This is a genomic window from Duganella sp. GW821-FHT07G03 (assembly GCF_059418605.1).
Genome location: NZ_JBWKQE010000012.1, coordinates 1 through 114,584, shown reverse-complemented (window position 1 = coordinate 114,584; position 114,584 = coordinate 1). Strand labels below are relative to the sequence as shown.

Below are 114,584 nucleotides of genomic sequence, written 5' to 3'. Positions count from 1 at the left end.
GTGTAGACCGACGACAGGCCGTCCGACAGCACGTCGATGATGCTGACCATGCGCAGCGTGCCGTCGGGCTCGCGAAACTCCACCAGCCGCGTGTTGACCCGGCTTTGCAGCAGGAATTGCGCGTACTGGTCGCGGCTGTCCTGGTCCATGCCGCCGCCGGCGTGGCGCTTGCTCTGGTAGCGCAGGTAGAGGTCGTAGTGCTCGTCCGAGAACGACAGCGTGGCCACGCCCGCCGTCAGATTGCCATGCCTGGCCCGGGCACGGCGCTGGCCGCGGTTGGGGCTGAACTGCTCGGCCACCACCCGCACCGGGATGCAGGCCTGGCAGCCGTCGCAATACGGGCGGTAGGTGAAGATGCCGCTGCGGCGGAAGCCGTTCTTGACCAGCTCGGAGTAGACGTCGGCGTTGATCAGGTGCGAAGGGGTAGCCACCTGCGAACGCGCCTGGCGCGCGTCCAGATAGCTGCAAGGGTAGGGCGCCGTGGTGTAAAACTGCAGCGTCGCGAAAGGCAGATCGTTCAGGTGCGTCATGCACGTCCTATCGAGGGCGGGTGGTTTAGACCTATGATAGCGCCAAGTCTACCAAGGCGCTTGTCACCTTTAGCTTAACTGTCCGCAGCCAGTGGTGCAATGGGTTCCCACACGGTGATCTGAGGCAATTCAATAGTGTTGCGCAGATGCGCCAGGAATTGCGCGCGGGGAATCGGGGCGGCGCCCAGCGAGGCCAGGTGGCCGGTCTCCTGTTGGCAATCGATCATCTTTACACCGTGCTGGCGCAGGAAGCGCACCAGGTAGGCCAGCGCGATCTTGGAACCGTCGGTGACGCGGGCGAACATCGATTCGCCATAGAACATGCGGCCGATCGACACGCCGTAGGCGCCGCCGACCAGCTGGCCGTCCAGCCACAGCTCGGCCGAGTGGGCGTATCCCAGCCGGTGCAGGCCGGTGTAGCCGGCGATGATGTCTTCCGAAATCCAGGTGCCGGGGCCGTCCCGGCGCGGCGCGGCGCAGGCCCGCATCACCGGCTCGAAGGCGCTGTCGAAGCGCACCTGCCAGCGGCCGCCGGCGGCCATCTCGCGCTCGACCTTGCGCAGGGTTTTCTTCAGGCTGTCCGAGATGCGGAACTGGTCGGTCATCAGCACCATGCGCGGATCGGTGCTCCACCACAGGATGGGCTGGCCTTCGGAAAACCAGGGGAAGATGCCGTTGCGGTAGGCCATCAGCAGCCGCTGCGGCGACAGGTCGGCGCCGGCCGCCAGCAGGCCGGGCGCATCGCTGGTCAGCGCCTGGGCGACGTCGGGGAAGGGGCTATCGGTTTCCAGCCATGGGATCATAGGGACAGCGTCACGTAATCAGAGGTCGGAACGCATGTTGCGGGTGATGTCCTGGGTGTGGAAGCCGTAGTCGCCGCCTTCGCGCATTCTGGCGCGGTCGGCGAAGAACAGTTCCAGCGTGGTGCGGATGGTGGGGAAGGCCAAGTCGTCCCACGGAATCTCCGCTTCGCTGAACAGTTGCACTTCCAGGCTTTCCTCGCCGGGGGCGAACTCCAGGTCCAGCAGCGTGGCCAGGTAGAACATATGGACCTGGTGCACGCGCGCCACGTTCAGCAGCGAGAACAGCTGGCCCAGCTCAATATTGGCGCCGGCTTCTTCCTGGGTTTCGCGGATGGCGCCCTCGGCGGTGGTTTCATTGTTTTCCATGAAGCCGGCCGGCAGCGTCCAGTAGCCGTGGCGTGGCTCGATCGCGCGTTTGCACAGCAACACTTTCAGTTCGCCGTCGCGTTCCCACACGGGGATGGAGCCCAGCACCATTTTCGGGTTCTGGTAATGGATGGTGGCGCAGTTGCCGCACACATAGCGCGGGCGGTTGTCGCCGGCCGGGACGGCCAGGCTGACGGGGGAGGCGCATTCGGAACAGAATTTCATAGAGGATAGCTCAGTCGGTAAGTAGGCTCACTTTGGCTACTTTACACCGATTGAAGCCGGTGCGGCATGACCTATGCCTATAGGTAACTGCATATATGCGGACTATCGCAGCCGATTTCAGGATAAATATTGCCTAAACCAATGAACTGCCCTATAATAACTACATACAGACGCGGGGTGGAGCAGTCTGGCAGCTCGTCGGGCTCATAACCCGAAGGTCACAGGTTCAAATCCTGTCCCCGCAACCAAATTTGAGAGCCGTTGATACCGCGAGGTATCAACGGCTTTTTCGTTTCCGCGACTGCAACATCCCCCTTTCCCTATAATTGACGTTCTTGTGGGGAGTGTTTTCATGCGAAAAATCCGACTGACCTCCATTCTTACCTTCTTGTCCATGCTGGCACTGGTACTGCTGCTGGCGGTGCTGAGCGCCTACTGCGGCGTGGGCGCCATTCCCGGCCTGGGGGATTTCAGGGGCGTGGCCGTCAGCGCGGCTGCGCTGCTGCTGGTCTATCTGTACGGACTGCTCATATTTCGACTTTTCTTGTGGGCGCAGCCCCTGCATGACGGCAATATCGAATTCGGTTCCCGGCAGGAGTTCATCTATCAGGTCTATGTCTTGTTTTACCTGATACTGTTCAACTCCTTGATACGCGGCGGAATTATTCCTATCCCCATCATGCGGCTGATCTATCTTGCGCTGGGCGCCCGCCTGGGCGCCAATACCTACAGCTCCGGCATCATCTATGATCCCTCGTTTGTGACGATAGGCGCCAACAGCGTGGTCGGCGAGACGGCCTTGCTGGTGCCGCATGTGATCGAGGGCGATACCTTGGGCCATTATTTCATCACGATAGGCGACCACGTGACGATAGGCGCGCACGCGGTGGTCTTGTCCGGCGTGACGATAGGCGATAACGCGATCGTGGCAGCCAATTCGCTGGTGGCCAAGGGCACGCGCATCGGCAGCGGCGAAGTGTGGGGCGGCAGCCCGGCACGCCGCCTGAAATAAAACCGGCGATAAAAAAAAGGCCGGCGCCCTGAGGCGCCGGCCGGTATCGATTGCCAGCCCTGACGACCGACTATTTCTTCTGCTCGCGGCGACGGCCCAGCGAACCCATGCCGAAGATGCCGGCGGCAACCAGTGCCAGGGTGGCTGGCTCGGGCACCGGTGTGAACGGCTGTGCGCCGTCGATATTCAACACGAATTGCGAGTCCGTGTTCGGACCGGTCGGGATGCCATTGACCAGCAGGGGGCGCGTGAAGGCCGGCGCGTCGGGGCCGGGGAAATTGAGCGTGGAGTCGAACCGGGTACCGGCCAGGGCTGGCGAGACATAGGCCGCGTTGGTGAACGAGACCGTGCCGATCAAAGTCGCCGAACCAACGCCGGTGGCGCCGGGCGTGCCGGACGTGCCGGTTGCGAGGAAGGTCGACAGCTCCGAATTCCAGGTGCCGGCAAGCATCAGCGCACCATCGGTAAAGCCGGTGCCGGCCGCTTGATTGGCATCGGGCGTGTTATCGAAATAGATCGACCAGTTGCTGCTGGTGGCGGGGGTGAAGGTGATCGCCACCGAGGTGCAACCTGCGGTAAGGCAGGTGGCCCGTTCGTGCAGGGTGGCCACCGTGGTCAGCTCATAGGTGCCGATGGCGGGGCCGGGCGCCCCCACACGCAGATCCGGCGTCGCCGAGGTGGTGCTGATGGCTGCGGCAAAGGCTTGATACGTCAGCGTGAAATCGACGAAATCGCCGACATGGTTGGCGGGGGTGAGGGTGAATCCCTGGACCAGGCCCGCGCCGTTCTGATGCCAGTCTATCCCCGTGAAGTTCTGCAGCACGCCGTCGCCGCCCAAAGGCGAAGGGGCGCCGGGTTCGCCTGGGTTGCCGCCGATGAGCACATTGGCGGCGCTGGTGGTGTTGAGCGTGGTCGCCTGGGCTGCGCCGGCCGCAACTAGCGCTCCCAGCAGAGCGCCTAGTATGACTGATTTTTTCATTTTGTTTCCTTCCGTGATGATTGGAGTACCGCTACGCTAGGGTGGGGTTTCAATACCGTGCCGACCAGTTGGAGTCAGCTATCCACTACTAAGCAAATGCCAAGCCATGATCGAAGGAGACGCTAAGTCTATGTTTCCAAAGTGTCTTTTTTAAATTCTGCCGATGCGACGAGCCAGCGTGTAAAAAAAACCGACAGGTCCATGCTTACCAGGACGCCAGCATCGCCTTCACCTCGGCGCGTTGCGGGAAGTCTTTGTTGGCGGCCAGCAGTTGTTCGAACTGGAGCCGCGCGGCGCGCTTGTCGCCGGACTTCATCAGCGCCAGGCCGAGGTGGTAGCCGATGTCCGGCACGTCGGGCGTCAGGGTCCTGGCTTGTTTCAGCAAGGGCAGGGCGCGGCCCGTTTCGCCTTGCTCCAGCAGGATCCAGCCCAGGGTGTCGAGGATGCTGGGATTGGCGCCGGCCAACTGGTAAGCCCGTTCGGCGGTGGCCAGCGCGCGTTGGTCCTTGTCCTGCTGGTAGGCCCAGGCCAGGTTGTTGAGCGCCACCGCATTTTTCGGGTCTTGCTGGACGATGGCCTCGAATGAACTGATCGCCGGCTTGTAGCGTCCGGCCGCCAGATCGGCACTAGCCTGGTAGAAGCGGAAGCTGGGATCGCTTGGATGTTGCTGCAACCATTGGGCGGCATGCAGGCCCGCTTCCCTGGTTTTGCCAGCCAGGAGCAGGGCCTGGTGGATCTTGATCGCCAGCGGCGGCAGCTGGCTCATCTTGTATGCCCGCTCGTAGGCGCGCAGCGCGTCTTGCGGTTTGTGCTGGGCCATCCAGATGTCGCCCTCCAGCGTCAGCCCCGCTGGCAGCTCGGGTCGCTGGCGCTGCACGGTTTGGGCGATGGCGAGCGCTTCCGCGTAGTTCTTGCCATCGACCAGCAAGGTCGTCGCCAGCACCTGGGCTTCGAACCAGTCTTCCTTCAAGCGCAAGGCTTTCTTGACTGAATCGAGGGCGCCGTCGTTGTCCTTGAGCGCCACCTTGGCATAGGCGATGCGCAGCTGCACGGCGGCCGACGCCGGCTGCAAGGCGGCCAGCTTGGTATAGCTTTCCAGCCCCGCCTCGTAGCTGCCGTTCGCCGTCTGGATCTGCGCCAGCAGCGCCAGCGCGTCGGGATCGGCGGGATGGCTGGCCTGGACGGTCTGGGCCAGCTTCAGCGATTTTTCCCTGGCGCCGCTGCGCAGGTAAAGCGTCGCCAACTGCAATGCCGGGGTCAGGGCTTCGGGATGGTCGGCGCTGGCGCGTTCCAACCAGCGCACCGCTTCCGCGCTGTTATTCTGTGTCAGCGCCAGCTTGGCCAGGCCCGTCATCAGACCCAGGTTTTTCTTGTCCTTGGCGAGCGCTGCTTCGTAACGCTGGCGGGCACGTTCGGGCTTTTTTTCCACCAGGTCCATTTGCGCCAGATTGTCGAGCGCCGGCAGGTAGGCCGGGTCCAGCGCCAGCGCCTGCTCGAAGCCGGCGCGCGCGCCGGCCAGGTCGTGCTTGGACAAGAGGATGCCGCCTTTCAGATTTTGTACCAGCGGATTTTTGCCGTCGTGTTTTTCCATGGCCGCCACCGCCAGCAGCGCCTTGTCGTATTCCTGGTTGCGCAAGTGGGTCATCGCCAGCAGGATGCCGGCCTTGCCGTTCTTGTCATCCAAGGCGGTCGCCTGTTCCAGTTCGGCCACCGCGCGCGCCGATTCGCCGGCGCCCAGGCGGCTCAATCCCAGCGACGTGTGCAAGCTGGCCGCTTGCGGCGCCAGATCGCTGGCGGCCTGGAAGTAGTCGGCCGCCTTGGCGAAATGCCGGCCCTGCATCTGCGCCTGTCCCGCCAGGGCCAGCAGTTCCACGTCCGTCTGATTGGCCTCCAGCAGCGGCCCCAGCACGGCGATCGCGTCGTCGCTCTTGCCGCTTTTCAAAAGGATGCCGGCCAGGCGCTTGCTGGCGTAGACATGGCGCGGATTGGCGTCGAGAAATTTGCGCAGCGTCAGCTCGGCCTCCAGATATGAGCCCATGGCCGTTTGCACGGACCCCATCAGGAGCAAGCTCGGCATGTGATCGGGCATCACCCTCAAGATCAGCTGCAAGGCATCGCGCGCCGCCGGATACCTTGCTTCCTGAAACTCGAGCAAGGCCTGGGTGTACAGCACCGGCAGGTTGTTGGACGAGATCTTGCGGGCGGCATCGATTTCGGCGCGGGCCTCGGCCAGTTGTTTGACCTGGATCAGCAGGGTGGCGCTATCGATATGGGCTTGCGAATTGTTGGGCTGGAGGGCCAGGATTTGCTTGTATGCCAGTAGCGCCGCCGCGGTTTTTCCTTGCATGCGCAACAGGTCGCCCTTGAAACGCAGGCAGTCGATATTGTCGGGATGCTTGGCCAGCGCGCGTTCGATATGTTGCGAGGCAAGGTCGAGGCGGTGCGACAGGGCGGCGATCCTGGCCTGGCCCAGCATGGCGTCGGCCAGGTCCGGGTTTTTCGCCAGCATATCGTCGAACAGCTGCCGGGCCTGCGCGGTGTCGCCCAGGCTCAGGTAGGCGTTGGCCCGCAGGACCAGCAGCTCCGTCTGATGCGGGCTGGATGGATCGGGTTTGATGTCGTCGAGCAGCTTCTTGAATTGCCCTTGCATCAGCATCACCTTGCCCAGGCGGGGCATGATTTCCGCCGCGGCCATGCCCAGCGCCTGGGCCTTGCGCACTTCTTTCTCGGCAGATGCGGCATCGCCCGCTTCGATATAGACCTCGCCCAGCAGCAGGCGGGCGCGCGCGTTGTCGGGGGTTTTCTGCAGCGCGTTTTTCAGCTCGATGATGGCCGCCTTGGTCTCGCCCTTGAGGCGGTATTGCCGGGCTTGGGCCATCAGGCTGTCGGTGTCGCGCGCGCTGTTGCAGGCGCCCAGCGTCAGCGTCAGCAGCATCAGGGCCAGACGCGCTGCGCGGCCGCGCCGGCCGGTCGAATTTTTGCTGGATCGTATCATCGAGGTCTCCTGGACGTGGGGGCACCTCGACGATCTTAGGTCGCAATATGGACCTCGGCCTTACGCTTGATCAAGCCAGCGTGGCGTAGGCGGTCCTGATGTAAGCGAGCATGGCGGGGGTGATCCAGGTGCCGCTCAGCAGCGCGGGTTCCTGCTCGTGGGCGGCGCGGATCTTGGCCAGTGTGGCCGGGTCGCCGCCGATCTGCGCCATGTAAAGCGTCATCCAGCGCTGCGCCAGCGCCTGCGCCGACGGCGCGTCGTGGGCGACGCCGTCCTCCAGATGCTGATGCACGCCGGCGATCAGCGTCATCCACTCGTACTGGTGCTTGCCGCTGTTGTCGCGCATGGTGCGCATTTCATCGGGATCAAGGTAGCGCGCGTAGATGCCCAGCTTGCGCGCGCCCAGCGCGGTCGACACATATTCCTTCATCGCCGGCGTGATGCGGGTTTGCTGCTGCACCGTGAGCTCCTGGTCCAGCATGTCGGTGATGCGCAACGCGAGTCCGGGATGGGCGTTGGTATCGTGTTGCAGCGCCTGCATCCAGCGCTCCGCCAGTTCGCCCGCGCGCGGATCGTCCGGCGGCGCGCCTTGCGCCATCAGCGCTAGCACCTCGTCCACCAGCGCGGCCCAGGCGGCATGGCTGCGCGCGTCCTGTTGCCAGAAGGGCAGGCGCTTCAACTCTTCGCGGGTGAAATATTTGTCGTACAGGTCCATCTGCTCCAGCGTTTCCAGCCAGTCGGACAGCTCGGGACTGCGGCCGCTGCCCAGCACGTGCTGCAGTTGCACCAGTTGTTCGCGCAGCGCCGCCGCCTGTTCGATCTGCTGGCCCAGCGCGGCGATCTGTTGCGCGACGATGTCGGCAAACGGCGCGTCCGGGCTGGCCAGGAAGGTGGCGATATCGGCCAGCGACATGCCGAAGCGCCGCAGCGTCTGGATCCGGTGCAGGCGCGCGACGTCGTCGCGGTTGTACAGGCGGTAGCCGGAATCCGCGCGGGCCGACGGCGTCAACAGGCCGATGCTGTCGTAGTGGTGCAGCGCGCGCACCGTCAGGCCGGAGCGCGCCGCCAGTTCGCCGATTTTCAGGACCGTGCTGTCGTGATGTTCTTTCATGGGCGCCAGTGTACGACAGGCGCGCAGTCTCAGGCCAGCGCGTCCTTTGGCAGCTTCAGCAGCAAGGCCAGCAGCGCGGCCAGTTCGGCGCGCATCTCGCGGCGGTCGACGATCATGTCGATGGCGCCGCGTTCGAGCAGGAACTCCGGCCGTTGATAGCCCTCCGGCAAGGTCACGCCCAGCGTGCTCTTGATGACGCGCGCGCCGGTGAAGGCGATCAGCGCCTTCGGCTCGGCCAGCACCAGGTCGCCCAGGAAGCAGAACGAGGCCGAGATGCCGCCCGAGGTGGGATCGGTCAGCACCGACACAAAGGGCAGCTTCTTCTCCGCCAGCTTGGCCAGCATGGCGGTGGTCTTCGCCATCTGCATCAGCGACAGCAGGCCCTCCTGCATGCGCGCGCCGCCGCTGGCGGTGATGCAGATGAAGGGCACATGCTGGTCGATCGCCGCCTGCACGCCACGCACAAAGCGTTCCCCCACCACCGACCCCATCGAGCCGCCCATGAAATCGAACTCGAAGCAGGCCACCACCACCGGCACCGACAGGATGGCGCCGCTGACGACGATCATGGCGTCGGTTTCGCCGGTCGCTTCCATCGCTGCCTTCAGGCGTTCGGTATAGCTCTTGCTGCCCTTGAACTTGAGCGTGTCGACCGGCAGCACTTCCTGGCCGATCTCGTGCCGGCCGCCGGCATCGAGCAGCGCGTCCAGGCGGCTGCGGGCGCGGATGCGCATGTGGTGGCTGCATTTGGGGCAGACCTGCAGGTTCGCTTCCAGGTCGGCGCGGTACAGCACCGCCTCGCAGGCGGCGCATTTGATCCACAGCCCGGCAGGGATGGACTGCCGCTGTTCGGCGCCGCGCTTGATACGCGGCGGGAGGAGTTTTTCTATCCAGCTCATTGCATGCTCCGTCACGATAATGCATGTAGCGTACAGCCTGACGCAGCGTCAGGCTCAAGCGAAATCGTACTCGCCTACTCGGAACTGCGCGGATGCAGGCTGGCCCACAGGTGGGCGGCGGCCATGGTGCGGTGAGGGCTGTATTGCGCCAGGATTTTCTCGGTGCGCGGCATGTCCGGCTTGCTCTCTTCGCCCAGCAGGTGTTGCAGCGCGGCGCGGATCGCGACGTCGCCGTGCAGCGAACAGTCGGCATAGCCGTAGCCGCGCAGCAGCCCATAGTTGACGGTCCACGGGCCGATGCCCTTGACCGCCAGCAGCGCCGCCGACACCTGTTCGATGCTGTTCGACGGCGACAGCTCCAGCGGCAGCTCGCCGCCGGCGACCAGGCCGGCCAGGCGCAGCAGCGTTTCCGCCTTCGCGCGCGAGAATTTGCGGCTGGTCAGGTCGTCGATGTGCAGCCTGGCCGCGTCTTCGGCGGCGGGGTAGCACCACAAGCCGCTGCTGTGCTGGCGGCCGGCCTGCAGGATGAAGGTGCGGCGCAGCGCGATCGCGAACGACAGGTTGATCTGCTGGCCGATGATGGCCCAGGTCAGCGCCTCGAACACGGTGGCCGATTGGACGATGCGCAGGCCGGGCTGGGCGCGCGTCAGCGGCCCGAACATCTGGTCTTTGGCGGCGAAGGCGATGAACGGCTCGGGATCGATGCGCAGGCCGAGGATGCTGAGCGCCGCCTCGCGCACCTGTTCCTGCGCGGCCTTGGACAGCGGGCCGTCGGCATGCACGGTGCAGCTGGCGCTGGTGGGCGCGGCGGGGCGGTCGGGCACGATCTCCAGCACCACCGGCACGCCGGCGATCAGCATGCCCTTGCGCAGGCGCTCGGGGCTGACTTGTTCGGCCACGCTTTCGGCGTCGCGGCTGTGGAAGGCCAGTACGTCATGCAACCGGTAGTTGACCGGCAGCGGCAGGGTGTAGGGCTTCACGCCGCCTTGGCCTTGTTCAGGAAACCGAAGCCGGGACGGAAGCCGGTCACCAGCGCGGTGCCGGTGATGACGATGGCCGCGCCGACGAAGGTGTACCAGCCGACACTCTCGCCGAGGAACAGCATGCCCCACAGGATGCCGAACAGGGGGCTGAGGAAGGTCACGGTCAGCGCCGACGACGGGCCGACGTCCTGGATCAAACGGAAGTAGATCAGGTAGGCCACGCCGCTGCACAGCACACCGAGCGCCAGCACCGCGCCCATGATGCCGATGGTCGGTTCCCCCGGCGCCGGGAAGAACGGCAGCGCCGGCAGCACCAGCAGCGTCGAGGCCCACATCGAGCCGTGCGCGTTGGAGAACGGTTCGACCGCCTTGGCCTGCTTGGCGTAGTTGCTGGCGATGCCGTAGTTGAAGGAGGCGAACAGCACCGCCGCGATGGCGATGCCGGCGCCGGGCTTGGTGGTGACGTGGTCGAAGCCGACCAGCAGCGCCACGCCGCAGGCGCCCAGCAGCAGGCCCAGCATCACCTTGGCGCTGACCATGTGGCGGGTCCAGACGGCGGCGATCAGCGTGCCCCACAGCGGCGTGGTGGCGTTCAGCACCGCCAGCAGGGAGGCCGACAAGGTGCGCGCGGCGAAGGCGAACATCAGGAACGGCAGCGCGGAATTGAACAGGCCGAGGATCAGGTAGTGCTTCCAGTTCTGGCGCAGGTTCAGCGGCTTTTTCAGCGCCAGCGCGATGATCGCCAGGAACAGCGACGCGAACAGCACGCGGTACTCGATCAGCACGGCGGCGCCCAGCACCGGCGCGGCGATGCGCATGAACAGGAAGGAGCCGCCCCAGATGGCGGCGAGGAAGATCAGGCGTAACAGGTTGGCGGTGCTCATGCGGATTCCAGTCGGTGAACGGTGGCGCTATTGTCCCGCAGCCGCTGGCTGCGTGCTAGCCGGTTCTTGCTGTTGAATTGTCCGTGCTTGCGCTTTTTTACACGGCGCCGATGTCCACTGCGCAGGCGTTCTCGCCGGGCGCGGTGGGCGTGGCGGCGTGCGGGATCAGCATCGCGGTCGGCACGCCGTTTTTAATCGCGGTCATCTCGGCCAGGATGGAGATCGCGATCTCGGACGGCGTCTTGCTGCCGATGTACAGGCCGATCGGCCCGTGCAGGCGCGCCAGCTGTTGCGGCGTCAGGTCGAATTCCAGCAGCCGCTCGCGGCGCTTGCTGTTGTTCAGCCGCGAACCGATGGCGCCGACGTAGAACGCGTCCGACTTCAGCGCCTCCATCAGCGCCAGGTCGTCCAGCTTGGGATCATGGGTCAGCGCGACGACGGCACTGCGGCGGTCCAGCTGCATGGCCAACACCGTATCGTCGGGCATGTCGTGCACCAGCTGCACGCCGTCGACCTGCCAGCCGGCGCGGTATTCCTCGCGCGGATCGCAGACGATGACGTGGTAGTCCATGGCGGTGGCGATCTGCGCCAGGAAGCGCGACAGCTGGCCGGCGCCGATGATCAGCAGCCGCCAGCGCGGGCCGTGCAGGCTGACCATGGCGCGCTCGCTGACCTGCATCTGCGCGCCCGGCGTGGCCCTGGACAGTTCCACCTCGCCGCTGTGCAGGTCCAGGCGGCGCTGCACCAGCTCGTGCCGCTCCAGCCGTTCCAGCAGCTCGGCCACGCGGCTGCGCGCCGACAGCGGCTCGATCGCCAGCTCGATGGTGCCGCCGCAGGGCAGGCCGAAACGGTGGGCTTCGTCGGCGGTGATGCCATAGCTGACGATCTCCGGCACGGTGCGGCGTATGCCTTCGTCGCGCACGCGGGCGATCAGGTCGTCCTCGATGCAGCCGCCGGAGACGGAGCCGATCACCGTGCCGTCTTCGCAGATGGCCAGCGTGGCGCCGATCGGACGCGGACTGGAGCCCCAGGTCTTGATGACGGTGATCAGTTCGCAGCGGCGCCCGGCGGCGATCCAGGCGGCGCTGGTTTTAAGTACTTCGAGGTCGATGCTGTCCATGGATGGAATATACTACGGCTCTCTAAAGCTTGCAGGAACTGCCATGACCACTCCCAAGGAAGACGACGGCTCGCCCAAATTCGGCCGCCTGCTGATCGTGCTGATACTCGCCGTGCTGCTGTGCGCGGGCCTGACCTGGCTGATGGGGAACGTGTTCCCCAACTTTCCGGGCTAGCCTATTTGCACACGGCTGACAGCGCGTTGTCGAACGGGCTGTCCGGCACGATGTCTTCCGGGTTGAACTTCTCGTATTTGTAGTTTTCGACCGGTTCCCCCTTGCCCATGGCCTCGGGGTAGAACACCTGCGACAGCAGCACGGTGGTGCGGTCTTCGCAGGAATACAGGTGCAGCGCCTTGACCGAACGGTAAGGCTTGCCCTCGGGCGTGGTTTGCGGCTTGCCGAAGCTGCGCATCGACCACACCTTGCGCGTCTTGTCGGCCTTGATGATGCTGGCCTTGTCGATGTAGAAGACGCCGGCGCCGTCGCCCTTGACCTTGGCCCACTGCGCCGCGTGGGCCCAGCTACACATCAGTATCAAGATGATTGCTAACAGGCCCGGCTTGTTCATGGCGGCTTCTCCGAGTTACGGCACCAGTGGCTTCTTGGCCGCCTGCTTGCCCTTGATTTCGGCGATGGTCTTGTCGATCACCGACAGGCGATAGTTTACGGCGGGGTGGATGGCAGTATACCCGTTTAGCACCGTGGCGGGATATTGGCCCGCCATGCGCTGCCAGAAGGCGTGCGCGTGGTCCAGGCTGTAACCGGCGCGGGCCACCATGTACAGGGACAGGTAGTCGGCCGCTGCATCGAGTTCCTGCGGCATCGGCCGCACGCCGGCGGTGCCGATCAACATCGTCAGGTCGGGCCGCACGGACACCAGGTTGTCGATGATGCTGCCGACGTTGTAGGCCGAACGGGTGGTGGCGGCGTGGCCCAGCACATTGTGGGCGATGTCCTTGGCCAGCACGTAGGCGATGGCTTCGTCGCTCTGCGCGAAGTTGACCATGCCGCGCGTGATCATCACGCGCTGGCCGTCCGAGTAGGAATTGATATTGTCCGAGTTGCCGATGTCGATCTTGAAGGCGCAGGCGCGCGTGACCGGCACGTTGAGCGCCTGGTTGCGGCCATCGCGGGCGACGATCAGGTTGAGTGTCTGGTGGCCGGAGACCAGCGGGCCGAGAATGCCGGCGGCCTGGGTTTCGGCATTCAGGCCGGTGGGCAGGGTCTTGCCCTCGGCGGCGACCAGGCCGTCGCCCTTGCGCAGGCCGGCGCGCGCACCGCCGCTGCCGGCCAGCACGCTGGCCACTTCCAGGCGGTCGCCGTAGTTCAGCACCGCCTGCGCGGCGTCGACGAATTCGCCGGTGTAGGAGTATTTGTTCTTGGCGGTGAAGCCGAGCAGGTTGCGCGCCTGCGTGCGGCACAGGTCCGCGTTGTTGATCAACAGCGGGCCGGCGATGCGGTACAGGCGGTCCTGCAGGGCCACCATCTGGCTCAGGGCATCGCGCGCGGCGGCCATCTTGGCGGTGACCACCGGCGCCTCTTCGTTGATGACGCGGGCCACCACCGGTTCGGCCGGCGCGGGTGCCGGCTTGGATTGGAAGGTCGAGCAGGCCGACAGCAGCGATGCCGCCGCCAACAGGGACAATGAGGCGTATTGATTGATCTTGTTTGTCTGCTGGACCATCCAGGGTCTCCGTTTGTTTTTGTTAGTGTTTGCCGGTGCTGCCGAAGCCACCTTCACCGCGCTCGCTGTCGCCGAATTCTTCGACCACGTTGAAGCCCACTTGCAGCACCGGTACGATGATCAGCTGCGCCAGGCGTTCCATCGGATTCAGCGTGAAGGCGCTGTGGCCGCGGTTCCAGGTCGAGATCATCAGCTGGCCCTGGTAGTCGGAGTCGATCAAGCCTACCAGATTACCCAGCACGATGCCGTTTTTGTGGCCCATGCCGCTGCGCGGCAGGATCATGGCGGCGTAGCCCGGATCGGCCACGTGGATCGCCAGGCCGGTTGGTATCAGCACGGTTTGTCCGGCTTCGATGACCATCGGCGCATCGATGCAGGCGCGCAGATCGAGGCCGGCGGAACCTGGCGTGGCGTAGGCCGGCATCTGGTCTTTCATGCGCGGGTCGAGGATTTTGACGTCGATGTTTTTCATTTATTTGGCAAATAGAGAGTGCTGGGAGATCCGTTTGGAGATCTCCGAAATCAATTGGCGCGCCAGCGTCAGTTTGTCGGCGCGCGGCAGTATGGTGTGGCCGTTTTCATCGAACAGGATGATGGTGTTGTCGTCCTGGCCGAAGGTGTGGTGACCGATATTCCCTACTAGCAGGGGGATGCCTTTTTTCTCGCGCTTGTCGGCGCCGAACTGCACCAGGTTTTCCGATTCGGCGGCGAAGCCCACGCAGTACGGATGGCCGGCCAGCGTGGTGCGCGCGGCGACGCCGGCGAGAATGTCCGGGTTCTGTTCGAACTTCAAGTCCGGCACCGAGCCGTCCGGGTTCTTCTTCAATTTCTGTTCGCTGGCATTGGACACGCGCCAGTCGGCCACCGCCGCCACCGCGATGAAGATGTGCTGGTGGTCGACATTGGCCATCACCGCGTCGTGCATTTGCAGCGCGCTCTGGACGTTGATGCGCTGGACGCCGAACGGCGCCGGCAGCGCCGTCGGGCCGGACACCAGGATCACTTCGGCGCCGGCTTCGCGCGCGGCGCGCGCCACGGCGTAGCCCATCTTGCCCGAGGACAGATTGGTGATGCCGCGCACCGGGTCGATCGGCTCGAAGGTCGGGCCGGCCGTGATCAGGATGCGTTTGCCCGCCAGGACTTTCGGCTGGAAGGAGGCGATCAGCTCTTCGAGCAGCTGCGCCGGTTCCAGCATGCGCCCCATGCCCACTTCGCCGCAGGCCTGGTCGCCGGAGGCGGGGCCGAACAGCACGATGCCATCGTCGCGCAGCTGCTGCGCGTTGCGCTGGGTGGCGGGGTTCTGCCACATCTCCACGTTCATGGCCGGCGCCAGCAGCAGCGGCACCAGGCGCGGACGCGCCAGGCACATGGTCGACAGCAGGTCGTCGCAGACACCGTGCGCCAGCTTGTACATGAAGTCCGCCGAGCAGGGCACGACCAGGATGGCGTCGGCGTCGCGGGTGACGTCGATGTGGGCCATGTTGTTGTCGACCCGCGGGTCCCACTGGCTGCTGAACACCTTGTTGCCGGACAGCGCCTGCATGGTGACGGCGGTGATGAAGTGGGCGGCGGCGTCGGTCATCACCACCTGCACCGAGGCGCCGGCCTTGGTCAGCGCGCGACACAGTTCCGCCGCCTTGTAGCAGGCCACGCCGCCGGTCAGGCCGAGGACGATTTTCTTGCCGGTCAATTCCATCATGCTCTACTCCAGTTAGTGCGAGTTTATTTATTCACCCGGCGCAGCTCATCGAGGATGAACAGCGCCGCGCCGATGCAGATGGCCGAGTCGGCGATGTTAAATGCCGGGAAGTGGCCGAATCCGCTCCAGTGGAAATCGAGGAAGTCGACCACATGGCCGTAGAGCACACGGTCGATGACGTTGCCGATGGCGCCGCCCAGGATCAGCGACAGCGCCCACGAGAACATGCGCTGGCTGCCGTGTTTTTTCAGCAGCACGATGATCCAGGCCGCCGCGCCCAGCGCGATGGCGGTGAAGAAGTAGCGCTGCCATCCGCCGCTGTTGGACAGGAAGCTGAACGCCGCGCCCTTGTTATACGCGAGCACCAGGTTGAAGAAGGAGGTGATGATTTTCTCTTCACCGAGCTGGAAGGTCTTGGTGATGGTGATCTTGGACAGCTGGTCGAACAGGATGACGATGGCGGCAATGCCCAGCCAAGGCGTCAGGCTGGCCGAGGATTTGGTTGGAAAGATTTTTTTGGTGGCCATAAAATTTCAAGTTGGTTCGTGGCGACGGCGCCGCCGCTCCCGGTGGGAACGGCGGCCCTCATATTAAGCGAACTGGCGTTTTTCGCCCGCACCGAACAGATTGCTGTGGCAACGGCCGCACAGGGTAGGGTGGTCCGCATGCGAGCCGACGTCGGCGCGATAGTGCCAGCAACGCTCGCACTTTTCGGCCGTGGAGGCGCTCACTTCGACCGCTTCATCCGCTTCGCTTTCCACCTGCACCGCTTTGGCGGCGGAGGTGATGAAGACGAACTTCAGGTCGTCGTCCAGGCTGGCCAGCAACTGGTACTTCTCGCCGGCGGCCTTGATGGTCAGTTCCGCCTGCAGCGAGGAGCCGATCGCGCCCGAGGTGCGCACGTCTTCGAGCTGCTTGGTGACGTCGGTGCGGACCGCGCGCAGGGCCGTGTACTTGGCCAGCAGCGCCGCCGCGTCGGCCGCTTCCGGCAGCGGCCACCAGGTTTGCGTGAAGATGGTTTCGTCGCTGGCCTGGTAGGCCTCTGCGCCGGCGAAGATCGCCCATGCCTCTTCCGCCGTGAACGACAGCGCCGGCGCCATCACGCGCAGCAGGCTTTGCGTGATGTGCCACAGCGCGGTCTGCGCCGAGCGGCGCGCAGGCGAGGTGACGGCCGTGGTGTACAAACGGTCCTTCAGCACGTCCAGGTAGAAGCCGCCCAGGTCTTCCGAGCAGAAGTTCTGCAGCTTGGAGTAGATCGGCTGGAATTCATACTGCATATAGTGCTCGGCGATTTCCGCCTGCAGCGCCGCCATGTTGGCGACGGCGTAGCGGTCGATCTCCAGCATGTCGTCGATCGCCACCGCGTCCTTGGCGGCGTCGAAGTCCGACAGGTTGGCCAGCAGGAAGCGCAGCGTGTTGCGGATGCGGCGATAGGCTTCGGTCACGCGCTTGAGGATCTCGTCGGAGATCGACAGCTCGCCGGTGTAGTCGGTGGTGGCGATCCACAGGCGCAGGATGTCGGCGCCCAGCGTGTCGGAGATTTTTTGCGGGGCCAGCGTGTTGCCCAGCGATTTGGACATTTTCTTGCCCTCGCCGTCGACCGTAAAGCCGTGGGTCAGCAGCGCCTTGTACGGCGGGGCGCCGTTCAGCATCGAGGACGTCAGCAGCGAGGAGTGGAACCAGCCGCGGTGCTGGTCCGAACCTTCCAGATACAGGTCGGCGGGGAAGGCCGACTGCTCCTTGTGCGAACCGCGCAGCACGGTCTGATGGGTGGTGCCGGAATCGAACCACACGTCCAGCGTGTCCTTGTTCTTTTCGTAGACGGCCGCCTCGTCGCCGATCAGGTCTTTCAGGTCCAACGCCTGCCAGGCGTCGATGCCGCCTTTTTCGATCAGCTTGGCCACCTGCTCCAGCAGTTCCGGGGTGCGCGGATGCAGTGCGCCGGTCTCCTTGTGGATCACGAAGGCCATCGGCACGCCCCACTGGCGCTGGCGCGACAGGGTCCAGTCCGGACGGTTGGCGATCATGCCGTGCAGGCGCGCCTTGCCCCAGTCCGGGAAGAACTTGGTCTCGTCGATGCCCTTCAACGCGGTTTCGCGCAGCGTGTGGCCGCCGTCCTTCGGTTTGACATCCATGCCGGCGAACCACTGCGAGGTGGCGCGGTAGATGATCGGCGTTTTGTGGCGCCAGCAGTGCATGTAGCTGTGGTCGAACATCTTCACTTCGAACAGCGCGCCCGCTTCCTTCAGCGCGTTGCAGATCGGCTTGGAGGCTTCCCAGATCGTCATGCCGCCGAACAGCGGCAGCGAGGAGGCGAATTTGCCGTCGCCCATCACCGGGGTCAGGATGTTCTCGTCCTTCATGCCGTGCGCGCGGCAGGAGATGAAGTCGTCCAGACCGTAGGCCGGCGCCGAGTGGACCACGCCGGTGCCGCTTTCGGTGGTCACGTATTCGGCCAGGTACATCGGCGACAGGCGGTCGAAGAAGGCGTCCGACGCGTGCAGCGGGTGGCGGAAGCTGATGCCGGCCAGCGCCGCGCCGTGGCAGGTGGCGATGGTGGTGCCTTCGAGCTTGTAGCGCGCCAGGCAGGCTTCGACCAGGTCCTGGGCCAGGATCAGCAGCAAAGGCTGGCCGTCACGCTCGGTCTGCACCAGCGAGTAGATCACCTCGGCGTTGACGTTCAGCGCCTGGTTGGACGGGATGGTCCATGGCGTGGTGGTCCAGATGACGATGAAGCCGTTCTCGGTCGGCAGCTTATCGAGGCTGAAGGCGGTGGCCAGCTGGTCGAATTCGGCGAACTTGAAGCCGACGTCGATGGCCGGATCGCGCTTGTCCTGGTATTCCACTTCCGCCTCCGCCAGCGCGGAGCCGCAGTCGAAGCACCAGTTGACGGGCTTCAGGCCGCGGTAGACATAGCCTTTTTCCAGCAACTGGCCGAGGGCGCGCAGTTCGTCGGCCTCGTTCGAGTAGTTCATCGTCAGGTAGGGATTATCCCACTCGCCCAGCACGCCCAGGCGGATGAAGTCCTTGCGCTGGCGGTCGACCTGCTCGGTCGCGTAGGCGCGGGCCTTGGTCAGCACCTCGGCGGTCGGCAGGTTCTTGCCATGCAGTTTTTCGATCTGGATCTCGATCGGCATGCCATGGCAGTCCCAGCCCGGCACGTAGGGCGCGTCGAAACCGGCCAGCGAGCGTGACTTGATGACCATGTCCTTGAGGATCTTGTTGACGGCGTGGCCCAGGTGGATGTCGCCGTTGGCGTACGGCGGGCCGTCGTGCAGGATGAACTTCGGACGGCCGGCGGCGGCCTTGCGCACGCGCTCGTAGATCTTCTTGTCTTGCCATTCCTTGACCCAGTTCGGCTCGCGCTTGGCCATGTCGCCGCGCATCGGGAACGGGGTTTCGGTCATGTTGACCGGGTATTTACTTGCAGGCTTTTTTGCAGATTTGTTGTCGGACATGGTTATCTTCAGTGATTTTTATTCGGGGAGTTCGTTGTAGCCGGCGCGCGTAGCTGGTCGCGCGGCTAAATTCGGTCGGTGGCGGTGGTGGCGCCGTCGCGCTCTTGTATGCGCTGGGCGAAATACTCGCGGGCGATGACGGCGTCGCGGTCGATGGCGGCCGTCAGCGTCGGCAGGTCGACGTATTTTTCCTCGTCGCGTATCTTGTGCAGGAACTCGACGCGCACCTGTTTGCCGTAGCAGTTCCGGGCGAAGTCGAACACGTGCACTTCCAGCAGCACGCGGCCGCTGTCGTCGACGGTCGGGCGCACGCCCAGGCTGGCGACGGCCGGCAGCGGCTGTTCGGCCAGGCCGTGCACCTGCACGATGAAGATGCCGGACAGCGCGGGGCGGTGCGGCACGCGCAGGTTCAGCGTGGGGAAGCCCAGGGTGCGGCCCAGTTTCTGGCCGTGGATCACGTGGCCGGAAATCGCATACGGGTGGCCCAGCAGCGCCTCGGCATGCGCGAAGTCGCCCTCGGCCAGCGCGGCGCGCACGGCGGAGGAGGAGATGCGGTTGCTGCCGTTCATCACGGTCGGCAGGGTCTCGACGTGGAAGCCGTAGTGCTGGCCCGCTTCCAGCAGCATCTGGACGTTGCCGGCGCGGCGGGCGCCGTAGCAGAAGTCGTCGCCGACCATCAGCCATTTGACGTGCAAGCCTTCGACCAGCACTTTTTCAGTGAATTCCTGCGGCGTGAGCGCGGCGAACGGCGCCGAGAAGTGCTCGACGATGACGCGGTCGATGCCGTTGTCGGACAGCGATTGCAGCTTGTCGCGCAGGTTGGCGATGCGCGGCGGCGCCTTCGACAGGTCGCCGGCCTTGTGCGCGAAAAATTCGCGCGGATGGGGTTCGAAGGTCATCACGGCAGCTTCCAGCCCGAGGCCGGTGGCGGCGGCGCGCACGCGGCCCAGCAATGCCTGGTGGCCAAGGTGGACACCGTCAAAGTTGCCTATCGTGAGCGCGCAGGGCGCGCGCGCCGCTGCATTGGGTAGACCTCGAAATACCTTCATGGGAATCTGGGGGGAAACTGTCGCTAAATGGAGGATTATACGGTTTGTTTGCGGTAGCCGACAGTTATCGAAAGGAATGCGGGGATAAAGCATAAAAAAAGCGCTGTCCGGCGCGGGGCCGGACAGCGCTGTCGCGCATCAAAACCGCCGGATTACATCGGGTGGTTGATGTTCAGCGTCCAGTAGCGGGCCAGGTCGGCGGTGCCGTCCTTGCCTTTGACCGTTTTCAGGGTCGCCAGCGCGGCAGGCTTCTTGCCGGCGTTGAACTGGGCGATACCCTGGTGCAGCTTGACGGCGTCAGGATTTTTCGCGGTGCCCATCTTCACGGCCTGGTCCAGCAGCGCCAGGCCCTTGTCGGCCTTGCCGGCGGAAACCAGCGCGTAGCCCATATTGGCCAGCGCGTCGGCGTCCTTGTTCTTGACGGCTTCCGCTTCCAGCGCGACTTGCTTGGTGTCGAACTCGGACTGGGTCTTGGCGGCCAGGTCTTTCAGGCGCTGGTGGCGGGCAGCGTCGGAGCCGGTGCCCAGCGCGCCTTTCTTGTAGCCCTGGTCGATGATCTTGGTCGCTTCGGCAGGGTTACCCGCTTGCAGCGCCAGCTGGGACATTTCCATGTATTCGCCCGGCTTGCTCAGCAGGCCGTTGGCCAGGCGCAGGCGCAGCACGTCCAGCGACAGCGACGAGGCGAAGCCAGGCTTGCCCGACACACGGTTCAGCAGGTCGGCCCAGTAGCTGGTCTTGGGATAGGCACCGGCCAGTTTTTCCAGGGTCTGGACGTAGCCTTCCTTGTCGTTCTGCTTCAGCTGGATATTGGCCAGCATTTGCAGCGACGCTTCCGAACCGGCTTTGGACGCTTGCAGTTCCTTGGCCGCTTCCGAGTATTTGCCGCTGATGTAGTAGGTCTGGATCAGCAGTTCATGCATCTGGCCGTCGCCCGGGCTGTCTTTCAGCGCGCGCTGGATCCAGGTGATGGCTTTTGGATAGTCCTTGGCGCGGTAGTAGATGCCGGCCAGGGCTTGGGTGAATTTCGGTTGTTCGGCAGGCGACAGCTTGCCGGAGTTGATCACGGCTTCGAAGGCCTTGGCGGCGGCGTCGTTATCGCCAGCGGCAGCTGCGGCCGAAGCGCGGGTGCGTTCGATCAGATAGGATTCGTGGGGCGATTTGCCACCGACAGCATCGGCTTCCTTGAGTTTGGCCAGTGCTTCTTTGTTCTTGCCTGCCGCAGCCAGTTTCTGTGCTTCTTGCAATGGTTTGCCGATTTCAGCGCGCACCGCGTCGGCCGCGTAGGCAACCGAGGAGAGACCTGCCAGAGGAGCTGCTGCTGTGAAACCAATAGCGGCCATTACCAGGCCGAGATGAGCGAGACGAAACTTGGTCATGGGTAAGTTTTCTTTCTTCAAAATGCGAAATAGGCAGGAACGGTCCTGCCTATCGTTGAACATAGAACTGATTATTGGAACTGTTCGTTGCCGACCAGGCCAATCTTGGTCACGCCCAGACGTTGGGCCGCAGCCATCACGCCTGCCACGACTTTATACGATACCAGCTTGTTCGGACGCAGATGCACTTCCGGCTGGTCAGCTTGCGCCGCGACATCGGTCAGTTTCGCTTCCAGGGTACCGCGGTCAGCAACGACAGCGTTATCCCACAGAATCGTACCGTCGAAGTCGACGTCAATCGTGATCACCACAGGTTCCTTCACAGGCGGAGGCGGGGTGCCGACCGGCATGTTCAGGTTGACCGAGTGGTTGGCCTTCGGAATCGTAATGATCATCATGATAATCAGCACCAACATCACATCGATGAGGGGCGTCATGTTCATTTCCATCATTGGTTCCGGATCCGCGCCACCGCTTGGGGAGCCGACATTCATACTCATGGTGTTTCCTTTTAAGAAGGGCAGGCCCCGACTGCGGGCCTGCGATGCACTAGAGGGGATTAACCCTTGTCAGGCGGTTCGGTGATGAAGCCGACCTTCTGAATACCAGCGCGCTGGGTAGTGTAAATAACCTTGCCGATTGCTTCGTAGCGAGTTTCTTGGTCGCCACGTACATGCACTTCCGGCTGAGGCAATTTGACCGCTTCCACCTTCAGATTGTCGAACAACTCATTCGCGTCGCGCATCTTCTTCTGGTTCCAGTAGATGTCGCCATCCTTGCTTACAACGATGTTGACATCTTCCGGCTTGGCCTGCAGGACCTGGTTGGTTTCTTCCGGCAGCTTGATCGGGATCAGCTTCAGAACAACCGGGCTCGTGATCAGGAAGATAATCAGCAGAACCAACATGATGTCCACCAGGGGCGTCGTGTTGATTTCTGACATGACTTGATCTTCGTCTCCGCTATCGGAGCCTACGGACATCGACATGATTAATTATCCAATCTTTTTAGCGCCGGCGGCACGGCCAGCTTCGCTGGTGGACATCGCGCCCGAGATCAGTACCGAGTGCACGTCAGCGGAGAACGAACGTACGTCTTCCATTGCCGACTTGTTACGACGTACCAGCCAGTTGTAACCCAGCACGGCAGGAACTGCGACGAACAGACCGAAAGCGGTCATGATCAGCGCTTCACCCACTGGACCTGCAACTTTGTCGATCGATGCGTTACCCGACATGCCGATGGCGATCAGTGCATTGTAAATACCCCAAACGGTACCGAACAGACCGATGAACGGTGCGGTCGAACCAACGGTTGCCAGGAACGACAGGCCGTCTTGCAGACGCGATTGAACTTTGTCAACAGCGCGCTGGATCGACATGGTCACCCAGGTCGACAGGTCGATTTGTTCCAGCAGGGCGCCGTCGTGGTGCACGGTGGCCTTGGTGCCGGTTTCAGCGATGAAGCGGAATGGCGAACCGTCTTTCAGGGCTGCCGAACCAGCAGCGATCGACGATGCTTTCCAGAACTTGGCCGAAGCTTCTTTCGACTGCTTGAAGATTTTCATCTGGTCGATCAGCTTGGTGATGATGATGTACCACGAACCCATGGACATCAGCGACAGGATGATCAGGGTGCCGCGCGATACGAAACCACCGTTCCAGACAGCTTCGAAGCCGTAAGGATTGTCCACTTCTTCTTTGCCGCCCTTGGCAGCTGGAGCTTCTGCTGCCGGTGCAGGTGCGGCTGCCGCATCCGCTGCTGGAGCGGCTGCTGGTGCCGAAGCGGCGGCCGAGGCTGGCGCGTCAGCGAAAGCTGGGGCGCTTACCAGGGCGGTGGCTGCGGTCACGGAAAACAGCACAGCGGCCAGTACAGCGGACAAACGGGTATTCTTAAACATGCTTCCTCCAAATTGATAAAATAATCAGATCGCTGAACGTAATGACAACGAAAATTACTAAGTGAGACGATACTGCCGCCTCGGTTTTACTCCAGCGTCCAGACGTATTGCATCTGCATCCACGCTTCCGTCGGTTTCCCGTCGGTCAGACCCGGTTTGAATCGGCATTTGCCGATACCGTTAACCGCAGCCTTGTCCAAGTCCCTAAAACCACTGGATTTGACGATCTTGGAATCAGCGACGTGGCCGTCGACCCCAATCAAGAACGATAACGTGACCGTACCGGTTTCTTCGTTACGCAGGGAGGATTTTGGCCACTCCGGTTTCGCGCAGGTGCTGAAGTCGGCAACAGCAGCTACGTTCACCGATTTAGCCGGTCCCGGTGGCGCTGCCGGTGGTGCTGGTGGCGCTTTTTGCAGTTCGTTCGTCGCAGGCTTGACGTTGGTCGCATTCGCGATCGTGTTTTGCGGCGGCGGTGGCTGCTGCACATTCACCTCAACTGGCGGAATGAATGGCGGTGGTGGCGCTTTCATCTCTGGCGGAGGTGGTGGCGGTGGGAGTTCTTTCGGTGGAGGAGGTTTGACCTCCTCAATGATCTTGGTCTCCACTGGTGCGATCATCTTGCTCACCAGACGTTTACCCAAGCCCGTCACGATCCCATAAGCAACCAGGAGGTGCAACAAAACGACAATGGTAATGCCTGTAAAGTTCTTCCCGGTGCTTTTCTCGTTGTGCGTGAAATTCATGCCTGCTTTCTCCAATACCAACTCTTTTTGTTGCTACTAAACCCCAAAATGGCGACACAAAACAACAGCCGCATCCGGGACGTCGGCGAATTATACATACGAATTCTTGATTTTACATAGAATTTTCATCCCTAAAACCGGTTAAATTTCATAGGGTTTTCCTATGTGATAGCGCTCTCTTTGCACCGTTCTAGCTCAATTTGCAAGCTTCTCCGGCGCAATTTTGGGGCGGAACGCACCACGACATTACTTAGTTTTCCCTTAAGCCCAAAAACGGAATTTTATGCGCGTAATTTTACTACGAACAATTGATAATTTGGCCGCAAAAGTTTCTTTCATGAAATTCTTGCGGGAAACCTCTAGCCGGCCGGTGACGAAAGCTGTTGACTTCTGCCCTGTGGCATGCCTTTTCTAAAAAAACCGGGGCCAGAGCGCCTCCTCTGACCCCGATTCATCCCTTGCAAGAGCCATGCCCGAGTTCGGCAAAAGCCCTATATATATGTCGGTCAGCTCCCGCGCGCCCGTTTCTCCCGTTTCACCTCCAGCGAACTGACGATTTCGCCGTTCGGGCCCACGGTTTCCAGGTGCACGTCGAAGCCCCACAGCCGCGCCACGTGCTTGAGCACCTCGCCGGCCTGCTGGTTCAGCGGCCGCCGCTGGAACTGCGTATGGCGCAAGGTCAGCGCGCGGTCGTCGCGGGTGTTGACCGACCATACCTGGATATTCGGCTCACGGTTGCCCAGGTTGTACTGCTCGGCCAGCTGCTGGCGGACGTAGCGGTATCCGAGATCGTCGTGTATGGCGGAGATTGCCAGCTTTTCGTTATTGTCGTCGTCCAGTACGGCAAAGAAATGGAATTCGCGTATCAGCTTGGGCGACAGGTACTGGGCGATGAAGCTTTCGTCCTTGAAATTGCGCATCGCGAAGTCCAGCGTCTTGCGCCAGTCGCTGCCGGCGATGTCGGGGAACCATTCGCGGTCCTCGGCGGTCGGGTGCTCGCAGATGCGGCGGATGTCGGTCATCATGGCGAAACCCAGCGCATACGGATTGATCCCGCTGTAATACGGGCTGTTGACCGGCGGCTGGTAGACCACGTTGGTGTGGCTCTTCAAGAACTCCATCATGAAGCCGTCGCCCACCACGCCCTCGTCGTACAACTGGTTGAGGATGGTGTAGTGCCAGAACGTGGCCCAGCCCTCGTTCATCACCTGGGTCTGGCGCTGCGGGTAGAAGTACTGCGAAATCTTGCGCACGATGCGCACCATCTCGCGCTGCCACGGTTCCAGCAGCGGCGCGTACTTCTCGATGAAGTACAGCAGGTTCTCCTCCGGCTCGGGCGGGAAGCGCGGCGCGGCTTTTTCCTCTTCCTCTTCCTCGCGCCGGGGCAGGGTGCGCCACAGGTCGTTGATCTGCGACTGCACATAGGCTTCGCGCTCCTTCTGCCGCGCGCGCTCCTCCATCATCGACAGCTTGGCCGGCCGCTTGTAGCGGTCGACGCCGTAGTTCTGGATCGCGTGGCAGGAATCGAGCAGCAGCTCGACCGCGTCGATGCCGTGGCGCTGTTCGCACTCGGCGATGTAGTTCTTGGCGAACACCATGTAGTCGACGATGGCGTCGGCGTCGGTCCAGGTGCGGAACAGGTAGTTGCCCTTGAAGAAGGAGTTGTGGCCGTAGGCCGCGTGCGCGATCACCAGCGCCTGCATGGTCAGGCTGTTCTCCTCCATCAAATAGGCGATGCAGGGATTGGAGTTGATGACGATCTCGTAGGCCAAGCCCATCTGGCCGCGCTTATAGCCTTTTTCGGTCGACAGGAAATGCTTGCCGAACGACCAGTGGTTGTACGACACCGGCATGCCGACCGAGGTGTAGGCGTCCATCATCTGCTCGGCGGTGATGATCTCCAGTTGATTCGGATACGTATCGAGCCCGAAGGCTTCGGCGACGCGGCGGATTTCCTGGTGGGCCTGCTCGATCAGTTCAAACGTCCACTCGGACTGTTCGGGCAGGGCGCGCGGATGGCGGCGCGGCTTGGGGGCAGGGGCATGCGTCATATCGTTCATTATTTCGGCCCGCCTATTTAGGCTGTTTCTTGAACAGTTCGCGGAACACCGGATAGATATCGGCCGGCGTGACTATTTTTTGCATGGCGAAATGCGGATGGTGGTCGGGGATCTGCGAGTATTGCTCCCACAGGTTTTGCGGCGGCCCGTCGGTGATCTCGACGTAGGTGTAGTACTGCACCTTGGGCATGATGGTGTTGACCAGCAGCTGCCGGCACAGCACTGAATCGTTGTCCCAGTTGTCGCCGTCGGAAGCCTGGGCGACGTAGCTGTTCCAGCTGCCGGCGCCGTAGCGCTCGTCGATGATCTTGTCGAGCAGGTGCAGCGCCGACGACACCACGGTGCCGCCCGACTCGCGCGAGTGGAAGAATTCCTCCTCGTTGACCTCGGCCGCGGCCGTGTGGTGGCGGATGAACACCACCTCGATCTTGTCGTACGCGCGCTTGAGGAACAGGTACAGCAGGATGAAGAAGCGCTTGGCCGTGTCCTTGCGGGTTTCGTCCATCGAACCGGAGACGTCCATGACGCAGAACATCACCGCCTGCGTCATCGGCTTGGGCACCTTGATACGGTTGCTGTAGCGCAGGTCGAACGGGTCGATGAAGGGGATGGCCAGCAGCCGCGTGTGCAGATGGTGGATCAGTTTTTTCAGCTCCACCACGCGCGGCGCGTCCAGCGGTTCGCCGTCCAGCAGCAGTTCCTCCAGCTCGCGCTCGGCTTCGATCACGCGCTTGCGCGAACTGCCGCCGACCGCGATGCGCCGTCCCAGGGCGCCACGCAGCGAACGCAGCACGTGGATGTTGGACGGCGTGCCCGACATATTGTAGCCGGCGCGCTGGTTCTTGAATTCGGTGGTGGCGGTCAGCTGGGTCTTGACCAGGTTGGGCAGCTCCAGGTCTTCGAAGAAGTAGTTCATGAATTCTTCGCGCGACAGCTCGAAGATGAAATCGTCCTCGGTCATCTGGTCGCTATTGCCGGCCTTGCCGCGGCCGGCGCCGCCGCCGCCCTTGGGACGGTTGATCAGGTCGCCCTTGAGGTATTCCTGGTTGCCGGGGTTGATGGTTTCCCACACGCCGCCATGGGCGTGGCCGAACGAGGGCTCGCCCACGTCCTTGACCGGGATGGAAACTTTTTCACCATTCTCAATGTCGGTGATGGAGCGGCCTTTGATGGCACGTCCCACCGCGTCCTTGATCTGGGACTTGTAGCGCCGCAAGAAGCGCTCGCGGTTGACCGCAGACTTGTTCTTGCCCTGCAAACGTCGGTCGATGAGGTAAGTCAAAAGATGCCTCCTGCTGCAATTGGTCGGCGCCGCGCCGCCACCGCCTTACGCGGGGCGGCGCGCAATCCTGCTTAAGACGACTTCCTCACACGCAAATACCATTCGCACAGCAGCCGCACCTGCTTGGCCGTATAGCCTTTCTCGACCATGCGGGCGACGAAGTCGGCGTGCTTGTTGGCGTCTTCGGCGCTGGCCTTGGCGTTGAAGGAAATAACCGGCAGCAGTTCCTCGGTGTTGGAGAACATCTTCTTCTCGATCACGGTGCGGAACTTCTCATAGCTGGTCCAGGCGGGATTCTTGCCGCCGTTGTTGGCGCGCGCGCGCAGACCGAAGTTGACGATCTCGTTGCGGAAATCCTTGGGATTGGATATCCCGGCCGGCTTCTCGATCTTCTCCAGCTCGTTGTTCAGCGACTCGCGGTCGAAGCTCTCGCCGGTGTCCGGATCGCGGTATTCCTGATCCTGGATCCAGAAGTCGGCAAAGGTCACGTAGCGGTCGAAGATGTTCTGGCCGTATTCCGAATACGATTCCAGGTAGGCGGTCTGGATTTCCTTGCCGATGAACTCCACGTATTTCTGCGCCAGGTGTTCCTTGATATACGAGAAGTACTTCTGTTCGGTTTCAGGCGGGAACTGCTCGCGCTCGACCTGCTGCTCCAGCACATACAACAGGTGCACCGGATTGGCCGCCACTTCGGTGTTGTCGAAGTTGAACACCTTGGACAGGATCTTGAAGGCGAAGCGCGTGGACAGCCCGTTCATGCCCTCGTCGACGCCCGCATAGTCGACGTACTCGTGCATGGACTTGGCCTTCGGATCGGTGTCCTTGAGGTTCTCGCCATCGTAGACCAGCATCTTGCTGAAGATGCTGGAGTTCTCCGGATCCTTCAGCCGCGACAGGATCGCGAACTGCGCCATCATCTTCAAGGTTCCGGGCGCGCATGGCGCCTGGTACAGCGAGGAGTTGGCCACCAGCTTGTCGTAGATCTTGATCTCGTCGGTCACGCGCAGGCAGTACGGCACTTTGACGATGTAGATACGATCGAGGAAAGCCTCGTTGTTGCGGTTGTTCTTGAAGGTCTTCCATTCCGACTCGTTCGAGTGGGCCAGGATGATGCCGTCGAACGGGATCGCGCCGAAGCCCTCGGTGCCCTTGTAGTTGCCTTCCTGCGTGGCCGTCAGCAGCGGGTGCAGCACCTTGATCGGCGCCTTGAACATCTCGACGAATTCCATCAAGCCCTGGTTGGCCAGGCACAGGCCGCCCGAGTAGCTGTAGGCGTCCGGATCGTCCTGCGAATAATCTTCCAGCTTGCGGATGTCGACCTTGCCCACCAGCGAGGAGATATCCTGGTTGTTCTCGTCGCCCGGCTCGGTCTTGGAAATGGCGACCTGCTTGAGCACCGACGGGTAGCGCTTGACCACGCGGAACTGGTTGATGTCGCCGTTGAACTCGTGCAGGCGCTTGACCGCCCATGGGCTGGGGATGTTGCGCAGATAGCGGCGCGGGATGCCGTAATCCTCTTCCAGGATCACGCCGTCCTCTTCCTCGTTGAACAGGCCGAGCGGCGATTCGTTGACCGGCGAGCCTTTCAGGCAATAGAAGGGCACGTGTTCCATCAGCGACTTCAGCTTCTCGGCGATCGATGATTTACCGCCGCCAACCGGGCCCAGCAGATACAGGATCTGCTTGCGTTCCTCCAGTCCCTGCGCGGCGTGGCGGAAGTAGGAGACCACTTGCTCGATCACTTCCTCGGTGCCGTAAAACTCGCGGAATGCCGGATAAATCTTGATGACCTTGTTCGCGAAGATGCGTGACAGCCGGGTGTCGTTGCGGGTATCGACCAACGTCGGTTCGCCAATGGCGGCCAACATGCGCTCGGGCGCGCTGGCGTAGGTGAGTCGATCTTTTTTGCAAAGGTCGAGATACTCCTTCATGGACATCTCTTCTTCTTTGGTCCGTTCGTACCGTGCGGCGTAGTTGTCAAAAATGGTCATTTGGATGTCCTTTAATGTAAACCTGCTTGTCACGGGTCACCGGCAGTTCGCCTGCCCTGGCCCTGGTCCGTGCATACCCCTTTTCGATATTGTTCTTCTTATGTCCAGCTTCTTTTGGTGGCACGGATTGCCCGTGCCGGTGAGCTGGCTTTATGGCCGGTTGGCGGCTTTTATGTGTTGGTCGTAACGCTTCTTACGTCTATGAAATTGATTATTGCGCTATTGGTGCCGGAAGTCAAAAGATATGTCGTAATATCGTTAATACTCTATCGTAACTTATTGATTTATAAGATTAAATTTCAGAAATTTTGTGTATTTTTCGTGGGTTTCAGGGTGTTTTTTCGCGCTGCTTTATGCCACAGTATCACGCCTGTCCGCGCTGTGCTGATCGTGCCTCAAACAGATAAATTTTGCCGCAACTTGGCCGCCGCTGTCGCACTCTCGCAGCATGCGCTAAGATGCGATGATCCAGCTAACTGTCACAGGAAATAAGAATAATGTTGAACGAACAATTGCGCACGGTGGTGCAGCAGATGCCCAAAGCCGAACTGCACATCCACATCGAGGGCTCGCTGGAGCCTGAGCTGATCTTCGCGCTGGCCCAGCGCAACCAGGTCAAGCTGGCTTACGGTTCGGTGGAAGAGCTGCGCGCCGCCTACGCCTTCACCGACCTGCAGTCCTTCCTCGATATCTACTACGCCGGCGCCAGCGTACTGTTGCAGGAGCAGGACTTCTACGACATGACCGCCGCCTACCTCAAGCGCGCCGAGCAAGACCATGTGCGCCACACCGAGATCTTCTTCGATCCGCAGACGCACACCGCGCGCGGCGTGCCGATCAAGACCGTGATCGACGGCATCCACCGCGCCTGCCAGGACAGCCCGGTCAGCGCGACGCTGATCCTGAGCTTCCTGCGCCACCTGTCGGAGGAAGACGCCTTCGCCACGCTGGAAGAAGCGCTGCCTTACCGCGACAAGTACATGGGCATCGGGCTCGATTCGTCGGAGGTTGGCAATCCGCCGGAGAAGTTCGCGCGCGTGTTCGCCAAGTGCCGCGAGCTGGGCTTCCACCTGGTCGCGCACGCGGGCGAGGAAGGCCCGCCGGCATATATCGAAACCGCGCTTGACGTGCTGAAGGTCGAGCGCATCGACCACGGCGTGCGCTGCCTGGAAGACGCGGCGCTGACCGAGCGCCTGGCGCGCGAGCAGATCGCGCTGACGGTGTGCCCGCTGTCGAACGTCAAGCTGTGCGTGTTCGAGCGCATGGAGCAGCACAACCTGCTGCAACTGCTCGATGCCGGCATCGTCGCCACCGTCAACTCGGACGATCCGGCCTATTTCGGCGGCTACATGAACGCCAACTTCGTCGCCACCTTCGAGGCTTTGCCGCTGGGCCTGTCCCACGCGCAGCGCCTGGCGCGCAACAGCTTCTCGGCGGCCTTCCTGCCGGCGCAACAAAAGCAGAAGTTCCTCGATGAAGTCGACGCGTATTTCGCCGCACTCTAGAAATCCTCCATGCTCAAACTCGCCTTGAAGATGACGGCGCGCGACTGGCGCGCCGGCCAGTTGCGCTTTCTGCTGATCGCGCTGACGGTGGCGGTGGCCGCCTTGTCCGCCACCGGCTTCTTCATCGACCGGCTGCGCAGCGGGCTCGATCGCGACGCCCACCAGTTGCTGGGCGCCGACGTCGTCATCAGCGCCGACCTGCCGGTCAATCCGGCCTGGCGCGCGGAGGCGGCCAGGCGCGGCCTGCTGATGACCGACACCGTCAGCTTCCCCAGCATGGCGCAGGCGGGCGAGGGCGAGCAATCGACGTCGTTGCTGGCGTCGTTGAAGGCGGTCGGTCCCGGCTATCCGCTGCGCGGCCAGCTGAAGATCACCACCAATCCGGAGCAGGCCGAGCAAAGCTACGGTACGGCGGCCAACAGCGTGCCGGCGCCGGGCACCGTGTGGATCGACGCCGGCCTGCTGGGCAGCCTGAAGACTGCCATCGGCGGCCGCATCAAGCTGGGCGACCAGAGCTTCACGGTGGCGCAGCTGATCGCCTCCGAGCCTGACCGCGGCGCCAACTTCCTGGCCTTCGCGCCGCGCGTGATGTTCGCGCTGGGCGACGTGGAAGCCACCAATCTGATCCAACCCGGCTCGCGCGTGTCCTACCGCCTGCTGCTGGCGGCGCCGGCGTCGCTGCCTGATGGCGCGGCCGTCGCCACCGCCTACGAACAATGGCTGCAAGCGCAGATCAAGCAAAACAATACCAAGGGCGTGCGCGTCGAGTCGCTGGAAAACGGCCGGCCCGAAATGCGCGCCACGCTGGACCGCGCCGACCGCTTCCTGTCGCTGGTCGGCCTGCTGTCGGCGATGCTGGCGGCGGTGGCCGTGGCGATGGCGGCGCGCCGCTTCATGCAGCGCCACCTGGACGCCTGCGCCATGCTGCGCTGCCTGGGCCTGACGCAGAACGAAGTCACGCTGATGTACCTGATCGAATTCCTGCTGGTCGGCCTGGCTGGCAGCCTGATGGGCGTGGCGGTCGGCTTCGGCGGCCATTACGTGCTGCTGGAAGTGCTGGGCAAGCTGGTCTCGGCCAGCCTGCCGGCGCCGACCATCTACCCGGCGCTGCAGGGCGTGGCCACCGGCATGCTGCTGCTGGCCGCCTTCGCGCTGCCGCCGATACTGCAGTTGCGCAAAGTGCCGCACAACCGCGTGATCCGCCGCGAGCAGGAGCCGCCGCAGGTGACCGCGCTGGCCACCTACGGCCTGGGCCTGGCCGGCTTTGTCGCGCTGCTGCTGTGGCAAGCGGGCGATGTGCAGCTAGCTTTGTACACGGCGCTCGGCTTCCTCGGCGCCTTCGCGCTGTTTGGGCTGGTGGGCTGGGGTGCGCTGGCCGCGCTCAAGCCGCTGCGGCGCGCGATCGACCATCAAAGCTGGCGCTTCGCCATCACCTCCCTGCAGCGCCGCCCCGGCGCGACGGTGGTGCAGATCGTCTCGCTGGCGCTGGGCATGATGGCGTTGCTGGTGCTGACCGTGGTGCGCGGCGACCTGATGACGGCCTGGCGCAACGCCACGCCGCCGGACGCGCCGAACCGCTTCATCATCAACATCCAGCCGGAGCAGGCGGCCGACATCGGCAAACGCCTGCAGGCGGCCGGCGTGAGCTACGCGCCGCAGTATCCGATGATACGCGGCCGCCTGACCGCCGTGAACGGCAAGCCCGTCACCGCCGAGACCTACACCGAGGACCGCGCCAAGGGCCTGGCCGACCGCGAATTCAACCTGTCGACCATGGCGACGATGCAGGCCGAGAACAAGATCAGCGCCGGCCAGTGGTTCGCCGATAAGCCGGGCGCGCCGGAAGCCTCGGTGGAGGAGGGCATCGCCAAGACGCTCAAGTGGAAGCTGGGCGACAAGCTGCGCTTCGTCATCGCCGGCACGGCGGTGGACGCCACCATCACCAGCCTGCGCAAGCTGGAATGGGGCTCGATGCGGGTCAACTTCTTCGTCATCATCAACCCGGCGGCGATGACCGAGGTGTCGCAGAGCTGGATCACCGCCTTCCATCTGCCGCAAGGCCGGGGCGCGGTGATGAACGCGCTGACGCGCGACTATCCCAACCTGACCATCGTCGACGTCGGCGGCTTGCTGCGCCAGGTGCAGGCGGTGCTGGACCAGGTGGTGACGGCGGTGGAATTCCTGTTCGTGTTCACGCTGGCCTCCGGCGTGCTGGTGCTGTACGCGGCGTTGATGGGATCGCAGGACGAGCGCACCCGCGAATCGGGCCTGCTGCGCGCACTGGGCGCGACGCGCAAGCAGCTGTCGCAGGCGCAGTTGATCGAGTTCTCGCTGGTGGGCGCCTTGTCCGGGGTGCTGGCGGCGACCGGCGCGGCCGGCATGGGCTGGGCGCTGGCCACCTACCAGTTCAAGTTCGCCTGGAGTTTCAGCCCGGTCGTGTGGCTGGTCGGCCTGGTGGCGGGCGCGCTGTGCGCCATCGCCGGCGGCTGGCTGGGCCTGCGCAACGTGCTGCGCCAACCCCCACTGCAAACACTGCGCGAAAGTTAGGCGGCCGCTTCAAACCGCCCGCAGCTTCGTTGCAGCGCCTCGCCGTGCAGGCGCACTGTCTTCGTCGCTGCGCCTCGCTGCGGGCGGTTTGAAACAGCCGCACTAGGCGGCGAGGCTTTCCTGCGCCGCCCGCTCCTTGAGGAAGTCGGCGTAGGAACGAGGCTTTTGATCGAAGTAGTGCGGCGGCAGGTCGAACAGGGCCCAGTAATAAGTCTCGCGGCCCTGGCACACGCGCGGCGCCGCGCAGTAGCGGTGCCAGTTGTCGCCGACCCGGCGCGCATACATGCCGTCGCCGTCCGGATCGGAGAAGAACGGCAGCACGCGCCGCTCCAGCAGCGCATCCATCAACGACGGCGGCGCATCGCTGTCGCGCGCGATCTCGTACTGCGCATACATGCCCTGTTCGGTTTCTATCATCATCAGGCTGGCCTTGCCGTGCTTGTCGAGGAACAGGATGCCGGTCGGATTCGGGAAGATGTAGTGTTCCACAAAACCCATGGTGGCGTAGAGGTCCTGCACCAGCCGCGCCAGCGCCGGATCGCCCAGGAAGTTGTAGTTATGCAGCAGCACCAGCTCGCGCAGCGTTTCCGACTGGGTCTCGAAGTAATCTTGTTGCAGCGCCGTGATTTCCAGCTCCAGGATATCGAGCGCGTGATCGTCGCTCTTCTTGATGTAGCGGTCGATCAGGCCGCGGTTGAAGGCGCTGACGGCGATCTTCTCGTCGGCCGCGCCGGTGAACAGGATCTTCTTGCAGGGCAGGTGCGCCACCGCTTCGCAAAATTCCAGCCCGTTCATCTGCGGCATCGAATAGTCGACCACCAGCACCGACGGCGTGGCGAAGCGATGGCGCTGTTCGCCGATGCGGTAGATGCGCTCCAGGTCCAGCGCCACGTTGCACTGGTCGGCCGGCAGGTTGTGCATGTCGAAGTTGACGTGCAGCGGAACGCAGCCCGACTGCGGTTCCTTGCGCAGCCATTGCAGCGCGGCGGTGGTGTCGTGGAAGGTCTGGCTGGCCAGCTTGGGGTCGAGCTGGAACGACAGGCTGCGCAGGAAGGAATCGCTGTCGTCGACCAGCACGGTCAGGGTGGGATGGGAATAGACTGGCAAATGCATGGGGTCACCTCTGGATGGGCTGCTGCTGGGGGAATTCAAGGATAAAGATGGCGTAGGCGCCCTCGCGCGAGACGCAATGGATGCTGGCGCTCCAGGCCATCATGATCTCCTCGCACAAGGCCAGGCCGATGCCGGCGCCGTTGTGCGGCGGATGGGAATAAAAGCGGCGGAAGATCAGCGGCATCTGCTGCGCCGGGATGCCGCAGCCGGTATCGATGAACAGCAGGCGTGGCGGCTGGTGCGCGCCGTCGACCACGATGCGCACGCGGCCCTTGCCGGCGCGCTGCACCGCCTTGAGCGCGTTGCGCAGCAGGTTGAGCAGGATCACCACCGACAACTCGGTCTGGCCGGCGAAGCTGAAGTCGCGGCGCATTTCCAGCGTCACCAGTTTTTGCTGCGTGGCGTTGGAGAAGGGGTAGCGCTTGAGCACCGCCTCCACCACGCCCTCCATCTTCACCTCTTCCACCGGCCGCAGGTTCTGCCGCACCGCCGTCGCGCTGAGCAGGAACAGGTCGATCATGTGGTTCATATGGCGCACCTCGAACTGGATGCGCGCCAGCGCGTCGACGGCGCTGAGGCGGTCCTCCTTGGAGCGGTTGCCGGTGTCGGTGTACATGCGCAGCAGGCCGCGCACATTGGCGTCGACGCTGGTGAGCGGGGTGCGCAGCTCGTGCGCCACGGTGGCCAGGCCGGCGCCCAGGCCGGCCAGCTTTTCCTGCGCCAGCACGTGGCGGCTGATCTTGGCGGCCGACAGCACGGCAATGGTGAACAGGTGGATCGGCAGCTGTTGCAGCACCGGCCTGCTCAGCATGGCCGCGCCTTCGCCCAGCAGCGCGGCGGCCATGCAGGCTATGGTGGTGCCGGTCAGGTAAGCCTTGGCGGCCAGGCCGGTGTCGAAGTGGAACAGCACCACCAGCCCGATCAGCAGCGACTCGCTCCACACGCCCGAACCGTGGTTCATCAGGAACATGAAGGTGAAGAAGAACGGGAAAATGTAGCTGAGCGTGACCAGCAGGTACAGGTGCAGCATGCGGCGGCTGAACTGGCGGGCGAACAGGCCCAGCGCGCACAGCAGGATGCCCAGCAGGCGCAGCGGCAGGCTTTCGTACTCTTGCGGAAAGAAGTTCTGCCAGATCACGTAGTACAGCGGCATGCCCACCGTGCCTATGCTGGCCAGCAACAGCACGCGCACCAGGGCATGGTCTTCGCGGCCATGGTAAAGCAACAGTGACTGGACCAGGCCGTGCTGCCAGCGTTTCCAGCGTTCTTGCAGTGGTGGCGTCATGGGCAAATTGACTTTTATCAAGGTGCCATGATCGCCTTAAATTGCAACGCGCTCATGAATATCAAATCATTAATTGATCGGTATCAATTACCTCTTGTTTTTTTGGCCTCAAGGTTGGTATTAGATTCATAAAAAAACAACCTTTTCCCAAACAACGAAAGGAATCTGAAAATGTCGAATGCGATTGCCCAAGAACCTATACATGACCAGGTTTTTGCTTTGCCAGCCGAGCAACACCTGCCCGATTTTGTGACCCGGCGCATGGATGAACACTACGTTACCCGTATCGAGTTACTGTTGGGCGGCGAGCACCCGCATGCATGGCAACCGACGCCCGCCGGCGCGGTCTTCCTGGCCGGTAATGACTACCTGTGCCTGGCCGGCGAGCCGACGCTGATGCAGGCGCAGATGGCGGCGCTGGCCAACAACCAGGGCGAGCTGCTGATGTCGGCCGTGTATTTGCAGGAGGGCAGCGCGCAGCACCGGCTGGAGCGCAAGTTCGCCCGCTTCATGGGGGCGCAGGACGGCATCCTGGCACAGTCCGGCTGGGCCGCCAACGTCGGCCTGGTGCAGACGCTGGCCGCGCCCGGCATCCCGGTCTACCTGGACATGCAGGCGCACGCCTCGCTGTGGGAGGGCGTGCAGTCGGCCGGCGCCACGCCCGTGCCCTTCCTGCACAACGACCTGGAGCATCTGCACAAGCAGCTGGCGCGCCACGGGCGCGGCCTGATCGTGGTCGATGCGCTGTACAGCACCAACGGCAGCGTGGCGCCGTTGCGCGAGCTGGTGGAGATCGCCGAGCGCAGCGGCTGCCTGCTGATCGTCGACGAATCGCATTCGCTGGGCACGCACGGCCCGCGCGGCGCCGGCCTGGTGGCGGCGCTGGGCTTGAGCGAGCGGGTGCATTTCCGCACGGCGTCGCTGGCCAAGGCGTTTGCCGGGCGCGCCGGTTTCATCACCTGTTCCAGCAAATTCAAGGGCTACTTCCTGTCGGAGTCGCGCCCGGCCATCTTCAGTTCCTGCCTGCTGGGGCATGAGCTGGCCTGGTTCGACGCCGCCATCGACTTCATCGCCGCGGCCGACGACCGCCGCGCCGCGCTGCATGCGCATGCGGCCGAAGTGCGCGAGGAGTTGAGCGCGCTGGGCTACAACGTCAGCGACGGCAGCGAGCAGATCATCGCGCTGGAGCCGGGCCCGGAGCCGAAGACGCTGGCGCTGCGCAAGCTGCTGGAGCGGCGCGGCGTCTACGGCGCCATGTTCTGCGCGCCGGCCACGCCGAAGAACCGCTCGCTGGTGCGGCTGACGCTGAACTCTGGCCTGGACCGGACGCAGTTGTCGCGCATCATCCAGGCCTGCGACGATATCCGCGCCGAGGCCGACCTGGAAAGCTGGTCGTCGACCCGGCGCATGCGCCGGCTTGCGCTGGTGTGACGCCGTCGCAGACGCTCGGCAATCCACCGCCTGGTACGCTATCATGGAGCTTATGACTGAATCCCAAACTCTCTACGAAGTGATCGGCGGCGAATCGCGCGTGCGCGACATGGTCGACCGGTTTTATGACCTGATGGAACTGGAACCGGAGTTCGCGCTGCTGCGCGCCGCCCACCCGCCCACGCTGGACAACGCGCGTGAGCGCCTGTTCATGTTCCTGAGCGGCTGGATGGGCGGGCCGGACCTGTACATCGAAGCGCACGGCCATCCGCGCCTGCGCATGCGGCACATGCCGTTCGCCATCGGCACCCAGGAGCGCGACCAGTGGTTGCGCGCGATGGCGTGGGCGATGGAGGATGTCGGCATCGCCGAAGCGCTGCGGTTGCGGTTGATGGAGTCCTTCTATCAAACCGCCGACTGGATGCGCAACAAGCCGGATTGACCCCATGAACCAGATCGAATTCTATGTGCTGTTGATCGCCGTTGCCGCCGTCATCGGCTTGCAGTTGCTGTCGCTGCTGCGCGCGCGTGGCGTGGCCGGCGCCGACGGCGGCCTGGCCGAACGCATCGAGCGCGTCGAGCGCGAAGTGCGGATGCAGTTGCAGACCACGGCGCAAGCCACGCACGCGGCCAGCGTGCAGCAGTTCGAAGCCCTGCGCCGGCAACTGGAGGCGCAGGGGCTGGTCGGCCGCGACGAGCAGGGCCGCAGCCTGAAGCAGTTCGCCGACAGCATGAATCAAACGTTGGCGCGGCTGACCGAATCGAACGCCGCGCGCATGCAGGAAGTGCGCGCCACGCTGGAAGCGAAGATCAAGGATCTGCAGGCGGACAACGGCGCGCGGCTGGAAGAGATGCGCAAGACCGTCGACGAAAAGCTGCACGCGACGCTGGAGGCGCGCCTGAGCGCCTCGTTCCAGCAGGTGTCCGAGCGGCTCGAGCGCGTGCACCAGGGACTGGGCGAGATGCAGCAGCTGGCGCTGGGCGTGGGCGACCTGAAACGGGTGCTGACCAATGTGAAGACGCGCGGCACCTGGGGCGAAGTGCAGCTGGAGATGCTGCTGGAGCAGGTGCTGACGCCGGAGCAGTATGCAAAGAACGTCGAGACCATCGCCGGCAGCGGCGCGCGGGTGGAGTTCGCGCTCAAGCTGCCGGGCCAGGTCGAGGGCGGGGCGCCGGTATGGATGCCGATCGACGCCAAGTTCCCGAAAGAGCAGTACGAGCGCCTGCTGGACGCCGCCGACCGCGCCGACGCGGAAGGCGTGGCGCTGGCCGGCCGCGAACTGGAACGCGCGGTGCGCGGCGAGGCCAAGACCATCTCGGAAAAGTATGTGTCGCCGCCGCACACCACCGATTTCGCCATCCTGTTCCTGCCGACCGAAGGCCTGTATGCGGAAGTGATGCGCCGTCCCGGCCTGGCCGACGAGCTGCAACGCGTGCACCGCATCAGCATCGCCGGGCCGTCGACCTTGTCGGCGCTGCTCAACAGTTTGCAGATGGGCTTCCGCACGCTGGCGCTGGAGAAGCGTTCGTCGGAAGTGTGGCAGGTGCTGGGCGCGGTGAAGACGGAGTTCGGCAAGTTCGGCGACGTGCTGTCGGCCACCAAGCTGGCGCTGGAGCGGGCCGCCAAGAATATCGAATCGGCCGAGACCCGCAGCCGCCAGATGGCGCGCAAGCTGAAGTCGGTGGAGGCGCTGCCGAGCGAAGCGGCGCAGCTGCTGCTGGGACCTGAAATTGACAAGAATGATCTCGACATAGAATAGAACGGAGATAGCCATGCCTGCCGTCACCCCGCGTACTTTCGATTTTTCCACGGTCGGCACACCAGCCGTCCAGCGCAACAAGATCGTCAGCGCGGCCGACGCGGTCGGCCTGATACGCGACGGCGACACCATCGCCACCGGCGGCTTTGTCGGCGTCGGCTTCGCGGAGAATATCGCGGTGGCGCTGGAGCGGCGCTTCCTGTCCGCCGACAGCGGCGGTCATCCGCGCGACCTGACCTTGCTCTACGCGGCGGGCCAGGGCGACGGCAAGGAGCGCGGCCTGAATCACTTCGGCCACGAGGGGCTGCTCAAGCGCGTGATCGGCGGCCATTGGAGCCTGGTGCCCAAGCTGCAGCAGCTGGCCATGACCGGCAAGATCGAAGCCTACAACCTGCCGCAAGGCGTGATCAGCCAGCTGTTTCGCGACACCGCCGCCGGCAAGCCGGGATTGATCACGCACGTCGGCCTCGGCACCTTTGTCGATCCACGCCACGGCGGCGGCAAGATCAACGCCCGCACCACCGAGGAGCTGGTCGAGCTGATGACGTTGGGCGGCAAGGAATACCTGTTCTACAAATCGCAGCCGGTGCACGTGGGGATCATCCGCGGCACCACGGCGGACGCGCTGGGCAATATCACCATGGAGCGCGAGGCGCTGACCCTGGAGGCGCTGGCGATCGCGATGGCCGCGCACAATTCGGGCGGCATCGTCATCGTGCAGGTGGAGCGCATCGCCGAGCGCGGCACGCTCAATCCGCGCCAGGTCAAGATTCCCGGCATCCTGGTCGATTGCGTGGTGGTGGCGGAAAAGCCCGAATACCATATGCAGACTTTCGCCGAGCCGTACAACCCGGCCTACTCGGGCGAGCTGCGCGTGCCCCTGTCGGCGGTGGCGCCGATGGCCATGTCGGAGCGGAAGATCATCGCCCGCCGCGCGCTGATGGAGCTGCGGCCGAACAACGTGGTCAATCTCGGCATCGGCATGCCGGAAGGCGTGGCGGCGGTGGCGGCGGAAGAGAAGCTGCTCGACCTGGTGACGCTGACGGCGGAGCCGGGCGTGATCGGCGGCATGCCGGCCGGCGGCTTGAACTTCGGCGCGGCCACCAACGCCGACGCGGTCATCGACCAGCCCTACCAGTTCGATTTCTACGACGGCGGCGGGCTGGATGTGGCGGTGCTCGGGCTGGCGCAGGCCGACCGCCATGGCAATCTGAACGTCAGCAAATTCGGCAGCAAGCTGGCCGGCGCCGGAGGCTTCATCAACATCAGCCAGAATGCGCGCAAGGTGGTGTTTGTCGGCACATTCACTGCGGACAAGGGGGCGACCCGCAAGTTCGTCGACGAGGTGGAGCACCGTACCTACAGCGGCGAGTACGCGGCGCGGCGTGGGCAGGAGGCCCTGTTCATCACCGAGCGCTGTGTGATGCGGCTGGTGCTGGACGGCGGCATGTCCGGGCTGGAGCTGATCGAGATCGCGCCCGGTGTGGATGTCGAGCGCGACATCCTGGCGCACATGGATTTCAAGCCGGCGATCAGCGCGCAGCTGAAGGTGATGGACGCGCGCATCTTCGCGCCGCTGGCGATGAACTGGCGCGCCGACTTCCTGGCGCTGCCGCTGGAGCAGCGGCTGGTGTTCGACGCGCAGCAGCAGCTCTTCTTCGTCAATTTCGAGGGCTTTGAAATCAGTGACGCCGAGACCATCGCCACCATCTGCGCGATGGTGGCTGAGCGTCTGGCGCCGCTGGGCCGCAAGGTGCCGGCGGTGATCAACTACGACAACTTCTCGATCGCGCCGGATTTGATGGACCAATATGTGGCGGCGGTGAACCAGCTGGCGGAACGCTATTACAGCAAGGTCACGCGCTACGCGCACAGCACCTTCATGCGCGCCAGCCTGGGGCGCGCCTTCCGCCGCATCGAGAAGGACGCGGCGCTGTTCGCCAACTCTGCCGAGGCGCTGCTGCGTTTGCAGCAGCAGGAGGACTAGGTTAGCGGCTGGCCAGGCGTTCCAGCCGCAGGCGGTGGCGCTCGTCGGTGACGCTGCGCGCCGCCAAATAGACCGCCAGCGTGACCGACAGGCCGCTGCCGCCGGCCAGCAGGAACATCAGCAGGATCTGGTAGCGCACCGCGTCCATCGGGTCCATGCCGGCGAGGATCTGGCCGGTCATGATGCCGGGCAGGGTGATGATGCCGGCGGCCGACATCTGGTTGATCAGCGGGATCAGTCCCTTGCGCACCGATTCGCGGATCAGCGGCGCCAGCGCTTCGTTGCGGGTGGCGCCCAGCACCAGTTGCGCTTCGATGGCGTTGCGCGAGTTGATCACGCCGCCGTAGAAGGTGTCCAATCCCAGGCTGGCCGAATTGAGTACGTTGCCCAGCACGATGCCGATCAGCGGTATCGCGTATTGCGGTTCGTACCAGGGCGTCGGATGCAGCACCGTCAGCAGCGCCAGCATCGCGGTGGCGACGCTGGACAGGCCGACGCTGACGGTGGCCAGCCACACGCCGGGCCAGCCGCGCAGGCCGTGCGCGGGCCGCATCGCCACCTCGCGCGCGGCGGCGACGATCATCAGCATTGCCACGGCCAGCGTGGCGGCTGGCGAAGCGAGCGCGAACACCCAGCGCAGCACCAGCCCGACCAATAGCAGCTGCACCACCATGCGCGTGGCGGACCACAGTATCTTGCGCTGCATGCGCAAACCCAGGTAAGCGGAGATGCCGGCATTGAGCAGCACCAGCGAGGAGGCGATGGCCAGGTCGAAGGCGCCCGGTTGGATAGGCGTCATGCCGGTGCTCATGGTGCGGCCCCATTTTCGGTGAGGCGGCGCTCGCACATCGTCATGCTGCGGTGGCCCAGCGTTTGTGCCTGCGCTTCCGAGTGCGTGACCAGGATGATGGCCAGTCCTGTGGCCAGCTCTTTTTGCAGCAGCTGTTCGGTGGCGGCGACGGCGGCCGGGTCCAGCGCGGCGGTGGGTTCGTCGAGCAGCAGCACCTGCGGCTTGCAGGCCAGCGACCGCACCAGGGCCATGCGCTGGCGCTCGCCGGTGGAGAGGCGGCCGATGTCGGCGTCCAGCAGCGCCGGCGACAGGTTCAGTTGCGGCAGCAGTTCGCGCACGCGCGCCATTTGCGCGGGCTTGAAATGGTCGGCGGCGGTGGGCAGCCACCATGCCGCTTCGGCGGGTTGGTAGACCACGCCGGCGCGCCACGCGGGTGCGCTCATGCCGGAGCGCGGCAGGCCGTCCAGCAGGGCTTCGCCGGTGTTGGGATCGAGATCGCACAGCATGCGCAGCAGCAGGCTTTTGCCGGCGCCCGAGGGGCCAGAGATGGTCAGGCATTCACCCGCCGCCAGGTCGAATGAAAACGGACCGGCCAGCGGCGATTGCAGGTTGCGGATGCGCAGGAGTGGGGCAGCGGCTACGTCGGTTTGGATCATTTGCTCAGATCAAGCCGTCGAACAGCAGCACCTCGACCATCTCGCCGGCGGCGATGTCCGCCTGCGCCTCGTGCAGCACGACGATGCAGTTCGCCTCCGTCATGGAGCTCAGGATGCCGGAGCCCTGCGCGCCGGTCAGGCGCACTTGCGGCGCGCCGTCGGCGCCGGCGCTGACGATGCCGCGCTGGTATTCGGTGCGGCCGGGGCGTTTGCGGATCGCCGCCATGCTGCGGGCCTGCATTGCCTGTTGCGTGGCCTGCGTCCCCATCATGCGCAGCAGCGCGGGACGGGCGAACATGTAGAACGATACCATCACCGCCACCGGATTGCCGGGCAGGCCAAACAGCCAGGCGCTGTCTGCCTCGCTGCGGATCTGGCCGAAGGCGAGCGGCCGGCCGGGACGCATCGCCAGCTTCCAGAAGTCGACGTCGCCGATGCGGCCGAGGATGTCGCGCGTGTAGTCGGCCGCGCCTTCGGAGACGCCGCCGGAGGTGATGATGGCGTCGGCGTTGGCGCAGGCGTCGAGCAGCGCCGCCTCCAGCGCGGCCGGGTCGTCGCGCACGATGCCCATGTCGATGACGTCGCAACCCAGCCGCGTCAACATGCCGAACAGCGTGTAGCGGTTGCTGTCGTAGACGCAGCCGTCGTCGAGTGGCTCGCCCAGCGAGCGCAGTTCGTCGCCGGTGGAGAAGAAGGCCACGCGCAGCTTGCGCCGCACGGCCACTTCGCCGATGCCGAGCGAGGCCACCAGGCCCAGGTCGGCGGGGCGCATGATTTTACCCTGGGCCAGGGCGATGCCGCCGGCCTTCAAATCTTCGCCGGCGAAGCGGCGGTTGGCGCCGGTGCGGATGGCGCCATGCCGGATCGTGACCGTGTCTGCGCCGATGTGCGCGGCCAGTTCCTGCGGCAGCACGCTGTCGCAGCCGGGCGGGATGGCGGCGCCGGTCATGATGCGGATGCACTCGCCGGCTTGCGGCGCCTGCGCGCACGGGCGGCCGGCGTAGGCGATGCCGACCACCTTGAACGTGGCGTCGGGCGCGCCGGCAGGGGGCAGGTCGGCGCCGCGCAGCGCGTAGCCGTCCATCGCCGAGTTGTCGTAGGCCGGCACGTTGATCGGCGAGATGATGTCTTCGGCCAGCACGCGGTCGAGGGCGTCGCGCAGCGCGAGCCGTTCGGTGGCCGCGACCGGCGTCACGCGCTCGCAGATGATGCGCTGCGCCTCGGCCACGGGCAGCGCGCCGGGATCGGCTGCGCGGACAGTGGCGGCGGCGGGCGCTGGGGCGCGTTCGTGCTGTTGCAGCTCTGCCAGCGTGTTGATGTTGCGGAAGGCGTCGGCCTGGTCGAACATCACCTCGGCCACGCGCAGCGATTTGAACCAGCTTTCCATGCGGCGCGCGCCGGTGTCCAGGTAGGCGTCCAGCTGCGGCAGCAGGCTGGCTTTGAGCAGGGCGAATACGGGGTGCGGCTGGCGGTGCGGCTCGGCGCCGGCTTCGGATTCCATGGTGACGGCCAGCGCCACGTCGGCATCCTGCGCCAGCATCGCCGCGTACAGGCGTTCGGCCAGGTCTTCAGGCAGGAAGGGCGAGTCGCAGGGAGCGGTCAGCAGCAGTTCGGTGGGGCAGTACTGGAGACCGATCTGCAGGCCGGCCAGCGGGCCTTCAAAGCCGTCCAGGTAGTCCGGCAGCACCGGCGCTGCGCCGGCGACGGCCTGGTATTGCGGCAGGTTGCGGTTGGCGTTGATGACGACGCTGGCCGCTTGCGGCGCCAGGCGGCGCATCACGTGTTCCACCAGCGTGGCGCCGCGGAACGGCTGCAAACCCTTGTCGACGCGGCCCATGCGCGTGCCGCGCCCGCCCGCCAGTATCAGTCCGGTGACCTTGCTCTTCAAAGACAAACTACCCTCCGATGTAAGACATTTCCACTTTATTGGCGCTGCGTTGCAGGCCGTCGGTGTCATTGGTGCGCAGTTCCGAGTAGCGGTCGCCGCGCGCGCGCCATAGCTGCGCCAGCACGGTGCTGATTTCCGCGTCGCTGCGGCCGTCGCGCAGCAGGGCGCGCAGATCGTGGCCGCTGGTGGCGAACAGGCAGGTGTAGAGCTTACCCTCGGTCGACAGGCGCGCGCGGGTACAGTCTCCGCAGAAGGCGTGGGATACACTCGAGATCAGGCCGATCTCGCCGCCGCCGTCGCCGTTGTTGTCGATATAGCGCCAGCGGGCGGCGGTTTCGCCGGTGTAGTTGGCCGACAGCGGCTCGAGCGGCATCTCGGCGTGGATGCGGCGCACCACTTCGGCGGACGGGATCACCTCGTCCATTTTCCAGCCGTTGGAGGCGCCGACGTCCATATATTCGATGAAGCGCAGGATGTAGGGCGTGTTCCTGAAGTGGCGCGCCATCGGCAGGATCTCCTGGTCGTTCATGCCGGCCTTGACCACCATGTTGATCTTGACCGGGCCCAGGCCCACCTGGTGCGCCACGTCTATGCCGTGCAGCACGTCTTCGACCGCGAAGTCGACGTCGTTCATTTTCTGGAAGGTGGCGTTGTCGAGCGCGTCGAGCGAGACGGTGATGCGTTGCAGGCCGGCGTCCTTGAGCGACTGCGCCTTGCGGGCCAGCAGCGAGGCGTTGGTGGTCAGCGTCAGGTCGAGCGGCTTGCCGTGGACGGTCTTCAGTTCGGCCAGCATGCCGACCAGCCGTTCGATGTTCTTGCGCAGCAGCGGTTCGCCGCCGGTCAGGCGGATCTTCTCGACGCCGTGGGCGATAAAGGTTTGCGCCAGGCGGGTGATTTCTTCGAACGACAGCAGCGAGGTGTGCGGCAGGTATTGGTAGTCGCTGTCGAACACCGCCTTGGGCATGCAGTAGACGCAGCGGAAATTGCAGCGGTCGGTGACGGAGATGCGCAGGTCGTGCAGCGGACGGGCCAGTTGATCGCTCAACAGGCCGGTCGGCGCCTCCAGGATAGCGGGGATGGCGGGCGGCGCGGGGCGCTGGCTGGCCATCATAATAATTTTCTCTGCCATGACTCTACAATCTTGCTGTTTTTGAAATGCGGGACAACGGTTGGGCAACTCCAAGAAGCTACGATAGCACGCTGCCGCCAACCCCGGATTAAAAAAGCCCCGCCGGCCTGAACGCGCTCAAGAGCGCGCTCGGTGCCGGCGGGGCTTTTTGGTTTTGCTATCCGCTGCGATTAGCGGCGGGTGTCCACCTGGACCAGCGGCTCGTCATTTTGCGGCGGCAGCGGCTTGCGTTCGCGTGGAACGCGGGCCGGTGCTACGGCGTTGGCGGCTGCTTCCTGCGCGGCGCGCAGCTTGGCTGGATCGGTGGCTGCCAGCGTCAGGCCGGCGGAGCCGAGCACTGCTTGCAGGTCGATCGGGGCCGATGGCGCCACCGGTGCTGGCACTGGTGCTGCTACTGGCGCCGGCGCTGCGACGACCGCAGCAACTGGCTCGGCAACCACTGGCGCCACCACTGGAGCAGGGGCTGGCGTTGGAGCAGGAGCTGCTGCGACCGGCGCGGCTTCCACCACGACTGGTGCGGCAACTTCCACCACCACGGCCGGCGCTTCCGCGACGACTGGGGCTGCTGGTGCTTCGACCTGCGCCGGCGCTGCCGGTGCTTCCACCACAACAGCTACTGGCTCGGCGACGACTGGCGCAGCTTCCACTACAGGCGCTGCAACAACGGCAGGCGCTTCAACGACTGGCGCTGGTTCCGGCGTGACGACTGCTGCCACGACTGGCTCGGCGGCCGGCGCTTCGGCAAGCACTGGCGCGGTGACGACTGGCTCAACCACGGCCACTGCTTCCACGGCCGCTGCTTCCATCGTGGCTGCTGCCGGAGCAACTGCTGCCTCGGCGGTTGGTGCGCTGAAGCTCAGGGCGATCTGCTCGCCTTGCTCACCAGCTTCACCCGCGGCCGATTCCTGGCCTTCCGCGCCTTCCACACCTTCGCTACCGTCACGGTCGCGACGATTGCGGTTGCGGCCACCACGACGGCGACGACGACGCGGTTCTTCACCGTCCACCGCTGCTTCGTTTTCATCACCTTCCGGGCCGGCGCTCGGCGCGGTTTTCAGGATGCTGGTGGCTGCTTCGGTCACCGGGCCGGTCGACGGCACGCCGACGTTCAGCGCCAATTCTTCAACCTTGGCTTCGACCGGGGCTTTCTCGCCGCGTGGTTCACGCGGTGGACGTGGCGTGCGCTCTGCACGTTCCGCACGTTCCGGACGCTCTGCGCGTTCGCGTGGCGCCTGGCCTTCTGCTGCCTGGTTTTCACGCGGTTCGCGCGGCTCGCGCGGTGGACGCGGTGGGCGTGCCGGACGGCCGTTGGCGTCGACTGCCTTCGCTTCGTCCGCTGCCGGACGGGCTGCGCCTGGTTCGCGCTCTTCGCGCTCGCCACGGCCTGCGGCCTTGCCGTTACGGTTGCGGCCACGTGGGCCACGCGCGTTGCGGTCGCCACGGTCGCCGGACGGCGCCTTGACCACGATGGTCGGCTGCTGCGGCAGGGCCGTCGGCGCCGGTTTCGGGCTCAGGAAGCTGAACAGCTTGGCGAAGAAACCTTGCTCGGCCGGTGCTGGCACTGGGGCCGGCGCTGGCTTGATGACGGTTTCGGTCGGCTTGCGCTCGACCAGCGGTGCAGGCTGGTCAGGGGTGATGGTCTTGACCATGGCTTCCTGGCGCGGCTTGGCTTCTTCCTTCTGGCGCTTGCTGTAGGCCATGTCGGTTTCGGCTTGCTCGGCCAGCGAATAGCTCGCCTGGCTTTCTTCCAGACGCGGATCGTCGTGTTTGATGCGCTCCAGTTTGTAGTGCGGGGTTTCCAGGTGCTTGTTCGGCACCAGGATGATGCTGATGCGGTGGCGAGTTTCGATCTTCAGCACTTCGCCGCGCTTTTCGTTCAGCAGGAAGGCCGCCACGTCCACGGGAACCTGCACGTGGATGGTGGCCGAGTTTTCCTTCATCGCCTCTTCCTGGATGATGCGCAGCACTTGCAGGGCCGACGATTCGGTGTCGCGGATATGGCCGGTGCCGGAGCAGCGCGGGCAGGTCACGTGCGAACCCTCGGACAGCGAAGGACGCAGGCGCTGGCGCGACAGTTCCATCAGGCCGAAGCGGGAAATCTTGCCCATCTGGACGCGGGCACGGTCGTGGTGCAGCGCGTCTTTCAAACGCTGTTCGACTTCGCGCTGGTTCTTGGCCACTTCCATGTCGATGAAGTCGATCACGATCAGGCCGCCCAAGTCGCGCAGGCGCAGCTGGCGGGCCACTTCTTCAGCGGCTTCGCAGTTGGTGTTGAAGGCGGTGGTCTCGATGTCCGAACCGCGGGTGGCGCGGGCCGAGTTGACGTCGACCGACACCAGCGCTTCGGTGTGGTCGATCACGATGGCGCCGCCCGATGGCAGCGGCACGGTGCGGCTGTAGGCGGTTTCGATCTGGTGTTCGATCTGGAAGCGGGAGAACAGCGGCACGTCGTCGCTGTAGCGCTTCACGCGGTGCACCATGTCCGGCATCACGTGGCTCATGAACTGGTGAGCCTGTTCGTAGATGTCGTCGGTGTCGATCAGGATTTCGCCGATGTCAGGCTGGAAGTAATCGCGGATGGCGCGGATCACCAGCGACGATTCCTGGTAGATCAGGAACGCGCCGGAGGCCGACTTGCCGGCGCCTTCGATCGCGCGCCACAGTTGCATCAGGTAGTTCAAGTCCCACTGCAGTTCGTCGACGTTGCGGCCGATGCCTGCGGTGCGGGCAATCACCGACATGCCTGGCGGCAGGTCCAGCTTGTCCATGGTTTCGCGCAGTTCCTGGCGCTCTTCACCTTCGACACGGCGCGATACACCACCGCCGCGCGGGTTGTTCGGCATCAGCACCAGGTAGCGGCCGGCCAGCGAGACGAAGGAGGTCAGGGCGGCGCCCTTGTTGCCGCGCTCTTCCTTTTCGACCTGGACCATGATTTCCTGGCCTTCGCGCAGCGCTTCCTTGACGGAGGCGGTACGGACATCCACACCTTCACGGAAGTACGTGCGTGCTACTTCCTTGAAAGGCAGGAAACCGTGGCGATCTTCGCCGTAGCTGACGAAGCAAGCTTCCAGCGACGGCTCGATGCGGGTGATCACGCCTTTGTAGATGTTGGATTTGCGCTGTTCGCGGCCGGCGGTTTCGATGTCGATATCGATCAGTTTCTGACCGTCGACGATCGCTACGCGCAATTCTTCTTGCTGCGTAGCATTAAACAACATGCGTTTCATTTTTATTAACTCCGCGACCCGTAGGTCATCTCTGTGCCGCTCGGTTTCTTAGGACCGAGGCAGCGTGGTACAGGGATATACGCGAGAATTAATGTGATTGCGGTGGGTATGCCCATCCTGTGCGGCGCAGCAACGCGAACGAAAACGTCCGCGCTGCGGCCGCAACTGGGCGCATGAGGTCGATCGACATGCCGAGTGCTCGCATCACCTACAACTCATCCATGCGGCCTCTGAAAGACGGCAGAGAAATGCAGGCGGTGAGCAACGTCGTTGAGAGCCAAATCCTGACCAGGCTTACATACTACAAGTATTGCAACTTCGGTAACCAGGCTTGTTTCAGCCTTCCGTCGAGCTTGCAGCAAAGCATGGGGTTTGGCGAAAACGGCAAGCGTTATCAACTTCATCAACCGGCCAGCTCGACATTAGACCGAGCTGGCCGGACTTTATCCTTACAATCCAACCATATTAATTCAGCATCCCTACTGACATCCGATTACAACAACGGTGCAACCTTGATTCCGGCAGGGGTGGTGCGTATACATTTTTTCCTCTGAATTTGCAATTTGGCGAGGCCAGTGGAGACGCCCCTGTGTAAAATGTGCTTTTATTCTTACACTTGCCGCAGATTGAGCCACAGCGCTAACAATTATATATTCAAAATGAAGGACTTAGAGAGATTTCTGGGAAGACAGAGCAAATGAAGCAACAAAAAGATGTTATCCCACCTTCAACACCCCAGGACGTTCCGCTCCAAGCGCAGTTCGTCACCATTACTGAAGAAGAAGCCGGTCAGCGTATCGACAACTACCTATTGCGTATTTGCAAAGGCGTGCCGAAGAGCCACGTCTATCGCATTCTGCGCTCGGGTGAGGTGCGCGTTAACAAAGGGCGCATCGATCAACTGTATCGTCTGGTACAAGGGGATGTCGTTCGTATTCCACCGATCCGCATCGCCGAGAAGGCCGACACCACCCATGTGCCGGCCGCCGAATTCAAGGTGATCTTCGAGGATGCTCAGCTGCTGGTGATCGACAAGCCGGCCGGCGTGGCCGTGCACGGCGGTTCCGGCGTGTCCTTCGGCGTGATCGAGCAGTTGCGCGCATCGCGTCCGGACGCCAAGTTCCTGGAACTGGTGCACCGGCTGGACCGCGACACCTCCGGTTTGCTGTTGTTGGCGAAGAAACGTTCGGCGCTGACCAACCTGCACGAACAGATGCGCGACGGCCATACCGACAAGCGTTACCTGACGATGGTGGCGGGCGACTGGAAGAATGCACGCCAGCACGTCAAGCTGCCGCTGCATAAATACACCACGGCCGACGGCGAACGCCGCGTGGCGGTGCAGGCCGAGGGCATGCCGTCGCACACGGTGTTCTCGCTGCTGAAGAAATTCAAGGACTTCGCCCTGCTGGAAGCCGAACTGAAGACCGGACGCACCCACCAGATCCGCGTCCACCTCGCATCTTCCGGCTTCGCCATCCTGGGTGACGACAAATACGGCGATTTCGCCTTGAACCGCGTTTTGTTGAAGGCCGACGCCACGCGCGGCGCGCTCAAGCGCATGTTCCTGCACGCCCATCAGATTACCTTTACCCATCCAGATTCCGGCAAAATCATGACGCTGAACGCGCCATTGGCTGCCGAATGTGAGCGATTCTTGGTAAGCTTGGGGAAACCTCTTAACTAATCGCAAATATTATTGAAGGAGCCGGCCCGCCATAGCAGGCCGGAACACATGGCAAGAAAGCAATTTGATTTAATCGTCTTCGATTGGGATGGAACGTTGATGGATTCAACGTCAACCATCGTGAAGTGCATCCAGGCGGCGGCCAGGGACTTGTCCCTGCCGATCCCCCGCGACGACGTTGCCGCCCATGTGATCGGCCTCGGCCTGCATGAAGCCATGCAGGCGGTGTTGCCGGAGATCGATTCATCGTATTATCCGCGCATGGTGGAACGTTACCGCTATCACTTCCTGTCGCGCGACCACGAGTTGACCCTGTTCCCCGGCGTGCAGGACATGCTGACGGAACTGTCGCAGAACGGCTATTTCCTGGCGGTGGCCACCGGCAAGAGCCGGGTCGGCCTGAACCGCGCCATGAATGACGTCAAGCTGTTGTCCATGTTTGACGCCACCCGTTGCGCTGATGAAACCTTCTCCAAGCCACATCCCGCCATGTTGCAGGAGTTGACGCGGGAATTGGGCCAGGATATGCGCCGTACCGTGATGATCGGCGATACTTCGCATGATTTGCTGATGGCGAACAATGCCGGCGCGTCTGCCATCGCGGTGCAGTATGGCGCCCATCCGGTCGATCAGCTGGCCGCCTGCAAGCCGCTGTACTCGGCCGCCACGGTGGCCGAGTTGCATCAATGGCTGAGCGAGCACGCATAATGGCTGACGAAGATATCCTGATCTGCGCCGCCGACGCCGTGCTGGAGGGCGGCAAGGGCGTGCGCTTCCCGGTGACGGCCGGCGGCGACGATGGCACCGGTTTCGTGGTGCGCTACGGCGGCAAGGCATACGCCTACCTGAACCGTTGCGCCCACGTGCCGATCGAACTGGACTGGGCCGAAGGCGAGTTCTTCGAGTCCAGCGGGCTGTACCTGATGTGCTCCACGCACGGCGCGATCTACGTGCCGGAAAGCGGTTTCTGCGCCGGCGGGCCATGCAAAGGCGGACGTTTGCGCCCGATCAGCGTCGTTGAGCGCGATCAGCAGATTTTTTGGCAACCGGATGACTACGTGCGCCCCGCGCGCGCCTGACTGACCTTAAACGAGAACTATGAGCGATAACACTAGCGAAAATGGCGGTAACAACGCCGAAAAACCAGCATCGGCGCCTCCTGTGCCGGTCAAGGCAACGGTCACAGCGTCCAATTGGGAGCGCGAGGTGCTGGAAAAGCTGGTGTTTGCCACGCTCAAGGAGCAGAAGGCGGCGCGCCGCTGGGGCATCTTCTTCAAGGCCGTGACCTTGCTGGTGATCGTGGTCGGGCTGAGCGCCTACCTGGATATCAGCTGGACCGGCTCGGAAGAAACCCTGGGCCGCCACACGGCGCTGATCGAGATCGAAGGCGCGATCGAGTCCGAGGGCAGCGGCGCCGCCTCGGTGGTGATACCCGCGCTGAACAAGGCGTTTTCCGACAGCGGCTCGGTGGCGGTGGTGATGCACATCAATAGTCCAGGCGGCAGCCCGGTGCAAGCGGGCATGATCGTCGACGAGATGGTGCGCCTGCGCAAGGGCTATCCGGCCAAGCCGCTGTACGTGGTGGTCGATGAAATCTGCGCCTCTGGCTGTTACTACATCGCCGCCGGCGCCGACCGCATCTACGTCAACAAGGCCAGCATCATCGGTTCGATCGGCGTGCTGATGGATGGCTTCGGCTTCACCGGCATCATGGAAAAAGTCGGCGTCGAGCGCCGCCTGCTGACGGCCGGCGAGAACAAGGGCTTCATGGACCCGTTCAGCCCACTGACCGACAAGCACAAGCAATACGCGCAGACCATGCTCAACGAGATCCACCAGCAGTTCATCCAGGTGGTGCGCAGCGGCCGCGGCAAGCGCCTGAAGGAAAGCCCGGAAATGTTCTCCGGCCTGTTCTGGACCGGCGCCAAATCCATCGACATGGGCCTGGCCGACGCCTTCGGCACGGTCGACAGCGTGGCGCGCGACGTGGTCAAGGCCGAAGACATCATCGACTACACCCAGCATGAAGGCTTGCCGGAGCGCGTGCTGAAGAAATTCGGCGCGGCGATGGGCGCCGGCGCGGTCAAATCGGCGCTGGACAACGTCAAGCCCAGCCTGCGCTAGGCGGGCGGAAAGGCAGGCTGGCCGTTAGTCGCAGTGATCGCATCACTGGACTCGCGATTAACATTATCAATCCAGCCTTATTCATGCTTGCATATCCGACCCGGTGGACTATAGTGGTGTTGTAGTTCTTTCCAAGGGAGGCCGATATAAACAGTTTATCTTGTTGTCAGCACGATCTTGTTCAGTTTGATGGAACTACTCAGCTGCATCATTGATGCGGAGTAGAGAGAATTTCGATTCCTCGTAAAGAGTCCTGTAATGGGGCTGAAAACAGCGGCGCAATGCCGCTGTTTTCAATTGCGGCGTCGCTTTGCGCGAAGCCGCCGGCATCCAGCCAAGCCAGGAACTGCGCTTGTCGGTTGGCATGCCATTGTTCCAGAGCGCCGGCGGGCGCGGCGTCCGGCGGCAGGCAGCTGCGGCAGCGCGCCAGCAGCAGTTCGGTTCTGTGCATGGCGGCCTGTTCTTGAGCCGCTGTCGTAACGGAGAGTAGGGTAGACATGGTAGGTCCTGCTGAGCTTTCCTAATGCACTAGGCGGATTCCTAGTGCAATTTCAGTTTATCAACGGAATTGGCGCGGGACTTGATATTCATCAAGGTTGATAACTATCTAGAATGAATGCTGCACTGCAATAATTTGCGCCTTCCCGCTGCCACCGCCATCCTGTAAAATCCGGCCATGAGTAAACTATCCCTAGACCGCATCCTGCAATCGCAGGGTTATGGCACCCGCAAGTATTGCCGCTCCCTCATCGAGGATGGCGAAGTCAGCATCGGCGGCGTCGTGCACGACAATTACAAAGCCAGCATCGAGACCGATGGCCTGGTGCTGACCATCTTCGACGAAGAATGGGTCTACCGCGAGCACCTGTATATCGCGCTCAACAAGCCGGCCAATTTCGAATGCTCGCGCAAGCCCAGCCACCACCCCGGCGTGCTGACCCTGCTGCCCGAACAGTTCAGCTGGCGCGAAGTGCAGCCGGTCGGCCGCCTCGACCACGACACCACCGGCATGCTGCTGATGTCGGACGACGGCCCCTTCATCCACGCGCAATCGTCGCCCAAGCGCCATGTGCCGAAGATTTACCAGGCCACCACGCAGGAAGCGGTGACCGACGAGCTGGTGGCGCAATTGCTGTCCGGCGTGCAGCTGCACGACGAACCGGCGCCGCTGGCGGCGCAGACCTGCGTCAAGCGCGGCGAGCACCAGCTGGAAATCGTGCTGGAGCAGGGCAAGTACCACCAGGTCAAGCGCATGCTGGCGGCCGCCGGCAACCATTGCAGCGCCCTGCATCGCTCCGCCATCGGCGCGCTGACGCTGGAGTCGCTGGGCATCGCCGAGGGCGAGTGGTGCTATCTGACGGCGGAACAACTGGCGCTGTTGGCGCCCGCCGCATGAAGCTGGCGACGCTGAAGGACGGCACCCGCGACGGCCAGCTGATGGTGGTGTCGCGCGACCTGAAGACCGCGCAACTGGCCGACGGCGTGGCGCGCACCTTGCAGCGCGCGCTGGACGACTGGAGCTTCATCGCGCCGCAGCTGGACGCCATCTACCAGGAGCTGAACCAGGGCCGCGCCCGCCGCAGCTTCGAGTTTGCGCCGGAGAACTGCATGGCGCCGCTGCCGCGCGCCTTCCAGTGGGCCGACGGCTCGGCCTACGTCAACCACGTCGAGCTGGTGCGCAAGGCGCGCGGCGCCGAGCTGCCGCCGTCGTTCTGGGAAGACCCGCTGATGTACCAGGGCGGCAGCGACGATTTCCTCGGCCCGCACGACGACATCGCGCTGTTCCACGAGGAGTGGGGCATCGATTTCGAGGCCGAAGTGGCGGTCATCACCGACGACGTGAGCATGGGCGCGACGCCGGACCAGGCGCACCAGCGCATCCGCCTGCTGATGCTGGTCAACGATGTGTCGCTGCGCAAGCTGATTCCGGACGAGCTGGCCAAGGGCTTCGGCTTTGTGCAGTCCAAGCCGGCCACCAGCTTCTCGCCGGTGGCGGTCACGCCGGACGAGCTGGGCGACGCCTGGAAGGGCGGCAAGGTCCACCTGCCGCTGCTGTCGACCTGGAACGGCAAGCTGGTCGGCAAGCCGCAGGCCGGCGTCGACATGGTGTTCAACTTCCCGCAGTTGATCGCCCACCTGGCCAAGTCGCGCAATGTGCGGGCCGGGTCCATCATCGGCTCGGGCACGGTGTCCAACAAGGACGCCAAGCGCGGCTATTCCTGCATCGCCGAGCAGCGCTGCCTGGAGACCATCGCCGGCGGCGCGCCGCTCACGCCCTACATGGCGTTCGGCGACACCATCCGCATCGAAATGCTGGGCGGCGACGGCAAATCCGTGTTTGGCGCCATCGAGCAGGCGGTCAAACAGGCGAGCGCCGAGCCGAACGGCCGGAAATTGCCGTAAAGAATCTACGAGCAGGGCCGGAAATACCGCCGTATTCGGGCGATGGCCCGGTCCTGCCGCGGTCGATAATGGCACTGTCGAGATAAACCCCGCAGCAGGCAGATTCCATGGCAGAAGACAGCGACGCAGAAAAGACCGAACCCGCGTCAGCCAAGCGCCTCGAGCAGGCGCGTGAAGAGGGCGACGTTCCCCGTTCGCGGGAAGTGGCGACGTTTACCGTGCTGATGGCGGCCGGCGCCGGCCTGTGGATGACCGGCGACGGGCTGGTGCGCCAGCTCAACGCCGCCCTGGTGTCCGGCCTGAGCTTGAGCCAGGAGCAAATCTTCGATGCCGACATCCTGCTCAACCGCATCGGCGTCGACGTGGTGCGGGTGATGCTCGCCTGCCTGCCGCTGGGCATCGCGGTGATGATCGTCGCGCTGGCGTCGCCGCTGCTGGTGGGCGGCTGGCTGTTCAGCGGCAAGGCGATCGCGCCCAATTTCAACAAACTCAATCCCGCCAACGGCCTTGGCAATATGTTCTCGTCCAACTCGCTGGTCGAGCTGTTCAAGGCGGTGGCCAAGGCGCTGGTGGTCGGCATGGTGGCCTGGCTGGTGGTGATGAAGCAGAAGGACGCCGTGATCGGCCTGGCGGTCGAGCCGCTCAAGCTGGGCATGACGCACACCCTCAATATGCTGGGCAGCAGCTTCCTGTTCATCGTCGGCGCGCTCGGCCTGATCGCCGCCATCGACGGTCCCTACCAGATGTGGCACTACGCGAACAAGCTGAAGATGACCCGCCAGGAGCTGATCCAGGAATCCAAGGAATCCGACGGCAATCCGCAAATCAAGGCCAAGATTCGCCAGCTGCAACGCGAGATGGCCAAGCGCCGCATGATGGCCGACGTGCCGACCGCCGACGTGGTGGTGACCAATCCTACCCACTACGCGGTGGCGCTGAAGTACAGCGACGGCATGCGCGGCGCGCCGAAGGTGGTGGCCAAGGGCACCGACGAGGTGGCGGCCAAGATCCGCGAGATCGCCAGGGAGCACAAGGTGATCATGCTGGAAGCGCCGGCGCTGGCGCGCGCGCTGCACAAGCACACCGAGATCGGCGACGAGATTCCGGAGGCGCTGTACTCGGCGGTGGCCGAAGTGCTGGCCTATGTGTTCCAGCTGCGCCTGTTCAGCAAGGGCGACGGCAACCGCCCGGATGTACCGAAGACACTCGATGTGCCGCCTGAGCTCGATCCGCTCAACCCCGCATCGCACAAGCAGAAACCCGACTTGAATAACGGAGCACCCGCATGAACGCCCTGAGCAACCTGAAACTGCCGCCATGGCTGCAAGGCATCGCCAACAGCCGCAACAAGAGCAGCCTGGCCGCGCCTATCCTGATCATCATGCTGCTGGCGATGATGGTGCTGCCGCTGCCGGCCTTTGTGCTCGACATCTTCTTCAGCTTCAACATCGCGCTGGCGGTGATCGTGCTGCTGACCAGCTTGTACACGGTCAAGCCGCTGGACTTCATGGCCTTCCCGACCATCCTGCTGGTGTCGACCATGCTGCGCCTGTCGCTGAACGTGGCCTCGACCCGCGTGGTGCTGACCGAGGGCCACAACGGTCCCGACGCCGCCGGCAAGGTGATCGAGGCCTTCGGCCACTTCCTGATCGGCGGTAACTACACGGTCGGTATCGTGGTCTTCATTATTTTGACGATCATTAACTTCACCGTGGTGACCAAGGGTGCGGGCCGCATCGCCGAGGTGGGCGCGCGTTTCGCCCTGGATGCGATGCCGGGCAAGCAGATGGCGATCGACGCCGACCTCAACGCCGGCCTGATCGGCGAGGCCGACGCCCGCAAGCGCCGCAGCGAAGTGGCGCAGGAAGCCGAATTCTACGGCGCCATGGACGGTGCCAGCAAATACGTGCGCGGCGACGCCGTGGCCGGCATCCTGGTGACGGTGATCAACGTGGTCGGCGGCCTGCTGGTCGGCCTGCTGCAACACGACCTGACCTTTGCCGACGCGCTCAAGAACTACACCTTGCTGGCCATCGGTGACGGCCTGGTGGCGCAGATCCCGTCGCTGGTGATTTCGACCGCGGCCGGTATCGTGGTGTCGCGCGTGGCCAGCGAGCAGGACATCGGCACCCAGGTGGTGGGGCAGTTGTTCGCCAAGCCGCAGGTGCTCTACATCACCGCCGCCATCATCGGCGGCATGGGCCTGATCCCCGGCATGCCCAACCTGGTGTTCCTGCTGCTGGCCGGCGTGCTGGCCGGTTCGGCCTATATGATGACGCGCAAGGCGGAAGAGGGCAAGATCGCCGAAGTGGCGGCGGCCGAAGCGGCGGCGTCGCCGGCCGCCGCGCCGGAGCAGGAGGAGGCCAGCTGGCAGGACATCATGCCGGTCGATACGCTGGGCCTGGAAGTGGGCTATCGCCTGATTCCGCTGGTGGACAAGACCCAGGGCGGCGAGCTGCTCAAGCGCATCAAGGGCATCCGCAAGAAGTTCGCGCAGGAGGTGGGTTTCCTGGCGCCGCCGGTGCACATCCGCGACAACCTGGAATTGAAGCCGTCGGCCTACCGCATCACGCTCAAGGGCGTGGAAGTGGGCACGGGCGAGGCCTTCAACGGCCAGTTCCTGGCGATCAATCCGGGCATGGCCAGCGGCACCTTGCCGGGCATGACGACCACCGATCCAGCCTTCGGCCTGCCGGCCACGTGGATCGACGCCAATCTGCGCGACCAGGCGCAGGGCATGGGCTATACGGTAGTCGACGCCGGCACCGTGGTGGCGACCCACTTGAATCACCTGATCACGACCCACGCCTCCGAGCTGCTGGGCCGGGCCGAGGTGCAGTCGCTGCTGGACCACCTGGGCAAGGATGCGCCCAAGCTGGTGGAAGACCTGGTGCCGAAGATGGTCTCGCTGTCGACGCTGCAGAAGGTGTTGCAGAACCTGCTGATGGAAGGCGTGCATATCCGCGACATGCGCTCGATCATCGAGACACTGGCCGAGCACGCCGTGCACACGCAGGACCCGGGCGACCTGACGGCGCTGGTGCGCATCGCGCTGGGACGCGCCATCGTGCAACAGCTGTTCCCCGGCGCCAGCGAGTTGTCGGTGATGACCCTGGATAACCGCCTGGAACGCCTGTTGATGCAGGCGCTGGCGGCCAGCGGTCCGGACGGCGCCGGCATCGAGCCGGGGCTGGCCGACACCATCGCCCAGCAGGCGCAGACGGCGGCGCAGCAGCAGGAGGCGCTGGGCTTGACGCCGGTGCTGCTGGTGCCGGGGCCACTGCGGGCCTTGTTGTCGCGCTTCCTGCGCCGCGCTTTGCCGCAGTTGAAGGTGTTGTCGCATGCGGAGATCCCGGAGACCAAGACCATCCGTGTGACGGCGCTGGTGGGCCAGCAGCCGGCTTAAGTTTGAGCGGATCGCGGATGCATCCATGTGGGCGGCCTAGACTGCTTGCATGGATGACGACGATTTCGATACGCCATGGAAGGAAGCGGTCATGCACCACTTCCCCGAGTTCATGGCCTTTTATTTCCCTCTTGCGTATGCCGCGATCGATTGGTCGCGGCCGTACACATTTCTCGATCAGGAATTTTCCGCGCTGACTTGCGATGCCGAGTTGGGCAAACGCTTGCTCGATAAGCTGGTTTCGGTGCAGCTGCATGATGGCGGCGAGCAATGGGTGCTGCTACATCTGGAAGTGCAGGGCTGGCGCGATACGGACTTTGCGGAACGTATGTTCGTCTACAACTATCGCGTCTATGATCGCTACCACCGTGCGGTAGCCAGCATGGCGTTGCTGACCGATGGTGGCAAGCGTTGGCGGCCTTCGTCGTTCAGTTACCGTTTGCTTGGCTGCACGATGGGGATTGAATTCCCTGTCGTTAAACTATTGGACTTCGCCGATCGTCTTGACGAGTTGCAGTGGCACGAGAACCCCTTTGCATTGGTGACGCTGGCGCATTTGCAGGCGCGGCAGACCAGGGGAAGTCCCCACCGCCGGCGCGCCGCCAAATTGCGGCTCACCAAACTTCTGTATCAGCGAGATTGGGACAAGCGGCGTATCATCAATTTGTACCGGGTGATCGACTGGATCATGCGATTGCCGCAAGCATTGGAAGTTCGGGTGGCCTACGTGGCTTTGCAATTGGAAAGGAGGCGAACTATGCCTTACATATCTTCGATGGAACGCCTTTGCATGGAGCAATGGCGCAAGCACGGACTTGAAGAAGGGCGGCAAGAAGGACGGCAACAAGGACGGCAACAAGGACGGCAAGAAGGACGGCAAGAAGGGCAGTCTGCCTTGCTGACCGCCTTGTTGCAGCAACGCTTCGGCGAGCTGGATGCTGCTGTCCGCACACGGCTTCTGGCGGCCGATGAATCGCAGCTGTCGGCATGGGCAAAAAACTTCGTTGGCGCCACCTCGCTGGATGAGGTTTTCCACAGCCCTTAAGCCGCCTCGGCCGCAATGGCGAAATGCGGCCCATTTGCCCCCCTGTTCCTCGGATCGTTTCCAGAGTGCATCGTTAATAATGGCACTGTCAGAGTAAAGGCGTCTCATCCGGAAGACGCACTGCTTGACTTAGATTCCTGAGAGCCGGCCATGAACGTCAAAAAATTTACCGCACCGACATCCCGCGAGGCGCTGCGCAAAGTGCGCGAATCGCTCGGCCCCGATGCCGTGATCCTGTCCAACCGCCAGGCCGATGGCGGCGTTGAAATCCTCGCCCTGGCCAACGACGATGCCGCCTCGCTGGCCATGCCGGCGCCGCACTCGCCGATGGCCGAACCGGCGCCGTCGCTCGACCTGGGCAGCGCCGGCCCGCAAGGCCGCGCCGATCAGCGTCATGAGCCGCGCCTGGAACAGCGCATGGAGCCGCGCTTCGAATCCAGCACCCCAACCCAGGCGCCAGCCGCCCCGCCAGCGCAACCGGTGCGCCGCGTGGTGGCGTCCGCTTCGTCGTTCGCCAGCGCCACCAAGGCCGCAGCCGCCGCGCCGGCGCCGGCCCAGGCCGCGCTGGACGTCGATCAGATCGCCGCCATGGTCAGTGCCGCCGTCGCCGGCGCCAAGCAGAGCGCCGCCGCCGAAATGCAGGGCATGATGAGTGAAATCCGCGCCATGCGCGGCATGATGGAAACCCAGCTGGCCGAAATCTCCTGGGGCACCACGCAAGCGCGCGAGCCGCAGAAAGCCGCCGTGCTGCGCGAGATGCTGGCGGCCGGCTTCTCGGCCAGCCTGGCGCGCTACCTGATCGAAAAACTGCCGGCCAACCGCGACGCCGCCGACAGCCTGCGCTGGATCAAGAACGTCCTGACCCGCAACCTGCAAACCATGGCCAACGAAGACGCGCTGATCGAACAGGGCGGCGTGTTCGCGCTGGTCGGCCCGACCGGCGTCGGCAAGACCACCAGCACCGCCAAGCTGGCCGCGCGCTGCGTGATGCGCCACGGCCCGGACAAGCTGGCCCTGATCACCACCGACGCCTACCGCATCGGCGCCCACGAGCAGCTGCGCATCTACGGCAAGATCCTCGGCGTGATGGTGCACTCGGTGAAGGACGAGGCCGACCTGCGCATCGCCCTGAAGGAACTGAAGAACAAGCACACGGTGCTGATCGACACGGTCGGCGTCAGCCAGCGCGACCAGATGGTGACGGAACAGGTCTCGATGCTGCAAGGCGCCGGTGCCGACGTCAAGCGCCTGCTGTGCCTGAACGCCACGGCCACCCAGGAAACCCTGAACGAAGTGGTGCGCGCCTATCAGGGCAGCGGCCTGGCCGGCTGCATCATGACCAAGCTGGATGAAGCGGCCGCGATCGGCAATGTGCTCGACGTGGTGATCCGCCAAAAACTCAATCTGTTCTACGTCTCGAACGGCCAACGCGTGCCGGAAGACCTGCACCTGGCCGATCCGGCCTACCTGATCGATCGCGCTTTCAAGTTGAAACGCGACGTCGTCAGCACCCAATACCTGGACGCCGAACTGCCTCTGCTGATGAGCAACGGCCAGGCCCAGCAAGCAATGCGCGAGGTGCACCTTGGCTAATTTCGATTTCGACCAGGCGGAGGGACTGCGCCGCATGCTGGCGGGGGCCCAGCCCCGCATCGTCACCTTCCTGTCGGCCACGCCGCAGGACGACAAGGGCGCCATGCTGGTCAACCTGGGCGCCTCGCTGGCCCGGGCCGGCAACGACGTGCTGCTGGTGGACGCCTGCGCCAGCGCCCACGGCGTGGCCAGCCGCCTCGGCGTGGATGGCGGCGCCAGCCTGCTCGACGTGGCGCGCCAGGAGTGCGCGCTGAACCAGGTGATCCACCAGGTGCCGCAAGGCTTCGCTGTGGCGTCGATGACACGCGGCGTGGCGCGCAGCGGCCCGGACGAGACGCGCCGCCTGGCCAAGGCCTTCGACGTGCTGGCCAAGCAGACCGGCATCGTCATCGTCGACGGCGAGTTCGACGGCGTGGCCTTCCCGGTGCCGGTCATGGCCAGCTCGGAAATCGTGGTGCAGGTATCGAATAGCGCTACCTCGATCAAGGCCGCGTACAGTATGATCAAGCGCCTGAACCAGGAGCTCGGTCGGCGGCCGTTTGGAATTCTGGTCACCGGGGCTTCCGAATCGGAAGCAAAGGTGGTATACGATAATATGGCACAGGCAGCAAGCCGATACCTGGCGGTGAACCTCGTTTCGATGGGATCGGTGCCGGCGGATGAATACCTGCAGCGCGCGGCACGCTTGGGGCGTGCGGTGGTCGATGCGTTTCCGCTGGCCGGGGCTTCGGTCGCGTTTCGTCAACTGGCGGGGCGCTTCGCGCTGGCCGGCTCGCCATCTTTCCGTTAAGGGAGCATCATAATTTTAGCGCTTAATCAATAATAAACAGGCTATGTACACGGTCAAAGGGAAAGTGGACAAGGATTCTTTGCTGACGGAGCATATGCCGTTGGTGAAGCGCTTGGCCCATCACATGAAGGCGAAACTGCCGCCCAGCGTCGAAGTCGACGATCTGGTGCAAGCCGGGATGATCGGCCTGCTCGACGCCATCAGCCGTTACGAGGACACCCATGGCGCCCAGTTTGAAACCTACGCCGTGCTGCGCATCCGCGGCGCCATGCTCGACGAACTGCGCAGCAGCGACTGGCTGCCGCGCTCGATGCGCCAGAACATGCGCAAGATCGAAACCGCGATGAGCACGCTGCAACAGCGCCTGGGCCATCCGCCGAGCGAGTCGGAAGTGGCCAAGATGCTCAAGCTGTCGCTGGCCGACTACCAGGACATGCTGTCCGACGGCGGCGGCCACCAGCTGGTGTACTACGAGGATTTTCACGACGACGACGGCAACGACAGCTTCCTCGACCGTTACTGCTCGGACGAGGAGAGCGATCCGCTGCGCTCGCTGCTGGACGGCGACTTCCGCCAGGCCGTGATCGACGCCATCGACGCGCTGCCGCCGCGCGAAAAGATCCTGATGGGGCTGTACTACGAAGAGGAGCTCAACTTGAAAGAAATCGGCGCCGTCATGGGCGTATCGGAATCGCGCGTATCGCAGCTGCATACGCAGGCCGTGGCACGGTTGCGCGCCTCACTTCGGGAGCGGTCTTGGACTGGGCCAGCGTAGCCGGGGTGCTGCTGGCGCTGGCCGGCATCGTGGTCGGCCAGACGCTCGAGGGCGGCAAGCTGGCGTCGTTGTTACAACCGGCGGCGTTTGCGATCGTCGTGGTCGGCACCTTCGGCGCGGTGCTGTTGCAGACCAAGTTCCAGACCTTTGTGCGCGGCCTGCGCATGCTGCGCCTGGTGTTCGCGCCGCCGGCCGACACCCGCGTGCTGCTGGCGCGCGACATCAACGCCTGGAACCTGGCGGCGCGCCGCGACGGCCTGCTGTCGCTGGAGCGCTATATGCTCGCCTCCAAGGACAAGTTCAACACCAAGGGCCTGCGCCTGATCGTCGACGGCATCAATCCCGACAAGCTGCGCCAGATCCTCGACACCGAAATCACCGCCTACGAAACGGAAGAACGCCAGGCGGTGCGCATCTGGGAATCGGCGGCCGGCTATTCGCCCACCATTGGCATCCTGGGCGCGGTGCTGGGCCTGATCCACGTGATGGAAAACCTCACCGATCCCAGCAAGCTCGGTTCCGGCATCGCCGTGGCCTTCGTGTCGACCATTTACGGCGTCGGCCTGGCCAACCTGTTCTTCTACCCGATCGCCAACAAGCTCAAGGCCATCGTCACGCAGGCGGTGCACCAGCAGGAAATCGCCGCCGCCGTGTTCTACGACATCGCCACCGGCGACCACACGCGCGTCATCGACGAACGCATCGCCACGCTGCTGCGGGAACACTGACATGCAGAACCGGCGCGCCCGCAGGAAGTTCGACGACGAACCGGAGAACCACGAGCGCTGGCTGATCTCCTACGCCGACTTCATCACCCTGCTGTTCGCCTTCTTCGTGGTGATGTATGCGATTTCGGTGGTCAATATCGGCCGCTACAAGGTGCTGTCGGTGGCGCTGGGCGACGCCTTCGGCGGCGCCGGCTCGGCCAAGCCGGTCACCACCGAAGTGCCCAACCTGCCCATCCCCAATCCCAACCTGCGGCGCCACGCCGAACTGCTGCGCAAGGAAAAAACCCAGATGACCAAGCTGGCGCAGGACTTGTTGTCCACCTTGGCGCCGCTGGTCAAGGAGGGCAAGGTGCGGGTCACGCAGAACAGCCGCGGCGTCAGCGTCGAGATCAACGCCTCGGTGCTGTTCGATCCGGGCGAGGCGCGCCTGACCAATGAGTCGACCGAGGCGCTGCGTGCCGTCGCCGGCCTGCTGAAAAACGACGATCACAAGGTGCAGGTCGAAGGCCACACCGACAACCAGCCGATCCGCAACACGCTGTTCCCGTCCAACTGGGAATTGTCGGCGGTGCGCGCCAGCAGCGTGGTGCGGCTATTCATCGACGCCGGCGTGGCGCCGGAACGGCTGACGGCGGTGGGCTTCAGCTCGAACGTGCCGGTGGCGCCGAACGACAACCCGATCGGCCGCGCGCGCAATCGCCGCGTGGCGGTCACGATCTTGTCCGGTATCCCGGATACGGTGACGGAAGTGCCGACGCCGGCGCCGGCTCAGCAGTAAATCTGGATCAGCCGGCCAGGAAGCCGCGGCTGCGGGGCAGGGAAGTGGGCAGGCCGCCAGGGCCGTAGAAGTTGTTCGCGCCCGCCGATTGCGGACGCAGCGCTTGCAGCGCGCCTTGCGTGTGGTTCATCTGCTTGTTGATCAGCATGCCGTTGATGCGGTTCAGCTCCTTGGCTTCGCGCGCATGGTGCTGCAGCGCCTGCCACAGGACGGACGCTTCGGCGGCGTCGGCGCCGCTGGCGGCAACCCAGGCATCCATGCCGGCTTCCTCGGCCGGGTAGCCGGCCTTGCCCAGGGCGCGGTGGCGCTGGGCCGACAACAGGGTCATCTGCGTGACCAGTGCCGATTTCTTCGTGGTGACCGCCGTCAGGCCGTCGATTTCCGCCGCCACCAGGTGTTGCTGCTCCTGCTTCAAAACGCCCAGCAGGGTCGTCATGATGTGTTCTTCTTCGCGCAGGCTGTTCAGCGGGGTAGCGGTTGACATGGTAGACCTATCGTTTGCGAGAGTGCAGCAGATCCTTGACTGTGTCCAGCAAGCCATCCGCTACTTTTTCCGAGTTGACCTGGAACTGACCGTCGGCAATCGCCAGCTTGATGCGCTCGACTTTTTTGGTGTCGAACACGGCGCTGGCGCCGCCGGCCGCACTGGCCGCCAATGCCTGGCCTTGCGGCGACAGGCGCACGTTGTCGGACGTTGCAGGCGTCGCCGGGGCTGCCGCCTTGTCTGCGCCGCGCGCAGTCGAGGTAGAAGCCGGCGTCGACGACGGCAAGCCGGTCGTGCTCTTCAATGTATCGTTAATTTTCACAGCGCTATCCTTCTCTGGTAGGAGTACGAAACTCCGGGATCTGAGTATGTAACGGCGGCAGACGCCAAAACTTTAGCGCTGCCGTGCCTCAAGCCCCCCTGGCGTTCGATCAAAACGCCACCTCCACCAGCCCGCCCGCCTTGGCGATTCCCGTTATTTGTTGCCCGCCGGAAGTTTTTACCTGCACTACCTGGCCGTCGCCCGCCGTGCTCATGGCGCGCGCCTCGGCCGACACGCTGAAACCGTTGCCGCTGGAAACGAGCCGCACCAGCTGGCCGGATTGCACCACCGGCTTGCTGCGCAGCGTATCGAGGCGCAGCGGCGTGCCCGGCGGCAGCGAAATATTGGTGCTGCGGCCGATCACCTGGCCCATGTCGGTGGCTATCCCGGCCGGCAATGTTGTCAGATCGCCCTTCAGGGTCACCAACTGGCCGGCCTCGATGGCCTGGCCCTGGGCCAGCGGCGCGGCGCTGGCGATGTAGTCGCCGACCACGCTGACCGTGGCCTGGATATAGATCGTCCACGCCGCCGGCGCCACGCAGCGCACGCCGACCGTGGTCTTGCCCCAGGCGCGCGCGCCGGGCATGAAGAAGGCTTGCGGGTCGGGGCAGGCGGCCAGGTTCATGCGAGTATCGACGGCGCCGACGGCGACCGTGACCTGGCCGGGCAGGCCGCCGCTTTGTACCTGCAGGAACTGTTCGACGCTGCGCTTGAGCGCGGCCGCGTCCTGACGCAAAGGCGCGGCTTGCTGAGCCTGGGCCTGGGCCGCCGGCAGCAGGGCCAGCAGGGCGGCAGTGGTGAGCAGTCGTTTCATGGTGTGGGAGTCCTCTTCAATATTGCCATCATAGTCTGGCGGTCTGGACTTGAAGCCTTGAATAGGACCGAAAAGCGCTTTCTTATCGCTCGATGGTTACCAGGGGCAACTCCGTATCATCGATCCTGTCATAACAAGTACGTCCATAGGGAGCTGTCATGGTTGGGAAACTCGACGATTATCTGCGCTTCAACGAAGCCGCGCTGGGGCTGCGCTCTCAGCGGCAGAGCGTGCTCGCCTCGAACATCGCCAACGGCGACACGCCCAACTACAAGGCGCGCGACATCGACTTCTCCAGCGCCATGCAGGCCGCGCTGGACAAGACCAACGCCACCGCGACGCTGAAGACCACCGCCAGCAAGCATTACCCCAACCCTCAGCAAGACGGCACCACGATGGCGGACGGTACGCCGCTGCTGTACCGCGGCGTGGTGCAGGGCGCGGTCGACGGCAACACGGTCGACATGGACGTCGAGCGCAACCAGTTCGCCGACAACGCCATCCGCTACGAGGCTGGCATCACCGCAATCAACGCCCAGATCAAATCCATGATGGCGGCGATACAGGGAGGTAGCTGATCATGTCGCTGTTTAATATTTTCAATGTTTCAGGTTCGGCCATGAGCGCCCAGGCGCAGCGGCTCAACGTGGTGGCGTCCAACCTGGCCAATGCCGACAGCGCCACCAGCGCCAGCGGCGAAGCCTACCGCGCGCGCCAGGTGGTGTTCGAAGCGACCACGCCGGCCGACGGCGGCGCCTCGACCGGGGTGCGGGTCAAGCAGGTGGTGGAAGACCAGTCGCCGATGAAGCAGATGTACGACCCCAAGCATCCGATGGCCGACGACAAGGGCTATGTGACCATGCCCAACGTGAACGTGGTGGACGAGATGGTCAACATGCTGTCGGCCTCGCGTTCCTACCAGACCAACGTCGAGACCATGAACGCGGCCAAGACGCTGCTGCTCAAGACCCTGACCATCGGCCAGTAATTTTTAAGAGGCAATCATGACTATCAGCTCAGTGATCGACACGCCAGTGGCGGCGCCGGTCAACACCACCAGCAACACCAGCAACACCAGCAGCACGTCCAACGACATCGGCGCGGACCAGGACAAGTTCATGAAGCTGCTGGTCACGCAGCTGAAGAACCAGGACCCGCTGAACCCGATGGACAACGCGGCCATGACCAGCCAGCTGGCCCAGCTGTCGACGGTGACCGGCATCAACAAGGTCAATGCCACCTTGGAGTCGCTGCGCACCGACCAGGCCGCTTCGCAATCGCTGACCGCCACCAACCTGATCGGCAAGGGCGTGCTGGTGAAGGGCGCCGGCATCCAGCTGTCGACCAGCACCGACGACGCCGGCAAGAGCACCAGCACCAGCGTGTTCGGCATCGACCTGGCCTCGCCGGCCGAGAGCGTGACGATTTCGATCCAGGACAAGAGCGGCGCCACGGTGCGCACCATGAGCATGAAGAGCACCGACGTCGGCACCTACCCGATCACCTGGGATGGCAGCACCGACGGCAAGACCGCCGCGCCGGCCGGCGCCTACACCTTCACCGTCAAGGCGGTCAGCGCCGGCAAGACGCTGCCCGATGCGACCGCGCTGCAGCTGGCGGCGGTGGCCAGCGTGTCGACCGGCAGCGGCGGCGTCAAATTGAATACCTCGCTCGGACAGTTCGCCATGTCCGATGTCAAAGAAGTTTTGTAACGCAGTTCACACGTCACACCTAGCATAGGGGAATACCATGTTCCAACAAGGACTTAGCGGCCTGAACGCAGCATCCAAATCGCTGGACGTTATCGGCAACAACATCGCCAACGCCAGCACGGTTGGCTTCAAGGGCTCGCAGGCGCAGTTTGCGGACCTGTACGCGAACTCGCTGAACGGCGTGTCGGGCAACAATCCCGGCATCGGTGTGACGACGGCCAAGTTGGCCCAGCAATTCACGCAGGGCAATATCGAGACCAGCAACAACCCGCTGGACATCTCGATCAACGGCGGCGGCTTCTTCCGCGAAGTGGTCAACGGCGCGGTGCAGTATTCGCGCAACGGCCAGTTCCACGAAGACAACACCCACACGCTGCTCAACGCCCAGGGCGCGCAGCTGACCGGTTATCTGTCGAACGCGGCCGGCGTGATCCAGCTGGGCGCGCCGGTGCCGCTGACGCTGGACAAGTCCGACCTGACGCCGGTGCAAACTTCCACAGCCAACTTCCAGCTGAACCTGAGCTCGGCCGAGAAAGTGCCGGCCAAGATACCGTTCGATGCTGGCGATCCGAACAGCTACAACAAGCAGACCGTGCTGAACGTGTACGACAGCCTGGGCACCTCGCACATCATGACGACTTACTACGTCAAGACCGATGCCAATACCTGGGACGTGTACGCGGCGGCCGACAACAAGGAAATCGTTTCGGCCGGCGTGGCGGCGGCGATCAATAGCGACGTCGCCGTGCAGGGCTTACGCACCGCCTACAACGATGCCGTGCGCGCCACGCCGCCGGTGGCTGCCGATATTGCCCTCGCCGCCGGCGCCTACGCGGCGCAGGCCTACCAGTCGATGTTGGCGGCAGCCAGCGTCCCACCGGCCGCCGCCTCGCAGGCACAGCTGGACGCGCTGACGGCCGCTTCTGTCGCGCTCGATCCGACCAGTAGCGGTTCCATCACCGGCATGACGCCGGACCAGATCAACGCCAAGCTGGCGGCCGCCATCACGGTGCCGGCTGTCAAGGCCGGTACGCTGCTGTTCACCAAGACCGGCGTGCTGGACCCTGAGGCGATGGCCCTGATGGTGCCGACTCCGCAAACGCTGCCGTTTAATATCCAGCTGCCGATCTTCCCGGACACCGGCGCCCAGCAGCCGATGACGGTCGCCACCACCTTCGACAAGACCACCCAGTACGGCAGCGTCACCAACGACCTGGGCTCGGTGCAGAACGGTTACTCGGCCGGCTCGTGGCAGCGTTACGCCATCGACGCCAACGGCGTGATCCTGGGCCAGTACAGCAACGGCAAGTCGCGTCCGATGGGGCAGATCGCCATGGCCAACTTCGCCAGCGTCGACGGCCTGACCCCGCTGGGCAACAACGCCTGGGCGGAAAGCTCGGCTTCGGGCACGCCGCAGGTCGGGGTGCCGAACGCCGGCTCGATGGGCTCCTTGCGCGCCAGCTCGGTCGAAGTGTCGAACGTCGACCTGACGGCCGAACTGGTCAACATGATCACCGCGCAGCGCGTCTACCAGGCCAATGCGCAGACCATCAAGACCGAGGATTCGGTGCTGCAAACCCTGGTCAACCTCCGTTAATCGAGTAAGCCATGGACCGCCTGGTTTATACCGCGATGACAGGTGCGCGGCACGTGATGGATCAGCAAGCCACCGTTGCCAACAACCTGTCCAACGCCACCACCACCGGCTTCCGCGCGCAGCTCGATACGTTTCGGGCGGTGCCGGTGGTGTCGGACGGCTTGCAGACCCGCGCCTTCGTGGTCAACTCCACGGTCGGCGCGGACATGCGGGCCGGCCCGATCCAGACCACCGGCCGCGCGCTCGACATCGCGGTGCGCGACCAGGGCTGGATCGCGGTGCAGTCGGCCGACGGTTCGGAAGCCTACACCCGCAACGGCAGCCTGAAGGTCAGCGAGAACGGCCTGCTGCAAACCACCAGCGGCCAGACCCTGGTGGGCGACGGCGGCCCGATCGCCATTCCGCCCGACACCACGGTGATGGTGGCCGGCGACGGCACCGTCAGCACCATCTCCACCGACTTCAAGCCCGGCCCGGCCAATGTACTGGGGCGGATCAAGCTGGTCAACCCGGACGTCAAGGGACTGGTGCGCGGCGACGACGGCCTGTTCCGGCAAGTCAGCGGCACGCCGGCCGAGAACGACCCGGCGGTGCGCGTGGTCGATGGCGCGCTGGAGGGCAGCAACGTCAATCCGGTCGACTCCATGGTCAACATGATCAGTCTGGCAAGGCAGTTCGAGATGCAAATGAGTTTGCTGAAGAACGCCGAGAATAACGCCGCAAAAGCCACCCAGATCCTCGCTTTGAGTTGATGCCCTGTCCCGCATAATGGTGGCGTGGGATGAGTAGCTGTCGCTTTTGACGGCTCCCATCCGAGCAACGGGAGAAGCATCATGATACGTTCACTGTGGATCGCCAAGACTGGCATGGAAGCGCAACAGACTGCGCTCGATGTCACGTCCAACAACCTGGCCAACGTCAGCACCAACGGCTTCAAGAAGTCGCGCGCCGTGTTCGAGGATTTGCTGTACCAGAATATCCGCCAGCCTGGCGGCCAGTCGTCGCAACAGACCAACCTGCCGTCGGGCATGCAGCTCGGTACCGGCGTGCGGCCGGTGGCGATCGAGCGGGTGCACACCCAGGGCAATCCGCAGTCGACCGGCAATGACAAGGACCTGATGGTCAACGGCAACGGCTTCTTCAACGTGCTGCTGCCGGACGGCACCACCGCCTACACCCGCGACGGCTCCTTCCAGCGCGACAACAACGGCCAGATGGTCACCTCCAGCGGCTTCGTGCTGCAGCCGGCCATCACCATCCCGATCACCGCGCAATCGATCACCGTGGGCCGCGACGGCACCGTCTCGGTCACGCTGCCGGGCCAGGTGGCGCCGCAGCAGATCGGCAGCGTCCAGCTGTCGACCTTCATCAACCCGACCGGGCTGGAGTCGAAGGGCGAGAACCTGTACGTGGAAACCGGCGCTTCCGGCAACGCGCAGACCAACACCCCCGGCACCAACGGCACCGGCGTCATCCTGCAAGGCTACGTGGAAACCTCGAACGTCAACGTGGTCGAGGAAATGGTCAATATGATCCAGACCCAGCGCGCCTATGAAATCAATTCGAAGGCCATCACGACTTCCGACCAGATGCTGGCCAAGCTGTCGCAGATGTAACGCACTTGCAAGGACATAGAGCATGAAAACCGCCATCACCATCGTTGCAGCAGCGGCCGCCCTGAGCGGCTGCATGGCCACGCCGACCTCCATCGTGCAGATGCCGATGTCGGCCCGTCCGCTGACCAGCGCCCAGCTGCAGGCGGCGCCGACCAACGGTGCGATCTACCAGAACGCCGCCTTCCGTCCGATCTTCGAAGACCGCCGCGCGCGCCAGGTGGGCGATGTGCTGACCCTGGTCATCACCGAGAAGACCTCCGCCGTCAAAGCCGGCGCCAGCTCGGGCAACAAGTCCGGCAGCGTCAGCGCCAGCGTGCCGCATCCGCTGCAGTCGACCTTCGGCGCCACCCTGGCCGCCAACAACGCCAGCAAGTACGCCGACGGCGACAACCAGTCGGCCAGCAACACCTTCACCGGTACCATGGGCGTGACCGTGGTCGAGGTGCTGGCCAACGGCAACCTGATCGTGGCCGGCGAGAAGCAGGTGGCGATGAACAAGGGCGTGGAATTCATCCGCTTCTCCGGCATGATCAATCCCGACAATATCGCCACCGGCAACACCGTGCAGTCGACCGCCGTGGCCGACGCCAAGGTCGAGTACCGCACCAACAGCCAGATCGACCGCGCCGAGATGACGTCGATGGCCTCGCGCTTCTTCCAAAGCCTGTTACCTTTCTGATGGCGATCATGGACAGCACTCAATCATTCATGCTGGGCGCACGCAGGCTGGCCGCGTTGTCGCTGGTGGCGGCCGCGCTGCTGGCGCAGCCGGCCCACGCCGAGCACCTGCGCGACCTGGCCAGCATTGCCGGCGTGCGGCAGAATCAGCTGATCGGCTACGGCCTGGTCGTTGGCCTCGACGGCAGCGGCGACCAGACCACGCAGACGCCGTTCACCGTGCAGAGCGTGGTCTCGATGCTGCAACAGCTGGGCGTGAACCTGCCGCAAGGCACCTCGCTGCAATTGAAGAACGTCGCCGCCGTGATGGTGACGGCCTCGCTGCCGCCGTTCGCGCAGCCGGGCCAGACGCTCGACATCACGGTCTCGTCGATGGGCAACGCCAAGAGCCTGCGCGGCGGCACGCTCTTGATGACGCCGCTCAAAGGCGCCGACGGCCAGGTCTACGGCATGGCCCAAGGGAACGTGCTGGTGGGCGGCGTGGGCGTCGCGGCCGGCGGCGCGGGCGGCAGTTCGCTGACCGTCAACCACCTCAGCGTGGGCAAGATTTCGGCCGGCGCCACGGTCGAGCGCGCGGTCGCCTCCACCCTGGGCGAGGGCAACTTCATCAAGCTGGAATTGAACACCGCCGACTTCGCCACCGCCAGCCGCGTGGTCGAGGCGATCAACGACAAATACGGCTCCGGCATCGCCTACGCGCTGGACAGCCGCGTGATCCGCGTGCAGTCGCCCAGCAGCAGCGACCAGCGCGTGAGCTTCATCGGCACCTTGCAGGACATGCAGGTCAACCCGGCCGAGCAGCCGGCCAAGGTCATCATGAACGCCCGCACCGGTTCGGTGGTGATGAACCGCGCCGTCACGCTCGACACTTGCGCCATCTCGCACGGCAATCTGTCGATCTCGGTGACCGCCGATCCGCAGATCAGCCAGCCCAATCCATTGTCGGGCGGGCGCACCGTGGTCGCGCCCAACCAGCAGGTGGGCATCAAGGCCGACAGCGGCAAGGTCATGATGGTCAAGGGCGGCGCCTCGCTGGCCGAGGTGGTCAAGGCGCTCAACGCCATCGGCGCCACGCCCCAGGATTTGCTGGCCATTTTGCAGGCGATGAAGGCGGCGGGTTCGCTGCGCGCCGAGCTGGAAATCATCTAAGCGAGGCGCATCATGACGAGCTCAGTTCCCAACGCGAATACATCCAACGACCTCAGCAGCAAGTTCGCCCTCGACCTCAAGGACATGGGCAGCCTGCGCCAGTCGGCCAAGGCCGGCAGCCCGGAGGCGTTGAAGACCGCCGCCACGCAGTTCGAAGCCATGTTCGTCAACATGATGATGAAGAGCATGCGCGAAGCGACGCCGCAGGATGGCATGATGGACAGCCAGCAGACCAAGATGTTCACCACCATGCTGGACCAGCAGACCAGCCAGAATATCGCCAAGAAGGGCATCGGCCTGTCGGACATGCTGATACGCCAGCTGTCCAAGACCGCCGACCAGAAGGCGCTGGCGATCGGCAACGAGGCCGTCGATGCCAGCAGCGGCGCCAACGGCGGCAGCTTCGGCGGCCTGTCCAGCCTGATGGACGCCAAGTTGCAGCGCGCCATCGCGGCGGCCGGCGGCCCCGGCGGCGCGGCGGGCTCGGTCGACGACAACAGTGCGGTTCCGGCCACCAACATCAACAAGGGCAGCCAGGCGCCGCACGTGCGCAGCTTCCAGCAAAAGCTCGGCGCCGACGCCGAGGAAGCCAGCCGCGCCACCGGCATTCCGGCCAAGTTCATGCTGGGCCAGGCGGCGCTGGAGAGCGGCTGGGGCAAGCGCGAGATCAAGGGCCGCGACGGCAGCAACAGCCACAACCTGTTCGGCATCAAGGCCGGCGGCGACTGGAAGGGCAAGGTGGTCGAGGCCACCACCACCGAATACGTCAACGGCAAGGCGCAGACCAAGGTCGAGCGTTTCCGCGCCTACGACAGCTACAGCGACAGTTTCAAGGATTACGCCAAGCTGTTGGCCAGCAATCCACGCTATGAAAAAGTGCTGGCCAGCGCGGGCGACGCCAGCAGCTTCGCCCACGGCTTGCAGAAGGCCGGCTACGCCACCGATCCGAATTACGCGAACAAGCTCACCAGCATCATCAAGCGTTCGCTGGCGGGCTGATCGAGTTATTTCATCAAGTTTGGCGGCAAACTGCCGTTACCATCTACAAATAGAGTAAAAACATTATGTCCAGTCTTCTCAGTATCGGCAAAAGCGGTTTGTTGGCAGCCCAGGTGGGGCTGTCGACCACCGGCAACAACATCACCAACGCCGGCGTGGTTGGATACAGCCGCCAGGCCGCCATCCAGTCCGATACCGCCACCCTGGACCAGGGCTTTGGCTTCGTCGGCACCGGCACCGAGGTGACGACGGTGCGCCGCTACTACGACAACTTCCTGGCGGTCCAGCTGCGCAACGCCGAGTCCAACCAGGCCTCGCTGGACGCCTACACCAAGCAGATCAGCCAGATCGACAACCTGCTGGCCGACCCCACCGCCGGCCTGTCGCCGGCCCTGCAGGACTTCTTCAACGGCGTGCAGGACGCCACCTCGAATCCGGCCTCGGCCGCGTCGCGCCAGGCCATGCTGTCGACCGCCTCGTCGCTGGCGTCGCGCTTCCAGGGCCTGAGCGCGCGGCTGTCGGAGATCGCTTCCGGCGTCAACGGCCAGATCACGTCCAACGTCGGCGAAATCAATTCCTACGCCACCCAGATCGCCGCGATCAACAAGACCATCGCCGGCCTGACCACGGACGGCAAGGCGCCCAACGACATGCTGGACCACCGCGACCAGATGCTGACCGAGCTGAACAAGCTGATCAAGACCACCGTCATCCCGGGCGACAACAACACCTTGACGGTCGAGTTCGGCACGGGCCAGCCGCTGGTGGTGGGCGGCACCGCCTTCCAGCTGGCGACCTCCAACTCGCCGACCGACGCCAGCCGCGTGACGGTCGGCTACCAAAGCGACAGCGGCGTCTTCAGCGCCTTGCCGGAGAGCGTGCTGACCGGCGGCCAGCTGGGCGGCCTGGTCTCGTTCCGCAACGGCGCCATGGACCGCGCGCAAAACTCGCTGGGCCAGGTGGCGGCCGGACTGGCGGTCAGCTTCAACGCCCAGCATGTGCTGGGCCAGGACCAGAACGGCGCGCTCGGCACGGCGTTCTTCAAGCCGATCAACGCCTATGTCGGCATCAACAGCCACAACTCGCCGGTCAGTACGGCCGACGTCAGCGCCGTCGTCACCGACGCCAGCAAGCTGACCGCCAGCGATTACAGCGTCGACTACGACGGCACCAATTTCAACGTCACCCGCCTGAGCGACGGCCAGATCACGCAGATCAACCCCTTCCCGCAGGCGGTGCCGCAAACCATCGACGGCGTCGACTACACGATCACCGGCGCGCCGGTGGACAAGGACAACTTCCTGGTGCGGCCGACCTACACCGCGGCCGACCAGTTCAGCGTCGCCATCAGCGACCGCACCAAGATCGCGTTGGCGGCGCCGATCGCCACCGCCGCGCCGACCGCCAACGCCGGCAACGCCAAGATCAGCGCCGGCACCGTGGACGTCAATTACCTGACGCCGGGCAACGCGCTGGCCGCGCCGGTCACGCTGACCTTCGACAAGGCCAGCGGTTCGCTATCGGGCTTCCCGCCGGCGCAGGACGTGACGGTGACGGTCAACGGCGTGGCCACCGTGTATCCGGCCGGCACGCCGACGGTGCCCTACACGGACGGCGCGGCGATCAGTTTCGGCGGCGTCAACTTCAACATCAGCGGCACGCCGGCCGACCTCGACACGTTCACCATCGGCCCCAATGTCAGCGGCGTCGGCGACAGCCGCAACGGCGCCTTGCTGGCCGGCCTGCAAACCAAGAACATCCTCGACAACGGCAACGCCACCTATCAGACCACCTACGCGCAGATGGTCAACTTTGTCGGCAACAAGGCGCGCGAGGCGCAGATCAGCGGCTCGGCCGCCGACGCCGCCGTGGGCCAGGCCACCGCTCAACAGCAGAGCGTCTCCGGTGTGAACCTGGATGAGGAAGCGGCAAATCTGTTACGCTACCAGCAGGCCTACCAGGCCAGCGGCAAGGTCATGCAAGTGGCCAGCACCCTGTTTGATGTATTGCTCAACCTTAGGTAATTATCATGTCCATGCGCATTAGTTCCAAGACGATCTACGACGTCGGCGTAGGGCAGATCAGCAGCCTGCAGACCGCGCTCGCCCGTACCCAGCAACAACTGTCGACCGGACGCAAGAACCTGTCCGCCGCCGACGATCCGATCGCCACCGCGCGCGCGCTGGAAGTGACGCAGTCGCAATCGATCAACACCCAGCTGGTGACCAACCGCTCCAACGCCAAGGGCACGCTGTCGATGGAGACGGTGGCGCTGGCCAGTTCCACGTCGATTTTGCAGGACGTCAAAACGCTGGCGGTCAACGCCGGCGACGGCAGCATGACGCAGAAGGACCGCGAGTCGCTGGCGACCGAGCTGGAAGGCCGGCTGGCCGATCTGCTGGGCCAGGCCAACACCGCCGACGGCACCGGCGGCTATGTGTTCTCGGGCTACAAGTCGACCACCTTGCCGTTCACCCAGACCGCCACCGGCGCCGCCTACCAGGGCGACCAGGGCCAGCGCGAATTGCAGGTGGGGTCGACCCGCAAGCTGCCGATCAGCGATTCCGGTTCCTCGGTATTTGAAAACAATGCGAGCGGCAACGGCACCTTTGCCACCCTCGCCGATCCGGCCAACTACACGCGCGGCGGTTCCGGCATCATCAGCGCCGGCTCGGTCAAGGACGCGACCCAGCTGACCGGCCACAAGTACCAGGTGGATTTCCAGGTGGTGCCGGCCACGCCGGGCATCCCCAAGGTCACCACCTACACCGTGACCGACCTGACCTTGAACCAGCCGGTGCCCGCGGCGCCGGTGCCGGCGGTGCCGCAGCCCTATGTCAGCGGCCAGAACATCACCTTCGACGGGGTGCAGTTCGACGTCAAGGGCGATCCGGCCGACCTCGACAATTTCACGGTGCAGCCCAGCACCAAGCAATCGATCTTCACCACCGTGTCGGACCTGATCGCCGCCTTGCGCGCGCCCGGCGACGGCCCGGCGGGGCAGGCCAACCTGAACAACAAGCTCAATCAGGCCCACGTGAATATCGACAATGCCACCGACAATCTGTTGTCGATCCAGTCGGAGGTGGGATCGCGCCTGAAGGAGCTGGACTACCTGGACAGCTCCGGCGACGATTTGAATTTGCAGTACGCCACCACGCTGTCGAACTTGCAGGATGTCGACACGGTCAAGGCGATCTCGCTGTTCACCCAGCAGCAGACCACGCTGGACGCGGCGCAGAAATCGTTCAAGAGCCTGTCCGGGCTCTCGCTGTTCAACTACATCACCTGACGCCGGCGCCGCTGGCGCGGACAAAAAAAGCCCCATCAGCCTGAACGCGCTCAAGAACGCGCTCAGTGCCGATGGGGCTTTTTTACCACGGGGGGAAGTCTGACCCCCGTGGTTATTTGGCTGCCAGGATGCCGCTGGCGGTGCTTTGCCTGCGGAACCAGTCTTGCTCGCCGGCCGTGGCGCTGCCGCTCAGGACGGTGGTGGCGTCGTAGTGCTGCAGCTGCTCGGCCAGCGCGGCGACATGGCCGGCCAGACCGGGCGCCGTCGGCGCCGGCGTCAGCTGGCCGCTGGCGCTGTTGCCGCCGTCCGCCACGCCGGCCTGCTGGCCGTAGCTGTTGATCGCCTGCGTCAGCGCGCTCGCTTGCGCCGCCCGGCTGGCCAGGAACCAGACGTCGGCCATCTGGCTCACCGTGCCGTCGGTGCTGGTGTAGCTGGAACGCAAACCGATCCAGTTGTTGTTGTCCAGCTCGCTCACCTTGGTGGCGGCCACCGTCAGGCTGGCGATGCCCAGGCTTGCCAGCGTCTTCAGTTCGTCGCCCTGGCTGACGCCGTCCGCGTTGGCGTCCACCCACACGCGCAGCTCGCTGAACTGAGCATCCTTGCGGTCGACCACGCCGTCGTGGTTGCTGTCCAGCTCGGCCAGCGCGGCGAAGCCGTCCTTGGCCTTGCCGCCGGCGCCGCTGTTGGTGGCTGTGCCGAACAGCTCGCTGCCGTCGTTGATCTGGCCGTCGTGGTTGCGGTCCAGCGCGAGCAGGCCGTCGCCCTGGCCTACCCAGCCGGTGTTGAGCCGATCGCCGTCGGCGTACAGGTCGAACTTGACGCCGGCGTCCAGGCCCAGCGTGCTGATGCCGTTGCCGTTCAGGTCGAGGATCAGCGGACTGCCCAGCGGCAGCACCGCCAGTTGCTCGGCGGTCAGCGCCGCATGCTGGTCGGCGGTCAGCGCGCACACCTGGGTCGCGGCCATCACCGAGATTTCGGTCACGGTCAGGGCGGCGAGCTGCTCCAGCGTCAGCGCCTTGATCTGGCTGGCCTTGAGCGAACGCATCTGCGCGGTGGTGAAGGCGGCCACCTGGCCGGCGCTGAAGTTGGCGATGGTGGTCGCCGTCAGGTTGGACAGCTGCGCGGTCTTCAGCGCCACGATGTCGTTGCCGTCGAAGGAATGGACCTGGTCGGCGCTGAGCGCGTTGAGCGCGGCCACCGACATCGCCGCCACCAGGGTCGGATCGAGCGAGGAGATCTGCGCCGTGGTCAGGCCCAGCGACTGGGTCGCACCGAAGGCGGCGATCTGGGCGGTGCGCAAGCCATTGATCATGTCGATCGACAGGCCGACGATCTGGTCGGAGCTGAAGCCGGTGATCTGGGTCGGCGTGAAGGCGCTCAGCGAACCGAGCGCGGCCAGCTGGTCGGTGCTCAGGCCGCGGATCTGCGTCACCGCCAGCGAGGCCAGCGAGCGGGTCGACAGCGCGGCGAACTGGGTGCCGGTCAGCGCGGCGAGCTGGTTGGTCTTGAGCGTGACCAGCTGGGCCGAGCTGAGCGCGGCGACCGCGTCGATATTCAGCGAGGCGATCTGGTCGGTGCTCAGCGTGGTCATGTTCAGGCCGCGCGCCTGCTGGGTGCTCAGCGCGCCCAGCTGGTCGGTGGTCAGCAGCGACATCTGCTTCAAGGTCAGCGCGGCGATCTGCGCCGAACGCAGCGTGGCGAAGTGGTCGACGTCGATGCTGCCCAGCTGGTCGGACGTGAGCGCCGCCACCTGGCCGGCGTTGAGCACGCCCAGGGTGCTGAGCGTATTGAGTTGCTGGGTGCTCAGGGCCGTGATGTCGCCCGGGCTCAGCGTGGCGATCTGCTGGGTCGCCAGGCTGCTGACCTGGGCCAGCGTCAGCGACGAGAACTGGGCCTTGGTCAGCGAGTTCAGTTGCAGGCTGCTGAGCGCGGCGATGTCGTCCTGCCCGATCGCCTGGATCTGGTCGGTGCTCAGGCCGGCCAGCGCGGTCACGCTCAGCGCGCGCATCTGCGCGGTGCTCAGGCCGGCCAACTGGTCGGAGGTGATCGCTTGCAGCTGGTTTTTGGTCAGCGCGGCGATCTGCGCGGTGCGCAAGGTCACCATGTGGTCGCCGTTGAGCGAGACCAGCTGGTCGGTGGTCAGCGCGCTGACCTGCAAGGTGGTCAGGCCGGCCAGCGTGGCCAGGCCGTTGAGCTGGTCGGTGGTCAGGGCCTTGGCCTGGGTGGCGGTCAGCGCGGCCACTTCGGCCGTGGTCAGCACGCCGAACTGGTCGATGCTGAGCAGCGCAATCTGCAAGGTGCTCAGCGAGGCGATCTGGGCGGTTTTCAGGCCGGACAGGTCTTCCACTTCCATCGCGGCGATCTGGTCGCTGTACAGGCCGCGCAGCGCCGAGGTGCTCAGCGCGCGCCACTGCGCCAGCGACAGTTGCACGATCTGGTGGGTGGTGAAGGCTTGCACCTGGCGGCTGCTGAGCGCCGCCAGTTGGCCGCTACTCAGCGCGCCCAGCTGGTCGTCGCTGAGCGCCTGGATGCGGTCGGTGGTCAGGGTCGAGACCTGGGTGGTGTTGAGCGAACCCAGCGAACCGAGCAGCACGAACTGGTCCGGCGTCAGGAAACTCAGCTGGGTGCTGCTCAGGGCGGCGATCTGCGCGGTGCTCAGGTTGGTCAGCTGGGTGCTGGTCATGCTGACCAGCTCGTCGGAGGTCAGCGCGCGGATCTGCCCGCTGCGCAAGGCGGCCAGGTCGGCCAGCTCGATCGCGACGAACTGGTCGGTGCTGAGGGTGGCGATGGCCTTGGTCGACAGCGCGCGGAACTGCGTCTCCGTCAGGTTGACGATCTGGTCGGTGGTGAGCGCGCGCACCTGGTTGACCGTCAGCGCGGCGATGGCGCCGCTGGCCAGCGCGGCGATCTGGCTGGTGTTGATGGCGACGATCTGGTCGGTGGTCAGCGACACCAGTTGCGCCGAGCGCAGGGCGGCGATGTCGGCCAGCTCGAGCGCCACCACCTGGTCGGTGGTCAGCGCGGCCAGCGTGCGCGTGTTCAGCGCCAGCATGTCGGCGGTGGTCAGCGCGATGATCTGGTCGCTGCCCAGGTTGACGATCTGGGTGTTGCTCAACGCGGCGATCTGGGCGGTGCGCAGCGCGCCGATCTGCGACGGCAGCAGGGAACTCAGCTGGTCGGAGCCCAGGGCGCGGATCTGCGCCGAGGTCATGGCGCCGATATTGTTCACGTTGACCAGCTGGCTGGTGGTCAGCAGCGCAACCTGGCCCGCCTTCAGCGCAGCCAGTTCGCGGCTCGTCAGCGCGCCGATCTGGTCGCTGGTCAGCGCTTGCAACTGGTCGCTGCTGAGCGCCTGCAACTGGGCCGTTTTCAGCAGCGTGAGGTCGCCCGCTTCGATGGCGGTGATCTGGTCGGTGCTCAGGCCGGCCAGCGCGGCCACGCTGATGGCGGCCACCTGGGCGCCGTTCAGTTCGATGATCTGGTCGCTGTTGAGCACCGACACTTGCAGCGAGGACAGCGCGCCGATCTGGCGCGTGCTCAGCAGGTCGATGTCGACCAGCGACATATTGGCGATGCGGGTGGTCGACATGGCGGCGATCTGCAACGTCGAATAGTCGGCCAGGTTGCCCAGCGCGCTGGCCTGGGCGTTGCTCAGCACCGCCAGCTGGGCTTGCGAGAAGGCGGAGATGGCGGCCTGGCTGAGCGCGTGCAGCTGGTCGGTCAGCAGCGCCTGCATCTGGTTGGTGGTCAGCGCGCGCAGCTGGGCGCTGCTCATGGCCGCGAAGTCCAGCGCTTCGATGGCGTCGATCTGGTCGGTGCTCAGCGCGACCAGCAGGGCGGTGTTGAGGGAGCGGATCTGGGCGGTCGAGAGGGCGACGATCTGGTCGCTGCTGATGCCCAGCACCTGCTGGTTGGTCAGCGCCGCCAGTTGCCTGGTGCTCAGCGTGGCGAAGCGCTGGGCGGTCAGCGCGCCCAGCTGGTCGGTGCTCAGGGCGCTGATCTGCAAGGTGGTCAGCGCGCCCAGGTTGTTGAGCGCGGCGATCTGGTCGCTGGTCAGGAAGCTCAGCTGGCGGGTGGTCAGGGCCGCGATTTCGCTGTTGATCAGGGTGCCGTACTGGGTCAGCGACAGCGCGCCCAGCTGGTCGCTGGTGAGCGCCATCAGCTGGTTGGTTTTCAGCGCGGCCAGGTCGGCGCCGTTCAGTTCAAGGATCTGGTCGGTGGTCAGCGCGGCGATGACGGCGGCCGACAGCGCCCGCACCTGGCCGGTGCTCAGCAGCGGGATCTGGTCGCTGGTGAAGTACTGGATCTGGGCGGTGCTGAAGGCGGCCATCTGGGCCGTCTTGAGGGCGGCCACCTGGGCCGGCGTCAGCGCGATGATCTGGTCGCTCGACAGGCCGCCGATCTGGCGTGTGCTGAGGCCGGCCAGACTGCCCAGTGCTGCGAACTGGTCGGTGGTGAGCACGCCCAGCTGGCGGGTGGTCAGCGCGGCGATTTCCTGCGAGGTGAAGGCGCCCAGCTGGGCCAAGGTCAGCGCGGCGACCTGGCTGGTGCCCAGCGCGGCGACCTGGACGGTGCGCAGCGCGGCGATGTCGACCAGCTCGATGGCGGCGATCTGGTCGGTGCTCAGCGCGTTCAGGCTGGCGGCGCCGAGGCCGCGGATCTGTTTGGTGTCGAGCGCGACGATCTGGTCGGTGGTCAGCGCCTGCAGCTGGGCGCTGGCCAGCGCGTTGAGCTGGCGGGTGCTCAGGGTGGCGATCTGGGCCAGGCCCAGGCTGGCCAGTTGCGCGCTGGTGAGCGCCAGCAGCTGGTTGGTGGTCAGCGGCGCCAGCGAGGCCAGGCTGTCGACCTGGGCCAGCAGCAGGCTGGCGATCTGGTCGGTGGTCAGGCTGGCCAGGGTGCGGGTGCTGAGCGCGGCGAACTGGCCGGCCGTCAGCGCCGCCAGCTGGTCGCTCGACAGGGCGGTGATCTGGCCGGTGCCCAGCGCGGCCACGTCCACCACTTCGATCGCGGCGATCTGGTCGGTCGACAGCGCGGCCAGGGTGGCGGCGTTCAGGCTGCGCACCTGGGCCGTGCTCAGCGCGACGATTTGGTCGGTGGTGAGCGCGCCCACTTGCAGGCTGGTCAGGCCGGCGATCTGGCTGGTTTTCAGCGTGGCGATCTTGGCCAGCGCCAGGCTGGCGATCTGCAGGGTGGTGAGGGCGGCGATCTGGGTGCTGGTCAGTGGCGCCAGCGTGGCGAAGCTGGCCACCTGGGCGGTCGACAGGGCGGCGATCTGCTGGGTGCTCAGGCTGGCGATGTCGCGCGTGCTGAGCGCGCCGAACTGGCCCGGCGTCAGCACGCTCAGCTGGTTGGTGGTCAGGGCGGTGACCTGGCGGGTCGACAGCGCCTGCAGGTCGACCAGCTCGATGGCCTGCACCTGGTCGGAGCTGAGCACGGCGATCTGGTCGCTGCTGAGCACGCGGAACTGGGCGGTGCCCAGTGCGACGATCTCGTCGGTGGTCAGCGCCATGATCTGGTCGGTGGTCAGCGCGGCGATCTGGCGCGTGGTCAGGCCGGCCAGGATGGCCAGCGGCAGCGAGGCGATCTGGGCGGTCGTGAGGGCGGCGATGGCGGCGGTCGAGAAGCTGGCCAGCGAACTGAGCGCGCCCAGCTGGTCGCTGCTCAGCGCCGCCTTCTGGTCGGAGCTGAGGGCGGCGATTTCCTGCGTGCTCAGGCCGGTGATCTGGTGGGTGCTCAGCGCGACGATCTGGTCGGTGCTCAGGTTGACCAGCTGCGCGGTGCTCAGCGAGACCAGTTCGGCATTGGTCAGCGCGGCGATCTGCGCGGTGGTCAGCGCCGCCATGTCGGCGGCGGCGATGCCGCGCAGCTGGGCCGGCAGCATGCCGGCGATCTGGTCGCTGGTGAGCGCGACCAGCTGGTCGGTGTTGAGCGCGTGGATCTGGCGCGAGCTCAGCGCGCGCAGGTCGGCCAGGTTCAGCGTCGACAGCTGGTCGGTGCTGAACACGGCCAGCTGGCGGGTGGTCAGCGCGGCCAGCGTGGCCAGGGCGTCGATCTGCCCGGACGTCAGGGCGGCGATCTGGGTCAGCGTCAGGGCGGCCACCTCGGCGGTGGTCAGCACCCGCAATTGTTGCGTGCTCAGCGCCGCCAACTGGTCGCTGCCCAGGGCCGCGATCTGGCGCGTGCTCAGCGAGATCAGGTCGGCGTTGCGCAGCGCGGCGATGCGGTCCGTGCCGAGCGCGGCGATGGCGTCGGTGCTCAGGGCGCGCACTTGCGCGGTCGACATCGCCAGCACCTGGTCGCTGCTGATCGCGGCGGCCTGGACGCTGTTGAAGGCGGCCAGCTGGTTGGTCAGCAGCGACGCGAAGTCGGTGGTCGTCATCTGCGCGATCTGGTCGGTGGTCAGGCCGACGAGCTGCTTGGTGACCAGCGGGCCCAGCGTCGACAGCGCGACGATCTGCGCGCTGCTCAGCACCGACAGCTGGTCCGCGGTCAGCGCGCGGATTTCGCCGGTGGTGAAGGCGGCCAGCTGGTCGGTGGTGAGCGCGACGATCTGGTCGGTGCTCAGCTGGGCGATCTGGGCGCTGCGCAGCGCGCGGATGTCGCGCGTTTCGATGGCGGCGATGGCGTCGGTCGACAGCGCGCTCAGGGCGCCGGTGCTCAGCGCCACCAGCTGGGCGGAGTTGAGCGCGATGATCTGGTCGGTGGTCAGCGCTTGCAGCTGGTCGCTGGTGAAGGCGGTGAACTGGCGGGTGGTCAGGCTGGTCAGGTCGGCGGTCGTCAGGCTGCCGATCTGGCCGGTGGTGAGCGCGCGGATCTGGCGCGTGGTCAGCGCCGTCAGGAAGCGCAGCGCGTCCAGCTGGGCGCTGCTCAGGGCCTGCACCTGGTCGGTGCTCAGGGCCGCGGTGTCGGCCGAGTTCAGCGCGGCGATCTGGGCGGTGTTGAGCGCGACGATCTGGTCGGTGCCCAGCTGGTTGACTTGCTGGGTGTTGAGGCCGGCGATGTCGCGGGTCTCGATGGCGACGACCTGGTCGGTGCTGAGGGCGGCGATGGCGGCCGAGCTCAGGCCGCGGAACTGGGCCGCGCTGAGCGCGACGATCTGGTCGGTGGTCAGCGACTGGATCTGGTCCGAGTTCAGCGCCCGCAGCTGGTTGCTGGCCAGGGTAGCCAGGTTGTGGGTGGACAAGGCGCTCAGCTGCGCGGTGGTGAAGGAGCTGATCTGGCGGCTCGACAGGCCCGCCAGCGTCGACAGCGCGTTGAGCTGGTCGGTGGTCAGCACGCTGATCTGGTCGGTGCTGAGGGCGGCGATGGCGCTGCTGCTGAGCGCGGCGAACTGCTCGCTGAGCAGCACCACCAGCTGGTCGGTCGACAGGCGGGCGATCTGCACCGAGCGCAGCGCGGCGATGTCGCGGGTTTCGATCTGGCCGATCTGGGTGCTGGTGAGCTCGTTGAGCATATTGCTGCTCATGTTGCTGTACTGGAGCGCCGTCAGCGCGATGATCTGGTCGCTGCTCAACGCTTGCACCTGGTCGAGCGTCAGCGCCGCCAGCTGCACGCTGCTGAGGTTGACGATGGCCTTGCTTTGCAGCGCGATCAGCTGGTCGGTGGTCAGCGCCTGGATTTGCAGCGTGCCCAGCGGCGCCATGGTTTTCAGCGCGATGATCTGGTCGGTGGTCAGCGCGGCCAGCTGGTCGGGCAGCAGGGCGGCTTCGTCGGCGCTGCTCAGGGCGGCGATCTGGGCGCTGTTGAGTGCCACCAGCTGGTCGCTGCTGAGGACGCGGATCTGGGCGGTGGTGAGGGCGTTGATGTCGCGCGTCTCGATCGCCAGCATCTGGTCGGTGGTCAGCGCGGTGAGCGCATCGGTGGTCAGCGCGGCCACCTGGGCGGTCGACAGGGCAATGATCTGGTCGCTGTTCAGGGCCTGCAGCTGGCCGGCGTTGAGCGCCTTCAGCTGGGCGCTGCTGAGGGCGGCGATGGTCTTGGTGGTCAGCGAAGTGAGCTGCTCGGTGGTCAGCACGCCGATCTGGGCGGAATTGAGCGCGGCCAGCGCGCTCAGCGCGTTGATCTGGTCGGTGCTCAGCACCGGCAGCTGGTCGGTGGTGAGCGCGGCGATTTCATTGCTGCGCAGCGCGTGCATCTGGTCGGTGCTCAGGCCGGGCAGTTGCAGCGCGGTCAGCGCGCCGACCTGGCTGCTGCTCAGCCAGATCAGGTCGCGGGTTTCCAGCGCGGCGATCTGGTCGCTGCTGAGGTTGATCAGCGAGGCGGTCGACAAGGAGCTCAGTTGGAGCGAGCTCAGGGCGGCGATCTGGTCGGAGCCGATGGCGGCCAGCTGGTCCACGGTCAGGGCGTTGAGCTGGGCGGTGGTCAATTGCGCCAGCATGGCGGTGGCCAGCGACTGGATGTGGTCGGTGGCGATGGCTTGCACGGCGCCGGTGCTGAAGGCGCGCAGCTGCAGGCTGGCCAGCGAGCCGAGCTGGTCGGTGGTCAGGCTGGCGACCTGGTCGGAGCCCAGCAGGCTCAGCTGGGCGGTCGACAGCGCGTGCAGGTCCGCCGTTTCCAGCGCGACGACCTGGTCCGAGCTCAGCCGGTTGAGCTGGCCGCTGGTCAGCGCCTGCATTTCGCGGGTGCTGAGCGCGACGATCTGGTCGGTGCTGAGGGCGCCGATCAGGTCGGTGTTGAGCGCGGCCAGCTGGACCTGGGTCAGCAGCGGAATGTTGTTGGTGGTCAGGCCGGGCAGGGCGTCGGTGGTCAGGTAGTTCAGTTGCAGGGTGGTGATGGCGCGCACCTGGGTCGAACTCATGACGCCGAGCTGGTCGGAGTTGAGCGCCTGCATGTCTTCGGTCGTGAACAGGCCGATCTGTCCAACCGTGAGGCTGACGATCTGGTCGGTTGTGAAACTGGTTACGATCGTAGTCATTGCGTTGTTCTCCCGGGGAGCCCCCATGATACGCGCATAATTGCCTCATGGAAACCAAAAAACATGCTGGTCGGCTATTGAATTTCGCTATGGGCGCGGCCCCGGAGGCCGAACCGGCAAGTTTGCCGGTCGGGCTGCGTCCGGGCGCTGCGACCAGGTGCGCGGCATCAGCCGCGCGCGTTCCATGCCTTCCAAAAACAGGTTTTGCACGGGCGTCGCCAAGTACGGGAGTGTCATGGCGATGACCAGCAAACCTACACCTAAAGTAATCGGAAACCCGATGCCAAACAAATTCAGTTGCGGCGCCGCGCGGGTCAAGATGCCCAGCGCAACGTTGGTAATCAGTAAAGCGGCGACGATGGGCAGCGACAGCTGCACACCGGTGCTGAATATCTTGCCGCCCCAGTCGGCCAGCTGCTTGAAGCCGCCGCCATAGACCGGCGCGGCCGACACCGGCAGCGTGTAAAAACTTTCCACCAGCACCGACAGCAACACCAGGTGGGCGTTCACCGCCAGGAACGTCATGGTCGCCACCAGCGCCAGGAACTGGCTGATCGCCGAGGAGCGGCCCTGGGTGTTGGGGTCGAAAAACGTCGCGAACCCCAGGCCCATGGTCAAACTGGAGATTTCTCCCGCCATCTCCACCGCCGCGAACACGATGCGGATACTGAAGCCCATCGCCAGCCCGATCAGCATCTCCTGCGCCAGGATCAGCAGCCCGGCCAGCGACGTCGGATCCGAGCCCGGCAGGAGCGGCACGGCCGGCGCCACCACCATGGCCAGCAGCACGCCCAGGCTGAGCTTGACCGTGGCCGGCACGCTGGAATTGCCGAACAGCGGCGCTGCCGCCAGCAGCCCCAGGATGCGCGTGAGCGGCCACAACAAACCCGCGATCCACAGATTGATATCGGCAGTGGAGAACGAAATCATGAGGCGTTTTCCCTATTTATTTCCACCGAGCATCAACCTTCTTATTTTAAGTCAATTTCTTATTGAATCGTAAATTGTTACATCTTGGCAAAATATCTAGCCGACCAGGCCGGGGATGCCGCCGAACACTTCGCGCATGTAGTCGAGCATGACCGACAGCATCCACGGCCCGGCCACCACCAGCGCCACGAAGATGCCGACCAGCTTGGGGATGAAGGACAGCGTCGCCTCGTTGATCTGGGTGGCGGCCTGGAAGATGCTGACCACCAGGCCGATGATCAGCGCCACCAGCAGCATCGGGGCGGCGATCATCAAGGTCACCTCCATGGCGTGGCGGCCCATGGTCATCACACTTTCCGGTGTCATGGCGCTCTCCTAGTAAAAACTCTGGGCCAGCGAACCGAGCAAGAGTTGCCAGCCGTCCACCAGCACGAACAGCATCAGCTTGAACGGCAGCGAGATCACGGCCGGCGACATCATCATCATCCCCATCGACATCAGTACAGAGGCGACCACCATGTCGATAATCAGAAATGGAATAAAGATGGCGAAGCCGATCTGGAACGCGGTTTTCAGTTCGCTGGTGACGAAAGCCGGCACCAGGATGCGCAGCGGCACGTCTTCCGGCCCTTGCAGCGCAGGGCTGCGCGACAATTTGACGAACAAGGCCAGGTCGGCCTGCCGGGTTTGCTTCATCATGAAAGTTTTTAGTGGTGCCGCGCCCTTGTCCATGGCCGCGCTCATGTTGATCTTGTTTTCCTGCAGCGGCAGGTAGGCCTCGGTGTAGATCTTGTCGAAGGTGGGGCCCATGACGAACAAGGTCAGGAACAGCGCCAGCCCGACCATCACCTGGTTGGGCGGCGCCGACTGCGTGCCCAGCGCCTGGCGCAGCAGCGACAGCACGATGATGATGCGGGTGAAGCTGGTCATCAACAACAGCGCCGCCGGGATGAAGGTCAGCGCCGTCATCAGCAGCATGGTCTGGATCGGCAGCGTGTAGCTGGTGCCGCCGCCCGGCGCCGGCGCGGCGTTGAAGGCCGGGATGCCGATGCTGGAATCGGCGCCGGCCGCGAGCGGCAGCGCCAGCGCGGCCAGCATCAACAGGGATTTGACGGCCGTAGCCTGGGTGATGCCGGCCTGCTTATTTGCCATTGCGCTTGTCTATCGTTTGTTTGAACCACTCGGCGAAGTTGGCGGTCGGCAGCGCGGCGGTGGTGGCCGCGACGCTGCTTTCCTGGCGCGGCATGGTGGCCAGCGCGTTCATGCGGCCCGGCGAGGCGCCGACCACGATCCATTGTTCGCCCACTTCCACCACCAGGATGCGCTCGCGCGTGCCGACGCTGAGCGCGCCGACCAGCTTGATGTTGCTGTTGCCGCCGCCAAAGTTCTTGGGGCCGTAGCGCTTCAGGAACCAGGCCAGGCCGACCAGCAGGGCCAGCACGAACATCAGCGCGAAGGTGGTCTGCAGCAGGCCGCCGCCGGCCGAGGTGGCCGCCGTTTGCGGGGTGGGGATGGTCATCGCCAGCGGGCCGGGGGCGGCGGGGGGCGCCGTCGCCGCGGTAGCCGCCGGCGCCGGCGCCGCAGCAGGCACGTCAGCCGGGGCGCTGGCAGCGGTGGCTGCCGTTGCCGTGGCGGCCGCTGCGGCGGCAGGCGCTTGGGCGGCCGGCGGCGTTGCCGTGGCAGCAGCCGGTGCGCCGGCCGCATGCTGGCCGCCGATGGTGCCCGACACGCTGCGCTGGGCCATTGCAGGCGCGGCGGCCAAGGCCGCCGCGAGGATCAGAGCCAAGGTCAGTCGGTGCGTCATTTATTCAGTTTTCGGATACGTTCGGACGGCGTGATGATGTCGGTCAGGCGGATACCGAACTTGTCGTTCACCACCACCACCTCGCCCTGGGCGATCAGGCAGCCGTTGACCAGCACGTCCATCGGCTCGCCGGCCAGGCCGTCCAGCTCCACCACCGAGCCCTGCGCCAGTTGCAGCAGGTTCTTGATGGCGATCTTGGTGCGGCCCAGTTCGACCGTCAGCTGGACCGGGATATCGAGGATGAAGTCGATGTCGTTATGGGTTTCGGTCTTGCTCGGCGTGCTGGAAAAATCCGTGAACACGGCGGCGCTGGCCGCCTGCGACTGCTGTTTCTCCAACGCGGCCGCTTCCGCCTGGGCTTGCTCGGCAATGGCCGCGCCCCACGGATCGTCGTCCATCGTATCGTCTTGATTATCCGACATGCTTCTCTCCTGTATTGCGGTCGCCGGCAGCGGTTGCGCCGGTGTTATTTGATGTTATCGGCATTGGCCAGCAATTTCTCCACCTTGAGCGCGTATTGTCCGTTCATCACGCCATAGCTGCAATCCATGACCGGCACGCCGTCGACCGTGGCCGACAGCAGTTCCGGGATGGTCAGCGGGATGATGTCGCCCACGCGCATATTGAGGATCTCGTCGAAATTGACCTTGGCCGTGCCCAGCGAGGCGACGATCTCCACCTCGGCGATCTGGATCTGCTGCGTCATCAGGCGGATCCAGCGCTTGTCCACTTCCAGCGCCTCGCCCTGCAGGCTGGAGGTCAGCGAATCGCGGATCGGCTCGATCATCGAGTACGGCATGCAGAAGTGGATCTGGCCCGACACCGAACCGAGCTCCACCGTGAAGGTGGACGCCACCACCACCTCGTTCGGGGTGGCGATGTTGGCGAACTGGGTATTCATTTCCGAACGGATGTACTCGAACTCGACCGGATAGACCGGTTCCCACGACTTGGTGTAGGCCTCGAACACGATGTCCAGGATGCGCAGGATGATGCGCTGCTCGGTCTGGGTAAAGTCGCGGCCCTCGACGCGGGTGTGGAAACGGCCGTCGCCGCCGAACAGATTGTCCACCAGCAGGAACACCAGGCCCGGATCGAACACCATCAGCGCGGTGCCGCGCAGCGGCTTCATGTGCACCAGGTTGAGGTTGGTCGGCACCACCAGGTTGCGGATGAACTCGGAATACTTGGAGACCCGCACCGAACCGACCGAGACTTCGGCGCTGCGGCGCAGGAAGTTGAACAGGCCGACCCGCAACAGGCGGGCGAAGCGCTCGTTGATAATCTCCAGCGTCGGCATGCGCCCACGGACGATACGTTCCTGGGTGGCCAGGTTATACGTTCGTACTCCCGCGACGTCTTCCTGCGCCTGGACGTCGTCCTGGTCGCCGTTGACGCCCTTCAGCAGGGCATCGACTTCTTCCTGGGAGAGAAAATTATCAGCCATGACGTTCTACTTACTGAATGATAAACGAGGTGAACAGCACATCTTCGATGTCCTGTGACGAGCCGCGGTCTTCGAACGGTTCCTTGAGCTGGGTAATGATTTCCTTGGCCAGCTGGACCTTGCCTTCCGGCGTATTGATGTCCATGGCGCGCTTGCTCGACAGCAGCAGCAGCATGCGGCTGCGCACCTTGGCCATATTGTTCTTGACGTTTTCCTTCTCCTCCAGCCCGCCCACTTCCAGCGTGAAGGCGATTTGCAGGTACTGGTCGCCGCCGTTGTCGCCCGGCTGCAGGTTGACCGTGAACGGCTCGACCGGCACGTATTCCGGCGGACCGGCCTTGACCTTCTTGGCGTTCTTGCCCTTGCTCTTGACCGGCGCTTCTTCCTCGCCGGCGTCGGCCTTGCCATGCAAGAAGAACCAGGCCGCACCACCGCCGGCCGCGCCCAAGAGCAGGACCACCGCCAGGATGATGATGATCAGTTTTTTGCTGCCGCCGCCGCTAGGGGCTGCTTCAACTTTCTGATCGGCTTTCATTTTTGGGTTCGCTTTCAAAATTGCCCTTGCAAGGTGCGGAAGTGGATCATGACGCCATTATGTCATTATCGCTTGGGACTGCGGCAGTGCATACGTCGAAAAGAAGGGCGATCCGGGCACTGCTTGAGGTTTCCGTAGTGAAACAAACAACAAAACCGGGAGGCAGGGTGGCCGATCCCGGTTTTTGTCGCGGCCGCGGCGCGATCAGGCGAAGGTGTCGACCGCGCCGGCCGGCACGCGGCGCGCCGGCGGGGCGCTGCGCGGCGCCTCGATCGCGCCGCCGCTGTCGCCGGCCAGGCTGGCGCCGGAACGGTGGCCGCCGCCGCTCTGCGCCGAGCTGGCCTGCTGGTTAAAACCGTTGTTCTGGTTGGACATGCCGGCCGAGACGGTGGCGTTGCCCAGCTGGATGCCGGCCTCGCTCATCATTTCGCGCAGCTTGGGCATGGCCGCTTCCAGCGCCTGGCGCACTTCCGGCTGGGCCGAGCTGAAGGCGGCGGTGGCCTGGTCCTTGTTGATGCTCAGCACCACTTGCAGCGGGCCGAGGTCGGGCGGATTCAATTCCATGGTGGCGCTCTGCTCGCCGCCTGCGGCCATGAAGATGATCTTCTGCCCCAGTTGCTGATCCCAGGCCTGGCTGCCGACACGGCTGCTGAGCTTGTCCGTCGGCACGGCGCTGACGGCGGTCTTGGCCGCTTCCAGCGCCGCTTGCGCGCCAGGCGCGATGGTGATGGCCGGGGCGGCTTCCTTGAGCACCGGCGCCGCTTCGGCCGGTTGCGTGGTCTTGCCGCTGAACACGGGTTGCAGCGGATCGGACTGGCGCGGCGTGGCGCGGGCCACCTGGTCCGCCTGCTCCATGCCGGGACCGACCTTGATCGGGGCGGCCGGTTCGGCCGGGGCGGCTGGCGCGGCGTCGCTGGTGTCGGACAGGGTGTCGATGACCGGGCCGTCGGGTATGGCGCTGACCGGCTTGCTGTCGGCCGTCACCGGCTTGGCCGGGGCAGGGCTGGCGGCAACGACGGTGGCGGCGGCCGTGGTGCTGGCGGCGGAGGCGGCCTTGGCGGCTGCCGCGGCGGCGTCGGCGGCCGCATCGACGGTGCTTTGGGCGGTCGAGCCGGCTTTCGCCAAGGCGGCCTTGAAATCGGCGGCCGCATCGGTGTCGGCGCCGCTCTGGGCGGTTTTCGACGTATCGGTGGCCAGCGTGGCGGCGGCCTGCGCGGCGGTGGCGGGCAGGGCGGCGGCCGCGTTGGCGCTCACCGCGGTGCTGGCCTCGTCGCTGGCGGCGCCTGCGGCGGTTGCCGAGGTCGCCGCGGCGGCGGCGGCCACGGCGGCGGCGGCGGCCTGGGCGGCCAGGTCGGCGGCGCTCACGGCGGCGTTGGCTGCCGAGGTGTCGGCTGCGCTGACGACCGGCGCGGCCACCGGCGTTGCCGGCTGGTTGAAGGCGGCCACCAGGGCCAGCATGTCGGCCACCGGATCGGCCTGGGCGGCGGCCTGGGCGTCGCTGGCGGCGCTATCGGCGCTGTCGTCGGCGCTGGCGCTGCTGTCCTTGGCAGGGGTCTTGGCCGGCGCCGGCGCGGCGGGCGCGGCCTGGGTGTCGTTCCTGGCGACGGCCTGGTTGTTGTCGGCCGCATCGGCTTGCTGGTTTTGCGGCTGGGTCGGCTTGGCCTGCTGCGCCTGCTTGGGCGCGGACGGGCGCGAGGCGGCAGGGCGCTCGGGCGCCTTGGCGCCGAGGTTGGGGCTGGTGTTGGCGTTGCCGGCGTTGGCCTGGCGCTGGTCCATCTCGCGCGACAGCGCGCGCTGGAAGGTATTGTCGGCGCCGCCGGCATTCAGATTCAGGTTCACCTTGGGCGCCGCCACTGCGTTGGCGTTCAGGGTAGGAATTTGGAGATTCTGGGTTTGCATGATGGCGCCGTGTCGGTTGGTTGCGTCTAAATGGGTCAGCGTTTGTAGTGGGCCTGCCGTGCTGCGTGTTCGTCCATCTGCTTCTGGTCGCGCTTGTTTTCCAGCTTGAGCGCTTCGGCCGCCGCCCGGTCGTTCAGGGTGGAGTAGGACATGCGCTTGCGTTCGCTGGCCTGCCACGCGGCCTTTTCCTGCTCGCCGCGGTATTCCGCGTGCTTGATCATGTCCAGCTGGCCCTTGACCGCCACCTCCAGCTTTTCCATGAAGGCCTGGAAATTGCGGTAAGCCATGGGCGTGATGCCGGCCGCCTGCGCCGTCTCGAAGCGTTTCGCATACTCGTCGCGATAGCCGACCAGCATCTGGTGCTTTTGCTTGGCTTCGTCGACGGCCTTGAGCGCCGTGCCCAGCCGCTTGGCGGCATCGTCGGACTCCCGGCGCGCCAGGTCCATCAGTGTTTCAAGTTGCGCTTTGGAAGCCATGGTGACTCAATTATAGGTGGCTGTTGTCAGCGCCCATCAGTCGAATAGAGAGGTAAGTTGGGCCAAGCTCTCGCCCATGGTCACCCGTTCGCTGATTTGCTGCTGGAGGAAATTCTCTATCCGGTCATGCAACTGGATGGCCTGGTCGAGCACCGGATCGCTGCCCGGCGCATAGGCGCCGACGCTGATCAGGTCGCGGCTGCGCTCGTAGCGCGAGAACAGCTGCTTCAGGTGGCGCGAGCGGGTCTGGTGCTCGGGCGAGGTGATCGAGTGCATGGCCCGGCTGATCGACTGTTCGATGTCGATCGCGGGGTAGTGGCCGGCTTCCGCCAGGCGGCGGTTGAGCACGATGTGGCCGTCGAGAATGGCGCGCGCGGCGTCGGCGATCGGGTCCTGCTGGTCGTCGCCCTCGGTCAGCACGGTGTAGAAGGCGGTGATCGAGCCGCCGCCCATTTCGCCGTTGCCGGCGCGTTCGACCAGGATCGGCAGCTTGGCGAACACCGACGGCGGATAGCCCTTGGTGGCCGGCGGTTCGCCGATGGCCAGCGCGATTTCGCGTTGCGCCATGGCGTAGCGGGTCAGCGAATCCATGATCAGCAGCACGTTCTGGCCCTGGTCGCGGAAGTGCTCGGCGATCGCGGTGGCGTAGGCCGCGCCCTGCAGGCGCATCAGCGGCGGCGTGTCGGCCGGGGCCGCCACGACGACCGAGCGGGCCAGGCCATCCTCGCCCAGGATCTGCTCGATGAATTCCTTGACCTCGCGTCCCCGTTCGCCGATCAGGCCGACCACGATGACGTCGGCCTCGGTGTAGCGCGCCATCATGCCCAGCAGCACAGACTTGCCGACGCCCGAGCCGGCGAACAGGCCCATGCGCTGGCCGCGGCCGACGGTCAGCATGGCGTTGATCGAGCGCACGCCGACGTCCAGCGTTTCGGTGATCGGCGCGCGGCCCAGCGGGTTGGCGGGGCGGGTGTTGATCGGCGCGCTGTCGGAGGCGTGCAGCGGGCCCAGGCTGTCGAGCGGGCGGCCGGCGCCGTCCAGCACGCGGCCCAGCAGTTCGGGGCCGACCGGCAGGTGGCGCGCGCGGTCGCTGGGGCGGCGGCGCGGATGGTTGACGCTGCCGGGACGGGGAATGGCCGGCTCGACCGGGAACACCCGGGTGCCGGGCACCACGCCTTCGACATCGCTTTGCGGCATCAGGAACAGCTTGTCGCCCTCGAAACCGACCACTTCGGCCTCGATCTTGCCGCCGGACGGCAGCGGCACGGTGCAGGCGGCGCCCACGGCCAGGCGCAGGCCGACCGCTTCCATCACCAGCCCGGCCACGCGCGTGACGCGGCCCGACACCTGCATCGGCTCGACAAAGCCGACCAGCGCGCCGCAATCGTGCAGATAGGACTTCCAGCGGCCGGCATGCGGGCTGGCCGGGGCGGAGGCGGGTGGGAGGGGCGGGACGGCGGCGTCCATGTCAGGCCAGCCAGTCCACTTCTTTGCCGAGCGCGTGGCTCAGGCGCTGCCAGCGGGCGGCGGCGGTGGCGTCGATCTGGTTGCTGGCGGTATCGACCTTGCAGCCGCCGCGGCCGACCTGCGGGTCTTCGACCACGCGCCAGCCGCCCTTGTCGAGCTCCTCGCCGATGCCGCCGCGCACCACGGCGGCGTCGTCCGGGTGCAGCACCAGCAGCGCCGGCTGTTGCAGCACCGGCAGGTATTCGATGGCTTCGCGCACGATCGGCAGGATCAGTTCGGGCTTGACCTGCAGCGCGTTTTTCAGCATGCCCTTGGCCAGTTGCAGGGCCAGTTCCAGCACGTCGCTGGCGATCAGCTGGTCGGCGTCCTGCAGCGAGGTGGTGAAGTTGGCGGCCAGGCTGCGCAGGTGTTCCAGCTCATCGGCCGTGACCAGCTTGCCGGCCTCGATGGCGTCGGCGTGGCCGGCCGCGTGGCCTTCGTCGTAGCCGTCCTTGCGGGCTTCCTCGCGGATCGCTTCCAGTTCTTCAACGGTGGGGTAGTCCATCGGCGGCGGCAGCGGCGGGCCCATTTCCAGCGCCTCCTGCTGTTCCTGCAGCGCATCTTGCACGCGCTGCTCGGCGTCCAGCTGGGCCTGTTCGGCGTCGCGCAGGCGCTGCTCGGCTTCGCGCTGCGCGATCACCCGGGGACGCTCGTCGCCAAACGAGGTCATCTCCCAGCGCTGGAAGGCCGATTGCTGTTCTTTTGGTAGCAGAGACATTAGACGAAGGAATCCTCACCTTTGCCGCCCAGCACGATCTGGCCTTCGTCGGCCAGGCGGCGGACGATTTGCAGGATCTGCTTCTGCTGGGTTTCCACTTCGGACAGGCGCACCGGGCCTTTCGATTCCAGGTCCTCGCGCATCATTTCCGAGGCACGGGCCGACATGTTCTTGAAGATCTTGTCGCGCAGTTCCTGCGACGCGCCCTTCAAGGCGATGATCAGCATTTCCGACTGCACTTCGCGCAGCAGCAGCTGGATGCCGCGGTCGTCGATATCGATCAGGTTGTCGAACACGAACATCTCGTCCATGATCTTCTGCGCCATGTCGTTGTCGTAGTTCTTGATGTTGTCCATCACCGAGCCTTCCTGCTCGCCCGACATGAAGTTGAGGATCTCGGCCGCCGCGCGCACGCCGCCCAGCGACGATTTCTTGATGTTCTCGTTGCCCGACAGCAGCTTGGTGAGCACGTCGTTCAGCTCGCGCAGCGCGGCCGGCTGCACGCCGTCCAGGGTGGCGATGCGCAGCACCACGTCGTTGCGCAGGCGGTCGGTGAAGTGGCCGAGGATTTCGCAGGCCTGGTCGCGCTCCAGGTGGACCAGGATGGTGGCGATGATCTGCGGGTGTTCGTTGCGGATCAGCTCGGCCACGGATTGCGAATCCATCCACTTCAGCGATTCGATGCCGGACGCGTCCTTGCCGCCCAGGATGCGCGACAGCAGCACCGAGGCCTTGTCGTCGCCCAGCGCCTTGGTCAGCACCTGGCGGATGTACTCGTCCGAATCCAGGCCCACGGTGGAGGCGGCCGCGACCATGTCGCGGAAGTTGTCCAAGGTGCCCACCACTTCCTCGTGCGGCACGTTCTTCATGGTCGCCATGGCGGCGCCCAGCTTGAGCACTTCGCGCGGGCCGAGGAACTTCATCACCTCGGCGGCCTCGCTCTCGCCCATGGCCAGCATCAGGATGGCGGCCTTTTGCAGTCCGGTATTCTCAGTCATTTGCGCCTATCCATTCTTTGATCACGTTGGCAACGATGCGCGGATCTTCGGTGGCCAGTTTCTTGGCCATGGCCAGATTTTCGCGGTAGGAGCGCACGGTGTTTTCTTCCATCTTGCGCAATTCTTCTTCGGCGATGAGGGCCGCGTCCGGGCCTTCCTCGACCACTTCCTCCGGCTCTTCCGGTTCCGGCTCCGGCGCGTTGATCTCGTCGATCTTCTTGAACACCGGGCGCATCATCGGCTTGACGATGCGCAGCACGATGTACAGCAGGATCAGCGCGGTGATCAGGAACTTCGCCAGATCCTTGGCCATCGGCAAGTTGGCCGGATCGCGCCACCATTCCGGCGGCGCTTCGAACGGCTTGTCGACGCCGTCGAACGGCGAATTGGCCACGCTGACGGCGTCGCCGCGGTCCTGGTTGTAGCCCATGGCCTGCTTGACCAGGTCGTTGATCTTGACCATCTCTTCAGGAGTATAGGCCTTGATGGTGACTTTGCCATCCTTGCCGACGATGCGTTTGTAATTGACCACCACCGCCACCGTCATGCGGCGCAGGCCGCCCATGCCGCGCTGCTCGTAGCGCACGGTCTTGTCGACTTCGTAGTTGGTGGTCGATTCCTTGTGGTTGGGGCCGTTGGCCGTGGTGCTGGCGGCGGCGCCCGGCGGCGTGCCCGGCGCCGGCGCGGTGGCGGTCGGCGAGCCGGCGGTCTGGGTCAGCGGCGCGGTGGCGGTGCCCGGCGGCTGGTTCGACAGCGCGCCCGGGATGCCGCCCGGATTGGTGCTGCCGTTGTTGCCGTTGGTTTCGCTGCTCTGCTGGCTGCGGATGGCGGAGGCGGCCGGCGGCGAGTTCGGCTTGTAGGTTTCGGCCGCCTGTTCGATCTGGGCGAAATCGACGTCGGCGGTGGCCTCGGCGCGCACATTGCCTTCGCCGACGATGGGGATGATGATCGACTCGACCTGCTTGATGACCTGCAGCTGCATGTCCTTGACATACTTGAGCTGGGTCTCGTCCATGTTCTTGGCGTTGAGGCCGGCGCTGCCGTTCTTGCTCTGGTCGGAAATCAGGTTGCCGGCCTGGTCGATGACGCTGACGTTGGCCGGCAGCAGTTCCGGCACGCTGGAGGCGACCAGGTGCACGATGGCGGCGGTCTGGGACGGATCGAGCTGGCGGTTCGGGTGCAGGGTGACGATGACCGAGGCGGTCGGCTTTTGCTGGTCGCGCACGAACACGGACGGCTTGGGCAGCGCCAGGTGGACGCGGGCGTTCTCGATCGCCGCCAGCGACTGGATCGAGCGCGCCAGTTCGCCTTCGAGCGCGCGCTGGTAGTTGACCTGTTCCAGGAACTGGGACACGCCCAGCTTTTGGTTCTCCATCAGCTCGAAGCCGACGTTGCCGCCCTTGGGCAAGCCCTGGGCCGCCAGTTTCAGGCGGATGTCGTGCACCTGCTCGGTCGGCACCAGGATGGCGGTGCCGTTTTCGGAAAACTTGTGCTTGACGTTGAGCTTGTCCAGCTCGGCCGTGATGGCGCCGCCGTCGCGGTCGGTGAAGTTGGAGAACAGCACGCCGTAGTCGGGCGGCTTGTTCCACAGCCACAGGCCGAGCAGGATGGCGGCGATGGCCGCCGCGCCGGCTGCGCGCAGGAAATTGCGGCCCATCGGCGTCTGGATGAAGGGCAGTTTCTCGGCTCCGTCATCCGCGGCGTCGGCTGCTGTGTCGTTGTCGATAGTTTCGGCTACGGCCATGATGGTTGGTTTCCGGTGCGAGGTTCTAGAGAGGATGAGCCATTATCGCCTGATTGCGGGCAAATCAATCGGCCAAACAGAGCGCCGTTTACGGTCCTGCTCGGCCATGGGAACTGGCCTTGCTCTTGGTATTCTGGCAGCACTGAGAGAGCCGTGCCGTATTGTAACGCCGCGCTCGGCTGTGCCGTGGGAATTTATTCCATGGCAGCAACAAGATGGAGAGTGAAATGAAGACAGGTGGAATAGACGGCAGCCAGATCCAGGCCATGATCGCCCAATTGAAGGCGCACGCCACGCGTCCGGGGCTGACGCCGCCGGTGATCAAGACCGAGGCGCCGGCGGCGACCAGGGTGGAGTTTTCCGACGCGCTGAAAAACGCGCTCGACGGCGTCAACACCAGCCAGGTGCAGGCCGACGACATGGGCAAGAAATTCGCGATGGGCGACGACAGCGTCAACCTGTCGGACATGATGATCTCGATGCAGAAGGCCAGCATCAACTTCCAGGCCACCATCCAGGTGCGCAACAAGCTGGTGTCGGCCTATCACGACATCATGAACATGCAGGTATAAGAAAAGCGGGGTTAAATCAGGCCGGCGATGCGGGCGTTGCGTTCCCGCTCCAGCTTGGTGATGTAGCGTTGCACGTAGGACAGCATGCCGCGCGAGATGTTGACGAATTCGCAGCCCAGGCGGCGGTTGGTCTTGTTGTTGAGCAGCGTCAGGTCCAGCGAGTTGCGGATCTGTAGCGAGGTCGCCACCTGGCCCACTTCCGGCAGGTCGATCTTGCAATCGAGGTAGTTGCGGCCGATGGCGTCGCCCAGGATCATCTTGTTGTCCAGGATGGCGATGCCGCCGCAGCTGATGTCGGCCAGCGGGAAGGTGGTGCTGCCGCCCAGCTCCTCCGGCAGCGGGATCAGCACCCGCACCGGATTGGTCACCGGCGTCGAAATCCTGTAGTACTCGCGCCGCTGCAGGCGGATCAGCGACGGCGGCACGACGATCTTGAACGCCGGACTGCCTTCAAAGGTCGCCGTTTCGATGCGGTCGGCGCCAAACAGGATGCGCACCTTGTCCAGCGTGGTCTCGAACGACAACCGGCGCGAGGCCAGGATGCGCTTGTTCTGCTCGCGGTCGATCGAACAATCCAGGTAGACCGCGCTGTGCTGCTCGTCCACGTCCAGGATCGAGGTCACGCAGACGTCGGATTCGCCATGGATCAACATGCGGATCAACTGATTCTTTTCGCCGATACCGCGCAGCAAGGAGATGATCTCCTTCCGTGATTCGACTTCAAAATCGTGCCAGTTTTCCAATTCCGCATCCTGAAAGTGTGGGTACATCGCTGCCGTTCGCGTCAAATTTCTGTAAGGGGGATGCTGGTGTCCGGCGCAGCTGGAAGCGGCAATCCAGACTTTTGCGCTGATTCAATATGATATAGCCACGCTAATAGTTCCGCAATCGTCCTATAGAGCGTCGGCGGAATTTGTTGATCTAGATCTACATCCATGAGTAGAGATACAAGCTCCTTGGACTCGTGGATGAACACGCCGGCCTCCAGCGCCACGCTGATGATCTGCTCGGCCACCAGCCCGCGGCCCTTGGCCACCACCTTGGGCGCCGGGGCGCCGTTCTCATAGGTCAGGGCCACCGCCTGCTGCAGCGGACGGCGCCGCAGGTCGTCGGTCATGGCGATTCCTGGGCGATGGTCAGCGAGGACAGCGGCGTGCCGGCCGCCTCCATCGCCTGCTCCAGCACGCTGGCGTAGGCGCGCAGGGTGTCGGCGCTGTCGCCGTCGTCGGCTTGCACCTGGATATGCACCTGGCCGCCGATCAGCGTCACCGCCGCCGACACCGCGCCCAGCATCGGGAAGCGGAAGCGCACGCCGCTGCGCCAGATCTGTTCGGGTTCGCCGTCGGCGCCATTGCCCTCGTCCTTGCGGCCTTGGTGCTGGTCGCGGCGGATTTCCCATTGCATCTGCTGGCCCGGCCACGCTTCGCCGTTCCATTGCACCCGGCCTTGCTCGTGGGTGTGCAGTTGCTGGTTGATCAGCTGCGCGGCGCTCAGGTCGGGACCGTTGGCGGCGGCGCGGGCGGCGCTTTCGCCGCTTTGCAGCATGCGCTGCATCTGCGGCTCGCGCATCAGCTCGGGCAGGGTGCGCTCGCCCTTGACCCATTCGGTGACATGGGATTCGTAGAACAGGCCGCTCTGCGAGATGGTGTCCTGCAGCTTCAGCGCCAGCTGCTCGGCGGCCGGCGCGGCATTGCCGAACAGCGCGCTCTTGCCGACCAGCGCCAGTTGCGCGCCGGCGCCGCCCTGCGCCGTGCTGAGGACGGTGGTGAGCACGCGGGCGGCGTTGCTCAGCGTGGTTTGCGGCGTGCTGGGGTCGAGGTCGGGCAATTCGTTGGACGGCGTCAGCGGCGCTTTGCCGAGCAAGATGGCGGCCAGGCTTTGCGGTTTGACGCCTTCCGCCGGGAGCGCGCCGCCGGTCGCTGGCGCGGCGCTTGCGGCGCCAGCCTGGGCGGCGGCGCTGGCGCCGGCGGCATCAGCGCGAGCAGCACCGGCAGTGGCGGCACGGGCACCGGCATCGGCGGCAGCGCCGGCTGCGGCGGCCGTGCCTGGCATAGTCAGGACGGGCGTCGCTGCGTTGGCGGCGGTCGCCGGCGTGTTGGCGGGACGGCCTGCCGATGCGGCTGGGTTTTCGGCGGTTTCAGCCGCTACGGCTGCGCTGGCAGTGCCTGCCGCTGCTGCCTGCGCCGCGCCCGTCGCCGGAACTGGCGCGCCTGCCGGCGATCCTGCGGCCGCTGGCGTGCCAGGTTTGAGCTGACCAGGCAGTCCATCGACCTCGGCCGGCAAGCCCGCTGCGGCGGCGCCGGGCGTGGCCGTTTGGCCAGGCGTAGCAGCGCCAGTCGCTGGACGGGGCGTGGCCGGCGCTGCGGCCGGCGCGTCTTGCGAGGGCAGGGTGGGCGAGTACAGGCCGTCGCCGGCTTCGGCCGGCTCACTGTAGACCAGCGTGGACGAGCTGCCGGGGCTGTTATTGCCGAGCTGGAAAGTGGGGCGGGGCTGGGCGGTCAGCACGGTCAGCGGCACTTCGGCGCCGACCTGCACTTCCGGCGGCAGCATCATGCGCACCGCGTTGTCGGCCACCTTGACCAGGAAGCTGCCGTCGTTGAACTTGGACAGCACCTCGGCCGTGACCGACTGGCCGACCAGGCTTTGCAGCGCCCGCTGGAAGGCCGCCTGGCGGCCGTCGCCGACCGGCGCGACGCCGCCAACCTCGGCTGCCGGACCGACCGGCAGGATGGTGATCATGGGCGGCAACATGGCGCGCCCCTGCTTTAGACGCTGCCGTAGGCGTTGACGACGCGCCGTTCAGTGCCGGTGGAATTGATCAGTTTGGACAGTTGCGCCATCCACGGCATGGTCAGGTCGCGGATCTGGCGGTCGGCGTTGAGCATCTGGTGGATCAGGCTGATCTTGCGTTCGCGCTCGGCGCCCTGCATCGGCTGCGCCGGTTCCTGTTCGCGCAGCGCCTGCACGTGGGCGGCGCAGCGCTGTTCCAGCAGGACCAGCTGGTCCCAGTCGCTGTTGGTGGCGGCCTGCACCATCTGTTCGGTCAGCTCGGCCATGGCGGCGTACACGGATAAAATGTCTTGACTCGTCATCATGGATCAGGCGCTCGCGAGATTGGTGGGGCGGATGCCGGTGGCGGCAGGGGTGTCGGCGATCGCATTCCAGGCGTCGCGCAACTCGGTCAGCAGGCGCTGCACTTCTTCCAGGATGGCTGGATCGTTGTTCATATTGGCCGTCAGCAGGCGCGCGCTCATGTATTCGTACAGCGCGTCCAGGCCCTCGGCGATCTCGCCGCCGGCATTCTTGTCGAGCGCGGCGCGCAGGCCGCTGTCGATGATCATGATGGCCTTGGAGATCGATTTGCCTTTCTCAGCGATGTCGCCATTGCGCATGCCGTTGAGCGCACTGTTCAGCGCCACCAGGGCGCCATCGAACAACATGACGATCAGCTTGTGGGGACTGGCGGCGACCACGCCGGTTTCCATGCCAACCTTGGCATAGGCGCTTACGCCAGTTTGTCGCGATCCGAACATACTCTGTCTCCTGTTAAAGCGTTAGCGGTTATTGTTTGGCAAGCGCCGCGAACTGTTGCGTCAAGAATGACGCGGTGGTGTTCATGCTGGCGATCGAGGTGTCGAGTGCCGAGTATTGCGCGCGGTAGCGCGCTTCGATACCGGCCAGGCGGGAGGCGAAGGCGTCCTTCTGCTTGCCGATGTCCTTGACCGTGTTGTTCAGTCCGGTGGTGCGGCCGGTGATCGCGCCCTTGGCGCCCAGATAGCCGGCCGCCAGCGCGTTGAGCTGATAGGCGTAGCCCTGCGAGAAACCGAAGCTGCCGCGCGAGCCTATGGTGTCGCCGGTGATGGTCAGCTTCAGGCCGTCGACCGGTGCGCCGGGCGAACCGGTCAAGGTCTGGCCGCTGCCGGTGGCGGTGTAGCCGCCGATGGTGCCGGCCACGTCCAGGCCATCGACCGACGCGCCGGCGCCGAACACGGTCGAGATATCGGTGCCGGTGGCGCTGGCGATATGAATGTTCGACTTGACGCCATAGCTGGTCGAAGCCAGCTTGAGCTTGCCGTCGTCGCCGACCGTGGCGGCGACCGTGGCGCCGGCGTTGGAAAACGCGCTGACGCCGTTGATCGACGATTGCAGCAACGTGGCCAGCTGGCTGGGGTTGTAGCTGCCGGCCGGCAGAGAAATGGTGGCGGTGTTGGCCAGCGTGGCCGGCGTGGTATCGTTCAGCGTGACGGTCCAGGTGGTGTCGGCATCGATTACGGTTTCGGCCGGCAGCACGGTGGTGCCTTGCAGCGTGCCTTGGGTGGCCAGTTGAGTGATGTTGATCGCGTAGTCGCCGGCCTTGGTGTTGGTGCCGGAACTGGCGAACTTGACATCCGGGTCGGTGCCGCGGCCAACGGCCGCGAACAGGCCGGCGATGTCGTTGAAGTTGCCGGCAATGGCCTTTTGCAGCTTAGCGTTGTCCAGGCTCAGCGTGCCATCCTTCTGGAATGAGATGCCAATTTGCGACAGGTTGGTCAGGCTGGTGCCTTGCAAGCCGGTGATCGAGGTGCCAAGCTGGCGCCGGATCGATGCCTGCAGATTGCGCAGCGTGGTGTCGCCCAGCAGCGGACCGCCGGTCTTGGTCTCGGGATCGTAGGCGCCCAGCTGGGTGATTTGGCTGTTGAGGTCGTTGTATGCCTTGACGAAACCATTGACCGAGCTGGTCAGCGTGCCACTGTCCTTGGCTACCGCCAACGTCGAACTGCCCACCTTGAGCGCATTGACGGTGACGCCGGCGATGGCGCCGGAAATGCTGGTGCTGGAACTGGTGACCGCGATGCCGTTGACGGTGGCCTGCGTGTCGGCCGCCGCCGCCTTCTGGCTCAAGCTTTGTACGCCACCAGGATCGTAGCCCAGCAGGGACACCAGGCCCGGGTCAGGTGGGTTGCCGCCGGACCCAGACAGCGTAATCTTCATGGTTGAACTGGCGCCGGTGGCCGTCGAGGTCAGGATCAGGTGGTTGGGCGTGGCGTTGGCACCGGTGGCGCCGTCCGAGACCAGGCTGGCGGTCACGCCGAAGTTGCCCTTGTTGATCGCGGCCAGGATGCCTTGCAAAGTGTTATTGGAGCTGTCAATCACGATGTTGCCGCTGGTACGACTCGAATCGGCGGTGAAGCTGGCGCCCAGGTAGGCGCCGCCGACGCCGGCCGACAAGCCGGCGCCGGCCGGGTTGGTGCCGCCGATGTTGATCGGGCTGCCGTCGGCCGAGATCAGCGAGATCGAACCGACCGCCGTGGTGCTTGAGCCGATGTTGGCCGTGCCGCTGTTGCCGATGCCGCCGGTGACGGTGCCGCTGACTGCCTCGGCGATGGCGACATTGCTGCCGTCGGCATTGGTAAATTGCAAGGTGCCGGCGGCGGCGGTGCCGGTGACGGTGATATTGACTTCGGCCAGCGCGCGGGTGGCGGCGGTGTTACCGGTCAGCGCGGCGTCGATCGAGGCCGCGCTGACGCCGGCGCCAGCGGCCCCGCCGGCCGCCTGCGCGGCGATTTCGACGCCGCCGACCGATAGCGAATAGGTACCGCCGCCGCTGGTGTCAACATCGCCGAAGCTGGAGGCGCCGCCGGCGCCGAACAGCGTGGCGCTGGTGACGGTGGGGGCGGCCTTGGCCGACACGCCGGTGGTGGTGCTCTTGGCGTTGATGGCGTCGGCCAGCAGGCGCGCGCTGCGGGTGGTGCCGTCGCTGGCGATGACGGTGTTGTTGATGCTCAGCGAGCCCTGCGTCAGGCCTCCGCTCGACAGGCTGGCGCCCAACTGGGTGCCAGCCAGGCCGAAGCTGCCGCCGCTGACGGTGCCGAGCGAGAAATTGATCGTGGTCTTGGCGCCCAGACCGATGGCGGCCGTGGTGCTCTTGTAGCCGCCGGAGGCCAGCGTCTGCGCCTGTGCGATCTGGTTGATGTTGACGCGGTAGCTCCCGGCCTGTGCCGTGCTGCTCGTGGAGGCGGTAAATACCGTGGGATCGCTGGGGGTGCTGGTCAACGACTGAAAGCTGGCGACCGAAGTCAGGCCAGCGAGCGAACTCTGGAAGGTGCCCAGCGCGCCCGACAGATTGCCGAAGGCCGACACCTGCGCCAGGTAGCTGGCCGACTTCTTGTCGAAATCGGCCAGCGGCGCGGACTCGACCGCCATCAGCTTGCTGACGATAGAGTCGACCGGAATGCCAGAGCCGATGCCCGGTGAAGAGATGCCCACGATGTGCTCCTAAGTAAAGCAATAATATAAGACAATATCGGCAGAATCAAACCGGACTTGAGAGGGGGGAACACCTGCCAGTTCAGGCAAAGCTGAAAAAACGGCAGCGCACGCGTTGCACGGCGGCAGATGGCGGGGCGGGGACATGACTCCGTGACGGGCGTGATCCGTGAAATCCGAGGCGGCGGCAGACCTGCGGACAGGATGCCCTAAGGACAGAAAAAGCGGCGCGCGCGAGCGCGGCCGCTTTAGGCGGTTTGCTGGATCAGCAAGCCGGAGGCGCCAGTGTTCGATTCCAGCGATTTGGCGATTTCCAAGGCTTCGGGCGAGGGAATCTGGCGCAACACTTCCTTGGTGGTCTGATCGATGACCTTGACCACGGTGCGCTTGGTGTCGCTGTCGACCGAGAATTCTAGCCCCTGCGACTTGGCCTGCGCCGACTTGTTCAGCTGCGACACGGCGTGGTTGACCTGGTCCAGCGTGGGCACGTTGGCCGGGCCTTTGACTGCGGCCGCGGTTTCCACCTCGGTGGCCGGTGCGCGCACGGCTGCTTGCGCGGCGGTATCGCCGCCGGCGGCAGCGGCCGGGCGGTCTACGGGGCGGGCCTGCGAGGCCGAGCCGATGGTATCGATAGTCATGATGCTTCCTTTGTGAAAAATCCCCGGTTGAATAAATCAACCGGGGAACCTGTTCAGAGCGACCTTACCGCGTCAACCCTGCCCCGGATTTTAGCCACGCAGCAGGGACAACACGCCGTTCGGCAGCGAGTTGGCCTGGGCCAGGATGGCGGTACCGGCTTGTTGCAGGATCTGGCCGCGGGTCAGGTTGGCCGTTTCCGACGCGAAGTCGGTATCTTGAATCCGGCTACGCGAAGCGGACAAGTTCTCCGTCGTCGTGTTCAGGTTCGAGATGGTCGAGGCGAAACGGTTCTGGATCGCACCCAGCGCGGCGCGGTTGCTGTTGACCTGGTTCAGTGCCGAGTCGATGGTCAGCAGGGCGGCGTTGGAGCCGGCCACGGAGCTGACGTCAATCTTGGAGATCGATTGCAGGTTTGAACCGGACGTGACGTTGACGATGTCGGTACCGGTGTCGGATGCCAGCGTGAAACCGCTATCCGACGAGAAGCTCAGGCTGCCGCCGACGGTGACCTGGGTAGCGGCGCCGCCGGCGGCGGCACCGGTTGGGATTGCCACGACGTTGCCCGGAACGGCGGCAGTCGCACCGCTGGCTGGCTTGTCTGCGCCACGCAGTGCCGATCCCGCCAGGGAGTCAACCCCTGCGCCGCTGACCACGTTGGTGTTCGTGAGCTGGATGTCCGCACCGGATGCATTGGTCAGTTTGACTTCCTTGAAGCCGCTGGTGGCGTTGGTCTGGATCGAGGCGCTGATGCCGGTGGTGCCGACTTGCGCATTGATCGCCTGAGCCAGCCCCGACAGGTCGCCGCCCTTGACCTGGGCCGAAATGGTCACTGCGGTCGAGTTGGCGTCGTTTTCCACCGAGTTGTCGCCGCGCAGTTGGAACTGGACCGAACCGTCTGGGATGACGGCGTTGCCGGCTGCGCCGCCGGCGATGGTGGCGGTGGTGACGGCGGTTGCCTTGACGCCACTCGAATTGCTCAGCGCGTTGACGCCGGCGGCGATTTTCTTGGCGCTATCCCCTGCGCCGACGTTGACGTTGGTGGTGGTGCCGGTGCCGGAAGTGAAGGTCAGCTTCTGGGCCGTGATCTGGTTGGCGGCACCGGCGATCGACGAAGCGCTGTTGGCGGCGGTGCCGTCGACCAGCGAGTCCAGCGTGTTGTTGCCGATATCGGTGGCCTTGGCCGACTGGATGCCCACATTGATGGTCTGGTTGGCGTTGGCGCCGACCTGGAACTGCGACGCGGTCAGCGAGCCGTCGAGCACGTTCTGGCCGTTGAACTGGGTGGTGTTGGCCACGCGGTCCAGCTCGCTCGACAGGGCCGATACCTCGCCTTGGATCGACTTGCGGTCGGAATCGGAGTTGGTGCCGTTGGCGGACTGGACTGCCAGTTCGCGGATACGCTGCAGCAGATCGCCTGCGGTGCTCAAGCCACCCTCAGCCGTTTGAGCCAGCGAGATGCCGTCGTTGGCGTTACGTGCTGCCTGGGTATTGCCGCGAATTTGCGAGGTGAAGCGCTCGGAAATCGCCAGGCCGGCGGCGTCGTCTTTTGCGCTGTTGATGCGCAAACCGGAAGACAGGCGTTGCAGGGAAGTCGACAGCGAGGCTTGCGACGTGGTCAGGTTACGTTGCGAATTCAGCGATGCAATATTTGTGTTAATGACTTGTGCCATGATGTTTCTCCAGACTGATACTTCGATTCGGCAATATGCTCAGTTCCCATTGGTCTGCCTCCACGTTCCGAGACATTCAAACCGCTGTTGTTACTGGTAACGGTTGCCCAGTGGGAAAATTGAGGGCAGGAAAGGAGGGATTTTTTCTCTGGCTGGCCTAAAGTTCAACACCCATGCCCGTTTAAACGACAGCAATGGCGGAATCTTTAGGGCAAAAATAATTATTTTTCACCCTTGTTTTTGGGCAAAAAAAAGCCCGGCGGGCGCCGGGCTGGGGTGGAATCGATCAAACTGCGGCTTATTCGGCCACCACCACCCGGTTCTTGCCGGTCTGCTTGGCGGTGTACATGGCCTTGTCGGCGCGCTTGACCAGTTCGGTCTGTTCCTCGTTGGGACGGCGCAGCGCCACCCCGGCCGAGAAGGTGATCAGCACTTTCTCGTTATCGTGCAGGAAGAAGTGCTTGGTCAGCTCGCGCTGCAGCCGGGTCATGGTGCTGGCCGCCGCCTCGACCGAGGTTTCCGGCATCAGGATCAGGAATTCCTCGCCGCCGAAGCGGGCGATCACGTCCATCGAGCGCAGGGTGTCCTTGACGATCTTGACCAGGTGCTTCAGGGCGGCGTCGCCGGCGATGTGGCCGTAGGTGTCGTTGAGCTTCTTGAAGTCGTCGAGGTCGAGGATGGCGATGCACAGCGGCGTGCCGCGGCGGTCGGCGCGCGCGGTCTCGCGCTCGAACACGTCGTCCAGGCCGCGGCGGTTGAGGCTGCCGGTCAGCTGGTCTTCGCGCACCAGTTCGCTCAAATGCTGCAGCTTGGCTTCCAGCGCGTGGATGCGGTTCTCGGCGTCCTGCACTTCCTGGCGCGCCAGCACCATCTTGTCGCGCGCCTTCAGCGCCTCGCTCTGCACCAGCCGGGTTTCCTTGAGCACTTCGTCGAGGATGTTGTTGAGCTCGGCGATATTGTCGGCCTTGCTGATCTTTTCCGAATAGCCGCCGATCTTCTCGTGGAAGTCGCCGGTCGAGGCCGCCACTTGGCCGAGGCGGTCGATAAAGGTCATCATCATGTTCTTGACGGTGAGCTTGACGTCCGACAGGCTGTGCTTGAGCTGGCCCTGCTTGTAGATCACTTCCTTCAGGCTGCGCGTGGCTTCCTCCAGCGCGCGCACGTCGATCGGGCCGGTGATCAGGTTCTGCACCGATTCGATCTGGCCGCGCAGCCAGCTGTCGTCGTCGAGCAGCTCGCTGACGTTTTCCAGCAGCAGCTTGAACAGGCGCAGCAGCAATTCCTGCTGCTCGCCGCTGTCGCCGCCGCGCAACTCGATCTGGTAGCACAGCTGCTTGAGCCGCAGGGCGATCTCGGCCAGCGCCTCCTCGCTGTGGGCCAGCTTGGTGGCCGCGCCCAGCGATTCGGCCTCGGCCACCAGCACCGGCGCGCCCGACAGCAGCGACGCCACGGCAAAGGTCAGGGTGCGGCTCAGCAGGTCGCGCAGGGTGCGGCTTTGTTCGTCCTCGGGCAGCAGGCCGGCCACTTCGATGCCGCCTTTCTTGCCGACGAAGTGTTTTTCCACCAGTTGCGACAGCGCCTTGGCATAGCCCTCCCAGTCGCGCGACTTGACGGCGCGGTTGAAGCGGCGGCCGAAGTCGGCCAGGTCGCCGGTGTTTTCGGTCAGGCGGGTGGCGAACTGGCTGAGCACCGATTCCGGGCCGGGATCGGCCGCGCCTATCGGGGCTGCCGGCGCGGCGGCGACGCCGGCGATTTCATTGTAGATGTCGCGGTAAGCTTCCGGCGTTGGCGCGATGCGGCGCACGGCCAGGCGCTTGAAGGCCTCGCGCGCGATCTCGGCCGGATTCTGCTCGGGAGTGGATGGTTTGCTGGACATCAGATACGGCCTCGTAAAGGTTTGTTCATTAAACCATAATAAGTCCGGGCGCCGATCGGCATAGCTTGAATAAAAGGCCGGAAGGCATCTTTCATTAGGGCATCAAGCGTAGGCAAAGCGGCAAGCGCGCGGCGGGCGCCTAGCGAATCGCTATTCTATCAGCTGGTTTTTGATGGCGTAATGGGTCAGTTCCGCGCTGTTTTTCAGCTTCATCTTGACCAGCAGCCGGGCCCGGTACTCGCTGACCGTCTTGACCGACAGCGACAGTTCCTTGGCGATCATGCCCACCGTCTTGCCGGAGGCGATCATGGTCAGGGTCTGGTATTCGCGGTCGGACAGGCTGTCGTGCGGCGGCGCCTCGTGGTCCTCGCCGACGTGGTTGGCCAGTTCCTGCGCCAGCGCCGGGCTGATGTACTTGAGCCCGCCTGCGACCTGGCGGATCGCCGTCACCAGCTCGCGCGGCGCGCTCTGCTTGGTCAGGTAGCCGGCCGCGCCGGCCTTGAGCGAGCGGATCGCGTACTGGTCCTCGCGGTGCATGGACAGCATCAGCACCGCCAGCTCCGGCTTTTCCTTCTTGATCTGCTTGAGCACCTCGATGCCGCTGCGGTCGGGCATCGAAATGTCGAGCAGCATGACCTGGCAGTCGGACTTGCGGAACAGCTTGATGGCGTCCAGGCCGTTTTCCGCCTCGCCGGCGACGACGATGTCGCGCGTCTCGGCCAGGATTTGTTTCAAGCCTTCCCGCACGATGGCGTGGTCGTCGGCGATGAAGACCTTGATGATGGCTTTTTCTGACATGCGGGTCTCTGTTTCCTCTTTTTACTATTTTTTACTTTATTTGCTATTTCACAGCAGAAATGTTTTCACCCGCTATTGTAGCGCCGGCGGCGGCCGCGATGAGGGTCGCGCGCTCGGTTTCGCGCTTAATTTTGATCGCCACCACGGTGCCGCCGCCGGCCGCGTGGCTCAGCGCCAACGTGCCGCCCAGCGCGCGCGCCCGTTCGGCCATGCCGCGCAGGCCGAACGAGGCCGGTTTGGCGCGGTCGGCCTGGCGGATGCCGCTGCCGTTGTCGCTGATTTTCAGGCTGATGTGGTGCCGCAGCCGCGCCAGCTTGACGCTGACGCGGGTGGCGCCGGCGTGCTTGGCGATATTGGTCAGCGCCTCCTGGGCGATGCGGAACAGGGCGGTGGCCTGGTCGTTGTCGAGATCGATCTCGCGCTGGTTGGCGTTGAAGCTGCAGGCGATGCCGGTCTGTTTTTCGAATTCCTTGACCTGCCATTCCAGCGCCGCCGCCAGGCCCAGGTCCAGCAGCGCCGGGCGCAGGTCCAGCGAAATGCGGTGCACGGCGTCGATGGTGCGGTCGACCAGGGCGTCGACGTAGTCGGTTTTTTCGCGCAGCGCCGGGTAGTCGCCCAGCTCGTGCAGGCGGGCCGCCAGCATGGCGACCGCCATCTTGATCGCCGTCAGGTTGCCGCCCAGCTCGTCGTGGATCTCGCGCGCGATGCGGCTGCGCTCCTGTTCCTTGACCCGTTCGGCGTGCGCGCTGAGCTCGGCCAGGCGGGCGCGCGAGTGGCGCACTTCCAGCTGTTCCTGCTTGCTCTCGCTGATATTGGTCATGATGCCGTCCCAGCGCACCGCGCCGTCGGCCAGCGCGTGCGGCGTGCAGCGCAGGTTGATCCACTTGACGTCCTTCCAGGCGTCGACCCAGATGCGGCCCTCCCAGTTCCAGCTCCACAGCGCGGCCGCCGAGGCTTGCATGGCGTCGACGTAGGACTTGCGGTCGTCGGACAGGATCAGTTCGAGGAAGCGGGCGGGGTGCGCGCGCAGTTCGGCCGCCGGCAGGCCCAGCAGCGCCTGGCAGCCGTCGCTCAGGTAGGGGAAGGAGACGCTGCCGTCGGCGTGCAGCACGAACTGGTAGACCAGGCCGGGCGTGTTGGAGACGATGGCGTCGAAGCGGGCGCGCACCTGTTCCAGTTCGTCGGCCAGGGCCGTGCTGTCGGGGTGGGGGAGGGAGGCTGCGCTCATGGTAATCGTATAAATCGTATAAAGGGTTAGCGGGCGCGCCAGCGGGCGCGGAAGCGCCGCAGCAGGCGGCGGAAGCGCGCCATCCAGCCGCGCGGCGACGGCACGGCGTGCTGGCGCCAGTGGCGCCAGCGTTTGGCCAGCGCGCTCAGCTGGCGCCAGGCGCGGGTGGCGCGCAGCCGTTCGACCCAGCGCTCCTTCAGCGCCAGGAAGCAGTGCAGCAGCCGGGCGAACCAGACGATGGTCATCAGCACTGGCCGCGTCAGCAGGAAGATGCGCGCCACCGCCGCCGCGCCGATGAGCTTGGCCAGCACGATGACGAGCAGGCCCAGCAGCGCGTGGCCGTGCGCCATCGCCCACAGCGCCAGCAGCTTGACCGGGAACAGCAGCATGGCCGGCAGCACGAACAGCGCCAGCGCCGCGTGCGGGCCCAGCGTGCAGATCCAGGCCTCCAGCCGGTGCAGCGGCGGCCAGGAAGACAGGCGGCGCAGCACGCGCATGCCGACGTCCCACAGCCAGTCTTCCAGCAGCAACAGCAGGGCCGCCAGGTAGACCAGCGGGGCAAACAGCGAGCGGAAAAAGCGGTGGAAGGGTTTCATCGTCTCAGCGTTGTTCTGTGGGCATCATCATACGTGAAGCTTCGCGCTCGCGGGGAAGTGGTCACCCACGAGAAATTAAGTTCCAAATAACTAATTTAAGCAATGTTTCCATGGTAATATTTAATTAGTTTCTCATTGGAAATTATTTTTTGCCAAATACATTTAGGAGTTCGCATGAAGACATTGAGCTACACCCGTTGTGCCGGCGCCATACTGGGTTTGACGATTGCGGCATGGGCCTCGGCCATGCCAGCGCCCATTATTTCCTATCTACAACCGCTGGGCGCTGCTGCCGGGAACCTTTCTGCGGTCACCATCAGTCCGGATGGCCGGTATCTGGCATTTCGGCAGGACAATCCGACCGGTACGACCAGCGATATCTATATTTATGACCGAACTACCGGTGCGACGATTCAGGCTAACCAGAAGATTGGCGGCGGCGCTCCCGTGAACGCCAAGTGCGACTTGCCGGTCCTGAGCAATGAAGCCTTGTACGCGGTGTTTGTTTGTAACGGGTTGCAGATGGGCGTACCTGGTAGCGAGTTGAAATATGCCGGGCAATCGTATTTGGTGTATGACCGTCTGAAAAACAAAACCGAGCTGGTAGCGCAAGGCTCCGTCAACGCCATCATAGACCTGAGCAATCCGATCGGCCTCAGTCTGGACGGGAAATATGCGGCTTTCCGCACCCGGAAAGTTCTCGCTAACGGCAATGGCTCGTACACGCTCACGATCAGGAATATGGTGAATAAAGCGGATCAGGTAACCGCCGCGACATCAACCTATGTCGGCCAGCAGCTGGTACCGCTGAGCGTCAGCCAGGATGGTCGCTACGTGTCTTATTCGGGCAGGGCCACGCCTTACAGTGTCTTTAATGACTTGGCGGTGTTCGACAAGGTCACAGGTGTGACCGAAGTGGTCAACGTGAGCCCGACTGGGGTGCACAGCAATGGCAGCGAGGCCGAAGTTGCGATGAGCGCTGATGCTAATTTTGTCGCATTTGGTTCGGGTGCGACTAATCTGGTCACCAGTCAAGGAGGGGCCACCCGCGGCGTTTTTTTGCGGGACCGCAGCACCGGAAAACTTGAACTGATCAGCGGAACTGCGGTGGCGACGTTCGGCGGCGTATCGTTAAGCGCCAATGGCCGGTATGTATCCTACTTTGGCAGCGGTAACTTGTACGTCTACGACCGCCTGACTAAAAAAATTCGTAGCGCCGCCGCACCGTATAGCGCGGCGATGCGGGTTAGCGCAGATAACCGCTATGTGGTCTCTCAGGTCAACCAGATGCCTAGCGGACCCGGGCGCGGCATCATGCTGATCGACTTCGGCGCGCGGCCCGGTCTGAATCTCTCCGCCAGCGCTTTGTCCTTGACGGAAGGCGGCATTGCCGGCACCTATACCGCGGTGCTTGCGCAGGCACCGGATGCCGACGTCAACGTAGCGCTGTCGGCTGATACGCAATTGACCCTGGCGCGTCCACAACTGACCTTTACGCCGGACAACTGGAACCAGCCGCAAGTCGTCAGTGTGCAAGCGCCGAACGACGGGATTGCACAAGGTCTGCATAGCGGCGCCGTGACCAACACGGTGAGCAGCAGCGATGTCGAATACACCGTCATCAAGCCGGTCAAGGTAACAGTCGCCATCAACGACGCGGTTATTCCGACCATCGTGGCGCCGGCGCCGGTCTGGAGTCAGCCCGAGCTGCCGCTGACGGGCACGGCGGCGCCTGGCGCCACGGTCATGCTGACGGCAACCAACCAAAGCACCGGCTGGCTGACTTCGGTGAGCACGGTCGCCGATACGCAAGGAAATTGGAGTTATGTTCTGACGGACCTGACCACCGGCATGATCGAATTCGACGTGCAGGCCGATGGCATACATGGTGTGCCGCAGACCATCACCGTCGCGCTGAAGCTGTAGCTGAACGCACTGTCGGCGGATTTATGGGCGAGGGCTAAGCACCCCGTCCACCGCCGAAGCCGTTACAATAGCCCGCATGAACAAAGCATTTGTCAAAGAGTCGGACCAGGACGACGACGAGGAAGCCGCGGCGCTCGCGCTGGCGATCCCGGCCGGGTCGAAGAACTATATCCGTCCCGAAGGTTATCAGCGCATCAAGGAGGAGCTGTTGCAGCTGATCGACGTCGACCGGCCGGAGGTGGTGCGCATCGTGCACTGGGCCGCGTCCAACGGCGACCGCTCGGAAAACGGCGATTATATCTACGGCAAGCGGCGGCTGCGCGAGATCGACCGCCGCATCCGCTTCCTGACCAAGCGCATGGATTCGGCCGCCATCGTCGACCCCAGCGTGCACCACGGCAGCGACCAGGTGTTCTTCGGCGCCACGGTCACCTATTGCAACCAGCTGGATGAAACGCGCACCATCACCATCGTCGGCATCGACGAGCTCGATCCGCTGAACGGCAAGATCAGCTGGGTGGCGCCGGTGGCGCGCGCGCTGACCAAGGCGCGCGAAGGCGACGTCATCACCTTCCAGGCGCCGCACGGCGTGGAGGAGCTGGAAATCCTCGAGGTGACGTATCCGGCCCCGGCTGCCGATTAGCCTACGCCGCTGGGCTTGCTTGCTGGCGCTGCTGTGCTGGCAGACGCAGGCGGCGGCGCTGGATCGCTACGTCATCGACCTGAACTCCAGCAAATCCGATTATAACGACAGTCACATCCAGCGTCTGCTGACGGCGGCACTGGAGGCTTCGCGCGCCAAGTACGGCGCTTACGAGTTGAAGATCTCGACGCTGCGCGTGCAGCGCGACCGGTTGATGCTGGAGATGATCAGCGGGCGCGACGTCAACCTGAGCGCGCAGGTGACATCGCTGGAATGGGAGCGGAAGCTGATCCCGGTGCGGATACCGGTGGACAAGGGGCTGTCGGGCTACCGCATCGCATTGATCGACGGCCGCGACCAGGCGGAGTTCTCGAAGGTGCGCACGCTGGCGCAGCTCAAGGCCAAGAGCCTGGGGGCGGGGCGGCAGTGGAGTTCGACGGCGGTGTTGTTGCAGTCCGGCTTCACGGTGCAGACCGGCGCGACCACGTCGGGCCTGCACCGCATGCTGGCGGCGCACCGCTTCCAGTACTTCCCGCGCTCGATAGACGAGGCGCTGTTCGAGCGCGAAGAATATGCGGCGACGTTCCCGCAGCTGGCGGTCGAGCGTAGTCTGGCGATCTACGTGCCGTTGCCGCGCTACTTCTTTGTCGGCGGGCCGCCGAGGCTGGCGCAGCGCTTGGAGTATGGCCTGCAGCAGCTGATCGCGGACGGCCGCTTCGACCAGATCTTCCATCAGTTTTACGACGGCCTGATCGAGAAAGCGGGGCTGCGTTCGCGCCGCATCTTCAGGCTGGACAATCCATTGCTGTCGCCGCAAACGCCGTTGGCCAACAGCGCCTATTGGTACGATCCGTTCAAATAACACGGGGGTCAAGTCCTGAACCTTCCCCTCAAATTTCTTGTAAACATTTGAGGAAGCTGTTAACTTTCTATCTTAAAAACGGCGCATGCAT

At 64.6% G+C, this 114,584-nt stretch carries 100 protein-coding genes and 1 tRNA gene (1 of these 101 running past the window's edge); 39 read left to right on the top strand and 62 right to left on the bottom strand.

Going from position 1 to position 114,584, the window contains the following annotated elements:
• From AC07OK_RS16970 to AC07OK_RS16960, 3 genes are all read right to left on the bottom strand, one after another.
• On the bottom strand, positions 1-530 hold the 5' portion of the coding sequence (locus AC07OK_RS16970) for an arginyltransferase (protein ID WP_494691412.1). It extends 199 nt beyond the left edge of the window; 530 of the gene's 729 nt are visible here — the first part of the coding sequence; the start codon lies at positions 528-530; its stop codon lies off the left edge, out of view.
• Between the two features lie 74 nt (positions 531-604).
• The gene (aat, locus tag AC07OK_RS16965; RefSeq protein ID WP_494691411.1) at positions 605-1,333 is read right to left on the bottom strand and encodes a leucyl/phenylalanyl-tRNA--protein transferase; all 729 of its coding nucleotides are present in this window, start codon (positions 1,331-1,333) and stop codon (positions 605-607) included.
• 18 nt (positions 1,334-1,351) lie between these two features.
• Positions 1,352-1,924, bottom strand: a complete 573-nt coding sequence (locus tag AC07OK_RS16960) for an NUDIX hydrolase (protein WP_494691410.1) — start codon at positions 1,922-1,924, stop codon at positions 1,352-1,354.
• Positions 1,925-2,095: 171 nt separating this feature from the next.
• On the opposite strand from AC07OK_RS16960, the gene AC07OK_RS16955 reads away from it, so the two are divergent.
• Together AC07OK_RS16955 and AC07OK_RS16950 are read left to right on the top strand one after the other, a co-directional pair.
• Positions 2,096-2,172: transfer RNA gene (locus AC07OK_RS16955), tRNA-Met, on the top strand.
• A gap of 104 nt (positions 2,173-2,276) precedes the next feature.
• Positions 2,277-2,936: an acyltransferase gene (locus AC07OK_RS16950; protein WP_494691409.1), complete on the top strand. Its 660-nt coding sequence runs from the start codon at positions 2,277-2,279 to the stop codon at positions 2,934-2,936.
• A gap of 70 nt (positions 2,937-3,006) precedes the next feature.
• Here AC07OK_RS16950 and pepA read toward each other — a convergent pair whose 3' ends face one another.
• The 7 genes from pepA to AC07OK_RS16915 all read right to left on the bottom strand — a co-directional run bounded on the left by pepA (position 3,007) and on the right by AC07OK_RS16915 (position 11,907).
• Positions 3,007-3,915, bottom strand: coding sequence for a flocculation-associated PEP-CTERM protein PepA (gene pepA, locus AC07OK_RS16945; RefSeq protein WP_494691408.1), 909 nt, complete (start codon positions 3,913-3,915; stop codon positions 3,007-3,009).
• Positions 3,916-4,120: 205 nt separating this feature from the next.
• Positions 4,121-6,910: an XrtA/PEP-CTERM system TPR-repeat protein PrsT gene (prsT, locus tag AC07OK_RS16940; RefSeq protein WP_494691407.1), complete on the bottom strand. Its 2,790-nt coding sequence runs from the start codon at positions 6,908-6,910 to the stop codon at positions 4,121-4,123.
• A 70-nt stretch (positions 6,911-6,980) separates the two neighbouring features.
• Entirely contained in the window at positions 6,981-8,021 is a 1,041-nt protein-coding gene (locus AC07OK_RS16935; protein WP_494691406.1) for a MerR family transcriptional regulator, read from the bottom strand.
• Positions 8,022-8,050: 29 nt separating this feature from the next.
• Positions 8,051-8,920: an acetyl-CoA carboxylase, carboxyltransferase subunit beta gene (accD, locus tag AC07OK_RS16930; RefSeq protein ID WP_494691405.1), complete on the bottom strand. Its 870-nt coding sequence runs from the start codon at positions 8,918-8,920 to the stop codon at positions 8,051-8,053.
• 74 nt (positions 8,921-8,994) lie between these two features.
• Positions 8,995-9,900 (bottom strand): DNA-3-methyladenine glycosylase family protein, encoded by a 906-nt coding sequence (locus tag AC07OK_RS16925; RefSeq protein ID WP_494691404.1) that lies wholly within the window; start codon positions 9,898-9,900, stop codon positions 8,995-8,997.
• Positions 9,897-10,787, bottom strand: a complete 891-nt coding sequence (locus AC07OK_RS16920) for a DMT family transporter (RefSeq protein ID WP_494691403.1) — start codon at positions 10,785-10,787, stop codon at positions 9,897-9,899. The genes AC07OK_RS16925 and AC07OK_RS16920 overlap by 4 nt, the downstream gene beginning before the upstream one ends.
• 97 nt (positions 10,788-10,884) lie before the next feature.
• Positions 10,885-11,907 (bottom strand): XdhC family protein, encoded by a 1,023-nt coding sequence (locus tag AC07OK_RS16915; RefSeq protein WP_494691402.1) that lies wholly within the window; start codon positions 11,905-11,907, stop codon positions 10,885-10,887.
• A gap of 43 nt (positions 11,908-11,950) precedes the next feature.
• Here AC07OK_RS16915 and AC07OK_RS16910 point away from each other — a divergent pair, with 43 nt between their 5' ends.
• Complete coding sequence (locus AC07OK_RS16910) at positions 11,951-12,082, top strand: hypothetical protein (protein ID WP_020701555.1); 132 nt, start codon at positions 11,951-11,953, stop codon at positions 12,080-12,082.
• Position 12,083: 1 nt separating this feature from the next.
• Here AC07OK_RS16910 and AC07OK_RS16905 read toward each other — a convergent pair whose 3' ends face one another.
• From AC07OK_RS16905 to AC07OK_RS16835, 15 genes are all read right to left on the bottom strand, one after another.
• Positions 12,084-12,476, bottom strand: a complete 393-nt coding sequence (locus AC07OK_RS16905) for a surface-adhesin E family protein (protein ID WP_494691401.1) — start codon at positions 12,474-12,476, stop codon at positions 12,084-12,086.
• A 15-nt stretch (positions 12,477-12,491) separates the two neighbouring features.
• The gene (locus tag AC07OK_RS16900) at positions 12,492-13,592 is read right to left on the bottom strand and encodes a M48 family metallopeptidase (RefSeq protein ID WP_494691400.1); all 1,101 of its coding nucleotides are present in this window, start codon (positions 13,590-13,592) and stop codon (positions 12,492-12,494) included.
• Between the two features lie 22 nt (positions 13,593-13,614).
• The gene (dut, locus tag AC07OK_RS16895; RefSeq protein ID WP_008451445.1) at positions 13,615-14,064 is read right to left on the bottom strand and encodes a dUTP diphosphatase; all 450 of its coding nucleotides are present in this window, start codon (positions 14,062-14,064) and stop codon (positions 13,615-13,617) included.
• Positions 14,065-15,288, bottom strand: coding sequence for a bifunctional phosphopantothenoylcysteine decarboxylase/phosphopantothenate--cysteine ligase CoaBC (coaBC, locus tag AC07OK_RS16890; RefSeq protein WP_494691470.1), 1,224 nt, complete (start codon positions 15,286-15,288; stop codon positions 14,065-14,067).
• A 26-nt stretch (positions 15,289-15,314) separates the two neighbouring features.
• Positions 15,315-15,818: a signal peptidase II gene (gene lspA / locus AC07OK_RS16885; protein ID WP_217942070.1), complete on the bottom strand. Its 504-nt coding sequence runs from the start codon at positions 15,816-15,818 to the stop codon at positions 15,315-15,317.
• A 63-nt stretch (positions 15,819-15,881) separates the two neighbouring features.
• On the bottom strand, positions 15,882-18,749 hold the full coding sequence (ileS, locus tag AC07OK_RS16880) for an isoleucine--tRNA ligase (RefSeq protein WP_494691399.1): 2,868 nt from the start codon (positions 18,747-18,749) through the stop codon (positions 15,882-15,884).
• A 65-nt stretch (positions 18,750-18,814) separates the two neighbouring features.
• Positions 18,815-19,798, bottom strand: coding sequence for a bifunctional riboflavin kinase/FAD synthetase (locus AC07OK_RS16875; protein ID WP_494691398.1), 984 nt, complete (start codon positions 19,796-19,798; stop codon positions 18,815-18,817).
• Between the two features lie 152 nt (positions 19,799-19,950).
• Positions 19,951-21,174 carry a tetratricopeptide repeat protein gene (locus AC07OK_RS16870; protein ID WP_494691397.1) on the bottom strand — a complete coding sequence of 408 codons (1,224 nt, stop codon included), beginning with the start codon at positions 21,172-21,174 and terminating at the stop codon, positions 19,951-19,953.
• Positions 21,175-21,245: 71 nt separating this feature from the next.
• Positions 21,246-21,674, bottom strand: a complete 429-nt coding sequence (locus tag AC07OK_RS16865) for an ExbD/TolR family protein (protein WP_199538474.1) — start codon at positions 21,672-21,674, stop codon at positions 21,246-21,248.
• Positions 21,675-21,733: 59 nt separating this feature from the next.
• Entirely contained in the window at positions 21,734-22,162 is a 429-nt protein-coding gene (locus tag AC07OK_RS16860; RefSeq protein WP_494691396.1) for an ExbD/TolR family protein, read from the bottom strand.
• A gap of 6 nt (positions 22,163-22,168) precedes the next feature.
• Positions 22,169-23,074 carry a MotA/TolQ/ExbB proton channel family protein gene (locus tag AC07OK_RS16855; RefSeq protein WP_494691395.1) on the bottom strand — a complete coding sequence of 302 codons (906 nt, stop codon included), beginning with the start codon at positions 23,072-23,074 and terminating at the stop codon, positions 22,169-22,171.
• 86 nt (positions 23,075-23,160) lie between these two features.
• Positions 23,161-23,820 (bottom strand): energy transducer TonB, encoded by a 660-nt coding sequence (locus AC07OK_RS16850; protein WP_116990442.1) that lies wholly within the window; start codon positions 23,818-23,820, stop codon positions 23,161-23,163.
• Positions 23,821-24,326: 506 nt separating this feature from the next.
• The gene (locus tag AC07OK_RS16845; protein WP_494691394.1) at positions 24,327-25,880 is read right to left on the bottom strand and encodes a SpoVR family protein; all 1,554 of its coding nucleotides are present in this window, start codon (positions 25,878-25,880) and stop codon (positions 24,327-24,329) included.
• A gap of 13 nt (positions 25,881-25,893) precedes the next feature.
• Complete coding sequence (locus AC07OK_RS16840) at positions 25,894-27,162, bottom strand: YeaH/YhbH family protein (RefSeq protein ID WP_494691393.1); 1,269 nt, start codon at positions 27,160-27,162, stop codon at positions 25,894-25,896.
• Positions 27,163-27,233: 71 nt separating this feature from the next.
• Positions 27,234-29,156 (bottom strand): PrkA family serine protein kinase, encoded by a 1,923-nt coding sequence (locus AC07OK_RS16835; protein ID WP_020701570.1) that lies wholly within the window; start codon positions 29,154-29,156, stop codon positions 27,234-27,236.
• Between the two features lie 497 nt (positions 29,157-29,653).
• Between AC07OK_RS16835 and AC07OK_RS16830 the strand changes: the two genes are divergently transcribed.
• Positions 29,654-30,661: an adenosine deaminase gene (locus tag AC07OK_RS16830; protein ID WP_494691392.1), complete on the top strand. Its 1,008-nt coding sequence runs from the start codon at positions 29,654-29,656 to the stop codon at positions 30,659-30,661.
• Positions 30,662-30,670: 9 nt separating this feature from the next.
• Positions 30,671-33,208, top strand: coding sequence for an ABC transporter permease (locus tag AC07OK_RS16825; RefSeq protein WP_494691391.1), 2,538 nt, complete (start codon positions 30,671-30,673; stop codon positions 33,206-33,208).
• A gap of 102 nt (positions 33,209-33,310) precedes the next feature.
• Here AC07OK_RS16825 and AC07OK_RS16820 read toward each other — a convergent pair whose 3' ends face one another.
• Together AC07OK_RS16820 and AC07OK_RS16815 are read right to left on the bottom strand one after the other, a co-directional pair.
• Positions 33,311-34,321, bottom strand: a complete 1,011-nt coding sequence (locus AC07OK_RS16820) for a response regulator (RefSeq protein ID WP_494691390.1) — start codon at positions 34,319-34,321, stop codon at positions 33,311-33,313.
• A 4-nt stretch (positions 34,322-34,325) separates the two neighbouring features.
• Positions 34,326-35,606: a sensor histidine kinase gene (locus tag AC07OK_RS16815; protein WP_494691389.1), complete on the bottom strand. Its 1,281-nt coding sequence runs from the start codon at positions 35,604-35,606 to the stop codon at positions 34,326-34,328.
• A gap of 171 nt (positions 35,607-35,777) precedes the next feature.
• Between AC07OK_RS16815 and cqsA the strand changes: the two genes are divergently transcribed.
• The 4 genes from cqsA to AC07OK_RS16795 are packed head-to-tail and all read left to right on the top strand — an operon-like array spanning position 35,778 to position 40,784.
• Positions 35,778-37,037 carry an alpha-hydroxyketone-type quorum-sensing autoinducer synthase gene (cqsA, locus tag AC07OK_RS16810; protein ID WP_494691388.1) on the top strand — a complete coding sequence of 420 codons (1,260 nt, stop codon included), beginning with the start codon at positions 35,778-35,780 and terminating at the stop codon, positions 37,035-37,037.
• Positions 37,038-37,080: 43 nt separating this feature from the next.
• Positions 37,081-37,479 carry a group II truncated hemoglobin gene (locus AC07OK_RS16805; RefSeq protein ID WP_494691387.1) on the top strand — a complete coding sequence of 133 codons (399 nt, stop codon included), beginning with the start codon at positions 37,081-37,083 and terminating at the stop codon, positions 37,477-37,479.
• 4 nt (positions 37,480-37,483) lie between these two features.
• Positions 37,484-38,797 (top strand): DNA recombination protein RmuC, encoded by a 1,314-nt coding sequence (locus tag AC07OK_RS16800; protein WP_494691386.1) that lies wholly within the window; start codon positions 37,484-37,486, stop codon positions 38,795-38,797.
• Between the two features lie 13 nt (positions 38,798-38,810).
• Complete coding sequence (locus AC07OK_RS16795) at positions 38,811-40,784, top strand: acyl CoA:acetate/3-ketoacid CoA transferase (RefSeq protein WP_494691385.1); 1,974 nt, start codon at positions 38,811-38,813, stop codon at positions 40,782-40,784.
• A 1-nt stretch (position 40,785) separates the two neighbouring features.
• Here AC07OK_RS16795 and AC07OK_RS16790 read toward each other — a convergent pair whose 3' ends face one another.
• From AC07OK_RS16790 to AC07OK_RS16770, 5 genes are all read right to left on the bottom strand, one after another.
• A complete protein-coding gene (locus AC07OK_RS16790; RefSeq protein WP_494691384.1) occupies positions 40,786-41,583 on the bottom strand; it encodes an ABC transporter permease in 798 nt (265 codons plus the stop codon).
• 8 nt (positions 41,584-41,591) lie between these two features.
• On the bottom strand, positions 41,592-42,230 hold the full coding sequence (locus AC07OK_RS16785; RefSeq protein ID WP_494691383.1) for an ABC transporter ATP-binding protein: 639 nt from the start codon (positions 42,228-42,230) through the stop codon (positions 41,592-41,594).
• A gap of 4 nt (positions 42,231-42,234) precedes the next feature.
• Entirely contained in the window at positions 42,235-44,124 is a 1,890-nt protein-coding gene (moeA, locus tag AC07OK_RS16780; protein ID WP_494691382.1) for a molybdopterin molybdotransferase MoeA, read from the bottom strand.
• A gap of 1 nt (position 44,125) precedes the next feature.
• Positions 44,126-45,247 carry a GTP 3',8-cyclase MoaA gene (gene moaA / locus AC07OK_RS16775; RefSeq protein WP_494691381.1) on the bottom strand — a complete coding sequence of 374 codons (1,122 nt, stop codon included), beginning with the start codon at positions 45,245-45,247 and terminating at the stop codon, positions 44,126-44,128.
• 170 nt (positions 45,248-45,417) lie between these two features.
• Positions 45,418-48,474, bottom strand: coding sequence for an Rne/Rng family ribonuclease (locus AC07OK_RS16770; RefSeq protein WP_494691380.1), 3,057 nt, complete (start codon positions 48,472-48,474; stop codon positions 45,418-45,420).
• A 173-nt stretch (positions 48,475-48,647) separates the two neighbouring features.
• On the opposite strand from AC07OK_RS16770, the gene AC07OK_RS16765 reads away from it, so the two are divergent.
• From AC07OK_RS16765 to AC07OK_RS16745, 5 genes are all read left to right on the top strand, one after another.
• A complete protein-coding gene (locus tag AC07OK_RS16765) occupies positions 48,648-49,028 on the top strand; it encodes a hypothetical protein (protein ID WP_492929189.1) in 381 nt (126 codons plus the stop codon).
• 143 nt (positions 49,029-49,171) lie between these two features.
• Complete coding sequence (locus tag AC07OK_RS16760) at positions 49,172-50,161, top strand: RluA family pseudouridine synthase (RefSeq protein ID WP_492929191.1); 990 nt, start codon at positions 49,172-49,174, stop codon at positions 50,159-50,161.
• A 48-nt stretch (positions 50,162-50,209) separates the two neighbouring features.
• Positions 50,210-50,869, top strand: coding sequence for an HAD-IIIA family hydrolase (locus AC07OK_RS16755; RefSeq protein WP_494691379.1), 660 nt, complete (start codon positions 50,210-50,212; stop codon positions 50,867-50,869).
• Positions 50,869-51,240 (top strand): Rieske (2Fe-2S) protein, encoded by a 372-nt coding sequence (locus AC07OK_RS16750; RefSeq protein WP_494691378.1) that lies wholly within the window; start codon positions 50,869-50,871, stop codon positions 51,238-51,240. Before AC07OK_RS16755 ends, AC07OK_RS16750 begins: the two co-directional genes overlap by 1 nt.
• A 19-nt stretch (positions 51,241-51,259) precedes the next feature.
• Positions 51,260-52,285, top strand: coding sequence for a S49 family peptidase (locus AC07OK_RS16745; protein WP_494691377.1), 1,026 nt, complete (start codon positions 51,260-51,262; stop codon positions 52,283-52,285).
• 208 nt (positions 52,286-52,493) lie between these two features.
• Here the strand turns inward: AC07OK_RS16745 and AC07OK_RS16740 are convergent, their stop codons facing one another.
• Entirely contained in the window at positions 52,494-52,784 is a 291-nt protein-coding gene (locus AC07OK_RS16740) for a hypothetical protein (RefSeq protein WP_494691376.1), read from the bottom strand.
• 177 nt (positions 52,785-52,961) lie between these two features.
• Here AC07OK_RS16740 and AC07OK_RS16735 point away from each other — a divergent pair, with 177 nt between their 5' ends.
• The 10 genes from AC07OK_RS16735 to motD all read left to right on the top strand — a co-directional run bounded on the left by AC07OK_RS16735 (position 52,962) and on the right by motD (position 63,803).
• Positions 52,962-53,681 (top strand): pseudouridine synthase, encoded by a 720-nt coding sequence (locus AC07OK_RS16735; RefSeq protein ID WP_494691375.1) that lies wholly within the window; start codon positions 52,962-52,964, stop codon positions 53,679-53,681.
• Positions 53,678-54,688, top strand: a complete 1,011-nt coding sequence (locus tag AC07OK_RS16730) for a fumarylacetoacetate hydrolase family protein (protein ID WP_494691374.1) — start codon at positions 53,678-53,680, stop codon at positions 54,686-54,688. The genes AC07OK_RS16735 and AC07OK_RS16730 overlap by 4 nt, the downstream gene beginning before the upstream one ends.
• Positions 54,689-54,795: 107 nt before the next feature.
• Complete coding sequence (gene flhB, locus AC07OK_RS16725; protein ID WP_494691373.1) at positions 54,796-55,977, top strand: flagellar biosynthesis protein FlhB; 1,182 nt, start codon at positions 54,796-54,798, stop codon at positions 55,975-55,977.
• Positions 55,974-58,094 carry a flagellar biosynthesis protein FlhA gene (gene flhA, locus AC07OK_RS16720; RefSeq protein ID WP_494691372.1) on the top strand — a complete coding sequence of 707 codons (2,121 nt, stop codon included), beginning with the start codon at positions 55,974-55,976 and terminating at the stop codon, positions 58,092-58,094. The genes flhB and flhA overlap by 4 nt, the downstream gene beginning before the upstream one ends.
• Before the next feature lie 49 nt (positions 58,095-58,143).
• Positions 58,144-59,139 (top strand): DUF4351 domain-containing protein, encoded by a 996-nt coding sequence (locus tag AC07OK_RS16715; protein WP_494691371.1) that lies wholly within the window; start codon positions 58,144-58,146, stop codon positions 59,137-59,139.
• 150 nt (positions 59,140-59,289) lie between these two features.
• Positions 59,290-60,732: a flagellar biosynthesis GTPase FlhF gene (gene flhF, locus AC07OK_RS16710; protein ID WP_494691370.1), complete on the top strand. Its 1,443-nt coding sequence runs from the start codon at positions 59,290-59,292 to the stop codon at positions 60,730-60,732.
• Positions 60,725-61,522 (top strand): MinD/ParA family ATP-binding protein, encoded by a 798-nt coding sequence (locus AC07OK_RS16705; protein ID WP_494691369.1) that lies wholly within the window; start codon positions 60,725-60,727, stop codon positions 61,520-61,522. The genes flhF and AC07OK_RS16705 overlap by 8 nt, the downstream gene beginning before the upstream one ends.
• Before the next feature lie 43 nt (positions 61,523-61,565).
• Positions 61,566-62,297: an RNA polymerase sigma factor FliA gene (locus AC07OK_RS16700; RefSeq protein WP_494691368.1), complete on the top strand. Its 732-nt coding sequence runs from the start codon at positions 61,566-61,568 to the stop codon at positions 62,295-62,297.
• Complete coding sequence (locus tag AC07OK_RS16695; RefSeq protein ID WP_494691367.1) at positions 62,279-63,025, top strand: flagellar motor protein; 747 nt, start codon at positions 62,279-62,281, stop codon at positions 63,023-63,025. Before AC07OK_RS16700 ends, AC07OK_RS16695 begins: the two co-directional genes overlap by 19 nt.
• Before the next feature lies 1 nt (position 63,026).
• Entirely contained in the window at positions 63,027-63,803 is a 777-nt protein-coding gene (gene motD / locus AC07OK_RS16690; protein WP_494691366.1) for a flagellar motor protein MotD, read from the top strand.
• 7 nt (positions 63,804-63,810) lie between these two features.
• On the opposite strand, the gene AC07OK_RS16685 is transcribed toward motD, so the two are convergent.
• The 3 genes from AC07OK_RS16685 to flgA form a co-directional block, all read right to left on the bottom strand.
• Positions 63,811-64,287, bottom strand: a complete 477-nt coding sequence (locus AC07OK_RS16685) for a flagella synthesis protein FlgN (protein WP_494691365.1) — start codon at positions 64,285-64,287, stop codon at positions 63,811-63,813.
• Positions 64,288-64,294: 7 nt separating this feature from the next.
• Positions 64,295-64,609 carry a flagellar biosynthesis anti-sigma factor FlgM gene (flgM, locus tag AC07OK_RS16680; protein ID WP_332853048.1) on the bottom strand — a complete coding sequence of 105 codons (315 nt, stop codon included), beginning with the start codon at positions 64,607-64,609 and terminating at the stop codon, positions 64,295-64,297.
• Between the two features lie 109 nt (positions 64,610-64,718).
• Positions 64,719-65,423, bottom strand: coding sequence for a flagellar basal body P-ring formation chaperone FlgA (flgA, locus tag AC07OK_RS16675; protein ID WP_494691364.1), 705 nt, complete (start codon positions 65,421-65,423; stop codon positions 64,719-64,721).
• A 158-nt stretch (positions 65,424-65,581) separates the two neighbouring features.
• Here flgA and flgB point away from each other — a divergent pair, with 158 nt between their 5' ends.
• From flgB to flgL, 11 genes are all read left to right on the top strand, one after another.
• Positions 65,582-66,001, top strand: coding sequence for a flagellar basal body rod protein FlgB (gene flgB, locus AC07OK_RS16670; protein WP_494691363.1), 420 nt, complete (start codon positions 65,582-65,584; stop codon positions 65,999-66,001).
• Between the two features lie 2 nt (positions 66,002-66,003).
• On the top strand, positions 66,004-66,411 hold the full coding sequence (flgC, locus tag AC07OK_RS16665; protein WP_217942032.1) for a flagellar basal body rod protein FlgC: 408 nt from the start codon (positions 66,004-66,006) through the stop codon (positions 66,409-66,411).
• Between the two features lie 16 nt (positions 66,412-66,427).
• Complete coding sequence (locus AC07OK_RS16660) at positions 66,428-67,135, top strand: flagellar hook assembly protein FlgD (protein ID WP_494691362.1); 708 nt, start codon at positions 66,428-66,430, stop codon at positions 67,133-67,135.
• Between the two features lie 37 nt (positions 67,136-67,172).
• Positions 67,173-68,732, top strand: coding sequence for a flagellar hook protein FlgE (locus AC07OK_RS16655; RefSeq protein ID WP_494691361.1), 1,560 nt, complete (start codon positions 67,173-67,175; stop codon positions 68,730-68,732).
• An 11-nt stretch (positions 68,733-68,743) separates the two neighbouring features.
• Positions 68,744-69,484, top strand: coding sequence for a flagellar basal-body rod protein FlgF (flgF, locus tag AC07OK_RS16650; RefSeq protein WP_217942029.1), 741 nt, complete (start codon positions 68,744-68,746; stop codon positions 69,482-69,484).
• Positions 69,485-69,565: 81 nt separating this feature from the next.
• Positions 69,566-70,348: a flagellar basal-body rod protein FlgG gene (gene flgG, locus AC07OK_RS16645; RefSeq protein ID WP_020701608.1), complete on the top strand. Its 783-nt coding sequence runs from the start codon at positions 69,566-69,568 to the stop codon at positions 70,346-70,348.
• A 22-nt stretch (positions 70,349-70,370) separates the two neighbouring features.
• Complete coding sequence (locus AC07OK_RS16640; protein ID WP_494691360.1) at positions 70,371-71,027, top strand: flagellar basal body L-ring protein FlgH; 657 nt, start codon at positions 70,371-70,373, stop codon at positions 71,025-71,027.
• A 29-nt stretch (positions 71,028-71,056) separates the two neighbouring features.
• Positions 71,057-72,175 (top strand): flagellar basal body P-ring protein FlgI, encoded by a 1,119-nt coding sequence (locus AC07OK_RS16635; protein ID WP_494691469.1) that lies wholly within the window; start codon positions 71,057-71,059, stop codon positions 72,173-72,175.
• Between the two features lie 12 nt (positions 72,176-72,187).
• Entirely contained in the window at positions 72,188-73,174 is a 987-nt protein-coding gene (flgJ, locus tag AC07OK_RS16630) for a flagellar assembly peptidoglycan hydrolase FlgJ (protein ID WP_494691359.1), read from the top strand.
• Between the two features lie 65 nt (positions 73,175-73,239).
• Positions 73,240-75,198, top strand: a complete 1,959-nt coding sequence (gene flgK / locus AC07OK_RS16625; RefSeq protein WP_494691358.1) for a flagellar hook-associated protein FlgK — start codon at positions 73,240-73,242, stop codon at positions 75,196-75,198.
• A 5-nt stretch (positions 75,199-75,203) separates the two neighbouring features.
• Positions 75,204-76,466, top strand: coding sequence for a flagellar hook-associated protein FlgL (flgL, locus tag AC07OK_RS16620; protein WP_494691357.1), 1,263 nt, complete (start codon positions 75,204-75,206; stop codon positions 76,464-76,466).
• Between the two features lie 112 nt (positions 76,467-76,578).
• Here the strand turns inward: flgL and AC07OK_RS16615 are convergent, their stop codons facing one another.
• From AC07OK_RS16615 to fliF, 14 genes are all read right to left on the bottom strand, one after another.
• Positions 76,579-85,380: an SPM autocatalytic domain-containing protein gene (locus AC07OK_RS16615; protein WP_494691356.1), complete on the bottom strand. Its 8,802-nt coding sequence runs from the start codon at positions 85,378-85,380 to the stop codon at positions 76,579-76,581.
• An 87-nt stretch (positions 85,381-85,467) separates the two neighbouring features.
• Positions 85,468-86,310 carry a flagellar biosynthetic protein FliR gene (gene fliR, locus AC07OK_RS16610; protein WP_494691355.1) on the bottom strand — a complete coding sequence of 281 codons (843 nt, stop codon included), beginning with the start codon at positions 86,308-86,310 and terminating at the stop codon, positions 85,468-85,470.
• 96 nt (positions 86,311-86,406) lie between these two features.
• Positions 86,407-86,676, bottom strand: a complete 270-nt coding sequence (gene fliQ, locus AC07OK_RS16605; protein WP_008451355.1) for a flagellar biosynthesis protein FliQ — start codon at positions 86,674-86,676, stop codon at positions 86,407-86,409.
• A gap of 9 nt (positions 86,677-86,685) precedes the next feature.
• Positions 86,686-87,462, bottom strand: coding sequence for a flagellar type III secretion system pore protein FliP (gene fliP, locus AC07OK_RS16600; RefSeq protein ID WP_494691354.1), 777 nt, complete (start codon positions 87,460-87,462; stop codon positions 86,686-86,688).
• Positions 87,452-88,114 carry a flagellar biosynthetic protein FliO gene (fliO, locus tag AC07OK_RS16595; RefSeq protein WP_494691353.1) on the bottom strand — a complete coding sequence of 221 codons (663 nt, stop codon included), beginning with the start codon at positions 88,112-88,114 and terminating at the stop codon, positions 87,452-87,454. The genes fliP and fliO overlap by 11 nt, the downstream gene beginning before the upstream one ends.
• Entirely contained in the window at positions 88,111-88,536 is a 426-nt protein-coding gene (gene fliN, locus AC07OK_RS16590; protein ID WP_026334169.1) for a flagellar motor switch protein FliN, read from the bottom strand. Before fliN ends, fliO begins: the two co-directional genes overlap by 4 nt.
• Before the next feature lie 44 nt (positions 88,537-88,580).
• Positions 88,581-89,561: a flagellar motor switch protein FliM gene (gene fliM / locus AC07OK_RS16585; protein WP_008451348.1), complete on the bottom strand. Its 981-nt coding sequence runs from the start codon at positions 89,559-89,561 to the stop codon at positions 88,581-88,583.
• A 10-nt stretch (positions 89,562-89,571) separates the two neighbouring features.
• Positions 89,572-90,096, bottom strand: coding sequence for a flagellar basal body-associated protein FliL (gene fliL, locus AC07OK_RS16580; protein ID WP_494691352.1), 525 nt, complete (start codon positions 90,094-90,096; stop codon positions 89,572-89,574).
• A gap of 204 nt (positions 90,097-90,300) precedes the next feature.
• Positions 90,301-91,995 (bottom strand): flagellar hook-length control protein FliK, encoded by a 1,695-nt coding sequence (locus tag AC07OK_RS16575; protein WP_494691351.1) that lies wholly within the window; start codon positions 91,993-91,995, stop codon positions 90,301-90,303.
• 35 nt (positions 91,996-92,030) lie between these two features.
• Entirely contained in the window at positions 92,031-92,471 is a 441-nt protein-coding gene (gene fliJ / locus AC07OK_RS16570; RefSeq protein ID WP_494691350.1) for a flagellar export protein FliJ, read from the bottom strand.
• 36 nt (positions 92,472-92,507) lie between these two features.
• Positions 92,508-93,938 (bottom strand): flagellar protein export ATPase FliI, encoded by a 1,431-nt coding sequence (gene fliI, locus AC07OK_RS16565; protein WP_494691349.1) that lies wholly within the window; start codon positions 93,936-93,938, stop codon positions 92,508-92,510.
• A gap of 1 nt (position 93,939) precedes the next feature.
• The gene (locus tag AC07OK_RS16560; protein WP_494691348.1) at positions 93,940-94,695 is read right to left on the bottom strand and encodes a flagellar assembly protein FliH; all 756 of its coding nucleotides are present in this window, start codon (positions 94,693-94,695) and stop codon (positions 93,940-93,942) included.
• Entirely contained in the window at positions 94,695-95,693 is a 999-nt protein-coding gene (gene fliG / locus AC07OK_RS16555) for a flagellar motor switch protein FliG (RefSeq protein ID WP_008451337.1), read from the bottom strand. Before fliG ends, AC07OK_RS16560 begins: the two co-directional genes overlap by 1 nt.
• Positions 95,686-97,437 carry a flagellar basal-body MS-ring/collar protein FliF gene (gene fliF, locus AC07OK_RS16550; protein WP_494691347.1) on the bottom strand — a complete coding sequence of 584 codons (1,752 nt, stop codon included), beginning with the start codon at positions 97,435-97,437 and terminating at the stop codon, positions 95,686-95,688. The genes fliG and fliF overlap by 8 nt, the downstream gene beginning before the upstream one ends.
• A gap of 227 nt (positions 97,438-97,664) precedes the next feature.
• Here fliF and fliE point away from each other — a divergent pair, with 227 nt between their 5' ends.
• Positions 97,665-98,009 (top strand): flagellar hook-basal body complex protein FliE, encoded by a 345-nt coding sequence (fliE, locus tag AC07OK_RS16545; protein ID WP_494691346.1) that lies wholly within the window; start codon positions 97,665-97,667, stop codon positions 98,007-98,009.
• 11 nt (positions 98,010-98,020) lie between these two features.
• Here the strand turns inward: fliE and AC07OK_RS16540 are convergent, their stop codons facing one another.
• From AC07OK_RS16540 to AC07OK_RS16485, 12 genes are all read right to left on the bottom strand, one after another.
• Positions 98,021-98,779, bottom strand: coding sequence for a flagellar brake protein (locus AC07OK_RS16540; protein ID WP_494691345.1), 759 nt, complete (start codon positions 98,777-98,779; stop codon positions 98,021-98,023).
• 14 nt (positions 98,780-98,793) lie between these two features.
• Positions 98,794-99,126, bottom strand: a complete 333-nt coding sequence (locus AC07OK_RS16535) for an EscU/YscU/HrcU family type III secretion system export apparatus switch protein (RefSeq protein WP_494691344.1) — start codon at positions 99,124-99,126, stop codon at positions 98,794-98,796.
• Positions 99,123-100,760, bottom strand: a complete 1,638-nt coding sequence (fliK, locus tag AC07OK_RS16530; protein WP_494691343.1) for a flagellar hook-length control protein FliK — start codon at positions 100,758-100,760, stop codon at positions 99,123-99,125. Before fliK ends, AC07OK_RS16535 begins: the two co-directional genes overlap by 4 nt.
• Before the next feature lie 14 nt (positions 100,761-100,774).
• Positions 100,775-101,104 (bottom strand): flagellar protein FliT, encoded by a 330-nt coding sequence (locus AC07OK_RS16525; protein ID WP_494691342.1) that lies wholly within the window; start codon positions 101,102-101,104, stop codon positions 100,775-100,777.
• A 3-nt stretch (positions 101,105-101,107) separates the two neighbouring features.
• The gene (fliS, locus tag AC07OK_RS16520) at positions 101,108-101,542 is read right to left on the bottom strand and encodes a flagellar export chaperone FliS (protein WP_494691341.1); all 435 of its coding nucleotides are present in this window, start codon (positions 101,540-101,542) and stop codon (positions 101,108-101,110) included.
• Between the two features lie 28 nt (positions 101,543-101,570).
• Positions 101,571-104,255, bottom strand: coding sequence for a flagellar filament capping protein FliD (fliD, locus tag AC07OK_RS16515; RefSeq protein ID WP_494691340.1), 2,685 nt, complete (start codon positions 104,253-104,255; stop codon positions 101,571-101,573).
• Positions 104,256-104,503: 248 nt separating this feature from the next.
• The gene (locus AC07OK_RS16510) at positions 104,504-104,893 is read right to left on the bottom strand and encodes a flagellar protein FlaG (protein WP_494691339.1); all 390 of its coding nucleotides are present in this window, start codon (positions 104,891-104,893) and stop codon (positions 104,504-104,506) included.
• Between the two features lie 90 nt (positions 104,894-104,983).
• Positions 104,984-106,564, bottom strand: a complete 1,581-nt coding sequence (locus AC07OK_RS16505; RefSeq protein ID WP_494691338.1) for a flagellin N-terminal helical domain-containing protein — start codon at positions 106,562-106,564, stop codon at positions 104,984-104,986.
• Between the two features lie 298 nt (positions 106,565-106,862).
• The gene (locus tag AC07OK_RS16500) at positions 106,863-108,440 is read right to left on the bottom strand and encodes a GGDEF domain-containing protein (protein ID WP_494691337.1); all 1,578 of its coding nucleotides are present in this window, start codon (positions 108,438-108,440) and stop codon (positions 106,863-106,865) included.
• Positions 108,441-108,590: 150 nt separating this feature from the next.
• Complete coding sequence (locus AC07OK_RS16495) at positions 108,591-109,238, bottom strand: response regulator (protein WP_008451315.1); 648 nt, start codon at positions 109,236-109,238, stop codon at positions 108,591-108,593.
• A 43-nt stretch (positions 109,239-109,281) separates the two neighbouring features.
• Entirely contained in the window at positions 109,282-110,466 is a 1,185-nt protein-coding gene (locus AC07OK_RS16490) for a sensor histidine kinase (protein ID WP_494691336.1), read from the bottom strand.
• A gap of 26 nt (positions 110,467-110,492) precedes the next feature.
• Positions 110,493-111,062 carry a hypothetical protein gene (locus tag AC07OK_RS16485; RefSeq protein ID WP_494691335.1) on the bottom strand — a complete coding sequence of 190 codons (570 nt, stop codon included), beginning with the start codon at positions 111,060-111,062 and terminating at the stop codon, positions 110,493-110,495.
• 174 nt (positions 111,063-111,236) lie between these two features.
• Here AC07OK_RS16485 and AC07OK_RS16480 point away from each other — a divergent pair, with 174 nt between their 5' ends.
• The 3 genes from AC07OK_RS16480 (at position 111,237) to AC07OK_RS16470 (ending at position 114,493) form a co-directional block, all read left to right on the top strand.
• Positions 111,237-112,988 carry a lactonase family protein gene (locus AC07OK_RS16480; protein ID WP_494691334.1) on the top strand — a complete coding sequence of 584 codons (1,752 nt, stop codon included), beginning with the start codon at positions 111,237-111,239 and terminating at the stop codon, positions 112,986-112,988.
• A gap of 76 nt (positions 112,989-113,064) precedes the next feature.
• A complete protein-coding gene (gene greB / locus AC07OK_RS16475; protein ID WP_494691333.1) occupies positions 113,065-113,631 on the top strand; it encodes a transcription elongation factor GreB in 567 nt (188 codons plus the stop codon).
• A gap of 19 nt (positions 113,632-113,650) precedes the next feature.
• Positions 113,651-114,493: a hypothetical protein gene (locus AC07OK_RS16470; RefSeq protein WP_494691332.1), complete on the top strand. Its 843-nt coding sequence runs from the start codon at positions 113,651-113,653 to the stop codon at positions 114,491-114,493.
• The last annotated feature ends 91 nt before the right edge of the window (positions 114,494-114,584 follow it).

Excerpts from the sequence above, each read along its gene's own strand:
- moaA (WP_494691381.1), bottom strand. The coding sequence starts at position 45,247 with ATGGCAGAGAAAATTATTATGATGGCCAGCCAGCGCCCCGCGCCGCCC.
- AC07OK_RS16855 (WP_494691395.1), bottom strand. The coding sequence starts at position 23,074 with ATGTTTAAGAATACCCGTTTGTCCGCTGTACTGGCCGCTGTGCTGTTT.
- AC07OK_RS16480 (WP_494691334.1), top strand. The coding sequence starts at position 111,237 with ATGAAGACATTGAGCTACACCCGTTGTGCCGGCGCCATACTGGGTTTG.
- AC07OK_RS16800 (WP_494691386.1), top strand. The coding sequence starts at position 37,484 with ATGAACCAGATCGAATTCTATGTGCTGTTGATCGCCGTTGCCGCCGTC.
- AC07OK_RS16715 (WP_494691371.1), top strand. The coding sequence starts at position 58,144 with ATGGATGACGACGATTTCGATACGCCATGGAAGGAAGCGGTCATGCAC.
- AC07OK_RS16735 (WP_494691375.1), top strand. The coding sequence starts at position 52,962 with ATGAGTAAACTATCCCTAGACCGCATCCTGCAATCGCAGGGTTATGGC.
- AC07OK_RS16770 (WP_494691380.1), bottom strand. The coding sequence starts at position 48,474 with ATGAAACGCATGTTGTTTAATGCTACGCAGCAAGAAGAATTGCGCGTA.
- AC07OK_RS16960 (WP_494691410.1), bottom strand. The coding sequence starts at position 1,924 with ATGAAATTCTGTTCCGAATGCGCCTCCCCCGTCAGCCTGGCCGTCCCG.
- AC07OK_RS16830 (WP_494691392.1), top strand. The coding sequence starts at position 29,654 with ATGTTGAACGAACAATTGCGCACGGTGGTGCAGCAGATGCCCAAAGCC.
- dut (WP_008451445.1), bottom strand. The coding sequence starts at position 14,064 with ATGAAAAACATCGACGTCAAAATCCTCGACCCGCGCATGAAAGACCAG.
- AC07OK_RS16540 (WP_494691345.1), bottom strand. The coding sequence starts at position 98,779 with ATGTACCCACACTTTCAGGATGCGGAATTGGAAAACTGGCACGATTTT.
- cqsA (WP_494691388.1), top strand. The coding sequence starts at position 35,778 with ATGTCGAATGCGATTGCCCAAGAACCTATACATGACCAGGTTTTTGCT.
- AC07OK_RS16820 (WP_494691390.1), bottom strand. The coding sequence starts at position 34,321 with ATGCATTTGCCAGTCTATTCCCATCCCACCCTGACCGTGCTGGTCGAC.
- AC07OK_RS16685 (WP_494691365.1), bottom strand. The coding sequence starts at position 64,287 with ATGTCAACCGCTACCCCGCTGAACAGCCTGCGCGAAGAAGAACACATC.
- fliS (WP_494691341.1), bottom strand. The coding sequence starts at position 101,542 with ATGTTCGGATCGCGACAAACTGGCGTAAGCGCCTATGCCAAGGTTGGC.
- AC07OK_RS16815 (WP_494691389.1), bottom strand. The coding sequence starts at position 35,606 with ATGACGCCACCACTGCAAGAACGCTGGAAACGCTGGCAGCACGGCCTG.
- AC07OK_RS16560 (WP_494691348.1), bottom strand. The coding sequence starts at position 94,695 with ATGTCTCTGCTACCAAAAGAACAGCAATCGGCCTTCCAGCGCTGGGAG.
- AC07OK_RS16740 (WP_494691376.1), bottom strand. The coding sequence starts at position 52,784 with ATGTCTACCCTACTCTCCGTTACGACAGCGGCTCAAGAACAGGCCGCC.
- AC07OK_RS16950 (WP_494691409.1), top strand. The coding sequence starts at position 2,277 with ATGCGAAAAATCCGACTGACCTCCATTCTTACCTTCTTGTCCATGCTG.
- fliR (WP_494691355.1), bottom strand. The coding sequence starts at position 86,310 with ATGATTTCGTTCTCCACTGCCGATATCAATCTGTGGATCGCGGGTTTG.
- AC07OK_RS16615 (WP_494691356.1), bottom strand. The coding sequence starts at position 85,380 with ATGACTACGATCGTAACCAGTTTCACAACCGACCAGATCGTCAGCCTC.
- flgC (WP_217942032.1), top strand. The coding sequence starts at position 66,004 with ATGTCGCTGTTTAATATTTTCAATGTTTCAGGTTCGGCCATGAGCGCC.
- pepA (WP_494691408.1), bottom strand. The coding sequence starts at position 3,915 with ATGAAAAAATCAGTCATACTAGGCGCTCTGCTGGGAGCGCTAGTTGCG.
- fliO (WP_494691353.1), bottom strand. The coding sequence starts at position 88,114 with ATGACGCACCGACTGACCTTGGCTCTGATCCTCGCGGCGGCCTTGGCC.
- AC07OK_RS16870 (WP_494691397.1), bottom strand. The coding sequence starts at position 21,174 with ATGACCAAGTTTCGTCTCGCTCATCTCGGCCTGGTAATGGCCGCTATT.
- AC07OK_RS16535 (WP_494691344.1), bottom strand. The coding sequence starts at position 99,126 with ATGACCGACGACCTGCGGCGCCGTCCGCTGCAGCAGGCGGTGGCCCTG.
- AC07OK_RS16700 (WP_494691368.1), top strand. The coding sequence starts at position 61,566 with ATGTACACGGTCAAAGGGAAAGTGGACAAGGATTCTTTGCTGACGGAG.
- AC07OK_RS16505 (WP_494691338.1), bottom strand. The coding sequence starts at position 106,564 with ATGGCACAAGTCATTAACACAAATATTGCATCGCTGAATTCGCAACGT.
- fliM (WP_008451348.1), bottom strand. The coding sequence starts at position 89,561 with ATGGCTGATAATTTTCTCTCCCAGGAAGAAGTCGATGCCCTGCTGAAG.
- flgG (WP_020701608.1), top strand. The coding sequence starts at position 69,566 with ATGATACGTTCACTGTGGATCGCCAAGACTGGCATGGAAGCGCAACAG.
- AC07OK_RS16510 (WP_494691339.1), bottom strand. The coding sequence starts at position 104,893 with ATGACTATCGATACCATCGGCTCGGCCTCGCAGGCCCGCCCCGTAGAC.
- lspA (WP_217942070.1), bottom strand. The coding sequence starts at position 15,818 with ATGGCCACCAAAAAAATCTTTCCAACCAAATCCTCGGCCAGCCTGACG.
- AC07OK_RS16860 (WP_494691396.1), bottom strand. The coding sequence starts at position 22,162 with ATGTCGATGTCCGTAGGCTCCGATAGCGGAGACGAAGATCAAGTCATG.
- AC07OK_RS16640 (WP_494691360.1), top strand. The coding sequence starts at position 70,371 with ATGAAAACCGCCATCACCATCGTTGCAGCAGCGGCCGCCCTGAGCGGC.
- flgF (WP_217942029.1), top strand. The coding sequence starts at position 68,744 with ATGGACCGCCTGGTTTATACCGCGATGACAGGTGCGCGGCACGTGATG.
- AC07OK_RS16790 (WP_494691384.1), bottom strand. The coding sequence starts at position 41,583 with ATGACGCCTATCCAACCGGGCGCCTTCGACCTGGCCATCGCCTCCTCG.
- AC07OK_RS16920 (WP_494691403.1), bottom strand. The coding sequence starts at position 10,787 with ATGAGCACCGCCAACCTGTTACGCCTGATCTTCCTCGCCGCCATCTGG.
- AC07OK_RS16900 (WP_494691400.1), bottom strand. The coding sequence starts at position 13,592 with ATGGTCCAGCAGACAAACAAGATCAATCAATACGCCTCATTGTCCCTG.
- flgA (WP_494691364.1), bottom strand. The coding sequence starts at position 65,423 with ATGAAACGACTGCTCACCACTGCCGCCCTGCTGGCCCTGCTGCCGGCG.
- AC07OK_RS16805 (WP_494691387.1), top strand. The coding sequence starts at position 37,081 with ATGGAGCTTATGACTGAATCCCAAACTCTCTACGAAGTGATCGGCGGC.
- ileS (WP_494691399.1), bottom strand. The coding sequence starts at position 18,749 with ATGTCCGACAACAAATCTGCAAAAAAGCCTGCAAGTAAATACCCGGTC.
- flhB (WP_494691373.1), top strand. The coding sequence starts at position 54,796 with ATGGCAGAAGACAGCGACGCAGAAAAGACCGAACCCGCGTCAGCCAAG.
- flgB (WP_494691363.1), top strand. The coding sequence starts at position 65,582 with ATGGTTGGGAAACTCGACGATTATCTGCGCTTCAACGAAGCCGCGCTG.
- AC07OK_RS16760 (WP_492929191.1), top strand. The coding sequence starts at position 49,172 with ATGAAGCAACAAAAAGATGTTATCCCACCTTCAACACCCCAGGACGTT.
- motD (WP_494691366.1), top strand. The coding sequence starts at position 63,027 with ATGCAGAACCGGCGCGCCCGCAGGAAGTTCGACGACGAACCGGAGAAC.
- fliN (WP_026334169.1), bottom strand. The coding sequence starts at position 88,536 with ATGTCGGATAATCAAGACGATACGATGGACGACGATCCGTGGGGCGCG.
- flgL (WP_494691357.1), top strand. The coding sequence starts at position 75,204 with ATGTCCATGCGCATTAGTTCCAAGACGATCTACGACGTCGGCGTAGGG.
- fliG (WP_008451337.1), bottom strand. The coding sequence starts at position 95,693 with ATGACTGAGAATACCGGACTGCAAAAGGCCGCCATCCTGATGCTGGCC.
- AC07OK_RS16785 (WP_494691383.1), bottom strand. The coding sequence starts at position 42,230 with ATGATCCAAACCGACGTAGCCGCTGCCCCACTCCTGCGCATCCGCAAC.
- coaBC (WP_494691470.1), bottom strand. The coding sequence starts at position 15,288 with ATGGAATTGACCGGCAAGAAAATCGTCCTCGGCCTGACCGGCGGCGTG.
- AC07OK_RS16825 (WP_494691391.1), top strand. The coding sequence starts at position 30,671 with ATGCTCAAACTCGCCTTGAAGATGACGGCGCGCGACTGGCGCGCCGGC.
- AC07OK_RS16635 (WP_494691469.1), top strand. The coding sequence starts at position 71,057 with ATGCTGGGCGCACGCAGGCTGGCCGCGTTGTCGCTGGTGGCGGCCGCG.
- AC07OK_RS16935 (WP_494691406.1), bottom strand. The coding sequence starts at position 8,021 with ATGAAAGAACATCACGACAGCACGGTCCTGAAAATCGGCGAACTGGCG.
- AC07OK_RS16795 (WP_494691385.1), top strand. The coding sequence starts at position 38,811 with ATGCCTGCCGTCACCCCGCGTACTTTCGATTTTTCCACGGTCGGCACA.
- AC07OK_RS16490 (WP_494691336.1), bottom strand. The coding sequence starts at position 110,466 with ATGAGCGCAGCCTCCCTCCCCCACCCCGACAGCACGGCCCTGGCCGAC.
- fliJ (WP_494691350.1), bottom strand. The coding sequence starts at position 92,471 with ATGGCTTCCAAAGCGCAACTTGAAACACTGATGGACCTGGCGCGCCGG.
- AC07OK_RS16575 (WP_494691351.1), bottom strand. The coding sequence starts at position 91,995 with ATGCAAACCCAGAATCTCCAAATTCCTACCCTGAACGCCAACGCAGTG.
- AC07OK_RS16660 (WP_494691362.1), top strand. The coding sequence starts at position 66,428 with ATGACTATCAGCTCAGTGATCGACACGCCAGTGGCGGCGCCGGTCAAC.
- flhF (WP_494691370.1), top strand. The coding sequence starts at position 59,290 with ATGAACGTCAAAAAATTTACCGCACCGACATCCCGCGAGGCGCTGCGC.
- fliK (WP_494691343.1), bottom strand. The coding sequence starts at position 100,760 with ATGTTGCCGCCCATGATCACCATCCTGCCGGTCGGTCCGGCAGCCGAG.
- fliI (WP_494691349.1), bottom strand. The coding sequence starts at position 93,938 with ATGGACGCCGCCGTCCCGCCCCTCCCACCCGCCTCCGCCCCGGCCAGC.
- AC07OK_RS16845 (WP_494691394.1), bottom strand. The coding sequence starts at position 25,880 with ATGAACGATATGACGCATGCCCCTGCCCCCAAGCCGCGCCGCCATCCG.
- AC07OK_RS16850 (WP_116990442.1), bottom strand. The coding sequence starts at position 23,820 with ATGAATTTCACGCACAACGAGAAAAGCACCGGGAAGAACTTTACAGGC.
- AC07OK_RS16730 (WP_494691374.1), top strand. The coding sequence starts at position 53,678 with ATGAAGCTGGCGACGCTGAAGGACGGCACCCGCGACGGCCAGCTGATG.
- flhA (WP_494691372.1), top strand. The coding sequence starts at position 55,974 with ATGAACGCCCTGAGCAACCTGAAACTGCCGCCATGGCTGCAAGGCATC.
- AC07OK_RS16500 (WP_494691337.1), bottom strand. The coding sequence starts at position 108,440 with ATGTCCAGCAAACCATCCACTCCCGAGCAGAATCCGGCCGAGATCGCG.
- AC07OK_RS16915 (WP_494691402.1), bottom strand. The coding sequence starts at position 11,907 with ATGGACAGCATCGACCTCGAAGTACTTAAAACCAGCGCCGCCTGGATC.
- AC07OK_RS16905 (WP_494691401.1), bottom strand. The coding sequence starts at position 12,476 with ATGAACAAGCCGGGCCTGTTAGCAATCATCTTGATACTGATGTGTAGC.
- AC07OK_RS16745 (WP_494691377.1), top strand. The coding sequence starts at position 51,260 with ATGAGCGATAACACTAGCGAAAATGGCGGTAACAACGCCGAAAAACCA.
- AC07OK_RS16495 (WP_008451315.1), bottom strand. The coding sequence starts at position 109,238 with ATGTCAGAAAAAGCCATCATCAAGGTCTTCATCGCCGACGACCACGCC.
- flgK (WP_494691358.1), top strand. The coding sequence starts at position 73,240 with ATGTCCAGTCTTCTCAGTATCGGCAAAAGCGGTTTGTTGGCAGCCCAG.
- fliF (WP_494691347.1), bottom strand. The coding sequence starts at position 97,437 with ATGGCCGTAGCCGAAACTATCGACAACGACACAGCAGCCGACGCCGCG.
- fliP (WP_494691354.1), bottom strand. The coding sequence starts at position 87,462 with ATGGCAAATAAGCAGGCCGGCATCACCCAGGCTACGGCCGTCAAATCC.
- AC07OK_RS16655 (WP_494691361.1), top strand. The coding sequence starts at position 67,173 with ATGTTCCAACAAGGACTTAGCGGCCTGAACGCAGCATCCAAATCGCTG.
- AC07OK_RS16875 (WP_494691398.1), bottom strand. The coding sequence starts at position 19,798 with ATGAAGGTATTTCGAGGTCTACCCAATGCAGCGGCGCGCGCGCCCTGC.
- AC07OK_RS16755 (WP_494691379.1), top strand. The coding sequence starts at position 50,210 with ATGGCAAGAAAGCAATTTGATTTAATCGTCTTCGATTGGGATGGAACG.
- AC07OK_RS16865 (WP_199538474.1), bottom strand. The coding sequence starts at position 21,674 with ATGAGTATGAATGTCGGCTCCCCAAGCGGTGGCGCGGATCCGGAACCA.
- fliE (WP_494691346.1), top strand. The coding sequence starts at position 97,665 with ATGAAGACAGGTGGAATAGACGGCAGCCAGATCCAGGCCATGATCGCC.
- AC07OK_RS16525 (WP_494691342.1), bottom strand. The coding sequence starts at position 101,104 with ATGATGACGAGTCAAGACATTTTATCCGTGTACGCCGCCATGGCCGAG.
- AC07OK_RS16835 (WP_020701570.1), bottom strand. The coding sequence starts at position 29,156 with ATGACCATTTTTGACAACTACGCCGCACGGTACGAACGGACCAAAGAA.
- flgJ (WP_494691359.1), top strand. The coding sequence starts at position 72,188 with ATGACGAGCTCAGTTCCCAACGCGAATACATCCAACGACCTCAGCAGC.
- greB (WP_494691333.1), top strand. The coding sequence starts at position 113,065 with ATGAACAAAGCATTTGTCAAAGAGTCGGACCAGGACGACGACGAGGAA.
- AC07OK_RS16910 (WP_020701555.1), top strand. The coding sequence starts at position 11,951 with ATGACCACTCCCAAGGAAGACGACGGCTCGCCCAAATTCGGCCGCCTG.
- AC07OK_RS16485 (WP_494691335.1), bottom strand. The coding sequence starts at position 111,062 with ATGAAACCCTTCCACCGCTTTTTCCGCTCGCTGTTTGCCCCGCTGGTC.
- fliQ (WP_008451355.1), bottom strand. The coding sequence starts at position 86,676 with ATGACACCGGAAAGTGTGATGACCATGGGCCGCCACGCCATGGAGGTG.
- accD (WP_494691405.1), bottom strand. The coding sequence starts at position 8,920 with ATGAGCTGGATAGAAAAACTCCTCCCGCCGCGTATCAAGCGCGGCGCC.
- AC07OK_RS16750 (WP_494691378.1), top strand. The coding sequence starts at position 50,869 with ATGGCTGACGAAGATATCCTGATCTGCGCCGCCGACGCCGTGCTGGAG.
- prsT (WP_494691407.1), bottom strand. The coding sequence starts at position 6,910 with ATGATACGATCCAGCAAAAATTCGACCGGCCGGCGCGGCCGCGCAGCG.
- AC07OK_RS16765 (WP_492929189.1), top strand. The coding sequence starts at position 48,648 with ATGAGGTCGATCGACATGCCGAGTGCTCGCATCACCTACAACTCATCC.
- aat (WP_494691411.1), bottom strand. The coding sequence starts at position 1,333 with ATGATCCCATGGCTGGAAACCGATAGCCCCTTCCCCGACGTCGCCCAG.
- fliL (WP_494691352.1), bottom strand. The coding sequence starts at position 90,096 with ATGAAAGCCGATCAGAAAGTTGAAGCAGCCCCTAGCGGCGGCGGCAGC.